The organism is Pseudomonas paraglycinae (genome assembly GCF_021601625.1).
In the GTDB taxonomy this organism is placed as follows: Bacteria; Pseudomonadota; Gammaproteobacteria; order Pseudomonadales; family Pseudomonadaceae; genus Aquipseudomonas; species Aquipseudomonas paraglycinae.
Window position 1 is genome coordinate 57397 of sequence record NZ_BQHR01000011.1, and the last position, 115343, is coordinate 172739.

Here is a 115343-nt window from a genome sequence, read left to right on the forward strand (position 1 = left end):
ACACCGCGCTGCTGGTGTATCGCCTGAGCGAGGGTCGCGGCGGCGCACTGACCACGCTGGACGGCTATCACCTGAGCAACATCCTGCGCCTGATCGGCCGGCACACGTTGTTGTTGCTGCAAGTCGGCAACAACTGGCTCTCCGCCGACGGCAAAGTGCATCAGGGCGCCCTGCCCGCGTTGCCCGTGGCGCAAAGTACCTTGCACTCATCACACTATGCATTCTCGGTGACAGCGGCTTTTCCGGAAGGCGAAACCTGGCGCTACATGAAAGACGAGTATCCGCCGCTGTTCAGTCTGCTGATGTTCTTCGGCGCCGTATCAGGAGCGATCGGCTACATCGTTCAGAAGCGCTCCACCTCGCCCAGCCATGAAATGCTTCGGGCATTGGAAGCAGGTGAATTCATTCCCTATTTTCAACCGGTGGTGCACGGCGACAGCAAACGCTGGTCGGGCGCGGAAGTGCTGATGCGCTGGAAACATCCCAAGGAGGGGCTGGTGCGTCCGGACCTGTTCATTCCCTTTGCCGAACACTCAGGGTTGATCGTGCCGATGACCCGCGCCTTGATGCAACAAACGGCTGTTGTGCTGGGGCCGCTGTCATCGACCTTTACCGCGCCCTTCCACATCGGCATCAACATCACCGCCAGCCACTGCCACGATCTGGAGCTGGTTGAAGATTGCCGTGAATTTTTGTCAGCGTTCCAGCCTGGCAGCATCAGCCTGGTACTGGAGCTGACCGAACGCGAGCTGATCGAGCCGTCCGACATCACCCATCAACTGTTCGCGCAACTGCGCGCAATGGGCGTGAAGATCGCGATTGACGACTTTGGCACCGGTCATTCAAGCCTCGGCTATTTGAGGACCTTCAATGTCGACTTCCTCAAGATCGATCAGACATTCGTGGCCATGATCGATAAAGATGCCCTGTCGCGGCACATTCTGGACACCATCATCGAGCTTTCTACCAAACTGGATCTGGGCATCGTGGCCGAAGGTGTGGAGACGCAAGCCCAGTGTGATTATCTGGCCGCTCACCATGTCAACTTTCTGCAAGGTTACCTTTTCGGCAAACCGATGCCGGCTGCAGACTTCATCGAAGCATTAACTCATCATTAACTTGGCGGGATAAATCCAGACTCGCCGACAGCGCGCACCAAATTGATACAAAACAGCGTTGTTGTTACATGAAGAAAAAGTCAGGATTTACTCTTGTCGCATTAACTACTACAATTTTTCTTACCTGTTGCAAGATGGGCAGGTGAGCCATTATCACCGAGTCGCTTCAAGGCTCTTGGCTTATAGCTTTGTTTGCGGTTGGTATCAGCCAAACACACTATTGGAGTAAAGATATTGTCCAGACTCGCTGAATTTCGTGCAGCTGAAAAGGCCCTTCAGGAACAGCTCAAGCAGCTGGAATCGCTGAAGAACGATGCCGGGCTCAAGAAAGAAATCGAATTCGAAGAAAAGCTCCAGGGGCTGATGAAAACCTACGGCAAAGGCCTGAAAGACATCATCGCCATTCTCGATCCGAACCCGGCGAAATCCGGTCTGCAATCGACCGCCGCACCTAAAACCCGCCGCGCTCGCGTGGTCAAGGTCTATCAGAACCCGCACACCGGCGAGCTGATCGAGACCAAGGGTGGCAACCATCGCGGCCTGAAGGCCTGGAAGGAACAATACGGTGCAGCTACCGTTGATTCCTGGTTGCGCGGTTAATCCCTCGCAAACATGAAAGCCCTGCATATGCAGGGCTTTTTTTTGGACAATATTTAACAAATACAACGATTTTTCTGGCGGGAAAGTTGAGTCTCAAACCGCTCTCGCACTGAAACTATGCTTCCGAATGTTGCCCCGTTAGCCGGAGTTAACTTTATGTTTAATCAGTTCCGGTATCTAACACCAGACCGGCCACGAACAGACGACTAGAATTTCAAGCTGTTTCGCGCAGCGACTATGTCGTCGCCGCTCGCCTTATAAACCTCTGCCTGCCCTGCATACGAAAGTACGTAAGCCTTATCCGCTTCGACCGCTGCAACCAATGTTTGCGACAACACGTGGCGGCCGTTTTCAGTCACCGTACAAGTGGTTTCAAGCGCGGTCAGCGAGCCCAGCGTACTCGCGTGAACCTTGTTGCAGACACTCTGATAACCGCTCTGGAAAAAGTCTTTCTGAACCGACTTGCGCATCTCCAGCAACACGCCCTGCAAGTTGACCTGATGGCCGCTTTCCACGTGGGTCATCGTCAACTCCATCACCATCACCTGATTGCCATCGGCGTCAGTCTTTACCGCGCGCTGACGGGAGACTTCAGGGGAGGTTTCGGGCAGCGCCTCGACTTCCCAGCCAGCCGGCCAGGTGATGCTCGGCGCCTCGGCAAAGGCAGGCAGAGCAAGCAGGGAAAAACCCAGGAAAACGAACAGCGATTTGAACGGTCGGATCATTACCAGAGGCACTCGCGGATTGAGCTGTAAAGTCTGAGGCCCGCCCGCTCACAGGGCAAGCCCGCGCTTTCGGTTTGGCGATGCTGCCAGGCATGCGTATCATTGCGCCCATTCACTCGCCCCAATTTGTTACGGAGGGCCCATGAGCCTGCAAGAACTGAACACCTTCCCTGGCGTCACCGCCACCCCGGACAGCGCAACCCGCAACTTCGTGTTCAACCACACCATGCTGCGCGTCAAAGACATCACCAAGTCGCTGGACTTCTACACCCGTGTATTGGGTTTCTCGCTGGTAGAGAAGCGTGATTTTCCGGAAGCTGAATTCAGCCTGTACTTCCTCGCTTTGGTCGACAAATCGCAGATCCCGGCCGACGCCGCTGCTCGCACCGAGTGGATGAAGTCGATTCCCGGCATCCTGGAACTGACCCACAACCACGGCACCGAAAACGACGCGGACTTTGCCTACCACAACGGCAACAATGACCCGCGTGGCTTCGGCCACATCTGCATCTCGGTACCGGACATCGTCGCTGCCTGCGCACGCTTTGAAGAACTGGGCTGCGACTTCCAGAAGCGCCTGACCGATGGCCGCATGAAGAGTCTGGCGTTCATCAAGGATCCGGATGGCTACTGGGTCGAGATCATCCAGCCGGCACCGCTGTAGAGCTGAACCTGGCTAGAAAGCACCCCCCGCAAAGAAAAACCCCCATCATCACTGATGGGGGTTTTCTTTTTCAGGCCCGGGATTTACGCCGGAGCCGAAGTGCGGATCAGGTGATCGAAAGCGCTGAGAGAAGCCTTGGCGCCCTCGCCCACTGCAATCACGATCTGCTTGTACGGCACGGTGGTCACGTCACCGGCAGCGAAGATGCCGGGTATCGAGGTTTCACCGCGGTTGTCGACGATGATCTCGCCGCGCGGCGACAGCTCGATGGTGCCTTTGAGCCAATCAGTGTTAGGCAGCAGACCGATCTGCACGAAGATCCCTTCCAGCTCGACCGTGTGCAGCTCGTCAGTATTGCGATCCTTGTAGCGCAGGCCGTTGACCTTCTGGCCGTCGCCGGTGACTTCAGTGGTCAACGCACTGGTGATCACGGTGACGTTCGGCAGGCTGTGCAGCTTGCGTTGCAATACGGCGTCGGCGCGCAGCTGAACGTCGAACTCCAGCAGGGTCACGTGGGAGACGATACCCGCCAGGTCGATGGCCGCTTCGACGCCGGAGTTACCGCCGCCAATCACCGCCACACGCTTGCCTTTGAACAGCGGGCCGTCGCAGTGCGGGCAGTACGCCACGCCTTTGTTGCGGTACTCCTGCTCGCCCGGCACGTTCATTTCACGCCACCGTGCACCGGTCGCCAGAATCACGCTCTTGGCCTTGAGGGTCGCGCCGCTGGCAAAGCGGACTTCATGCAGCTCGCCATTCTTGCCGGGGATCAGCTTGTCGGCGCGTTGCAGGTTCATGATGTCGACGTCGTACTGCTTGACGTGTTCTTCCAGCGCGGTCGCCAGTTTCGGGCCTTCGGTTTCCTGCACGGAAATGAAGTTCTCGATGGCCATGGTGTCCAGCACCTGACCGCCGAAGCGCTCGGCTGCAACACCGGTGCGAATGCCTTTACGTGCGGCGTAGATCGCCGCGGAAGCACCCGCCGGGCCACCGCCGACTACCAGCACATCAAAAGACTCTTTGGCGCTGATTTTCTCGGCCTGACGCTCGATGGCGCCGGTGTCGAGTTTGGCGAGGATTTCTTCCAGGCCCATGCGGCCCTGGCCGAAGTTTTCGCCGTTGAGGTAGATGCTCGGCACGGCCATGATCTTGCGATCATTGACTTCGTCCTGGAACAGCGCGCCGTCGATGGCGACGTGGCGGATGTTCGGGTTCAGCACGGCCATCAGGTTCAGCGCCTGAACGACGTCCGGGCAGTTCTGGCAGGACAGCGAGAAGTAAGTCTCGAAGTTGAAGTCGCCCTTGAGCGAGCGGATCTGTTCGATCACTTCGACACTGGCCTTCGAAGGGTGGCCGCCGACTTGCAGCAGGGCCAGCACCAACGAAGTGAATTCATGGCCCATCGGGATACCGGCGAAACGCAGGCTGATATCGGCACCCGGGCGGTTGATCGAGAACGACGGCTTGCGTGCATCGTCGCCGCTGTCGATCAAGGTAATTTGGTGCGAAAGACTGGCAACGTCTTTCAGCAGATCGAGCATTTCACGGGATTTCGCACCGTCGTCGAGTGAAGCAACGATCTCGATCGGCTGGGTGACCCGTTCCAGGTACGATTTCAACTGGGCTTTAAGATTGGCGTCCAACATACGGGCGATCTCCTGACTTTATTTGAGGCGAAAAAAAGCCCGAGCGAATCTCGCCCGGGCTTTTCTATTGGGCGGTGCAGCTTACTTAAGTAGGTGCGGAATCCCGCCCTGCATTGCGTGTGTCACAGACTTAGATCTTGCCGACCAGGTCCAGGGACGGAGCCAGAGTGGCCTCGCCTTCTTTCCACTTGGCCGGGCAAACTTCGCCTGGGTGAGCAGCGACGTACTGAGCAGCCTTGATTTTGCGCAGCAGCTCGGAAGCGTCACGGCCAACGCCGCCATCGTTCAGTTCAACGATTTTGATTTGGCCTTCAGGGTTGATCACGAAGGTGCCACGGTCAGCCAGACCAGCTTCTTCGATCAGCACGTCGAAGTTGCGGGAGATGACCTGAGTCGGGTCGCCGATCATGGTGTATTGGATTTTGCCGATGGCTGGCGAAGTGTTGTGCCAGGCAGCGTGGGCAAAGTGGGTGTCGGTCGAAACGCTGTAGATCTCTACGCCCAGTTTCTGGAAGGCGGCGTAGTTGTCAGCCAGGTCTTCGAGCTCGGTTGGGCAAACGAAAGTGAAGTCGGCCGGGTAGAAGAACACTACGGACCATTTGCCTTTCAGGTCAGCGTCCGAGACTTGTACGAAGTCGCCGTTTTTGAACGCGGTAGCTTTGAACGGTTTTACTTGGCTGTTGATGATAGGCATTGATGACTCTCCGTCAGGGTTGTGAATTCGATGGGTGAATCCTACCCAGTCACTCGACGGATGGCTCATTGGCAAACCTGATGCTGCTGATTTGTTTTCGCTATTAGCGGACTGTATTAATAGAAGAAAACGATATCTACGGCGACAGCGGCTTATCCGTAATCCGGGCCATCCCGTGAAAGGGGCTCGCTTCAACATAGCGCATGGCGGACTTCATATCCTTCCAGCCCACGTAACTCATCAACGATTTGAGATCCCAGCCGCTTTGGTGGGCCCATGTTGCGAAGCCGCGTCGCAGGGAATGGCTGGTGTAGCGCTCGGCGGAGATCCCGGCGCGCTCTAGGGCCTGGCGCAGCAACGGAATCACGCTGTTGGCGTGCAAGCCCTCCTCGCTCAGATTGCCCCAGCGGTCGACGGCGCGGAACACCGGGCCTCGTACCAGTGCTGCCTCCGTGATCCATTCGATATAAGCCTGCACCGGGCATAGCTTGAGCAACGCCGGGGCCTGATAGGTCTGGCCGAGGTTTTCCCGATCACCCTTGCTGCGGGGCAGGTACAGGGTGATGCCGCTGCCGGCGTGCGCCTGCACATGCTCGATCTGCACACGACACAATTCATCGCTGCGAAAGCCACGCCAGAAGCCCAGCAGGATCAATGCTCGATCACGGCAGGCCCGCAGCAGCAACGGTCGATCCTGTTTTTCCCGGGCGTCTTTCATCTCCTGCTCAAGCCAGGCGACGGTCTGCTCAAGATCCCGCAGTTGCAATGGCTCGGCCTGCTTCTCCTGGGCGGGATGCAGGGCGCGAATGCCCTTGAACACTTTGCGCACCACCGGCGACTTGGTGGGATCGGCGAAGCCCTGACTGTTGTGCCACTGCGCCAGCGCCGACAGACGCAACTTCAGCGTGTTGACCGACAACACGCCCGCATGCGCCACCAGATACCGCGCGATGCTGTCCGCTGTCGCGGGCAGGAACCCACCCCATACCGTTTCGAAATGCTCGACGGCCGCACGATAGCTGCGGCGGGTGTTGTCACGGGTGGCGGCTTGCAGGTAGCGATCGATATCGCTCATGGGCTGATTTTCTCGTGGCGTACTGAGGGTTTGTGCGGAAACCGATTTTAGGGGTTTCACATGGGGTAATACCAGTATATCCCGCCTGTTTATCGGTGCTTGTTTCACTTTATTTTCAACATGGTACACTGTGTACTTTAGTGGCATGTACCACAGTACGAAATGGTAGGAGCAGATATGGCCCGTGGCGGCGTTAACAAAGCAGTAGTTCAGATCGCGCGCGCAGCGATCCTCGCCCGTGGCGAACACCCCAGCATCGACGCAGTACGCATCGAGCTGGGTAATACGGGTTCCAAAACCACGATTCATCGCTACCTGAAGGAGCTGGATGACGGCAGCGAACCGGCCGATCCTTCAGCAGAACCCATCGATGACGAGCTGCTGGCACTCGTCACGCGCCTTGCCCAACGCCTGAAAGAACAGGCGCAGGAGCCGATTGATCAGGCGCGCGAGCAGTACGAGCAACAGCGTCAGGCACTGGAGGACGAGCTGAATCAGCTTCGTCAGGATCACGCGCAACTGGAGAAGAAGCACGACATCCAGGCCGCCGCGCTGGCCAAGGAATCCGAAGCCTTGAGCGATACACGCTCGATGCTGCAGACCGAGCAGACTCGCAATGCCGGACTGAATCAGGCGCTGGCCGATTTTGAATTGCGCTTGCAGGACAAGGATGAGCAGATCCGCTCGCTGGAAGAGAAACACCTGCACGCCCGCGATGCGCTTGAACACTACCGCAACGCCATCAAGGAACAGCGCGAGCAGGAGCAAAGCCGTCACGAAAGCCAGGTGCAGCAGTTGCAGATGGAGTTGCGTCAGGCGCAACAAAGTGCGCTGGTACGTCAGGACGAGATCACCCAGCTGCACCGCGACAACGAGCGCCTGCTGACCGAAAATCGCGGCACCGTGCGTGAACTGAGCTTGGTGCAGGATCAGCTCAAGCACAGCAATCAGCGTCAGGATCAATTGCTGGAGCAAGCGTCCCGCGTCGACAGTGAACGCACCCTCCTCCAGGAACGCCTGCGCGTGGCGTTGCTGGAAAGCCAGACGCTCAAGCAAAACGTCGACGAACAGTCGCAGCTCAATCAGTCACTGGAAAAGGAATTGACCAAGGCGCAAGACAGCCTGCGCCTGGCCACCACCGCTGCGGCAGCGCCAGACGCAGCAGAACCGAAAAAGACTTAAGCGCCGACCGGCGTACGCATGGTGACAAATTCTTCGGCCGCCGTCGGGTGCACCCCGATGGTGTCGTCGAAATCACGCTTGGTGGCGCCAGCCTTCAACGCGATTGCCAGACCTTGTACGATCTCGCCAGCATCCGGCCCGACCATGTGACAGCCCAGCACCTTGTCGGACTTGCCATCGACCACCAGCTTCATCAGCGTGCGCTCCTGGCAGTCAGTCAGGGTCAGCTTCATCGGCCGGAAGCGGCTTTCGTAGATCACGACGTCATGACCCGCTTCCCGCGCCTCTTCTTCGGTCAGGCCGACGGTGCCGATGTTCGGCAGGCTGAACACTGCTGTCGGGATCATCTTGTAATCCACCGGGCGGTATTGCTCAGGCTTGAACAGACGTCGCGCCACCGCCATGCCTTCAGCCAGCGCCACCGGCGTCAACTGCACACGACCGATGACATCGCCCAGCGCCAGAATCGACGGCTCGGTGGTTTGATATTCCTCGTCGACTTTGATGAAGCCTTTGTCGTCGAGCTGCACGTCGGTATTTTCGAGCCCCAGGTTGTCCAGCATCGGACGCCGACCGGTGGCGTAGAACACACAATCCGCTTCCAGCACGCGACCATCCTTGAGGGTCGCTTTCAGGCTGCCATCCGACTGCTTGTCGATACGGGCAATGTCGGCATTGAATTGCAGATCCATCCCGCGTTTGGTGAGCTCTTCTTTCAAATGGTTACGCACCGAACCGTCGAAACCACGGAGGAACAGATCCCCGCGATACAACAACGTCGTGTTGGCGCCCAACCCATGGAAAATCCCGGCAAATTCGACGGCAATGTAACCACCACCGACGACCAGTACACGCTTGGGCAGTTCTTTGAGGAAGAACGCCTGGTTCGAGCTGATCGCATGCTCATGCCCCGGAATCTCCGGGATCTGCGGCCAGCCACCGGTGGCGATCAGAATATTCTTCGCGGTGTAGCGCTCGCCGTTGACCTCAACTTCGTGCGGACCAACGATTTTCGCGTGGGCTTCATGCAGCGTCACACCGCTATTAACCAGCAGATTGCGATAAATGCCGTTCAGGCGATTGATCTCGCGATCCTTGTTGGCAATCAGCGTGGCCCAATCGAAATCCGCCTCGCCCAGGCTCCAGCCAAAACCCGAGGACTGTTCGAAGTCTTCGGCAAAGTGGGCGCCGTACACCAACAGTTTTTTCGGTACGCAACCGACGTTGACGCAAGTACCACCCAGATAACGGCTCTCGGCCACCGCCACTTTCGCACCATACCCGGCAGCAAAACGCGCAGCCCGCACACCGCCCGAACCGGCGCCAATCACATAAAGGTCAAAATCGTAGGGCATTTCTATCTCCTCGGCAGGCGATCAGCATACCCGCCGTCGTCCGTTGGGCAAGCACTCCTGCCGATATAGGGGCGGAAAATGAAAAAGCCACCCGAAGGTGGCTTTTTCGTACAGGCAGATCAGGCTTTATCAGTAAGCCTTGCCAGTCTTGTAGAAGTTCTCGAAGCAGAAGTTGGTTGCTTCGATGTAGCCTTCAGCACCACCGCAGTCGAAACGCTTGCCCTTGAACTTGTAGGCCATTACGCAGCCGTTCTGGGCTTGTTTCATCAGGGCGTCTGTGATCTGGATTTCACCGCCCTTGCCTGGCTCGGTCTGTTCGATCAGGTCGAAGATGTCCGGGGTCAGGATGTAGCGGCCGATGATCGCCAGGTTCGACGGCGCGTCTTCCGGCTTTGGCTTCTCGACCATGCTGTGTACGCGATAGATGTCGTCGCGGATCATTTCGCCAGCGATCACGCCGTACTTGCTGGTTTCCTGCGGATCGACTTCCTGGATGGCAATGATCGAGCAGCGGAACTGCTTGTACAGCTTGACCATCTGGGTCAATACGCCGTCGCCTTCGAGGTTGACGCAAAGGTCGTCCGCCAGCACCACAGCGAACGGTTCGTCACCGATCAATGGGCGACCGGTCAGGATCGCGTGACCCAGGCCTTTCATTTCGGTCTGACGGGTGTAGGAAAACGAGCACTCGTCCAACAACTTGCGGATACCGACCAGGTATTTTTCCTTGTCGGTGCCCTTGATCTGGTTTTCCAGCTCGTAGCTGATGTCGAAGTGGTCTTCCAGGGCGCGCTTGCCACGGCCGGTCACGATGGAGATTTCAGTCAGACCAGCGTCCAGAGCTTCTTCGACGCCGTACTGGATCAGTGGCTTGTTTACCACCGGCAGCATTTCTTTGGGCATGGCCTTCGTCGCTGGGAGGAAGCGAGTACCGTAACCGGCTGCTGGGAACAAGCATTTCTTGATCATATAAGTCCTTGAAAGGGCTGTGTGTACGAGTTTCGGCGCAGTCTAATCAGGCGGCGTGCACCTTACAATGCCCCGCACTGGCTAACCGATGTCAACATAGAGAAATAATCTGGCGGATAGTTCAATCCGCACACGGAGGCTGCGCATTCAGCGTAGCCCAAATATGCCGCAACACCGCATCGACCTGCGCCCGTTCGCCGATTTACCGTTATCATGACGCCTTTGAACCAGCCAACGAGGCCGCTAGATGTCCGCAGCAAAAATCATCAATGGGTACACCGTCGCCAAGGCGAAAGATGGCCAGTGGCATATCACCGCCGCCAACGGCGAAGATGTGTCCGGTCCGTTGCCCACTGAAGCGATGGCGATTGAAGTGGCCGCGGTGCTTGATTACACGCCTCCTGCACCGAAGCGTCGCGGCAAGGATCAAGACTGATCGACGACTGCAAATCACGGCCCTGCCTTCGCGCAGGGCTTTTTTTTGGGCTTCGCACAAAGAACTGGCCAATCGCTATAACCTTTTCATGTCGGCGCTGTCATAGCGTCTAGCCCTCTCCCTCTCGAAGACGACATCGCCATGATCAACCGCCCCTGCATCAACTTCCTGCCCTTGATTGCGCTCGTGGCTCTGGCCGGTTGCGCTACCTCGCAGACCACCTACCTGAACAACGGCGAACAAGGGTTGAGCATCGACTGTTCCGGTGAAGCCAATTCCTGGGCCACCTGCTATGAAAAGGCTGACGCGTCCTGCGCCGGAACCGGCTACCGCATCGTCGGGACCGACGGCACACCGGCGCCCAAGGAAGACGACAAGACACTGGGCGTCGACGTCGGCAACTACAAAAACCGCAGCGTGGTGGTCGTGTGTAAATAGCCTTACATATGAATTTCGGCGAACTTGATCCCCAGCCCGCGCACGACCTCGATCAGGTCGTCGAGCCGGTTGAAGGACTCGACTTCGTCGTTATCGTCGACCAGGAAGTAACTGCGGCCGGCGCTCTTCTTGAAAAACACAATCCACTCCCCCGGATTCGCCGGGTTCTGGATCACATGGGTCGCCGCAATGAGCCCTTCCTTGTGTCGCTCCCGCACCTGCTCTCTCTTCATTCACCTCTCCAGAAATGACAATGCCGCCACAGCAACGCTGTGACGGCATCAATGCTGACTGCTGACAGTCTATCAGCCGGAAATACAGGCCGTGGCGGCTTTGCGCACATCCCAGGGGCGCAGCGGCACATTGGACATTCGCTCATGCAGCTTGATGCTGCTGCCGCCGGAGCGATCCTCGATGTCAAACACCGCGGCCGGACCCGATCCCAGCTTGCCTGGAACGATGACCCGAACCTCATCCTTGTGTCGCTCGACCTGCAAGGCACCCCGGCTGTCGGACAGCTTTTCGGCCAGGCACTCAGCATATTCATGGGGTTTCTTGCCGGAAATGACGTTCATGGTTGGCAGCGTTTCATTGATTTCCGAAACGCTTGCGCAACCACCCATTGCCAATGCCAACGGCAGAATCACCACACCCCATTTCATACAAAACCTCCAATAAAGACCCTCCGACAGCACGAATGCCGTTTTTCTCCGAGGCTCACTGCATTTAACCCACATCAAATCGTGAATATCTGTTTTTAATTGTCAAAGCGGCGCCCGACGGCCGGATAATAACCCGTCCGGGCTGATAAACTGCGCCAATCGACAATGCTATCGTTTTGATTTTGTAGAAAAAGCCCTTCTGGAGGCGCCCATGAAATTCATTCACCAGCGCGAGCACCTCAACGAAGACGACATCGTCGTCATCCAATGCTCGCAAACCTGCAACATCCGCTTGATGAACGACGCCAACTTCCGCAGCTTCAAAAATGGCGGCCGTCACACCTATCACGGCGGCGCTTTCGACACGTTCCCGGCCCGTATCACCGCGCCGAGCACCGGTTTCTGGAACATCACCATCGACACCGTCAACCGCCGCGCGATCAGCGTGACTCGCAAACCGACCTTGACGCACTCGATCAAGATCATTCGCCGCTCGAGCTCCAAACTCAGCTGAGCGGTTCCGCCAACGCAGACAGGTAAGCATCAACGTGGCCCAAACGACCAAATACGTGATCAAGTACAAACTCAACGGTGAGCGCCGTTTCGAGTTCGCCCAGCTGGAAAACGGCACGCCGGAAGAAGCCAAAGCTGCACTGGATGCTCTGCACGGCCAGAGCGACGATGTGATCAGCGACATCAGCGTCAGCAAGGCCCTGTAAGACCCGGACGAAATTCGACCGCAAGCGGCGGAGTGTTGCGGCCGGGTGGACGACCCAGACTGATACCTGAATGTACGCCAAGGAATCAGCATGTCACCCTCACCCGCCTCCCCGCTCGATGCGCTCGACTGGATCGCCCTGGAGCAGCAACTGGATCAGGACGGTTGTGCTGTCATCCGCACGCTGCTGCGCCCGGACACCTGTGATCGGTTGAGTGCGCTTTACCCGCACAGCGAACCGTTTCGGTCCCAGGTCATCATGGCTCGCCACGGCTTTGGGCGCGGCGAATACAAATACCTGCGCTATCCGCTTCTTCCCGTGGTGGAACGCCTGCGCAGCGCGCTTTACCCACGCCTCGTGCCTCTGGCCAACCGCTGGCATAAGCGAATGGGTCTGCCGGAACGTTTTCCAGAGCGACACAGCGAGTTTCTCGAGCGCTGCCATGCCGCCGGTCAACTGCGGCCTACCCCGCTCTTGCTGCAATACGGTCCGCAGGACTACAACTGTCTGCATCAGGATCTGTACGGTGAACATGTCTTTCCGCTACAAGTGGCGATTCTTCTGTCAGCACCCGGGGCTGATTTCACCGGTGGCGAATTCGTCATGACCGAGCAACGTCCGAGAATGCAGTCGCGCCCACTCGTGATGGACCTGAGAAAAGGCGATGCGCTGATCTTTGCCGTCAACCAGCGCCCGGTCAAAGGCGTGCGCGGCGACTATCGGGTGACCATGCGCCACGGTGTCAGCCGACTGCACAGCGGAACACGGCATACTCTGGGCATTATCTTCCACGACGCGACCTGACGATCATGCAAACCACCTTTGATCTGTTCGCCGACACAGAATCCGAGCAACCCCGGCGCGCCGAACAGATCGGCGAGCAGTCCTGGGTGCTGCGCGGGTTTGCCCTGCCGCAAATCGAGCAATTGTTGCCGGCCCTGGAATCGATCATCGCCTGCGCCCCGTTGCGCCACATGATGACGCCCGGGGGCTTCAGCATGTCGGTGGCCACCAGCAGTTGCGGCGCACTGGGCTGGATCACCGATCGGAGCGGCTACCGCTATTCATCCGAAGATCCCGTGAGCCACCAACCCTGGCCAGCCATGCCCGAAGTGTTTCGCGAGCTGGCCCAGGCCGCAGCGAAACGCGCCGGATTTGCCGACTTCATGCCGGATTCCTGCCTGATCAATCGTTATGTCCCAGGCGCGAAGATGTCGTTGCATCAGGACAAAGACGAAAATGCCTACGACGCGCCGATCGTTTCTTTGTCATTGGGCTTGCCGGCAACGTTCCTGTTTGGCGGTTTCGCACGCGGCGACAGGAGCCAGAAAATCTCACTGCTGCACGGCGACATGGTGATCTGGGGCGGCGTAGACCGGCTGCGCTATCACGGCATCCTGCCGATCAAACCCGGCCGGCACCCGCGCCTGGGCGAACAGCGTTTCAACCTGACGTTTCGCACCGCCGGATAATCCTGCAAAGTTTGACCGCAAGGGTCGGAGTGTTCCGGCCGGTGGCACTGGTTAACCTGAAATTCAACAGGTCAACGGACTCTCCATCATGAAAACGCTTTCCACCTCGCTGAACACTGAAGACGATCCACGCTGGGCCGCTGTCGTCGCACGCGACCCTCGGGCGGACGGCCAGTTTGTCTATGCCGTGAAAACCACCGGCATCTATTGCCGCCCCAGCAGCCTGGCGCGCTTGCCGAAACCGCAGAACGTCGAGTTTTTCGACACCGCCGAGGACGCCGAAGTCGCGGGCTATCGCCCCAGCAAACGGGCGGGCAAGGATCAGACCGAAGTCGCAGCGCAACACGCCGCCACCGTCGCGGCAGCCTGTCGCCAGATCGAAGCGTCGGACAGCCTGCCGGCGCTCAACGATCTCGCCGAGACCGCCGGCCTGAGCGCCTTCCATTTTCACCGGGTCTTCAAAGCCGCAACGGGCCTGACGCCCAAAGGCTATGCCGCCGCGCATCGCTCGCGTCGGGTTCGCCAGCGTCTGGCGGACGGTAGCTCAGTGACGGAGGCGTTGTATGACGCCGGTTTCAATTCCAACAGCCGGTTCTACGAGGCGGCCGATCAGGTGCTGGGCATGAAACCCGGCGATTTCCGATCCGCCGGGCAGAACAACGACATCCGCTTCGCCGTCGGCCAGTGCTCGCTCGGCGCCATTCTGGTGGCGCAGAGCGAGCGCGGAATCTGCGCGATTCTGCTGGGGGACGATCCGCACCAATTGGTGTGCGACCTGCAGGACCAGTTTCGCCGGGCCAACCTGATCGGCGCCGACACCGAGTTCGAACAACTGATCGCGCGCGTCGTCGGCTTCATCGAAGCGCCTGCCATCGGCCTGGATTTGCCGCTGGATGTGCGCGGCACGGCGTTTCAGGAACGGGTGTGGCAGGCACTGCGCGAAATACCGGTCGGCAGCACCGCCAGCTATGCGGACATCGCCTTGCGTATCGGCTCACCAAAAGCCGTACGCGCAGTGGCCCAGGCTTGCGGCGCCAACAGCCTGGCGGTAGCGATCCCCTGTCATCGCGTTGTGCGCAGTGACGGCAATCTGTCGGGCTACCGCTGGGGCGTGGAGCGCAAGCGCGAATTGCTCGAGCGTGAAGGCAAACCACAACAGTAATCAGCGATTCACATCAACTACAACTCGCCCCCGGAGTTGCCCCGCCAGCAACTTCGGGGCCGCTTCGAGGGCTTCGCCGAGGCCGATTTCATGGCTGATCAGTGGCAACAGAGCGAAATCCAGATCCTTCGCCAGACGATCCCAAGCCTCGATGCGGCGAGCCTTGGGCTGGGTCACACTGTTGATCCCGGCCAGCGTCACGCCTCGCAGAATGAACGGCGCGACCGAGGCGGGAAAGTCCATGCCCTGCGCTAGACCGCACGCAGCCACGGTGCCTTCGGCCCGGGTGCTGGCACAGGCATTGGCGAGCGTGTGGCTGCCGACCGAATCGATAACGCCCGCCCAGCGCTCCTTGGCCAGCGGCTTGCCGGGTTCGGACAGGGTGGCGCGATCAATAATTTCACTGGCACCCAGTTGTTTCAGGTATTCGTGCTCCGACACCCGACCGGTCGAAGCGACCACGCGGTAGCCCAGCTTGCTCAGCAATGCGATGGCAAAACTGCCGACGCCGCCGTTGGCACCGGTCACCAGCACTTCGCCCTGTTGCGGTGTCACGCCGTTGCGCTCCAGCGCCATGACGCACAGCATCGCCGTATAACCCGCCGTGCCGATGGCCATGGCTTGCGCGGCGGTGAATGCCTTGGGCAGAGGAATCAGCCAGTCACCGTTCAATCGCGCCTTTTGCGCCAAGCCGCCCCAGTGGCTTTCACCGACGCCCCAGCCGTTTAGCAAAACCGCATCGCCAACCTTGTAGTCCGGGTGCGAGCTGACTTCGACGGTACCCGCCAGATCGATCCCCGGCACCATCGGAAACTTGCGCACCACCGGGCTGCTGCCGGTGATCGCCAGGCCGTCCTTGAAGTTCAGCGTGCTGTACGCGACGCGAATCGTCACATCGCCCTCGGGCAACTGCTCGTCGCTGATTTCTTGCAGGTTGGCGCGGTAACCGCTGTCGTCTTTGTCGATCAAAATGCCTTTGAACATGACTGCCTCTCGCGGGTGGAATTCAGGATGTCGAGGCATTGGAATACCACACTGCAACATTTTGCCCCACTCGACCTTTAGCCAATCGGGCCCGAACACCGAGCCGGCGCCGGCTGTTCAAGCTACAAATCTGTGCTGGTCATGGGGGTGGCTTTGCGTTAAAAAACCGGCTGCTACCGTCCCTGCCCTGTTTTGTCGTCGGAGAAGCTATTCCATGAGCCAATGGCCTGATACCCGCATTCTTGACCTGTTCGGCATCGAACTGCCGATCATCCAGGGCCCCATGGCCGGTGCCACCAACTCATCCATGGTCATCGCAGCGTGCAACGCCGGTGGCCTGGGTTCGATGCCGGCCGCGATGCTGACCATCGAGCAACTGCGCGAAGAGCTGAAGACCATTCGCCAGGGCACGAACAAGCCATTCAACGTCAACTTCTTCTGCCATCAACCGCCGGCTGCCGATGAACAAAAGGCCCGCGACTGGAAAAACCTGCTGGAACCCTACTATCGCGAACTGGGTGTCGATTTCGATGCACCGACGCCGGTGTCCAACCGCGCGCCCTTCGATGCGGCCGCCTGCGAAGTGCTGGAAGAATTTCGCCCTGAAGTGGTGAGCTTCCACTTCGGCCTGCCGGAAAAATCCCTGCTGGATCGGGTCAAGGCCACCGGTGCGAAAATCATCTCGTCGGCAACCACCGTCGACGAAGCGATCTGGCTGGAGCAGAACGGTTGCGACGCGATCATCGCCATGGGTTACGAGGCCGGCGGCCATCGCGGGATGTTCCTCAGCGCTGACCTGAGCAGTCAGGTCGGTACGTTTGCGCTGGTGCCGCAAGTGGTCGACGCCGTGAGTGTGCCGGTGATCGCTGCCGGTGCGATTGCCGATGCGCGCGGCGTGGCGGCAGCGTTCCTGCTCGGAGCTTCGGCGGTTCAGGTCGGCACGGCGTATCTGTTTACCCCGGAAGCGAAAGTCAGTGCCTCTCACCACAAAGCTTTGCGCACCGCCAAGGAAAGCGAGACAGCGGTGACCAATCTGTTTACCGGGCGCCCGGCGCGGGGGATTCTCAATCGGGTGATGCGCGAGCTGGGCCCGATGTCGGACAAGGCCCCTGCCTTTCCGCTGGCCGGCGGTGTCTTGATGCCGTTGCGCGCGAAGGGTGAGGCCGAATTCAGCAACCTCTGGGCCGGCCAGGCCTTCACACTTGGTAAGGACCTCGGCACCGCCGAACTGACCCGGCAACTGGCGGAAGGCGCACTGGCGAAACTGACGCGATGATGAACCTGAACGGGTGAGGAGCGTGGCGCTCTCACCCGGTTTAAAAGCAGTGCTTTCCGTTTGGCGGCATTTCGCTATATATTTCTCTATATAGCGTTTCACCCCCTCGCATCGGCGCAGTCTACCTTCCAATAACAACTGCCCACTGCACTTGCCATCCACGGAGCCGTTACATGATCAATCGTGCCTCACGTTTTGCCCCTGCCCTGCTCGCGGTATTCGCCATCGGCGCCGCGCAGGCCGACGAAGTGCAAGTCGCTGTCGCGGCCAACTTCACCGCGCCGATCCAGGCGATTGCCGCCGATTTCGAAAAAGACACCGGGCACAAACTGGTCGCAGCCTATGGCGCCACCGGCCAGTTCTACACCCAGATCAAAAACGGCGCGCCGTTCGAAGTGTTCCTCTCGGCGGACGACACCACCCCTGAAAAACTCGAAAAAGAAGGCGACACCGTCAAGGGTTCGCGCTTCACCTACGCCATCGGCACCCTGGCGCTGTGGTCGGCCAAGGAGGGTTACGTCGATGCCAAAGGCGACGTCCTGAAGAAAAACGAGTACCAGCACTTGTCCATCGCCAACCCGAAAGCCGCCCCTTATGGTCTGGCTGCCACTCAGGTGCTGGAAAAACTGAAACTCACTGAAGCTACCAAAGCCAAAATCGTCGAAGGCCAGAACATCACTCAGGCCTACCAGTTCGTGTCCACCGGCAACGCTGAACTGGGCTTCGTCGCCCTGTCGCAGATCTACAAGGACGGCAAGGTCAGCAGCGGTTCGGCGTGGATCGTTCCGGCGAGCATGCACGACCCGATCAAGCAAGACGCAGTGATCCTCAACAAAGGCAAAGACAACGCCGCTGCCAAGGCGCTGGTTGATTACCTCAAAGGCCCGAAAGCCGCTGCGGTCATCAAGTCCTACGGTTATCAGCTGTAAATGTCGCTGACGAGTGCCGATTTCGCGGCGATCTGGCTGACCCTGAAACTGGCGTCCCTGACCACCGCGATCCTGCTGGTCGTCGGCACGCCGATCGCCCTGTGGTTGTCGCGCAGCCGTTCCTGGCTGCGCGGCCCCATCGGCGCGATCGTCGCGCTGCCGTTGGTGCTACCTCCTACGGTCATCGGTTTCTATCTGTTGCTGGCGCTCGGCCCAAACGGGTTCATTGGCCAGTTCACCCACTGGCTGGGGCTTGGCACCTTGACCTTCAGCTTCACCGGCCTGGTGATCGGTTCGGTGCTCTATTCCATGCCGTTCGTGGTGCAGCCGTTGCAAAACGCCTTCTCCGCGATCGGCACTCGTCCTCTGGAAGTGGCCGCGACCTTGCGCGCCAATCCCTGGGACACTTTTTTCAGCGTGATTCTGCCCCTGGCCCGCCCCGGTTTCATCACTGCAGCAATCCTCGGCTTCGCCCACACCGTCGGCGAATTCGGTGTGGTGCTGATGATCGGCGGGAATATTCCTGACAAGACCCGGGTGGTTTCCGTACAAATCTACGACCACGTCGAAGCCATGGAGTACGCGCAGGCGCACTGGCTGGCCGGGGCGATGCTGGTGTTTTCGTTTCTGGTGTTGCTGGCGCTGTATTCCAGCCGCAAGACCCGCGCGGGCTGGAGCTGATCGATGATTGATGCACGTCTGAAACTGGCTTGGTCGGGCTTCAGCCTCGATGTCGATCTGCAGATGCCCGGTCGCGGTGTGACGGCGCTGTTCGGTCAGTCCGGCTCGGGCAAGACCACATGCCTGCGCTGCATCGCCGGGCTCGAACGCGCGCCACAGGCCTTTATCCGCATCAATGACGAGGTCTGGCAGGACAGCGAAAAAGGCATTTTCGTGCCGCCGCACAAACGCGCGCTCGGCTATGTCTTTCAGGAAGCCAGCCTGTTTCCGCATCTGTCGGTGCTGGCCAATCTGCAATTCGGCCTCAAGCGCATTGCCAAGGCACAGCGCCGGGTCGACATGACCCAAGCCACAGAACTGCTAGGGATCGGCCACTTGCTCGATCGTCATCCGCAGCACTTGTCCGGCGGTGAGCGCCAGCGTGTCGGCATCGCCCGCGCGCTGTTGACGAGCCCCAGACTGCTGCTGATGGACGAGCCTTTGGCGGCCCTCGACAGTCAGCGCAAAAGCGAAATCCTGCCCTACCTGCAACGCCTGCACGACGAACTGGAAATCCCGGTGTTGTATGTCAGCCACGCTCAGGACGAAGTGGCCAGGCTCGCCGATCATCTGGTGCTGCTCAGCGACGGCAAAGCGCTGGCCAGCGGTCCGATTGGCGAAACCCTGGCGCGGCTCGACCTGCCCCTGGCCATGGACAACGACGCCGGCGTGATCATTGAAGGCCAGGTCAGCGGCTACGATGCCGACTATCAATTGCTCGCCCTGCAACTGCCGGACTCGTCACTGAATATCCGCGTGACCCACGCGCCGATGACGACGGGCCAGAAACTGCGCTGCAAGGTTCACGCGCGAGACATCAGCCTGACCCTGCAAAACAGTGAGTTCAGCAGCATCCTCAATCGCCTGCCGGTCACGGTCGTCAGCGAACAACCGGCCGACAACGCCGCGCACGTGCTCATTCGCCTCGATGCCGGCGGGACACCGTTGCTGGCGCGCATCACTCGCTACTCGCGGGATCAGCTTGGCGTGCATCCGGGCCAGTCATTGTGGGCCCAGATCAAGGCCGTCGCGGTGTTGGCGTAAATCCGCGGGCACGACCGTCATGGCGTGCGGTCAATGGCTTTAACAGCCTGATTTGACGCGAAGGAATTCCGCCATGCCCGATACTGCGCTCACCGAAGTGTTGCCTTCGGATCTGCATTACGTCGATGACACACAGCCCGGTATCACCCGAAAAAAACTGCGCGGAAAATTCGCCTATTTCGACCCCGCAGGCCAGCGCATCACCGATCCTGACGAGATCAAACGCATCAACGCACTGGCTGTTCCGCCGGCCTACGTCGACGTGTGGATCTGCGCCGACCCGCGCGGCCATCTGCAAGCCACCGGCCGGGACGCACGTGGGCGCAAGCAATATCGCTATCACGCTCGCTGGCGCGAAGTGCGCGACGCGGACAAGTATTCGCGTCTGCGTGAGTTCGGTCTGGCGCTGCCCAAACTGCGCAAACAGCTGGAGGCGCTACTGGCCTCGCCGGGCTTCAGCCGCGACAAAGTCATGGCGACGGTCATCACGCTGCTCGACGCCACCCTGATCCGCGTCGGTAATACGCAATACGCGCGGGACAATCGCTCCTACGGCCTGACCACCCTGCGCAGCCGGCATGTCGAGGTCAACGGCAGCGCGATCCTGTTTCAGTTTCGCGGCAAGAGCGGCATCGAACATCAGATCACGGTGAAGGACCGGCGACTGGCGCGGATCATCAAGCGCTGCCTGGAAATTCCGGGGCAGAACCTGTTTCAGTATCTGGATGAAAATGGCGAGCGGCATACCGTCAGCTCTTCTGACGTCAACACCTACCTGCAAACCCTGACCGGCGCGGATTTCACCGCCAAGGACTACCGGACCTGGGCCGGCAGCGCCCTCGCTTTGGCGGTTCTGCGGGAGCTGCAATGGGAATCCGAGACCGAGGCCAAGCGGCATGTGGTCGAGATGGTGAAGGGCGTCGCCCGCCAACTGGGCAACACGCCGGCGGTCTGTCGCAAGTGCTACATCCACCCGGCGGTGGTCGAGCATTTCATGCTCGGCGCCTTGGCCGAGCTGCCGAAGCCGCGCATCCGCAAAGGCCTGCGCAAGGAAGAAGTCGCATTGGCGCTATTCCTTGAGCGGATGGTCGAGCAGGCAGGCACGCCTTGAAGCCTTCGGCCGTCTCGACTAGGCTACGCCCTCCTACCTCCCCGGGACGACCGCAGAAGTGAACAACTAAGCCTTCAAAAATGTAATCGCGACACGCCATTCATGGCGCGTGTCAGTGTTCACGACATTTTCTGGAGGTGCCGATGACTCACGTCTCGCGTACGCCTGCTCTCGTCTCCCTGAATCAACTGGGTTTTCAGTTCGCCAATGGCGAGACGATGTTCACTGCACTCAATCTGAAATTCGATCACACCCCGACCGCCATCGTCGGGCGCAATGGCGTTGGCAAAAGCGTACTGGCGCGCCTGATCGCCGGAGAATGGCAACCCACCAGCGGCAGCGTGACGCGCGCCGTGGCGACAACCTACGTGGCGCAGAGCTTTGTCGCTGCACCCGGCGAGACGGTCGCCGAGTCCACCGGCAGCGCCGCGATTCTTCAGGCTCTGGACCGAATGAACCGGGGCTGCGGATCAGTCGAGGATTTCGATCTCATTGGCGAACAATGGGATCTGGCGGACCGTCTGCGCCGCCTGCTCGATGACGCCGGCCTGGCCGAAGTCGCCTTCACCGACGAGACCGGAAACCTCAGTGGTGGCCAGCAAGCGCGCATCGCACTGATTGGCGCGTTTTTGAGTCAGGCTCCGCTGCTGGTTCTCGATGAGCCGACCAACCATCTGGATGCACCAGGACGACAATGGCTGATGAACTTACTGGAACGCTGGCACACTGGTTTGATCGTCGTCAGCCATGATCGGCAGCTGCTCGACCGGATGCTGCGGATTGTCGAGTTGAGCGCGTCGGGGGCTATCGAATTCGGTGGCAATTACTCGGCATTCCGCGAGCATCAGCGGATCCATCAAGCCGCGGCGCAGGCACGCCTCGACCACGCCAGAAGCGAACGCCAGCGAGAGCGGATTCGGCTACGGCGCGAACACGACACGATACAGCGCCACGCCGCCAACTCGCGGCGCAACGCCGAAACCGCCAACATTGCCAGTTTCGAATACGTGGCGATCAAGGGCGCCGCGCGAGAGATCATGGGGCATGTACGTCAGGGTCATCAGGCCCGCAAGTCAGAGCTCGATGCCCAGGTGCGCGAGGCTTACGCCAAGGTGCAACCCGAGGACAGCGTGCTGATCAACCTGCCCGGGAGCGCGGTGCCGAACAACCGCCAGATCTGCTCGCTGGTTGACGCTCGGCTGCCCTGGCTGTCAAACGGCGCACTGAGCCTTACGATCCACGGCCCGATGCGCATCGCTGTCAGCGGTCCCAACGGCTGTGGCAAATCAACCCTGTTGAAAGCGCTCGCCGGGGAACTGACACCCGTCGATGGAACCGCCACGACTCACGTGCCCTTCGCATTCCTGGATCAGCAACTGGCGCAACTGGAGGATCAGCGTTCCATCACCGAACAGCTGATGATGCAAGGGACTGCGCTGACTGAAGGCACCCTACGCAGCTATCTCGCCCACTTGCAGCTGGATGCAAGCCGCGCCACGGCTCCCTGCGTTTCGTTGAGCGGTGGCGAGCGCCTGAAAGCCGCACTGGCGCTGGCCTTGTGGCGAACGGATCCTGCGCAGCTGTTGCTGCTGGATGAGCCGACCAACCATCTGGATCTGCCGTCGGTGGAAGCTTTCGAACGGGCGTTGCAGTCATTTCCGGGTGCCATTGTCGCCGTTTCCCACGATCAGGACTTCCTCGAGGCGTTGAATCCGACTCACCATCTGCGCTGGCACCCATTAGGCTGGCAACTGCACCCGACGAACTGACTTGGCTATTTTTTGCACGATTGCTCAGGGCTTCTATAGTTGATCTGGTACGAATCAGCCGCGGTGACGCCATGGAAGACATATTCGTCGTGAAGCGCTGCAACAAGATCGTCATCCACGGCCGGCGCGCCGGAGAGACTCTCCATGAGCCCGCAGAAGCCCTGGGCTGGTATCGCATCTGCGACACGCGAACCGGCGGTTTCATCGGCGATGGCTACGATCGGGAAGAAGACGCCCGCAAGGAATGTCATCGGCTCAACGCCGCCAGCTCGCGAGTGACCGCCCCCGAGTCGTCGGGCTGATAGCTGTCATTTACGGGTCTATACTCAAACCAGCTGAAGGAGCAGCGCCCCAACGGCAGAAAGCTCGCCCTTCGCGGGCTTTTTGCTGCCACCGAGCGGATTAATGAACGGAGGTGTTCCATGTCCGAAAGAGAGTCCATCACCACTCTCCTCACCTTGCTCGATGCCCGCGAAGCACGCCTCGCCGCGGCCTGCAAAGAGATCGCCGACTGGGTCGACCATCAAGGCGGGCACCCCACCGCCCTGCGCATCCGCGACCGGCTGAACGATATCGAAAAGGATACCCCGCTGATTCGCAGCACCCTGTCATCGCTCAAACCGATCGACCGGCCGTTGCCACGCTTCAGGTAGGCCATCGATTCACGGTGCGCGAATAAAGAACGTCCTTGGTCGTGAGAGGTCAATACCTTTACACGTCACCAAGGAGACGTCTTATGGTCATTCATTTCAAAGTCGACGGGCACCTGGCCTGCGGGCACAAGGGCAACAACCTCTCCGCCAGCAGCGAACTCAATCGTGTGAAGTGCCGCAGCTGCCGCAATACCGACGCATACAAGGATGCGCGCAAAGACCAGCGCAATGCGGCGCGGCGCGCGGCTCGCCACTCCAGGGCTGCACACTCCGCGTCCGACTGGCGTTCGGAGTGGATCGAGCGGTTGACCGCGATGGCCGGACTTCAGCGTTTGCCTAGAGGGTTTACCGGGCAAACTTTTGTCTGAGCAAAAAAAAATGGGCCGATTAAAACGGCCCATTTTTTTTGTTTGCTCAACGCCACGCTGATCATTGCTTATTAATGGAACAACGCGAATTACTTTGTTTCCTTCACCTGACAAACCCCATTGGCTTTGTTCTTGCCCGTGTAAGAAACATCAGGTGAGCCGTCGGGCATGATCGTCAGCGAGATGGTCACGCCACTGCCTTTGGCTTCGAAGGCGTTATCGTTGAATTTCTTCAGTTTCCCTTCTTTACCGTTGATATAGATCGGGCCGCCCTTGTCAGCATGGACCTCGATATTGCCCGGGCATGTTGCGTTCAACAGCGGGATGCCGGCTTGAGCAAAGCCTGAAGACATCAGCAAAACGCTCAATAGCAGTCGCTTCATCATCATTGTCCTGTGTTCGGTTGAGCCAGAAAGAAACACTAGCTCACTTCGCTCGCAATGACCGAAAAGTACACCTGGGATAGGAAAGGGAAAAAGGTGGTGGCTTTTCAAAACAGCGTTCAGACAAGAATCATGCGCATAAAAAGCCCGGCTCGGTGGCCGGGTTTTGGATGTTTTCAAACTCAGTATCGTTCTAACTGCCTTGTCTCGGTCTTGTTACACCGGATGCACGAAAGCGTTTTATGCGTATCGTTACGGGAGACCTCAGTCATGTAGTGGTCCTCCTTCTTCACCTGAGTGAAGCCGCATCTGATGCATTTTTCCTTCACCTTGCAAAAATCATCTGTGCCCATCTCGACGAAATCTTCATGCTTCACCTTTGAATCTTCGTGTTCGCAATGTACGCAGTTGCGAATCATCGTACAGGTATGATGGTTCTTGTAGGTAAACTCACCAAACTCATGCTTGTGTTTGGTCAAATGCTCAAAACAGTCAGGGCATGTTTTTTCCAGCAAACACGCCGGGCCACTAACAGCCTTGACATAGTCTCCGGCGTGAATGCCGACTCCGCATTTAGCTTTGAGAGCCAGCTCCTTGACCTTGTCGAAAAATCCCATTTTTTCCTCCGGCGTATTGTTCTTAACACCACTATGTCGTCTGCAAAGCTGAAATCTTTAATACAAAACCCGACGCTAGGCCGAGTTAAAGAAAGCCGTGCGCGTTTCGCGATACTTGTGCGCTATGGAAAACAAGGAGCAGCTCGGGCACACCACCGAAGTGTCGACGGAGAATGACACCCGGAAAAGGATCGGCAAGAAAGTCACCCCGACCAAGTGAGTTGCGGAGCAGGCTCCGAAATTGCGGAGCGCAAATGATAAGGGCCTGCATGAGTAAACTCACGCAAGCCCTTGATATTCATGGTGCCCGAAGCCGGAATCGAACCGGCACGCCCTTACGAGCGGGGGATTTTAAGTCCCATGCGTCTACCAGTTTCGCCATTCGGGCGGTAGCGCGGTGTTGCTTGGTTCTGATGACGATTCACAGTCCTGACAGGAACTGCATGTCGGCGGCAGAGGGGGAAATATATACATCACTTCCCGGTGAAGCAAGTTTGCAGTTGCGGTTTCAAAGACTAAATCTTTCAGTGCAACGCAAATAAAAAAGCTCCGTAAATCATGGATCTACGGAGCTTGTTTATAGTGGAGGCCGAGGTCGGAATCGAACCGGCGTAGGCGGATTTGCAATCCGCTGCATAACCATTTTGCTACTCGGCCTCAAAACATTTGCTGTCAGTAGCGAAACAACAAACGTTGTACAAACTTGGAGCGGGAAACGAGACTCGAACTCGCGACCCCGACCTTGGCAAGGTCGTGCTCTACCAACTGAGCTATTCCCGCTTGGTGTGGCGCATTCTATAGATTCCAGATGCCCCGTCAACCCTTTGATTCAAAAAAGTTTTATTTCTTTTCAACATCGGTCTTCAGATGTGGCCAGGCAGCGCGGAGGTATTGAACCATCGACCACAGGGTCAGGCCTGCAGAGACCATCAGCAACGCATAACCGACCAGAACCCAAAAGCTGAAATCTTTTGGATTGGCCAGCAGGATCACCAGCGCGAGCATCTGTGCAGCAGTTTTCCACTTGCCCAGATTCGACACGGCCACATGGGCCCGTGCACCAAGCTCGGCCATCCACTCACGCAATGCCGAAACTACGATCTCGCGACCGATGATGACAGCCGCCGGAAGTGTGAGCCAAAGATTGCCGTGTTCTTGCACCAGTAGCACCAGGGCAACGGCAACCATCAGTTTGTCAGCGACAGGATCCAGAAACGCACCAAACGGCGTGCTCTGCTCCAGGCGTCGCGCGAGATAGCCGTCCAGCCAGTCCGTTGCCGCCGCAAAGGCGAAAACCGAACTTGAGGCCAGATAGCTCCATTGGTAAGGCAGATAGAACAACAGAATGAAGATCGGGATGAGCAGGACGCGGAGAACGGTAATCAGATTAGGGATATTCATCGGCACAACTGGCTACGAGGTGAATGGGCATTCTACTCACTATGCAGGTTTGCATAAATCGACTCTGCTAGCTTTTTGCTGATCCCCGGTGCTTTGGCGATCTCTTCGATGCTTGCACGAGACAGCTCCTGCAATCCACCAAAATGTTTCAACAAGTCCCGACGCCGGGTTGGCCCGACGCCTGCTACGCCTTCGAGCGTTGACGTGCGGCGGGTCTTGCCGCGGCGTGCGCGGTGGCCAGTGATTGCAAAGCGATGGGCTTCGTCACGAATCTGCTGGATCAGATGCAGCGCCGGCGAATCACCCCGCAAGGTGAACTCGTGCGCCGCATCATTCAGATACAAAGTCTCGAATCCCGCCTTGCGCGTGGCACCCTTGGCGACCCCCAGCAAGATCAGATCCGGGACAGCCAGCTCGTTGAGCACATCACGCGCCATCGACAGCTGCCCCTTGCCGCCGTCCACCAACAGGATGTCCGGCAATTTGCCCTCGCCTTCCTTCAACTTGCTGAAGCGTCGGGTCAGGGCCTGATGCATGGCGGCATAATCGTCGCCGGCGGTCACGCCTTCTATGTTGTACCGACGGTAATCCGATTTGATCGCCCCCTCCGGGCCGAACACCACGCAGGAGGCCACCGTGGCTTCACCGCTGGAGTGGCTGATGTCATAGCACTCCAGCCGTTGCGGCGGCTCGTCGAGGTTCAACACTTCTGCCAATGCCTCGAAACGCGCGGCAACGTGCTGACGGTTGGCCAGCCGGGCGCCCAGCGCCTGTTCGGCATTGGTCACAGCCAGTTGCTGCCAGCGCGCCCGTGTGCCGCGTACCCGATGGCTGATAGTCAGCTCACGTCCGCGCAGCGCCTGAATGGCCTCGATCAGCGCAGGGAAGTCTTCGTGCACGACGTTGACGATCAGTTCGCTCGGCAAATCGCGTTCAGGGCTGCTGATGAAGTATTGCCCGAGGAAAGCGGCCATGACCTCGGCCACTTCTTCTTCAATCCCGACTTGTGGGAAGAAGTTCTTGCTGCCAAGCACCCGCCCTCCCCGCACGCTGATCAGGTGGACACAGGCACCGCCCGGATTGACGAACGCAGCGATCACATCGATGTCGCCGGTACCGCCCTCCATGCTCTGTTGATCCTGCACCCGACGCAGCAAGGCAATCTGGTCGCGCAGTTCGGCGGCGCGTTCGAATTCGAGGTTGATTGCTGCCTCTTCCATCGCCGTCGACAGCTCATTGGTCAACGCATGACTGCGCCCTTCGAGGAACATCACCGAGTGACGCACGTCCTCGGCGTAAACCTCAGGCTCGACCAATCCGACGCAGGGCGCCTTGCAACGCTTGATCTGATATTGCAGGCACGGCCGGGTCCGGTTCTTGTAGTAGCTGTCCTCGCACTGACGCACGAAGAACGTTTTCTGCAGAAGACTGAGACTTTCGCGAATCGCCCCGGCACTCGGATAGGGACCGAAATACTTGCCCTTGGCCTTTTTAGCCCCGCGATGAATGCTCAGGCGCGGGAATTGCCCGTCAGACAAAAAGACATAGGGATAGGATTTATCGTCGCGCAGCAGGATGTTGTACGGCGGCCGCCACTCCTTGATCAGGGTTTGCTCGAGCAGCAACGCCTCTGTCTCGTTGGACGTGATGGTGGTTTCGACCTGGGCGATACGCCCGACCAGTGCCGCGGTTTTCGGCGCCAGGCCTGTCTTGCGAAAGTAACTGGCCAGACGTTTCTTGAGGTTCTTCGCCTTGCCGACGTACAGCAGACGCGCATCGCTGTCGAACATGCGGTACACGCCGGGGCGCCCACTGACGGTCGAAAGAAAGGCGCCCGAATCGAATGCTTCAGTCATGGTCAGAGGCTGGCATCAACCATGCCGTGTCGAACCGCCAACAGCGTCAGTTCGACATCGCTGCTGATCGAGAGCTTCTCGAAAATGCGGTAGCGGTAGGTGTTAACGGTTTTCGGCGAAAGGCACAATTTGTCGGAAATGATCTGAACCTTCTGACAGCCGACAATCATCAGCGCAATCTGGATTTCCCGTTCAGACAACGCATCGAACGGTGAATCGTTGGTCGGCTGAAAGGATTTGATTGCCAGTTGCTGGGCAATTTGCGGGCTGATGTAGCGCTGGCCGGCAAATACCAGGCGAATGGCCTGAACCATTTCCGGCAATCCGGCGCCCTTGGTCAGATACCCCGCCGCACCGGCCTGCAACAACCGTGTGGGAAACGGATCTTCCTCGCACACAGTGACCGCGACCACTTTGATGTCGGGATGACTTCGCAACAGTTTGCGCGTGGCTTCGAGACCGCCGATGCCTGGCATCTTGACGTCCATCAGCACCACGTCGGGCTTCAACTCACGAGCCTTGATGAGGGATTCTTCCCCGGACTCGGCCTGGCCTACCACCTGCAGGCCATCGATATCGGCCAGCATCCGTGTAATGCCTGTACGAACGAGATCATGGTCGTCGACCACTAGCACCCTAATCAAGCAGACACCTCGCGATATGGTCTTATTGGGATGCCGGACACCTTAGCAAAAAGTGCCGGGCAGACCTAGCGGCAAGCAACATATAAAAAGTTTCAACTTTTCATCGAGAGCTTGCCAGCCGTGGGTTTCAGAGCACAGGTGTACTGAAATCGAGCTGCATTCGCAGGAAACACTCGTCCTCGCCCTGCACAATCATTCCTTTTCTTCGATACAGGTTTTGCGCCGGATTATTTTTGAACACTGTCAGGCGCAAGGCCGGGCGACTCTCACGCCGAGCCATCGCAACAACCTGATCGATCGCCCAGGATCCCGCGCCCTGGCCTTGAGCGCTTTCGACGATCTGCAATTCTCGGATGTACACAGCCCGCGCATCTCGACTCAGACTGAAATACCCCGTCAATTCGCCATCACGAAGGATCAACCAGCTTTCGCGGCCAGCCCAAGCGACATCAAACGCCTCGTCCTGCCACAGCAAGTCATAGTGAATGTAGTAGCGGAGCATGTTTCGGCAAGTCAGCTCTCGTACAAACGACAGGTCGGCGGACGTTGCCTGGCGCAACTCAAAACTCATTCCTGCCTCGATCTTAGTCAAGTTCATGCACCTTCCTTGAGCGCAAGTTCAGAAAGCAGAGTGTGTCACACCTTTGCAGGCGCTCAACCCATAGAGGCCCTCTTACGCGTTCAATAGCATTTTCTGATTGCTGACGCGCAGCAGCCTCTAGTAAGCTCGGCGCATTCTTTGGAGACAGTTCATGTTCAACGCCCTTTCACAGCTTCGTACTGCCAGCGCCTCGCGTTCGGTTGCAGCTGCCCGGGCGAATGGCGTCTGCGCTGCTCCTGCAAGCTTTTATTTTGGGTATTGGTTTAGCCACTGGCGCGCCTGATACCCAACCGGCGCCCATTTGAACGGGTCGCCTACCAGAGATTTCTCAACCCCCGGTCGGCCTCCCGACCGGGGGTTTTGTTTTTTCAGGCCCTAATTTTTTCAGCAACACACCAGACACTTTGAGGATTCAACCAATGAACTACGCCACTTATTACCGTTACGACAGTTTTACCGCCTGGCGATTTACCAGCCTCCGCTCGGGACAGCCTGCCGCCTCCGATCGGTCACCCATAGGTGGCAAGCCAACACACGTAGCCAATCCGGCCAATTGTCGAACACCCCAGTAGGGCCGAGTGAGCGGGAAGCACCCGCCGTCCGCCCAGGAAGACCGAATATGAACTCGTCCGTTTCTGCTCTGCCACTGCCCACCCTTAACCCTGCCAACGAAGCATTGACCCTGCGTCTGCCGAGTTCGCTGCAACTCAAACAGCAATTGCCCCTGAGCAGTGCGCTGAACCAGCAAGTCGTCGCCCACCGCCAGGCGGTCCGCGCGATTCTCGATGGCCATGACCCGCGTTTGCTGGTAGTCGTCGGCCCCTGCTCGATTCACGACCCCGAGTCCGCGCTTGAATACGCCAGCAAACTTTCGCGCCTGGCCGAAGAAGTCCGTGATGACATGCTGCTCGTGATGCGTGCCTACGTCGAAAAACCTCGCACCACCGTCGGCTGGAAAGGCCTTGCCTATGACCCTCATCTGAATGGTAGCGACGATATGGCTGCCGGCCTCACGCTGTCGCGCGAACTGATGCTGGAAATGATCCGCCTCGGGCTCCCGATTGCCACCGAACTGCTGCAGCCCATGGCTGCCGGGTACTTCGATGACTTGCTGAGCTGGGTCGCCATTGGCGCCCGCACGACCGAGTCACAGATCCACCGGGAAATGGCCAGCGGACTGAGCATGCCGGTCGGCTTCAAAAACGGCACCGATGGCGGTGTGACCGTCGCCGTTGACGCAATGCGTTCGGCAGCCCATGCCCATCGCCATTTCGGCGTAGACAGCCAGGGCCACCCGGCAATCATCCAGACCCCGGGCAACCCGGACACCCACCTGGTGCTGCGTGGAGGTCACCAAGGGCCGAACTACGACCGCGAAAGCGTTGCCGTCATCAACACCGAGTTGAACCGCCTGAAGATCCCGAGCCGGATTATGGTCGATTGTAGCCATGCCAACAGTGGCAAGGACCCGCTCCGCCAGCCGGGCGTGTTCAACGATGTGCTGGAGCAGCGACTGCAAGGTAACCGCTCGTTGATCGGCATGATGCTCGAGTCGCACCTGTTCGAGGGATGCCAGCCCCTGAGCGAGTCGCTTCGTTATGGCGTTTCGGTGACCGATGGCTGCCTCGGGTTCGATGCAACAGAACGCTTGTTGCTGGATGCCGCGCAACGCATTCGACAACAGTCCTGACAGCCAAGCCGCCCTCCGGTGTGTCATTCACCCGGAGGGCCAGCCGATGCTCAATGTCGACACATCAACCCTTTACTCGCAGCAGTTTCACACCGGACATTTGACTCACATCATCAAGCCTCTCGACCGAATAGGACACTTGCACAAGGGTGTCCACATGTTCGCGCCAGAATCGATACGGCACGATGAAAACCAACGGCTGCATCGCCATTCCGTTGATTATTTCGCGATCATCGCGGTGGAAAAATGACTCACCGTCGCATTTGAGATAAACCAGCTCACCCTCTTCCACCCGCGCATCGCTGATCAGCACACTCACGCCGTCGATTGCATCCTCCACGTTGAGCACTCCGTCATCGGCTTCGAGTACCTGGGGCGCCGCCAATACACCTCTTTCAAGAGGAGCGATGCTGATTCGAGTCTCACCTGATTCTCGAATCGCGCCGCTCTGCTGTTCAACACAGTATCGGACCACCACCTCCCCGCCGAGATGCGGCGTGATGAATTCGGGCGCGATCCCCAGCACCAGAGGCCGACCGACAGCAAAGGACTCGACGATCAGCGTGTCTCGAAGTGATGCTCCCTGCACGGCCCCCTCCCAGATCAACCGCACCCGGTCGCCAGCACTCATACCCGCATAAGGCTGAAGCGTGACCGATGTCCCATCGATCACACGTGCGGGGTCGAGGCTGCCCCCAACGGCATCCTCGAGAGTGGCCGGCAGCAGGCTGCACCGAACGTCTCCGACATCCAGTTGCCTGCGCAAGGAAATCACTGGTTCCGGCCGCGCGGCACTGGTCAATGTCCAGAACATCTCCAGCGAACCTCCGTCCAGCGCTGCCACGTGTGCGCCCCGGACGACCAGAACGATCGCCCTTCCCAGTTGGGCTTCGCTGATAAATCGCGGTATTTCATGGTGATAAGGCAGACCCTCGATATCGTGGCCACGCCAGCTCAACACGATCCGGTCCCCGCATGCCATACCCGGATAGGGGGCAATCCGCACGACAACCCGGCTCAGTGAGGGATCAAGGACAGCACCTTCCAACGAATCGATTGAGGGTACGGGCAGTGATAGAGACTGCTCGCGTGCATGACAATGCTCGAACGCCCCGACTCTTTCAGCATCCATCCCATTGGCTCGCTCCCGCGAAGCTGTTGCCTGTGCATCCGTCATGTTCATTAGCTGCTCCATTCCCTGGAAGTGACACGCTGCCGAAGAGCAGCGTGAAAGAGCCTCTATTTAACGCGCTTCATCGATCACCCGATGTCAGCCCCACACCCGGCGGGACAGGGTTAACTGCACTGAAGCGGGTAGGCAAAAAAAGGAAAAACACGCTGGATAAGGCGAGAACCCTCCAAATATTCAGAACGGGACCTCATTCAAAAGTGAAATTTCATACACACACTGATCCAGATTCCAACGCATTAGGAGGACTCTTCAGGCATCGCAAGTGCAGCGACTGTTTTAGAGTGGCACGCAGACAACTTCGATGAATCTCTGCGATCAAGGACGAAAAATGCAACGAAATGCAACGACTCTTTATCCCGTTCTGCTGGTGCATGGTCTGTTCGGATTCGAGCGCATCGGCCCTTTCGAACTGTTCCATGACGTCAAACAGGCACTCAAGGCTGCCGGAGTACAGGTATTCGTGCCGCACTTGTCGGCCGTCCATGACAACGAAATGCGAGGCGAGCAACTGTTATCGCAAATCGAATGTGTGCTAAGAGGCACAGGTGCCACCAAAGTCAACCTGATCGGGCACAGCCAGGGTGCACTGTCTGCTCGATATGCTGCAGCGCTTGCCCCAAACAAGGTCGCGTCCGTGACTTCGGTCAGCGGCCCCAACCATGGCTCGGAGCTGGCAGACTTCCTGCGCAAGGCGTTGATCCCCGGACGACTGCCGGAGGCCGTTGCCCAGAACGTCGCCACGCTGTTTGCCGACTTTCTGTCATTGGTCAGCGGGCAAGAAAAACTGCCTCGCAATGCGCTGGCTGCACTCAACGCGCTGACGACAGAGGGCGTTGGCAAATTCAATGACAAATACCCGCAGGGCCTTCCCGAAACCTGGGGTGGCCAGGGTGCCGAGCGGGTCGATGGCGTTCGCTATTATTCGTGGAGTGGCGTTGTGCCGGAATTGACCGTGCAGTCCCTCGACCCGGTGCAAGGCATCTGCCTGGCCCTGTCGGAATATTTCATTACAGAACCCGCGCAGAACGACGGTTTTGTCGGCCGTTTCAGCTCTCACCTCGGCACCGTGATCCGCTCCGATTATCCGCTCGACCATTTGCGCAGCCTGCGTCGGGGCATCGGCCAGCGCACCACAGAAAACGATCCCGTCGAGCTCTACATCGAACACGCCCTGCGCCTGCAAGCAGCTAATCTCTAGGGGCCGGTATCAGACGAGCGAATGGAACTTTGGCGAGAAATAGGCCACTGAATCCGGTAGGCTCCCCCTTTTACTGATTTGATTGGAGAGTTTCCCCATGGCTAAAGCCACTGCCCGCCACATCCTGGTTTCCAGCGAAGCCAAGTGCAACGAACTCAAGGCCCAGATCGAAGGTGGCGCTGATTTCGCCGAAGTGGCCAAGGCCAACTCCACTTGCCCGTCCAGCCGTCAGGGCGGCGACCTGGGTTCGTTCGGTCCTGGCCAGATGGTCAAGGAATTCGACACCGTGGTGTTCAGCGCACCGATCAACGTCGTGCAAGGCCCGGTGAAGACCCAGTTCGGCTACCACCTGCTGGAAGTCACCAGCCGTCAGGACTGATTTCAGCCCGACCTGCTGTGCAACGGCCCGCCTGATGGCGGGCCGTTTTGTTTTGGTTACACCACACCGCTGGCGAACGGCGCGCCGCTCGCGTACAAATTGCGCTTATCGATTACCCGGCTTTAAGGCTGACAATGCGACTGGCTTTCCCGACTTTGATGTTCACTGCCGTGACCCTGCTGCTCGGGATCACCGGTGTGGACGCCGCACCGCAGCATGCGATGACCGTCTATGGCGAACCGGCAAAATACCCGCCCGGCTTCAGTCACTTCGATTACACCAACGTCCGGGCGCCCAAGGGCGGGACGATGCGCCGCTCGGCCATCGAGATCGGCCACTTCGACCATGTCCTGCCGTACATCGACAAAGGCATCGGCGTCAGCCAGATCGACGGCCTGCTGTATTCCCCGTTGGCCCAGCGCTCGCTCGACGAGCCCTACACCGTATACGGCCTCGTGGCGCAGAAAATGGAACGCTCGGATGACGGCCTGTCGTTGCGCTTCTTTATCAATCCCAAGGCCCGCTTCGCCGATGGCAAGCCGATCACCGCCGAAGACGTGCGCTACACCTATGATTTGCTGATGACCCAGGGCAGCCTGCGTTATCGCACCCAGTTCGCCGACGTCAAAGGCGTCGAAGTCGAAGCCCCGCTCACCGTGCGCTTCGATTTCAAGAGCAACGAAAACCGCACCCTGCCCCTGGACATCGCGACCCTGCCGGTATTTCCCGAGCATTGGTGGAAGACCCGTGATTTCGCCGGCGGTGGCGGCTATGAACCGCCGCTGGGCAGCGGCCCGTATCGGGTCGGCAAGGTCGACTCCGGGCGCAGCATCACCTTTGAACGCAATCCCGACTGGTGGGGCAAGGACCTGCCGGTCAGCCGTGGCCTGTACAACTTCGATCACTTCAGCATCGAGTACTTCGGCGACACCGACGTCGCCCGCCAGGTCCTGCGCGGCGGCGCCTACGACTACAACCGTGAGTTCTCCGCCACCGGCTACTCCATCGGCTACGAGAGCCCGGCCCTGAGCGACGGTCGTCTGCAAAAGGCTCATCTGGCCACCGAAGCGCCGCAGTCGGCACAGGGCTTCGTGTTCAACCTGCAAAAGCCGATGTTCCAGGATCGCCGCGTCCGTCAGGCACTGGCCATGCTCTGGGATTTCGAATGGAGCAACCGGCAGATGATGCGCAACATGTACATCCGTCAGCAGAGTTACTTTTCCAACAGCGATCTGGCCGCCCGCAAGCTGCCGGACGCCGCCGAACTGAAGATTCTCGAACCCTTGCGCGGACAGATTCCCGACGAGGTGTTCACCCAGGTCTTCGAAGCGCCGAAGACCGATGGCAGCGGCATTATTCGCGACAAACAACTGCAAGCGCTGGAGTTGCTGGAACAGGCCGGCTGGAAACCCGATGGCGACCAGTTGGTCAACGACCATGGCGAGCCGTTGAGCTTCACTTTCCTGGTCAGCCAGAACGGCATGGATCGCCTGCTGTTGCCTTATAAACGCACGCTGAAACAGATCGGCATCAACCTCGACATCCGTCGCATCGATTCCTCGCAGTACGTCAACCGGCTGATGAGTCGCGACTACGACATGATCGTCACCGGTTACCCGGTCACCACCTCCCCCGGCGGCGAACTGTTGAACTACTTCGGTTCAGCATCGGCCAACGATCCCGGCGCCAACAATTACATGGTGCTGAAGAACCCGGCGGTCGACACCTTGATCAACGGCCTGATCCGCGCCTCGACCCAGGCCGACATGCTGCGTTATGCCCATGCGCTGGACCGGGTGCTGCAATGGAACTACTACTGGATTCCCAACTATTACCCGCCGGGCACGTCGACCGTGTGGTGGAACCGCTTCGGTATTCCCACCGTGCAGGCGAGCAATGACGAAGCGATCGAGAGCTGGTGGGAAATCAGCAGCACGCCGCTGACCAACCAGCAGATGACGGCCGAGAAAATCAGCCGTGGCAGACCCGGAGGGCCGCACTGATGTGGGCTTACATACTGCGACGCCTGCTGCTGATCATTCCAACGCTGGTGATCATTCTGCTGGTGAATTTTGTGATCATCCAGGCCGCGCCGGGTGGTCCGGTCGAACAGGCCATCGCCCACCTGCAAGGCATCGGCGGCGCCAGTGTCGGCGGCGGTACGAGCGAGACCATGAGCGGCACGTCCCGCGCCAGTCGCGGCCTCGATCCGCAGCTGATCAAGGACATCGAAAAACAGTACGGCTTCGATAAACCCGCCCATGAACGCCTGTGGCTGATGCTCAAGAACTACGCGCAGCTGGATTTCGGCAAGAGCTTCTTCCGCGGCGCCACGGTCACCGACCTGATCCTGCAGAAAATGCCGGTGACCATTTCCCTCGGCCTGTGGGCGACGCTGATCACTTATCTGGTGTCGATCCCGCTGGGTATCCGCAAAGCCGTGCACCACGGCAGTCATTTCGATATCTGGAGCAGCACGGCAATCATCATCGGCTACGCCATGCCGGCATTCCTGTTCGCGATGTTCCTGATCGTGGTGTTCGCCGGTGGCACCTCGCTGAACTGGTTTCCGGTGCGCGGTCTGGTGTCCGATAACTTCGAATCCCTGTCGACGCTGGGCAAGATCACCGACTACTTCTGGCATCTGGTATTGCCGGTCACGGCGCTGGTGATCGGCGGGTTCGCCACCTTGACCATCCTCACCAAAAACTCGTTCCTCAATGAGATCACCCGCCAATACGTGGTCACCGCTCGCGCCAAAGGCCTGAGCGAAAACCGGGTGCTGTACGGGCATGTGTTCCGCAACGCGATGCTGCTGGTGGTGTCGGGCATTCCCCAGGCGTTCATCAGCGTGTTCTTTGCCGGTTCGTTGCTGATCGAAGTGATCTTCTCCCTCGACGGCCTCGGGCGCATGAGTTACGAAGCAGCCGTGTCCCGTGACTATCCGGTGGTGTTCGGCTCGCTGTTCATCTTCACCCTGTTCGGCCTGCTGATAAAACTGATCGGCGACCTGTGCTACACGCTGGTCGACCCGCGCATCGACTTCGCCGCGAGGAACGCCTGATGTTCAAGCTCTCGCCTCTGGGCCGTCGCCGCTTCGAACGCTTCAAGAAAAACCGCCGGGGCTGGTGGTCGCTGTGGCTGTTTATCGGCCTGTTTCTGCTTAGCCTCGGCGGCGAACTGATCGCCAACGACAAGCCATTGGTCGTCAGTTATCAGGGCCAATGGTACTTCCCGGTATTCAAGCGCCACACCGAACAGGAGTTCGGCGGACAACTGCCGTTCCAGGCCGACTACCGCAGCGACTACGTGCAGAAGCTGATCCGCAAGGACGGTGGCTGGCTATTGTTTCCGCCGATTCCATTCAGTGACGACACCCCGAACTACGACCTCAACAAACCGGCACCGAGCCCGCCGACTTCAGTCAACTGGCTGGGCACCGACGATCAGGCGCGTGACGTACTGGCTCGGGTGATCTTCGGCGCGCGGGTGTCGATCCTGTTCGCCCTGATGCTGACCTTCGTCAGCGCCCTGATCGGCATCGCGGCCGGCGCCCTGCAGGGCTATTACGGCGGCTGGGTCGATCTGCTCGGCCAGCGATTGCTGGAGGTCTGGTCAGGACTGCCGGTGCTTTACCTGCTGATCATTCTTTCGGGATTCGTCGAGCCGAACTTCTGGTGGCTGCTGGGGATCATGGCGCTGTTCTCCTGGCTGGCGCTGGTGGACGTGGTACGCGCCGAGTTTCTGCGCGGTCGCAATCTCGAGTACGTCAAGGCTGCCCGAGCCTTGGGCTTGAGCGATCGCAAGGTGATTGTCCGGCACATCCTGCCCAACGCGATGAACGCAACCCTGAGCTATCTGCCCTTTATTCTGACCGGGGCGATTTCGACCCTGACCGCGCTGGATTTCCTCGGCTTCGGCATGCCCGCCGGCAGCGCGTCACTGGGCGAGCTGATCAGTCAGGGCAAGCAGAACCTGCAAGCGCCGTGGCTCGGGTTGACCGCGTTTTTCACCCTGGCGCTGATTCTTTCCCTGTTGGTATTCATCGGCGAAGCGCTGCGCGATGCCTTTGACCCGCGCTCATGAACGGATATTTGATATGACTGACAACCTGATCGAAATCCGTGACCTCAGCGTTGCCTTCCATGGCCAGACCGTAGTGCGCAACCTGTGCCTGGACATCCGCCCCGGCGAGTGCCTGGCACTGGTCGGCGAATCGGGCTCGGGCAAATCGGTGACGGCCCACTCGATCCTGCAACTGCTCCCCGAATGCGATGCCCGGACCACCGGCAGCATCCGCTATCGTGGGCAGGAACTGGTCGGCGCCGATCCCAAGACCCTGCGCGACCTGCGGGGTAACCGCATCGCCATGATTTTCCAGGAGCCGATGACCTCGCTCAATCCGCTGCACACGATTGAAAAGCAGATCGGCGAAACCCTGTTGCTGCACCGTGGCCTCGGTGGCAAGGAAGCTCAGGCGCGAATCCTCGAACTGCTCGAACTGGTGGGCATCCAGAAATCGAAAGAACGGCTGAAGGCTTATCCGCATCAACTGTCCGGCGGCCAGCGCCAACGGGTAATGATCGCGATGGCCCTGGCCTGCGAACCTGAATTACTGATCGCCGACGAGCCGACCACCGCCCTCGACGTGACCGTACAGCGCAAGATCCTGTTGCTGCTCAAGTCTCTGCAACGGCGCCTGGGCATGTCGCTGCTGCTGATCAGCCATGACCTCAATCTGGTGCGCAGCATCGCCCAACGGGTGTGCGTGATGAAGGCCGGGGAAATCGTCGAGCAGGCGCCGTGCGAAACCCTGTTCACCGAACCGAAACACCCTTACAGCTGCGTGTTGCTCAACGCTGAACCGGAAGGCGAAGCACTGCCCCGGGACGAACGCGAGAACGTGCTGGAAGTCGATGACCTGCGGGTTGATTTCACGGTCGGCGGCGGGCTGTTCCAGCGCAAGCAATACCTGCGCGCGGTGGATGGCATCAGCCTGAACATCCAGCGCGGCAAGACGCTGGGCATTGTCGGCGAGTCCGGTTCGGGCAAGTCGACCCTCGGCCAGGCGATTCTACGGCTGCTCGACTCCAAGGGCAGCATCCGCTTCCAGGGCACGGCCCTCGACGGCCTCGACCAGAAACAGATGCGGCCGTGGCGCCGGCAGATGCAGGTGGTGTTCCAGGATCCGTTCGGGAGCCTCAGCCCGCGCATGTCGGTGGCGCAGATCATCAGCGAAGGGCTGGAAGTGCATTGCCAGTCCACTGCCGACGAGTGCGACGACCAGGTGATCCGCGTGCTCAAGGAAGTAGGGCTCGATCCCGAAAGCCGTCATCGCTATCCCCATGAGTTCTCCGGTGGCCAGCGTCAGCGCATTGCCATCGCCCGGGCATTGGTACTCAAACCCGCGCTGATCCTGCTCGACGAACCGACCTCGGCACTGGATCGCACCGTGCAGAAACAGGTGGTCGCCCTGCTCCGCCAGCTTCAGGAAAAACATGGCCTGACGTATCTGTTCATCAGCCACGATCTGGCCGTGGTGCGGGCGTTGGCCCACGACATGATCGTGATCAAGGACGGCAAGGTGGTCGAAAGCGGCGCCAGCCATGACGTGTTCGACTCACCGCAGCATCCCTATACCAAAGAGCTGTTGGCGGCGGCGCATCCGGGATAGGCATAATCGCGCCACCTGACTTCCGCCAATGGACGCCGCCATGAACACCACCGAAAGCCTTAAGGATTACCAACGGGTTCGCACGCTGGCGATCCGTTCGTTGTTCGAGATCATCGAGCAATCCAGTGAAGGCACGGTGATTGTCGACCGCGACGCGAACATCGTCTGGATGAACGAGCGCTATGCGCGGCGCTTCGGGCTCGACTCCGCCGCCGGGGCCATCGGCAAGCCTTGCGAAAGCGTGATCCCCGGCAGCCTGCTGCGCGAAGTGGTGCGCACCGGGCGGCCAATTCTGTTGGACATGCAGGACACCCCGAAAGAACCGCTGGTGGTGATGCGCCTGCCGATTCATGACGACGCCGGCGCGGTGATCGGCGCCATCGGTTTTGCCCTGTTCGACGAACTGCGCACGCTGTCGCCGATGCTCAAGCGCTACCTGAGCATGCAGGAAGAGCTGGCCTCGACCCGCTCGCTGCTGCGTGCCCGCCAGACCAAATACAACTTCGCCCACTTCATCGGCACCAGCGCTGCCAGCCTCGAGGTCAAGCGCCGTGCCCGTCGCAGCGCGAGCGCCGAGTCGCCGGTTCTGTTGCTGGGCGAAACCGGCAGCGGCAAGGAATTGCTGGCCCAGGCGATCCATGGCGCTTCACCTCGGGCGCACAAGGCGTTTGTCAGTATCAATAGCGCGGCGATTCCCGAGGCGTTGCTTGAAGCCGAGTTCTTCGGCACCGCGCCGGGCGCTTTCACCGGCGCCGACCGCAAGGGTCGCACCGGCAAGTTGCAGATCGCTCAGGGCGGGACGCTGTTTCTCGACGAGATCGGCGACATGCCACTGCCGCTGCAAAGCAAATTGCTGCGGGTGTTGCAGGAAAAGGAATTCGAACCTGTCGGTTCCAATGAAGTAATCCAGAGCGATGTGCGGGTGATTGCCGCGACCTCGACGGATCTGGAAGCGGCGATCAAGCGCGGCGAGTTCCGCGCGGATTTGTACTACCGCCTCAACGTGTTGCCGATTCAGGTGCCGCCGCTGCGAGAGCGGCTGGATGATCTGCCGGCGCTCAGTGAAGCGATTCTTGAGGAGTTGCGCAGTCAGCACGAGTTGAACCGCGAAGCGCTGGAGCTGTTGGGACAGCACGCGTGGCCGGGGAATATCCGCGAGTTGCGAAACGTGCTGGAGCGAGCAGCACTGCTCAGTGATGACTTGATGCTGACGGCGGATGACATTCGTGCCGCGATTGGCACGTTCGCACCGGTTGAGCGAACGCTGGTGCCTCTCTCAGAGCCAATAACCAACGAAACCTTCAGTCAGGCTCGCGAGCGGTTTGACCGGCAGTTGATTCAATCCACCCTCGCGCAATGCGGGGGCAAGGTGATCGAGGCGGCTGAGCGGCTGGGACTGGGGCGGTCGACGCTTTACAAGAAAATGATTGCACTGGGGATCGCGGAGTCTCAATAGAGAGACACCATTCCCCATATAGAGACAACATTAAAAGCATCGCGGGCGAGCCCGCTCTCCCGGGGGAATGCGTACAACTGTGGGAGCGGGCTTGCCCGCGATATCGTCCTCACAGTTATAGAAGTCTCCAAACAGAGACAAAAACTCCAAAACTACCGCCGAATATCAAATTAATTCCTTTTATTTCAACAACTTAACTATCTGGCACAGATCTCGCTTCAGGCCTCCCCACACCCGTTCCACCCACAAAAATAACAATCGAAGGAGCACACCATGAGTGTGATCATCGCCTTGGCAGCCCTCGCGCTGCTGATGCTCGCGGCCTACCGTGGCTACAGCGTTATCCTTTTTGCCCCGATCGCCGCCCTCGGAGCCGTGCTGCTCACCGACCCGTCTGCCGTCGCCCCTGCTTTCACCGGGGTGTTCATGGAGAAGATGGTCGGCTTCATCAAACTCTACTTTCCCGTGTTCCTGCTCGGCGCCGTGTTCGGCAAGCTGATCGAACTGTCGGGTTTCTCCCGCTCGATCGTCGCGGCAGCGATTCGTCTGCTCGGCACCCGCCAGGCGATGCTGGTGATCGTGCTGGTCTGCGCCCTGCTCACCTACGGCGGCGTTTCGCTGTTCGTCGTGGTGTTCGCGGTCTACCCGTTCGCAGCGGAAATGTTCCGCCAGAGCAACATCCCCAAGCGCCTGATTCCGGCGACCATCGCCCTCGGCGCGTTTTCGTTCACCATGGACGCCCTGCCCGGCACGCCGCAGATCCAGAACATCATCCCCAGCACCTTTTTCAACACCACGGCGTGGGCAGCGCCATGGCTGGGTGTGATCGGCACGATTTTCGTGTTCTGCGCCGGCATGCTGTTCCTGCAGCGCCAACGCAACAAGGCTCAGCGTGCCGGTGAAGGCTACGGCACCGAACTGCGCAACGAACCGGAAACCGCCGAAGACCTTAAGCTGCCGAACCCGTGGATTGCCCTGTCGCCGCTGCTGGCGGTGGGCATCATGAACCTGCTGTTCACCCAGTGGATTCCGCAGTGGTACGGCAAGACCCACAGCCTCGCGCTGCCGGGCATGGCCGCGCCGGTCACTACCGAGATCGCCAAACTCACGGCGATCTGGGCGGTGCAGGCAGCCTTGCTGGTGGGCATTCTGATGGTGCTGGCGTTCGGTTTTAAAGCGATCAAAAGCAAGCTCGCCGAGGGCAGCAAAAGCGCAGTCAGCGGTGCACTGCTGGCGGCGATGAACACTGCGTCGGAATACGGTTTCGGTGCGGTCATCGCCTCGTTGCCGGGTTTCCTGGTGCTGGCCGACTGGCTCAAGAGCATTCCCAATCCGCTGGTCAACGAAGCGATTACCGTGACCCTGCTGGCCGGTATCACCGGTTCTGCTTCGGGCGGCATGAGCATCGCGCTGGCAGCGATGTCGGAGCAATTCATCAGCGCCGCCCACGCCGCCAACATTCCGCTGGAAGTGCTGCACCGGGTGGCCGCGATGGCCAGCGGCGGCATGGACACCCTGCCGCACAACGGCGCCGTGATCACCCTGCTCGCCGTCACTGGTCTCACCCACCGTGAGGCCTACAAGGACATTTTCTGTATTACGCTGATCAAGACCCTGGCGGTTTTCGTGGTGATCGGCACTTTCTACGCCACTGGCATTGTGTGAGGTATTGATGACGACTCTTTATGGCAAGACCGCAATGGTTACCGGCTCCACCAGCGGCATCGGGCTGGGCATCGCCCTGACGCTGGCCAAGGCCGGCGCCAACCTGATCCTCAACGGTTTTGGCGACGCCTCCAAGGTGATCGCCGAAGTCGAGCAGTACGGCGGCAAGGTCGGCCATCACCCGGCGGACGTCAGCGACCCGGCGCAGATCGCCGACATGATCGCCTATGCCGAGCGCGAGTTCGGCGGCGTGGACATTCTGGTCAACAACGCAGGCATCCAGCACGTCGCGGCGGTGGAAGAATTTCCGGTAGAGCGCTGGGATTCGATCATCGCGATCAACCTGTCGTCGGTGTTTCACAGCACTCGCCTGAGCCTGCCGGGCATGCGCGCCAAGGGATGGGGGCGGATCGTCAACATCGCCTCGGTGCACGGCCTGGTCGGCTCCACCGGTAAAGCTGCGTATGTGGCGGCCAAGCATGGCGTGATCGGCCTGACCAAGGTGGTCGGCCTGGAAACCGCCGCCAGCAACGTGACCTGCAACGCGATCTGCCCGGGCTGGGTGCTGACGCCGCTGGTGCAGAAACAGATCGACGATCGCGCAGCCAAGGGTGTCGACCCGCAGCAGGCGCAGCACAATCTGCTGGCCGAGAAACAGCCGTCGCTGGAGTTCGTCACCCCGGCACATCTGGGTGAGCTGGTGTTGTTTCTGTGCAGCGAGGCCGGCAGCCAAGTGCGTGGTGCCGCGTGGAATATCGATGGCGGGTGGCTCGCGCAATAAGCTTGCAATTGATCGCTCCCACGCTGTCGTGGGAGCCTTCTGACCAACAATAAGAGGCAAACCATGTCCGACATTCTCTGGCAGCCCGATGCCAAACGCATTGCCCGGTCCCGCATGGACGGCTTTCGGCACTTCATCAATCAACGCCATCACCTGCACCTCGACGATTACCCGGCCCTGCATCAATGGTCCATCGACCAGCGCGAAGCGTTCTGGCAGGCGATCGTGGATTTCTTCGGCATCAGATTTCACACCCAACCGGACGCCGTTCTGCGTGGAGGCCTGAAAATGCCGGGTGCCGAATGGTTTCCCGGCGCCACGTTGAATTTCGCCGAACACCTGTTGAGCCGACGCGACGATGCCATCGCCGTGATCGCTATCGGGGAAAACGGCCAGCGTGAGCTGCTGACCTGGGCCGAACTGGCCCAGCAAGTCGCCGGTTTTCAGGCCAGCCTGCAAGCGGCCGGCGTCGTGGTCGGCGACCGGGTTGCCGCCTGCATGCCCAACACCTGGCAAACCCTGGTGGCGATGCTCGCGACCACCAGTCTCGGCGCAATCTGGTCGTGCTCATCGCCGGACTTCGGCACCCACGGCGTGATCGACCGCTTTGGCCAGATCGAACCGAAAGTGCTGATCACCTGCGCCGGTTACCGCTATGCCGGCAAAGAGATCGACCAGACCGTCAAGATCAATGAAATCCTCGAACAACTGCCGACCTTGCAGCAGTTGATCATCGTGCCCTACGCGCGACCTCAGGCCCATGCCACGGATTACCGGACACCCGCCAACGTCACGCTGTGGGACGACTTCTATGAACCGGGCGATGAGCCGCAGTTCGTCCCGGTGCCGTTCGATCATCCGCTGTACGTGCTGTATTCCAGCGGCACCACCGGCGTACCGAAGTGCATTGTTCACAGCACCGGCGGCGTGTTGCTGCAACACGCCAAGGAGCACGGGCTGCATGTCGACCTGGGCCCCGGCGACCGTCTGTTCTACTACACCACCTGCGGCTGGATGATGTGGAACTGGCTGGTCTCGGCACTAGCGGTCGGCAGCGCGGTGGTGCTGTATGACGGCTCACCGTTTTATCCGGACAACGAGCGATTGCTGGAGCTGCTCGACGACGAGCAGGTCAGCGTGTTCGGCACCAGCCCGAAATTCCTCGCGACCCTGGAAAGCAGCGGCATCAAGCCGCGCGAAAGCTACGACCTGAGCCACCTGAAAACCCTGCTTTGCACCGGCTCCGCGCTGTCGCCGCAGAGTTATGACTTCGTTTATCGCGACTTCAAACCGGACGTGTGCCTGTCCTCGATGTCCGGTGGTACGGACATCGTGTCCTGCTTCGTCAACGGTAACCCGATGTCGGCGGTTCGCCGGGGCGAGATCATGGGCAAGAGCCTGGCCATGGCGGTGGAAGTGTGGAATGACGCCGGGCAACCGGTGATCGGCGAAAAAGGTGAATTGGTATGCACTCGACCATTCCCGGCGATGCCCATCGGACTCTGGAACGATCCCGATGGCGAAAAGCTGCGCAAATCCTATTTCAGCCAGTTCCCCGGCGTCTGGGCCCAGGGTGACTATGCCGAACAACTGCCCCACGGCGGGATGCTGATTCACGGCCGCTCCGACGCTGTGCTCAACCCCGGCGGCGTGCGCATCGGCACGGCGGAGATCTACCGGCAGGTGGAAAAAGTCCCGCAAGTGCTGGACAGCGTCGCCATCGGCCAACAGTGGCAGGACGACGTGCGCGTGGTGCTGTTCGTACGCCTCAAGGATGGCCTAACGCTGGATGAGGCACTGCAACAGCAGATCCGCCAGGTGATCCGCGCCAACACCACACCGCGCCATGTGCCGGCGAAGATCGTCGCGGTCACTGACATTCCGCGCACCATCAGCGGCAAGGTGGTGGAGCTGGCCGTGCGCAATGTGGTGCACGGTGATCCGGTGAAAAACACCGATGCCCTCGCCAATCCGCAAGCGCTTGAGCAGTTTCGCGACCGGGTCGAACTTCGCGACTGAAGCCTGTCAGTCCATCAGTCCCCATTCGCCGGTCGAGGGCGGTGGGGACGGCATGGTGTCGGCGTGCAGCTTCAGACGCAGGCGCAGGTTATTCACCGAATCAGCATTTTTCAGGGCCTCGTCTTCATCGATCACCCCTTCTGCTACCAGCGCGAACAGTGCACCGTCAAAGGTCTGCATGCCCAGTTCCGCCGATTTTTCCATGATGGTTTTCAGCTCACCAAAATCATTGCGCCGGATCAGGTCGGCAATCGTCGGCGTGCCCAGCATCACCTCGGCGGCGGCCCGTCGCTGACCGTCCCGGGTTCGCACCAGACGCTGGGAGACGAACGCCTTGAGGTGATTGCCCAAGGCATGCAGCAATTGCGGGCGGCGCTCTTCGGGAAAGAAATTGATGATCCGGTCCAGCGCCTGATTGGCGTTGTTGGCGTGCAATGTCGACAGCACCAGATGCCCGGTTTCGGCGAAGGCCAGCGCATGTTCCATGGTCTCGCGATCACGGATTTCGCCGATCAGCACCACGTCCGGGGCCTGGCGCAGAGTATTTTTCAGCGCAGCGTGAAAGCTGCGGGTATCGACCCCGACTTCGCGCTGGTTGATGATTGATTTTTTGTGGCGATGGATGTATTCCACCGGGTCTTCAATGGTGATGATGTGCCCGCTGCTGTGGCGATTGCGATGGTCGATCAGCGCCGCCAGCGACGTCGACTTGCCCGAGTCGGTGGCGCCGACGAACAGGATCAGGCCTTGCTTGAGCATCACCGAATCGAGCAATACCGGCGGCAGTTTCAAATCTTCGAATCGCGGAATGTCGAGTTTGACGTTACGAATAACGATCGACACGTCATTGCGTTGTTTGAAGATGTTGACCCGGAAGCGGCCGATCCCGGTGCGGGAAATCGCCAGGTTCATTTCCAGATCCCGGTCGAACTCCCGTCGTTGTTCGGCGTCCATCAGGGAAACCGCGATACTGGCCACCTCACCGGGTTTGAAGGGCTGCTCGCTCAAGGGCGTGAGCACCCCGTCGAACCGCGCACTGGGTGGTGCGCCCGTGGACAGGAACAGATCCGAACCGTGGCGGCTCGCCAGTTGTTTGAGCAATGCATCGATTTCCATGGCCAAAAGCACCTGCGAAGCTTTCAATGAACACAAGACCGCGCCGTGACGCGACGTGCCTTACAGCGTCTACCGCACTAGGATAGTAGACGCCGCCTCACCGACCGACGCCCAGGATTGATGTGATGAACGCTGTACCGAACACCAACGACGCCCAGGCATTGATTGCCCGCACCGACTGGAGCCGCAGCCCGCTGGGCGCCGCTGGCACCTGGCCACAGAGCCTGCGCACCGCGGTGGACATCGTGATTCACTCGCCGATGCCGATGCTGCTGTTGTGGGGCCCGCAACTCACCCAGATCTATAACAACGGCTTTGCACTGCTCGCCGGGAGCAAGCATCCGCACGCTTTCGGACAACCGGCGCACCAGATATGGCCGGAACTTAGAGACTTTACCGACCCGATTTACAGCGCCGTCCTACAAGGCCAGGTGCGAACCTACAGCGAACGGCGCTTTACCCTGCAACGGGACGGCCAGGACTCCGACTTCTGGCTGGACCTGACCTACAGCCCGATCCGCGACGAAAGCGCGCAAGTGGCCGGGATTCTGGTCACCGCCATCGAAACCAACGAACGCCGGCGCATCGCCCTGGAACTGCAGCAGCGCTCCGAAGACAGCCTCAAGGCCCAACGCGAAAGCGAAGAGCGCCTGCAACTGGCGCTGGCGGCCACCGATGCGGTCGGCACCTGGGATTGGGACATAGGCGAAGACCGCTTCATCGCCGATGCGCATTTCGCCCAGTTGCACGGTGTCGATCCGGCCCTGGCCGGTCAGTTGCCGATCAGCGAGTACCTGCACGGCGTGCACCCCGAAGACCGCGCTATGATCGCCCGCAGTATCAAGCATTGCATTACCCACGGCACCGAATACGCTGAGGAATACCGCCTGCTGCAAGCCAATGGCGAGCTGCGCTGGGTGTTCGCCCGCGGGCGCTGCTACAAGGATCATCACGGCCGGCCGATACGTTTTCTCGGCGCGGCGCTGGACCTGACCGAACGCAAGCACACCGAACAGGCACTGCGGCAAAGCCAGACCGAGCTGCAACTGATCATCAACGCCATGCCGATCCTGATCAGCTATGTCGACCACGAAGAACGCTTTCGCCTGAACAACGCCGCGTACCTCGACTGGTACGGGCTCACGCCGCAAGAGCTGTACGGTCGCACGATCCGCGAAGTGATCGGCGAAGAGGCCTATTTCCTGCGGGCGCCGTACATCGCCGAAGCCCTCGCCGGCCGCCCTTGCTCGTTCAGCCTGTACACGCCGCACCGCGACGGCAGCCAGCGGCACGCCTTGATGAACTACCTGCCGCGTCACGGCGCGGACGGTGCGGTAAACGGTTTCTACATCTTCGTGATCGACGAAACCGAACGCAAAAAGACCGAAGAAGCCCTGCGCAACCTCAATGAAACTCTTGAGGAACGCGTCAGTGCGCGCACCGAACAACTGGCCCAGGCCAACCAGCGCTTGCAGAACGAAATGTTCGAACGCGAGCGCGCCGAAGATGCCTTGCGCCACGCGCAGAAAATGGAAGCGGTCGGCCAGCTCACCGGCGGCATCGCCCATGACTTCAACAACATGCTGACCGGCATCATCGGCAGCCTCGACCTGATGCAGCGCTACATCGCCAATGGCCGCGCCGATGAGATCGGCCGTTTCACTGACGCGGCGGTGTCCTCGGCCAACCGCGCGGCGGCACTGACCCACCGTCTGCTGGCGTTCTCCCGGCGTCAGTCGCTGGATCGCAAGACCCTCGACGTCAACGAGCTGATCCACTCGCTGGAAGACCTGATCCGCCGTACCAAGGGTGATCCGATCGAACTCAAGTTGCGCCTGGCCGACAATGTATGGCCGGTCAGCACCGATGTCAGCCAACTGGAAAACGCCCTGCTCAACCTGGTGATCAACGCCCGCGACGCCATGCCCGACGGCGGCGAGCTGTTGATCGAAACGGCCAACGTCTACCTCGACGGCAACGACATCACTACCCTCGAACCGGTCAAGGCCGGTGATTACCTGATGCTGGCGGTGAGCGACAACGGCACCGGCATGACGCCTTCAGTACGTTCCAAAGCGTTCGATCCGTTCTTTACGACCAAACCCATCGGGCAAGGCACCGGGCTCGGCTTGTCGATGATTTATGGCTTTGCCCAGCAATCGGGTGGGCACGTCAGCCTCGACAGCCTGCCGGGTCAGGGCACCTGCGTGCGCCTGTACTTGCCGCGCTTGTATGCACTGGAAGCGGAGCTGCCGGCAATCGAAGCGGTTGCCGAGGCCCCCGCTGTGGCGACCGGCGAGACCGTGGTGGTGGTCGAGGACGATCCGGCGGTGCGCATGCTGGTCATGGACCTGCTCAAGGAGCTGGGTTATCGCGCCCATGAAGCCGAAGACGCCAAGGGCGCCCTGCCGTTGCTCGAATCGGATCTGCGGGTTGACCTGCTGGTGACCGACGTCGGCCTGCCGGGCATGAACGGCCGGCAAATGGCGGAGATCGCCCGCCAGCATCGTCCGGGGCTCAAGGTGTTGTTCATGACCGGTTACGCGCAGAAAGCCGCCGAGCGCCAGGGCTTCCTCGAAGACGGCATGGACATGGTCGCCAAACCGTTTTCCATCGAACAGCTGGCCGGCAAGATCCGCACGATGATCAGCCAAAACCCGTGACTTGAGGCATAATCCGCGCCCCGCCGTCACCCCGCTACAGGTATTGCACGATGAAAGCCCAAGCCCGCCACATTCTGGTGAAGACCGCCGAAGAGGCTGAAAAACTCAAACAACGCATCGCCAACGGTGAGGCGTTCGATGTGCTGGCGAAGAAATTTTCGACTTGTCCGTCCGGCAAGCGCGGCGGCGATCTGGGTGAAGTACGGCCGGGGCAGATGGTCGGTGCGATCGATGCGGTGATCTTCAAAAAACCGCTGCGCACCGTGCACGGGCCGATCAAGAGCAAGTTCGGGTATCACCTGGTACAGGTGTTTTACCGCGACTGATCCAGTGCCCTGAAGGCGCGGCTTTCGGCAGCGCCTTCAGGGATCGGCATCAATCCCTGGGGATCAACGCCCCAGGCACTTGAATGACCTGACTGGCCAAGCGATGCCCCGCCTCCGCCGCCTGCACAGGGCTTGCGCCCGACAAGCGACTCGCCAGATACGCCGCACTGAACGAATCCCCCGCTGCCGTGGTGTCCACCACCTTCTCGACCTTCTGCGCCGGGACTTCGAACGCTTCCCCGGCGCAACGGATCAGACAGGCTTCAGCGCCACGCTTGAGCACCACTTCCGGCGTGCCGATCTGCGCGTACGCTTCAAACACCGCATCACAGTCCTCGAAATGGAACAGCGCCTGCTCGTCGTCCACCGTCAGCAACGCCAGATCGACATGGGGCAACACGCTGCGATACGCCGCCCGCGCCTCTTCCACCGAAGCCCACAGGCGTGGGCGGTAGTTGTTGTCGAAGACGATTCGCGCGTCACGCTGACGGGCTTCGATCAAGGTCTCGATCAGTTTTTCCCGCCCCTGCGCACCGAGTACCGCCAGCGTGATACCGCTGAAATACAGCACGTCGTAATCCGGCAGCGCCGCCAGAATCGGCGCGGCCGTCGGCGTGGTGAAGCAGTCGCGAACGGCGGCTTCGTTGCGCCAGTACAGAAAACGACGTTCGCCGGCGGCGTCGGTCTGGATGCAATACAGACCCGGCAGACGACCGGGTAAACGCTGGACCAGATCCAGACCAATGCCTTCGTCGGCCCAACTGCGGCACATCGCGTCACTGAAGCTGTCATCACCCAGCGCCGTGACGTAATCGACCTGCGCGTTGTCGCCCATGGCGCGGGACAGATAGACCGCCGTGTTCAGCGTGTCACCGCCGAAGCTCTGTTGCAGGCTGCCATCGGCACGTTGCTGGAGTTCGATCATGCATTCGCCGATCAGGGCGATGCGCGGGGTGTTCGGACCCAATGCACTGAGCGTGTTCATCAGAAGCAGGTTTCCATGGTTTCGATCACGGACAGCTGCTCGTCCACCAGCAGCCCTACGCGCCATTTGTCGAAGGTCAGGCACGGGTGCGAAGTGCCAAAGGAAATGATGTCGCCGACGCGCAATTCCACGCCCGGCGCCACGGTCATGAACGCGTGCTGGTCCATCACCGCCGTCACCTTGCAGGCGCCGACATCGTCGCCCACTGCCGGCAGCACGCCGGCCTTGTAACGCAGCAACGGCACCGGCATCCCGGCATCGAACGCCACGTCACGCTTGCCCAGGGCAATCACCGCGAAGCCCGGCTCCGGCAGCGACTGCACGTGCGCCCAGACTTCCAGCGCCGGGCGCAGGCCTTCGTGCAGATCGCTGCGACGGTCGAGTACGCAGCACTGCGCTTCTTTATAGATGCCATGGTCGTGCGCCACGTAACTGCCAGGGCGCAACACGCTGAGGAAACGCCCGCCAGCGTTCTGCGCTTCGAACGATTCGGCGATCAGGTCGTACCAGGCCGAACCCGACGCGGTGATGATCGGCTTGGCGATGGCGAACGCGCCGCTGTCCTGCAACTGCACCGCCAGGCGCACCAGCGAGGCGGCGAACTCACGGATGCCGCTGACCGCGTGATCGCCATGGATCACGCCTTCGTAACCTTCGATGCCGGTCAGGGCCAGCGCCGATTGCGCGCCGATGGCCTTGGCCAGTTCGATGACTTCCTGCTCGCTGCGGCAACCGCAACGGCCGCCGACCACGCCGTATTCGATCATCACGTTAAGCCGCACGCCGCGCGATGCGAAATAAGCGCCCAGATCGGCGACGTTGTCCGGGTGATCGACCATGCAATAGAAATCGAAGCCGGAATCGGCCGCCAGCAGATCGGCGATCAGCGCCATGTTCGGTGTGCCGACCAGTTGGTTGGCCATCAGCACCCGGCGCACGCCGTGGGCGTATGCAGCGCGGGTCTGGGTGGCGCTGGCCAGGGTGATGCCCCAAGCGCCGGCGTCGAGCTGACGACGAAACAGCGCCGGGGTCATGCTGGTCTTGCCGTGGGGCGCGAGTTCGGCGCCGCTGTCGCTGACGAATTTCTGCATCCAGCGGATGTTGTGTTCCAGCGCTTCGCGATGCAGCACCAGCGCCGGCAGGCTGATGTCACGCACCAGTTGCGCGCCGACGGCGGCATCGCCCTTTTCCACGGCAGCAGTGTTGTTGGCAGTCGTCATGGTCGAACTCCTCACAGTCGCGCCCGCAGGCAGGCGCGGTTATTCGTTGATTCGCCGGGCGAGGCTGTTGGCGCTCTCGATCAAGACCCGGCGATAGTCGTTGTAATTGTTCTTGGCATCGGCGCGCGGGGCGACGATGCACAGGGTGCAGATGGCCACGCCTTGAGGGTCTTTGACCGGGGCGGCGAAGCAATGGGTGAAGGTGTCGGCGACACTGTCGAAGGAGAAGAAACCGTCGATGCCGGCCTGACGGATTTCCGCCAGAAACGTCTCCATCGGCAGGCGTTCGCCATCCGGCAGGATGAAATCGTCGGGATCGATCAGATCGCTGATCTGCTGATCGCTCAAGTGCGCCAGCAGCAGGCGACCGGAGGCGGTCCACGGGATCGGCGCGTTTTCACCGATATCGGAAGAAATGCGGAAATGCCGCTCGCCCTCCTTCATCAGCGCCACCGTGTATTTGCGCCCGTTGAGCAGGCACATCTGCGCGGTTTCCCGGGTCTGGCTGACGATCTCCTGCAAGGCGTGATCGGCTTCGCGACTGAGGTCGAAATGGCGCAAGTGCGCCTGGCCAAGGAAGTACAGCTGACGACCGAGATAGACGTGACCGTCCTTGCCCACCGGCTCCAGAATCCGCCGCTCGAGCAATGACGCCACTAGCTCGTAGACCGTGGATTTCGGGCTGCCGATGCCGTTGGCGATGTCGTTCGGACGCAGTGGCTGGCCGATCTCCTTGAGGAAATCGAGGATATCGAACGCCCGGTCCAGACCGCGTGCCCGGCGCTTGATGGTGTCTTCGGTCATTTCTGTGGTTCCCTTAAAAGATGCCGGGATGGTAACTGGCCCTTGGCGTTGTGTCAGTTGGATCGCAGCCCTCACCCCCCGCCCTCTCCCGGAGGGAGAGGGAGCCTGACCGTATCGATGCAAATGCCATCGTCTGGCACAACAATCTGCATCGATAGAGATCAGTCCCCTCTCCTGGGGGAGAGGGCTAGGGTGAGGGGGCTATGGCCTCAGCGACGCCACATCACTCAGGCCTTCTTCTTGTACGCAATGCAGTCGATCTCGACCTTGCAGTCGACCATCATGCTCGCCTGCACACAGGCCCGGGCCGGTGCGTGTTCGGGCTTGAAGTACTCGCCGAAGACCTTGTTGAAACTGCTGAAATCCCGCGGATCGTCCAGCCACACGCCGGCGCGTACCACGTCTTCCAGGCCATAACCGGCCTCTTCGAGAATCGCGATCAGGTTCTTCATGGTCTGGTGCGTCTGCTCGACGATGCCGCCCACAATGATCTCGCCATCCACCGCCGGCACCTGCCCGGAAACGTGCAGCCAGCCATCTGCCTCAACAGCGCGGGCGAATGGACGTGGCTGGCCGCCAGCGGCGGTGCTGCCGGTGCCGTAACGAGTAATGCTCATGGGTGTTTCTCCTGATTGAAAAAGTGAAAAGTCAGAACCGCGTGCTTTTGAGAAATTCCGCCAGCCGCGGCGATTGAGGACGCTCGAACAGTTCCTTGGGAGGCCCCTGCTCTTCGATGCGCCCCTGATTCATGAAAACGATCTTGTCCGAGACCTCGAACGCAAAACGCATTTCGTGGGTCACCAGCAACATGGTCATGCCGTCCTCGGCCAGGCCCTTGATCACGTTCAGCACTTCGCCGACCAGTTCCGGGTCGAGGGCCGAGGTGACTTCGTCGAACAGCATCAGGCTCGGGTTCATCGCAATCGCCCGGGCAATCGCCACGCGCTGCTGCTGACCGCCGGACAACTGGCCGGGAAAGTGATTGCGCCGCTCCAGTAGGCCGACCCGCTCCAGCCATTTCTCGGCCAGGACCACGGCTTCGTCCTTGTGCATCTTTTTGACTTTCAGCAAGCCGAGCGTGACGTTCTGCAACGCGGTGAGGTGCGGGAACAGGTTGAATTGCTGGAACGCCATGCCGGTCATCGCACGATGACGGGCAATGACTTTTTCCGGGTGGCGCACGCGCTTTCCGTTGAGTTCGTCATAGCCGATGGATTCGCCATCGAGCAGGATCTGCCCGCCCTGGAATTCCTCCAGCATGTTCACGCAGCGCAGCAGCGTGGTCTTGCCCGAGCCGCTGGAGCCGATCAGCGTCACCACGTTGCCGCGCTGCATGCTCAGGTCAACGCCCTTGAGCACTTCGACCGCGCCGTATTGTTTGTGCAGGCCACGGATGTCCAGCAGGAGCTGACCGTTCTGGACGTTGGAAACTTGAGCTTGAGTCATGGCAGGGCCACCCGCTTTTCAATGTGCCGGCCGAGTAATTCGATGCCGTAGTTGATGACGAAGAACAGAAAACCGGCGAACAGGTAAAACTCCAGGGTCATGAACGTCCGGGCGATGATCTGCTGGGTGCTGAGCAACAGCTCGGCCACGCCGATCACCGACAGCAAGGTCGACGCCTTGACGATTTCCGTGGACGAATTGACCCAGGTCGGCAGGATCTGCCGCAGCGCCTGCGGCAACAGCACGTAACCGAGAGACTGATAGAACGTCAGGCCGATGGCCTTGCCGGCTTCCATCTGCCCGCGTGGCAATGCCTGCAACGCACCGCGCACGATCTCGGCGACGTGGGAGCCGCAAAACAGCGTCAAACCCAAGGCACCCGCCTGAAACGCGCTGATCTGCCAACCGAGCGCCGGTGCCATGTAGAAGCACGCCAGCACCAGCACGAACACCGGGGTGCCGCGAATCAGGTCGACATAAAAACGGAACGGCGCGCGCATCCAGAACTTGCCGTAGGTCAGCACCAGCCCGGCGAATACGCCGATAAACGTGCCGAACAGAATCGCCAGCGCCGACACCTGCACGCTGGTCAGAAAGCCTTGCCACAAGGCTTCGCGGGCAATCCACAACTCATGCAACCAACTGGGGGATTCGTACATCGCAGCCTCCTATCGGCGGATCGCCAGACGCTGCTCGAGGTAACGCAGCAGCATGGCAATGAGGTAACAGGCCGCGACATACAACGCCGTGGTCACCAGCCAGGTTTCGATCACCCGGTAGCTTTCGACGTTGATCTTGCGCGCGTAATAGGTCAGCTCCGGCACCGCGATCGCGGCGGCCAGCGAGGTGTCCTTGAACAGCGAAATGAAGTTGTTCGACAGCGCCGGCAGCACGTTGCGCAACATCACCGGCACGGTGACGTAGGCTTTCACCTGCCACTCGCCCAGACCGATAGCCAGCCCCGCTTCGCGCTGGCCCTTGGGAATGCTCAGCAAACCGCCGCGGAACACTTCGGTCAGGTACGCCCCGGCATACAGCGAAAGCGTGATGATGAACGACGGGATCTTGTCCAGCCGGATTCCCAGGCTTGGCAACGCAAAGTAGATCAACAGAATCAACACCAGAATCGGCGTGTTACGGATCACCGTCACATACACCGATGCCAGCACCCGCAAGGCGCGATGCCTGGACAGCAAGGCAAACGCCATCAGCAGGCCGATCACGCAGCCGATGGCGATCGACACCAGCGCCAGTTCGAGGCCCAGACCGAGCCCCGCCAGCAAGGTGTCGAAATCGCGCCACACGGCGGCAAAGTTCAACTGATAGTTCATGGTCGGCAGTACCTTGAGCGGGGCGCATCAGGGCGCCCCACTCTCACGGGATCATTTGAATTCGACAGGGAAACCGATGGCCGGCGATGGCAGATCCACGCCGAACCATTGCTTGAACGACGCGGCATAAGTCGGGAACTCGACGCCGGTCATGGCCTCATGAAGGGCGGTGTTGACGAAGTTCAGCCAGTCCTGATCGCCACGTTTGACGGCGCACGCGTAGGTCTGCGGGCTCCAGGCGTACGTCGGGCTGCGGTAGCGGCCAGGGTTCTGCACCATCAGGTATTTGACCGAAGACTGGTCGGTGGCGGCGGCATCGGCGCGACCGGAGTTCACCGCCTGGTACATAAGATCAACGCTGTCGTACTGATCGACCTTGGCCTTGGGCAGCGCCTGATGCACCAGCTCCTCGGCGTACACGTTCTGCAGCACGGCCACGGTCACGCCGTCACCACCGGCCTGCAGGTCTTCGATTTCCTTGTATTTGCTGTTGTTCGGCAGCAGCAGGCCGACGCCTTCGCGGTAGTACGGCAGGGTGAACGCCACTTGCTGCGCACGGCTGGCGGTGACGGTGATGAACTGGCAGCTCATGTCGACCTTGTCGGTCAGCAGGTTGGGAATCCGCGCATCGGAAGACTGCACAACAAACTCGACCTTGCTCGGGTCGTTGAACAGACCTTTGGCGACGATCCGGGCGATGTCGATATCAAAGCCCTGCAACTTGCCGTCCGCGCCCTGGAAGTGCCACGGCGCATTGGTGCTGCCGGTGCCCACAATCAGTTTTCCACGGGCCAGGACGCTGTCGAGCTTGCTGTCAGCCGCCTGGGCCATACCCACGACAGCGGACGAAGCCGCGAGAACAAAAACACACGCTTTGAACAAGGAAGGTCGGCGATGCATGGCAAGCACTCCAGGAAGTTGTTTATTCCGCTATACCGGAACACGGTTTGTTACTACGGAATAGACAGCAGAAAGTGTGCCACAGGATTCGCGGGGAATCTGCAATGGATTGAAAATTCTGAGGAATCAAAGAGATATGTAAAAAGAAAAAATAGAGGAACAGTGAGAGAGCGGAGCGTGCGCTACCGTTGGCTACAACAATGCGGGTAGCAGGTTCCCAGTCGGTGCACGGGTGATCGATTCAGGGGCAGTGTTTATTTCCGAGAACCAACCTCAAAGGTCGTCTATCGAAACTTTTATGGTCGGATCATTTTCCCACTCCTTGCAGAGAGCTATCAGCTCCAGATCATCAAGGCGATTCATAAGCTCCTCATCAGTTTGTACTACGGAAACTGCTTTAAAACCTGCGTCGCTGCCCATCAGGAGCTCCTTTGATAAATGTCTGAAAACGATACCAGCTGCTTGGCCTTTGCGGACCTGAGTCTTCTGAGGGAATGCTCTTGCATCAAAGTAGGACGAAATCATCCTTTGTAGGACCTACCTGTAATTTCTGACAGTAGACCGCCGTTTTGCCCTGCTTTAACGTCAAAGGCCTTCCAGACTCATTGATCAGGAGGCTCCAATGAGAACCCGTCCCCCCCACACAACGTTGCACCCCGCCTACCGCAAAGTGTTGAAGGGATGGCGTCCAGTGATTCTGTATTTCTACAGCGAGCACTGCGGTGCCTGTACCTATGCCAGCCCGGTTTTTCGTGAAATCGCGGAGCCTTATCGACTTCGGGCGAACATCTACATGCTCGAAGCGGAAAAGTCGCCCAATATTTCTCATGTCGACGGATTCCCTACGGTGCTTTTCTTTCAGGACGGGAAACTGCGGAAAAAACTCAAAGGCATTGGAGATGAAAGATCCCTTCATGAGCATTTCGCCGAACACATCGGCAAGGTGAAAGCACCCGCCACTTGCCGCAAACCCCGACACACCCTCTCCTGGCTGCACCACACCCTCAGCACCCTCTGCACCATCCCCCGCGCAAAACGATGGAACTTTTCCTGAAAGTGCCACCTATGAGCCATCATGAAATGGCACCGTCGTTCCAATTGATCTGTAACAACTAGCCTCGAAGCCGGATTGGACAAGCTCCCATCCGGCTGCTTTTCTTTATTTCTCAGAAAGAGATAAGTGCTGCCGGCCCTTTGGCCGCGGCCTTGCTTCGTCCCAGGAGGGGTCAATGTCCTTTAATGTCATGATGGTTTTCGGTACTCGCCCGGAGGCCATCAAAATGGCCCCGCTGGCCCGGGTTCTGCGTCAGTGGCCCGACATCACACTCAACATCTGTTCCAACCGCCTCTACGCCTGGCTGAGCGCACGCTCGGCGGCGGGTAAAGGGGTATGAGTCTGGGGTGGGTCGATTTTTTCGCGTATGTGCTGTTCGGTCTCAAATATGTGGCGATTGCCCTCGCCCTGTTGATGTTCATCCTCGGCCTCGATGACCTGTTCATCGACCTCGTTTACTGGAGCCGCAAATTCATCCGGCGCTGGCGGATCTACGAGAAATTCAAGCGTGCCGACGAGGAACGCCTGTATTCGATTCCCGAGAAACCGCTGGCAATCATGGTGCCGGCGTGGAACGAAGTCGGCGTGGTCGGTGAAATGGCGCGTCTGGCCGCCTCGACCATCGACTACGAGAACTATCAGATTTTCGTCGGCACCTACCCCAACGACGCCGAAACCCAGGCCGATGTCGACGCGGTCTGCCAGCACTACCCCAACGTGCACAAAGTGGTGTGCGCCCGCCCCGGCCCGACCAGCAAGGCCGACTGCCTGAACAACATCATCGACGCGATCCTGCGCTTCGAGAGCGAGGCGAAAATCCAGTTCGCCGGGTTCATCCTGCACGACGCCGAAGACGTGATTTCGCCGATGGAATTGCGCCTCTACAACTACCTGTTGCCGAACAAGGACCTGATCCAGATACCGGTCTACCCCTACGCGCCGGAGTGGAAAGGCTTCACCGCCGGGCACTACGTCGATGAGTTCGCCGAGAACCACGGCAAAGACGTCATCGTCCGCGAAGCCCTCACCGGCCAGGTGCCCAGCGCCGGCGTTGGCACTTGCTTCAGCCGTAAAGCCATCAGCGCCCTGCTGGAAGACGGCGACGGCATTGCCTTCGATGTGCAGAGTCTCACCGAGGACTACGACATCGGTTTCCGCCTCAAACAGAAAGGCATGAAATGCATCTTCGCCCGTTATTCGGTCAGCGATCCGAAACTGGCGTTGGAGCAACCCTGGGTGTTCGGCATGAACCGCGAATTCTCCCAGGTGATCTGTGTCCGGGAACACTTCCCACGTGACTTGCAACACGCAATCCGGCAGAAATCGCGGTGGATTGTCGGCATCGTGTTCCAGGGCACCAAGAACCTCGGCTGGAGCCGCAAGGGTCTTCTCAACTACTTCCTGTGGCGCGACCGTCGCGGGCTGATCGCCTACCTGCTGAGTTTTTTGGTGAACCTGCTGTTCCTGGTACTGCTGGCGATGTGGGCGGTGACGATCATTTCCCCGGACTCTTGGCGCTACCCCTCGATTCTCGCCGACAGCTCGCTGCTCTCAGTGCTACTGTGGCTCAACGGCCTGATGCTGCTCAACCGCCTGTTCCAGCGCGGCTGGTTCGTCACTCGTTACTACGGATTGGTTGAAGGTCTGCTGTCAGCGCCGCGCATGATGTGGAGCAACTTCGTCAATTTCTTCGCCAACCTGCGCGCCTTGCGTCAGGTCATGGAAATGGGCGATTCGCGGCGTGTGGCCTGGGACAAAACCACTCACGAATTCCCGGCGCTGACCAAGGCCCAGCGCACTCCACTTGGCCATCGGCTGGTGGAAAAAGGCCTGCTTACCGAAGAGCAACTGGAAGCGGCGATCACCAGCCCGGTACGCCGGCGCCTCGGGCGCGAACTGCTGTTGCGTGAATACATCAACAGCACCCAACTCGTGCAAACCCTGGCCGAACAGCTTGATCTGGAATGGGCGCCACTCAATCCGTTCAAGCTCGACAAGCGCCTGATCGATGCCGTACCGCGCCGGGTCGCCTCCCATTACGGCATTTTGCCGGTGGCCGAAGAAGGCGACACCCTGATTCTGGCCTCCGAAGGCCCGGTCAGTCAGGTCTCGCTCGGCGCCATCAGCCGTCAATTGAAACGCCCGGTGCGCAGCCGTCTCGCACCTCAGGGCCGAGTCACATTGGGGATTCGTTACTGGTACGCCAGCCCCCGCCAGAATGAGGAAGTGCGTCATATGCTCGAAGTGCTTGAGCGCCATCAGGACGATGAAGCCCTGCTGGAACGGGTCAGCCGCCATCAAGTGCTGCTGGGCAATCTGTTGCAGGTGCGCGGCATGGTTCCGCCGACCCTGTTCAATCAGGCGCTGATCGACTTCGATGCCGAGAAGATGTCACTCGGTGAACACCTGATTTCCCGGGGCATGATTACCCAGGAAGTACTGGAACAGGCCCTGGCCGATCAGGCCAGCGAACAGCAAGCCGCCTACCGCATTGTCCGGGAGGTCGCATGAAGCCTGTGCATCGTCAAACCTTGCTGATGGGCAGCCTGCTGCTGGGCCTGAGCACCGCGTATCCGCTGCAGGCTGCACCGCTGAGCGACTTTGAACAGTTCCGCAGCTACCCCTACATGGACCGCAGCTATCGCGAGGCGAAAAAGGGCAACTGGAAAGAAGTCGAACGACTGATGCGCCACTTGCTGGAAAAGGTCCCGAAAAACGATGAGGCGCGGGCACTGCTGGTGGAGTCCCTGGCCAATCAACGCCGTTACAAGGAAGCGCTGCAAGCATTGCCGGACAACAGCGATGCCCTGCTCGACCTGCGCCTGACCTGGATCGAACAGGATCCGCCGACCAGCACGCAAGTTGAAAGCTGGATGGCCACCAGCAGCCTGAATGACCGTGTGCGTCTGTGGCAGGCCTACAGCCTGAGCCTGGCCAAGTTCGGCGGCGCGGCCAAGGCCCATGACTGGTTGGCACAACTGGCGCCCAAGGGTGACGACAACATCTTGCGCCTGGCCCGCGCCAACTGGTCGGAGCAACTGCGCGACTGGAGCGGCACCATCGACCAACTGGCGCCGCTGGCCGCACGCAAACAACTGGACGCCGAAGGCTGGCAACGGCTGGCCAACGCTTACGTGCAGCGTCTCGATGAAAAGCCGCTACAGCAACTGCTGCAACAGGCGCCGAGTCCCGAGGCCGCACGCAACATTCGCCTGGCGATGGTCGACCGCGCCATCGCCATGGGCCACGAGCAACAGGCCCAACGCTGGATGCAGTCGTTGCCGGCCAGCGATCTCGCCGATCCGGCGCAACGTCAGCGTCTGTGGGAACTGGCACGCAAGACCGAAGACGTGCCCACCGTGCAGCGTCTGAGCAACGATCTGCAACGGCCTTGCCTGGAAACCGCGGAATGGCTGTCGCGCCAGGATCCGGAAGCCGCGCTCAAGCAACTGCGCAGCTGCCCGCCGACCGACGACCCACAGACCTGGCTGGTACTCGCCCAGCGCCTGCAAGCCACGGATCTATTGCAAAGCACCCGTCTACCGGAGCCTTGGGACAGTCGACGACAAACACAGGTGCTCGACATCTGGCAGGAGCAAGGTCGCAGTGCCGAAGTCAACGCCTGGCTGGCCGGTCAGAAACAGACGCCCGATATCGTCAAGCGCCGTGCGGAACTGACGCAGCGCATGGGACGGATGATCGAAGCGGAGACCCTGTGGGAACTGCATTACCGACAGACCGACAATCTTTCCTCGCTCAATCAGGCCACCTATCTTGCGGTAAATGCCGGTGATCGGGCGCACGCTCAACAGTTGCTGGAATCTGCGTTCGATCGTCATGACGGGCGTTTGCCGGCGACGGCGTTGCAGCGTCTGGCCGGCTTGTATGCCGCAGCGCCCTCCACGACGCCGGAGCAACAGCGACGCATGGCGCTCCTGCTCAACCGGGTGGACGGTGCCACGCGCGGCCAACTGCTCGCGCAACTTGCGGAGACCGGCCAGTGCGACGCCGTGCAGCAAGCCATCGGCAGCCACCCGCAAGCGGCTGGCGATTACCGCGCGCTCGGTCGCTGCGCCATGCCTGATCGCCCGGGTGAAGCCGTCGTCTATTACCAGCAGGCTGAAAAGCTCGGCGATCGCGGCAGTCGTCTGCCGCTGGCCTATGCCCTGGAAGCGGCCGGTGATTCTGCCGGTGCACTGACGATCTGGCGCAGCATCCCGACCGCCGAACTCAGCGACAACGCGCGTCTGACAGCCAGTCGCAGCGCCCTGAATGTTGGTGACAGCCAGACCGCCGAAACCTACTGGCAACAGAGCACCACTCGCGGTGCCAATGAATGGGCCCTCGGCGCAGCCATCGCCGACGCACGGGGTGATCACGCCCAGGCACTGCAACGTCAGCGCCAGGCCCTGCAGCAGGCACCGGATGCCGGCCACTTCTACGCCGCGTCGGTCACCGCGCAAAAGGCCGGTGACCTGCCGCAAAGCACTGCATGGCTGGCCGAAGCGGTACGCCGCGAGCCGAACAATCCGCGTTATCGCGCCGACTACGGCATGCGTCTGGCCGGCGCCGAAACCCGCGAAGAACGCGCCACGGCGATTCCGTATCTGCAACAGGCCACCCGCGATTTCCCCGAGGATTACCGCCTCGGCGAAACCCTGGCCTGGCGCTACGACGAAGTCGAAGACAGCGCCTCCGCGCGCAAGGAACTGCGCCGGGTGATCGATCTGGAGCAGAACCCGGTGGCGGCCGATGGCGAAGACGGCAGCATGGAGGCCCGCCGTTATCGCCAGCGCCGCGCCCATGAAACCTTGTCACGGCGTGACAGCCGGACGATTGCCAGCACCTGGTCGCCGGCCGGGATCTCGACCAACGACTTCGTGCGCCCGGACGACAGCAAAGGTTCACGCCGTCGCTCGGATTCGCAGAATGTGCAATTGGCAATGTGGGACCACGCCCTGGGCGAAGAACCAAGCCGCGCCGGCAGCACGCTGTCGGTGTACGGACGTGTCTTGCTGGGCGGACAAGGTCGCTCAAGTTACGCCGAGTCCCTCGCCGCCGGTGTCGGCCTGCGCTACAAACCGTGGGGCACACAGAACATCAACTTCTACGGCGAGATCTACAAGCAGAGCCAGTTCGACGATGACGACAGTCACAGCCTGAGCCTCGGCCAGATGCTGGTGCCGGAAAAGCTGTTCGATCAGGTCAACGATCACCGCAAGGACGGTCACACCACCACTGATTACCTGCTACGCGCCACCGCCTCGTTCCTCGATCAGGGCAAGTACCGCAACGACTGGCGGGTCGACGAAAACGATTGGGACGAGCGTTTTCTCTATCTTGATGCTGCGTGGTGGACCAAGGCCGGCGATCACCAGTGGCTGTCGCGATTCCAGCAAGGTCACGCCTGGAAACTGCCGTTCAGTGGAGCCCAGACGATCATGCCTTACGGCTTCCTCGAGTTTGCCAGCCAGGACCCGAGCAACGACTGGCGCCAGGACCTGCGCACCGGTGTCGGTCTGCGCTGGCAATGGTGGTACGACGAGGATCGCTACAACGCCTACCGTTCGAAACTGACGGTTCGCACCGAATATCAACAGTCGCTGGGCGGCAATCTGTATGAAGGCGGCAACGGCGTGCTGCTGGGCGTGGAGTGGAATTTCTGATGGCTCGATGGATGTTGTGTTTGTGCCTGCTGATGAGTGCCACTGTCGCCAAGGCCGACGAGCGTGTCTTCTATCAGCCGCTGAATGTCGATGCCGGCCTGACCCAGGCGCAGTGGCAGAAAGTCTGGCAAGACACCGCGAAACAAGGCACGCGTACCGTGATCGTCCAGTGGACGGCTTATGGTGACTCGGACTTCGACGGCGCCAATGGCTGGCTCGCCAACAGCCTGAAACTCGCTCAGCGGGAAGGTCTGCAACTGGTGCTCGGCCTGGCGATGGACCCGGCCTACTACAAACGCATCGATGAACTGGACAGCGCCGGTCTCGGCGCTTACTGGCAGGCACAACTGGGCCAGTCACTGGCTCAGCAGCAGAAGCTCCGTCGGGACTGGAAGCTGCCGGTCAACGGCTGGTATCTGCCGCTGGAGCTGGACGACCTGCACTTTCTGGCGGCAGATCGACGGGCCACACTTCAGCGCCAATTGAAGGACTTTGCCGCGAAGCTGGATGCGCCGCTGCATGTCAGCGCCTTCAGTGCCGGCAAGCTGGCCCCGGCGGTCAACGGTCAATGGTTGGGCGAATTGACGGCGGCGGGTGCGCAGGTCTGGTGGCAGGACGGCGCGGGCACCGGTCGTTTGTCACCGCTGGTGCGCAACGGTTATGCCAGTGCACTGCCCTGCTCCGTGGGGATCGTGCGCGAAGCCTTCCGGCAGGTCAGCCGCGAGGGCGAGCCCTTCCGTGCCGAGCCGGCCAACCCGGATGCGACCTCGACCGGCTGCCATCAGAACGCGGTGTTTTCCCTGCGCTATCGACCGTGGGGCTCGGTCATCCTCGACAACCAACGCAAGCATCCGGGCAGCAATGTACAAAACCATTGAAGACGAAGTCCTGAAGAAGACCGCGCCCGCCGAACTGTGGAGCGAGTTCATCCAGCATGAATTCGAGCGGCTGCATTCGTTCTGCCTGTTGATCTACCTGGCGAGCATCGGCATCTGGCTCGCCTTCGACCTGATCGTCAGCTTCATCGGCAATCAGGGATTCACCTGGCGTTCGATGGTGTTCATCGCGGCCTTTGCGATTCTTGCTGTGGTGTTGATGTTCACCCGCAAGGCTCGACACTTCGACTGGCTGAACCTGACATTCGTGGTGATCATCACACTCGGCATCCGAATGGTGATCGACGGCCTGCCGCCGACCTTTCATGGCATCTGGCTGGTGCTCGCCGCAGCCACTACGTTGTACAGCGCCTCGGTACTGCCGCTCAGCCGCTGGTCGTTCTTCGGTGCCCAGGCCATCACCTGGCTGGTGCTCAATCCGTTCATGAACACCGGTATCAACCTGCTGGAACTCAAAGGCGTGATGACCCTCGCGTACGCCGTGTTTCTCTGCGGGCTGACGATCTATACGTTTCTGAAGCTGCGCGAGGTCAAGCTCTACAACTACATCATGTCCAAGCTGTTGTTGGACCAAGCCTACAACGACACCCTCACTGAAATCCCCAACCGTCGTTCATTCATGACCCGCGCCGGAAAAACCCTGCAAGCCGTACCGCGCGAGCATGACCATTACCTGGCGATGATCGACATCGACAACTTCAAGAAAGTGAATGATGTGTACGGCCACGACATCGGCGATGAGGTGCTCAAGCGCATCGCGGCGGACATCAAAGCGGTGATGGCACCGTTTGAGTACGCGCGACTGGGTGGCGAGGAGTTTGCGATCTATCTGGCCGGTGTGCGCCGCGAGGATGTCGAGGCGCTGGCCGGGAAATTGTGCCGGGTGGTGCGCGAGCAACCGACCCGGCACCCGGTGACCATCAGCATCGGTCTGGCCCGGGTCGAAGATGGCGACACCCTCAACCAGGCACTGATCAAGGCCGATGAAGCACTGTACGAGTCAAAGCATTCCGGCAAGGACCGCTACACCTTTCATCAGTGAGGCCGTCAGGCCTCACGCACCAGCAACACCCGCGTCACGCGACGCTCTTCGACCGCCATTACGGTCATGCCCCAACCGTCATGTTCCAGTCGATCGCCCTTCATCGGCAGGCGATCCAGCAGGCTCATCACCAGCCCGGCGAGGGTCTGGTAATCCTCGGTCGGCTCGGCGCGAAAACCGGTGTGCTCGCGGATACGGGTCAGGTTCAGCGCACCGTTGACGATGTACCCGCCCTGCTCCTCGACCACGTCCGGGCCGGCGATTTCGCTGGCATCCGGCAGTTCACCGGCAATCGATTCGAGAATGTCGGTCATGGTCAACACGCCGACAAAGTCACCGAACTCGTTGACCACGAAGGCAATGTGGGTCGAGGCCGCACGCATTTGTTCCAGTGCGTTGAGGATCGAATAACTGTCCAGCAGATTGACGGTCTTGCGCGCCAGGTGTTCAAGGTTCGGCTCGTTGCCGGCCAGATACTCCTTGAGCAATTCCTTCTTGTGCACGAAGCCCAACGGCTCATCCACTGCGCCGTTACGAATCAACGGCAAGCGCGAGTAGGACGAATGCATCAACCGTGTACGAATAGCCTCGGCATCGTCGGCCAGATCAATGTGATCGACATCGGCGCGCACCGTCATCAAGGCACGAATCGGGCGTTCAGCCAGTTGCAGCACGCCGCTGATCATCACCCGCTCGCGACGGTCGAACAGCTCCGCGCTCGGCGCTTCACCGTTATCCAGCAGGTCGGAAATCTCCTCGCCGACCTCTTCCACCGCCAGTTTACGACCACCCAAAAGACGCATCACCGCATGGGCCGTGCGCTCGCGCATCGGGCGCAAGCCCTGCATCGAGCGCTTGCGACGGGCGCGGGCGATCTGGTTGAAGATCTCGATCAGGATCGAGAAACCAATGGCCGCGTACAGATAACCTTTCGGAATGTGGAAGCCCAGGCCTTCGGCCGTCAGGGCAAAACCGATCATCATCAGGAAGCCCAGACACAGCATGATCACCGTCGGATGGGCGTTGACGAAGCGGGTCAGCGGCTTGCTGGCAACGATCATCACACCAATGGACACGACCACCGCGATCATCATCACCGCCAGTTCATCGACCATGCCCACAGCGGTAATCACCGCGTCCAGGGAGAACACCGCGTCGAGCACAACGATCTGCGCCACGATCGGCCAGAACAGCGCATAAGCGGTGTTGGTCGAGCGCTCGCCGATATGGCCTTCCAGCCGTTCGTGCAACTCGATGGTCGCCTTGAACAACAGGAACACACCACCGAACAGCATGATCAGGTCACGGCCGGAGAAGCTCTTGCCGAACACCTCGAACAACGGCTGCGTGAGGGTGACCAGCCAGGAAATACTCGCCAACAGGCCCAGACGCATGATCAGCGCCAGGCTCAAGCCGATGATCCGTGCGCGGTCGCGCTGATGGGGCGGCAGTTTGTCCGCCAGGATCGCGATGAACACCAGGTTGTCGATACCCAGTACCAGTTCCAGCACGATCAGTGTCAACAAGCCCAACCATGCCGTGGGATCCGCTAACCATTCCATAATCTTTCTCTATCTCTCGTCAGTGAATTCAGGCTGCCGGACACGGCAAAGTGCGGCGCGCAAGCTCGAAGGCTGCGCCAACAACGATAGTCGGTAGTCGGAAGACTGGATGCTGGAAGTGCGTCAAGAGCGCGCCGTGGCGCGAGGGGAACGGGGTTCCTGGAATAGAACTGGGAGGCTCCGAGAGGGTGTTCATGCAAATCCTGAATGAAAAAAGGCCTTGAAGCGTACAGGCTCTGATGACTTTTCCTACAGCTGGAAATCATTTCAAAATCTGTACGCCGCCAGCTTATCGCCGTCCCCGTCAGCATCGGCAACCAACGGATGTGTAAGGGCTAACGCCCGGCAAACCTGAGGCGAGACAACTGGCGCAGATCGCCCTCGACGTAGTAGTCATTGGTCCAGCTGTCATCCGCCGCCAGCGGCTGCACCTGCTTCAACGCCAGTTTTTTCGCGAAGTAGCGAAAACGGTAATGCTCGTAGAACCGCAGCAGCTCCAGGCCATAGCGGTCCGCCAGATCGGTGTCGCCGCGAATGATCAGATAGTTCTCGTCATTGCCGTTGCTGGCGGAAGTGCTGAGGTTATGGCTGCCGCTGATGAGGGTCGGGCTGTCGCTGGTGAAGTCGGTGACCACGGCTTTGGTGTGCACCAGCAGGTTGCCTTTCTGCCCTTTCATGTTTTCCCGCAGCCAGCCTTCCAGCCCGGTGTTGAGCAACGCGGTGGCGGCAAACTCGGCGGTTCGGTCGGCGTGAAACCCGGTGATGCGGCTGACGGTGTTTTGCAGGCCGTAACGCAGGATGTCGTCGTGGGGCTGGCCGAGCAACGCGTTGAGAATCGCGTCGGGCAAGGCGAATGCGGTGACGAACAGCAGGTCTTTTTTCGCTCCTTCGATGATATCGACGAACTCCCGCAGATCGGCGCCGCCGGTACGCGGTGAAAACCCGGCGAACAAGGGCTGCGCCGGGTTCATCGGGTTGTGTTGGGTGATCCAGTCGCGGGTGGCGCCGACGTCCGCCGGCTCGGCCCAGATCTGCTCGAAGGTTTTCAGGTAACTCGCACTGATCGCCGAATCGTCCAGTACATGCACCACGTTGGCCTGGCGGTACACGCCGTTGGCGGTGAAGTTGGTGCTGCCGCACAGCACCGCTTGCGGCTGGCGCTCACCGCCTCCGTCCAGGCGGCTGAGGACGATGAACTTGTTATGGAAAATGTTATGGGTGACCCGCCCGCGCTTGCTGCTCGCCGGCAGTTTCACAAGGCTCGCTTCGTTGATCGTTGTGTCTTCGTCGTCGGGCCGGGCGTGATACAGCACGCGCACCTGAACACCTCGTTCGAACGCCGCGTTCACCGTGTCGATGATGGCTTGTAACTGATATTCGTAGATCGCGATGTCCAGCGCCCACTGCCCGTCCACCGCACGCTCGATAAACCCCTGCAGACGCCCGAGCAGGCCGTTCTCCAGCCACTGACGCGCCGCATCGGGCCATGCTTCGATGGGCATGTTTTTGTTGGCGCTGATCTGTGCGTCGAGATCGGGAAATTTGCGCTGAAACGCCTGACTGGCAGCCACGGCGCGGTTGAAAATCACGCACTGATTAGCGGAATGACCGTCGTCGGAACAAATCGTCAGCTCCAGCGCTTCACCCAGTTGCGGCGCATCCGGCGAGCCATACGCCAGGTGCACGCGATAGTTAATCGTCATGCCTGGATTGACCGCGTAATCGGCCCAGCGAAATTTCTGCAACGGTGCCTTGTCGCTCGGCGTGGCGTGAAACTGCGGGAAGGTGTGAATCTTGTCGGGAAAGGTCAGGCTGTTGAACAGGAACAGCCATGGTTTGTCGCCCTGCTGCTTTTCGATGGCAAACCCCAGCAGGCCTTTGCGCCGGGGCTCGGCAAGGTCCATGGCAAGCAGCACGCCATTGGTGCCGGCATAGGCCTTGACGCGAAAATCGTCCTGCGGATTGGCGACCAGTACGCGCATGATTCACTCCCTGTGATTTGGCCTTACTGCAGCATAGCTCTCAGACCGACAACAACTCATCGATATGCCGGTAATCGGCGTCCAGTGCTGTCGCCAATCGTTTCGCGCGGCCCAGGCGAATCGGTCCGCGCTCGATATCGATCAACAGGCCCGGGCACGCGAGCCCGGGCAGTTCCGGACAGTCTTTCAATCGGCCATCGGTGATCACCAGCAACCGTTGCTGTTCGGCGGGGAAACGCTTGCGCCGCACCGCCAGCCAATGCCCGGCCTCCGTCAGCGCTGCCAACAGAGGCGTGCCGCCTCCCGCGCCCAAGCCATCGAGCCACGCGCGCAACCCGCTGGAGGCCTTCAGCCCTTGCACCTGCCATTTCGGCGCCGCGCCGCTCGCGGTCAACAACGCAAGGCGCGCGCGCTGGCGGTAAGCGTCGTCGAACAGTTGCGCGAGCACGCCCTTGGCATCGCTCAAGGCTTGATGGCGACGGGTCGAGGCCGAGGCGTCGACGATCACCAGCCACAGTTCATGGGGCGTGCGGGTGCGCAGTTGAAACAGCAGATCCGCCCGGGTTTTCGGACGGCCATTGAGCAAGGTTCCGGGCCAGTTCACCGAGCCACTGCGAGCCGCGTGACGCTTGCCCTGGCGACCGTTATCGAGGCGTCCGGCGCGGGGTCTGGCATTCGCCCCCGCGTCGGATCGGGGGCGAATGCCTAGGGCTTTTTTGGCCAGACAGGCACTTCGCGGCGGGCGCCGGTAGCGAGTGCTGGCGCCGGCATTTCGCCCCACTGGCCCTGCCCTTCACTCGCCTCGGCGTTAGTGCCGGACGGCGATTGCGCCGGTGGCTGTGCAGAGGGTGAAGACTGCTCGCGACGACGATGACGCAAGGCAAACTCAGCCACGGCATCAATGTCTTGCTCGGCGATGGCTTCAGCCCCGCGCCACGCCGCATGAGCACGCGCCGCACGCAGCCAGACCAGATCGGCGCGCAAACCATCGACGCCCGCCGCGAAGCAGCGCTCGGTGATCTGCGCCAACGCCGCATCATCCAGCGGAATACCCGGTAAAACCTTGCGGGCGTTCTCGCAGCGCTGACGCAGAGCTTGCTGCTCAGCCTCCCACTGCCCACAGAACGCCTGCGGATCGCTGTCGAAATCCAGTCGACGGCGAATGATCTGCCCGCGCTCGACCGGCGCCGTGTGACCGCTCAGTGCGACGTTCAAACCAAAGCGATCCAGCAATTGCGGACGCAATTCACCCTCTTCCGGGTTCATCGTGCCGATCAATACGAACTTCGCCGAATGCCGATGGGAAATACCGTCGCGCTCGATCAGGTTGGTGCCGCTGGCGGCGACATCGAGCAACAAGTCCACCAGATGATCCGGCAGCAGGTTCACTTCATCGACATACAACACACCGCCGTCAGCCTTGGCCAGTACGCCCGGGGAAAACTGCGCGCGACCGTCGCTCAACGCCGCGTCCAGATCCAGCGTGCCAACCAGCCGCTCTTCCGTCGCCCCCAACGGCAAGGTGACGAACTGACCGCTGGCCAGCAAATCCGCAAGGCCCCGGGCCAGAGTCGACTTGGCCATGCCGCGGGGGCCTTCGATCAGCACGCCGCCAATTTTCGGGTCGATGGCCGTCAGGTACAACGCCAGCTTCAGATCCTCGGCGCCGACCACGGCGGAGAGCGGGAAATGCGGGGTGTCGGTCATGTTCAGTCTCAGCTCTCTTCTTCTATGTCCAGCAGCAGGTTTTCCAGCGCCTCTTTGTAGGCGCCCGGTTCCTGCCACATCCCGCGTTGCTGCGCTTCGAGCATGCGTTCGGTCATGTCGCGCAAGGCGTGGGGATTATGCTCGCGCACGAAGTCGCGGGTCGCCGGGTCCAGCAGATACGCATCGGCCAGCAACGCGTACTGGTGATCATCGATCAGTTGCGTGGTGGCGTCGAAGGCAAACAGGTTATCGACCGTCGCCGCCAATTCGAACGCGCCTTTATAGCCGTGACGCTTGACCCCGTCGATCCATTTCGGATTCGCCGCTCGGGAGCGAATCACACGGTTCAGTTCTTCTTTCAGCGTACGGATCTTCGGCAGATCCGGCTGACTGTGGTCGCCGTGATAACTGGCCGCCGCTTCGCCGCGCAGGCTTTCCACGGCAGCGAGCATGCCGCCCTGGAACTGGTAATAGTCGTTGGAATCGAGCAGATCATGCTCGCGGTTGTCCTGGTTTTGCAGCACGGCCTGCACCTGGCTCAGGCGCTGGACGAATTGCTCGCGGGCGGCAGTGCCTTCGTCGGAACCGCCGTAAGCGTAGGCGCCCCAGTTCAGGTAGACCTCGGCCAGATCCTCGCGAGTTTGCCAGAGGCGACCATCGATAGCGCCCTGCACACCTGCGCCATAAGCGCCGGGTTTGGCACCGAAGATCCGCCAGCCTGCCTGACGCCGGGCAGCCTCCTCATCCAGCCCCGACTGGCGCAACGCCTCGCGTTCGGCGCGGACTTTGGCGGCCAGCGGATTAAGGTCGTCCGGCTCGTCCAGTTCCGCCACGGCTTGTACGGCAGCGTCGAACAAACGAATCAGATTGGCGAACGCATCGCGGAAAAATCCGGAGACCCGTAACGTGACATCAACCCGAGGCCGGTCGAGCAGGCTCAGCGGCAGAATCTCGAAGTCATCGACCCGCTGACTGCCCGTGGCCCACACCGGGCGCACGCCCATCAGCGCCATGGCCTGTGCGATGTCGTCACCGCCGGTGCGCATGGTCGCGGTGCCCCAGACCGAAAGGCCGAGCTGGCGCAGGTGGTCGCCGTGATCCTGCAGGTGTCGCTCCAGAATCAGCGTGGCCGACTGGAAACCGATTCGCCACGCCGTGGTGGTCGGCAGATTGCGCACGTCCACCGAGTAGAAATTGCGCCCGGTCGGCAACACGTCGAGGCGACCGCGACTCGGCGCGCCGCTCGGGCCGGCCGGGACGAATCGGCCGCTCAACGCGTCGAGCAAGCCGTGCATTTCGGCCGGGCCGCAGGCATCGAGGCGTGGGGCAATCACTTCGCGCAGGTTGTCGAGGATTGCACCGACTTCAACCCAGCGCGGTCCCTGTGGGAGCGGGCTTGCCCCCGGGCGGCGATCCGACGAAAGCGATATGTCAGTGAAAGAGATATTGACTGACACGACGCCTTCGCGGGCAAGCCCGCTCCCACAGGGATTGTGCAAGGCTTGATTTTGGTTGAGTGTCTGCTCAATCAATTGCGCCGCGAACAGCTCCAGACGCTCGCGGGTATCCCCCGCCGTGCGCCAGACCTCGTCGCTGACCGACAGCAACTCCATTGGACGCGGGCCGGCCCAGGGATCAGCCAGTGCGCAATCCAGCGGATCGAACCCCAACTGAAACGCTTTGGCCAACGCCCGCAACAGACTCGACTGAGCCCCTTTGCCATCGCCGCGCGGAGTCCGCAGCAGCGCCAGCAAGGTGTCGATGCGCAAACGCCCGGTCGGCGACTCACCGAAAATATGCAGGCCATCGCGGATCTGCGATTCCTTCAAGTCACACAAATAAGTGTCTAGACGCGGCAGCCAGATCGCCGCATCGGCATCGCTGTCGAGGGCGGCATCCAGCTGCAATTCGCGATCAATCTGCGTGTCACGCACCAGTTGCAGAATGTCGCGCTGCAATTCACGGGCGCGGCGCGGATCGAGCAACTGAGCTTCGTAATACTCGTCCGCCAACAGTTCCAGATTGCGCAACGGGCCGTAGGTTTCGGCGCGGGTCAGCGGCGGCATCAAATGGTCGATGATCACCGCTTGGGTGCGACGTTTGGCCTGGGCGCCCTCGCCCGGATCGTTGACGATAAACGGGTAGATATTCGGCAGCGGCCCGAGCAATGCGTCCGGCCAGCAGTTCTCCGACAGGCCCACACCTTTGCCCGGCAGCCATTCGAGGTTGCCGTGCTTGCCGACGTGGATCACGCCATGAGCGCCGTAGGTCTGGCGCAGCCAGAAATAGAACGCGAGGTACGCGTGCGGCGGCACCAGATCCGGGTCGTGATACACCGCGCTCGGATCGACCTGATACCCCCGCGCCGGTTGAATGCCGACGAAGGTCAGACCAAAACGCAGACCAGCGATCATCATCCGCCCGTCACGGCACATCGGATCGTTCTGCGGCGAACCCCAGCGCTCCAGCACCGCCGCGCGATTGGCTTCCGGGAGTGCGTTGAACATCGTCAGGTAATCGTCCATCGCCAGGCTTTGCTGGCACGGGCGCTGATCAAGGGTGTCGAGGTCATTGCTGACGCCGCCGAGCAATTGCTGGATCAGTTCGGTGCCGCTGTCCGGCAGTTCGGCCGGCAGCGGATAACCTTCGGCCTGCAACGCCCGCAGGATATTCAGCGCAGCAGCCGGCGTGTCGAGGCCGACACCGTTGCCGATGCGTCCGTCCCGGGTCGGGTAGTTGGCGAGAATCAGCGCGATGCGCTTTTCAGCGTTCGGCACCCGCGCCAGATCGACCCAGCGGCGCGCCAGTTCGGCGACGAAATCCATGCGCTCGGGTTGGGACCGATAACACACCACGTCGGACTGACTGCGCTCGCTGCGCCAGGCCAGATCCTTGAAGCTGATCGGTCGGCTGATGATCCGGCCGTCCAGCTCCGGCAATGCGATGTGCATCGCCAGATCCCGCGGACCGAGGCCCTGTTCGCTCTCGCGCCAACCGGGCTCGTTGTCTTGGGCACAGATTGCCTGGATCACCGGAATGTTGCGACGGAACGGCCGCAGATGCGGCGCCTCCGGGCTGGACTGGGCGAAACCGGTGGTGTTCAGAATCACCGAGGCCTCGACCTCATCCAGCCAGTCCTCGACCACCGACAGGCAGCCGGGCTCTTTCAAACTGGCCACGGCGATCGGCAGCGGATTGAGTCCGGCCGCCTGAAGCCGTTGGCAGAACACGTCGATAAACGCCGTATTGGCCGCTTGCAAATGCGAGCGATAGAACAACACCGCCGCCACCGGTTGACCGGGCCGCCAATCGGCTTGCCAGTCACCCAGTGCGGCGGTGTTTTTGTTCGGGTGGTAAATCGCCGTGCGTGGCAGCGTTTGCGGCTCGCCCCACACGTAATCCCGCGCCAGCCAGCGATTGGCCAGGCACCGGAAAAAGTCCAGCGCATTGCCCATGCCGCCCTGACGCAAAAACTGCCAGAGCCGGTCGCGGTCTTCCGCGCCGACGGTGCTCAGGTCGCTGAGCTCCGGGTCGGGCCGATCAGCGCCCGGCACCAGAATCACCTGCACGCCACGCTCGGACAACTCGACCAGCCGCTCGACGCCATAACGCCAATAGGCGATGCCGCCGTGCAGCGAAATCAGAATCACCTTGGCGTGGCGCAGCACTTCATCGACGTACAGGTCGACCGACGCATGGTTCTGCACCTGCATCGGGTTGGCCAGCCGCACGCTCGGGTAATCCTCGGGCAGTTGCTGCGCGGCTTCGGCGAGCAGCGCGAGGCTGGAATCGCCGCTGCACAGGATCACCAGTTCGGCGGGGGTTTGTCCAAGGTCGGCAATGTTGTCGTCCGACACGAAACCGCCGGGCTGGGTCCTGAGCAGGTGCATGGCTTAAACGCTGAGCGCGGCGCGCAGTTGCGCTTCGAGTTGAGCGGCATCCAGTTCCTGACCGATCAACACCAGACGCGTCACGCGCACCTCATCGGCGCCCCACTGACGGTCGAAGTGCTTGTCGAAACGTGTACCCACGCCCTGGATCAGCAGACGCATCGGCTTGTTCGGAATCGCCGCGAAGCCTTTGACCCGCAGAATGCCGTGCTGAACCACCAGTTGCGTCAGCGCGTCGAGCAACAGGCTTTCGTCGGCTTGCGGCAGTTCGATGGAAATCGAATCGAAGGCGTCGTGATCGTGGTCGTCGTGATCGTCATCGCCTTCACCGTGGTGGTGATCGTGATGGCTGTGGCGGCTGTCGATGTGTTCTTCGGAGCCGGCACCGAGGCCGATCAGCACGTCCAGCGGCAGACGACCGTTGCTGGCTTCGATGATTTTCACTGCGGGCGGCAGCTCTTCGGCGACTTCCAGACGGACGCGCGCGAGGTCTTCGGGGCTGGTCTGGTCGGCCTTGTTGAGGATGACGAGGTCGGCGCTGGCCAGTTGGTCGGCGAACAGTTCGTGCAGCGGCGATTCGTGGTCCAGGTTCGGATCGAGTTTGCGCTGGGCATCGACCTGATCCGGGAACGCGGCGAAAGTGCCGGCGGCCACGGCCGGGCTGTCGACCACGGTAATCACCGCGTCAACGGTGCACGCGCTGCGGATTTCCGGCCACTGGAAGGCTTGCACCAGCGGTTTCGGCAGTGCCAGGCCCGAGGTTTCGATGAGGATGTGGTCGAGGTCACCGCGACGGGCCACCAGTTCACGCATCACCGGGAAGAACTCTTCCTGAACCGTGCAGCACAGGCAGCCGTTGGCCAATTCGTAGACGCGGCCGGTGGCTTCTTCTTCGGTGCAACCGATGGTGCATTGCTTGAGGATTTCACCGTCGATACCCAGCTCGCCGAACTCGTTGACGATCACCGCGATGCGGCGGCCCTGGGCGTTGTCGAGCATGTGCCGCAGCAAGGTGGTTTTGCCCGAGCCGAGGAAGCCGGTGACGATGGTGACGGGGAGTTTGGCCAGTGTTTTCATCGGATGCCCTTTGGCAAGGTGGCGGGCATACGGGACGAGACCGGCAACGCGGGTGCGTGCCTGGAGAGTTCGCCACCGGATCACCCCGCCCGGTTGAAAGTGAGAATCTGTGACGAGGCAGGTCTCCTGGCTGACGGTGTTCGGGCCTTGGCCCGGTATCCGCTGCGCCTTCCCGCTGGCTCTGGATTGAGTTGGCAGTGGCGTGGCAGCGAACAGCACCGTTCACAGTTGCGGGGGCAGCCGCGGCTTGGACCGCGTTCCCTTCTTAGCTTCGGCGTGGGCCGAAGAACCTCGAAAGCGCAAGGCTACGCATGGGTTCGTGATGGGTCAATGGCCGTTGTTTTTTGGTTTTGGGATTTGTGAGCATATCCGTTGCTGCGGTAACGGCTTCTTAGGGTTCCGCCCTTACGGCGGGTCACTTTTTCCAAACGCCGAAAAAGTAACCAAAAAGGCTGAGCCCCGGCGTACGGCACTTCGCTTAGGCTCAGTGTTCCCTCGCTACGGTGTCCATCAGGGGGCATCGCCTACGGTTTGCTTCGCTGCACCTCCTCTCGATGTATGCGGCTTCGCCGCACGGCGCTACGCGCCTACCCCCTGATGGACACCTCCGCTCGGCCTGCCGAAGGGGCAAAAAATCAAAAGCCAGAGCCAGAGCCAGAGCAAAGGCCAGATCAAGAGCCTTCCCTCACCCTAGCCCTCTCCCGGAGGGAGAGGGAACTGACCGAGGTGTTTGCGGGAGCTACGCCGACGTGCAATACCGAGTCGACCTCAGGCTTTGAAAAGCACAAAAATCGGCTCCCTCTCCTCGGGGAGAGGGCTGGGGTGAGGGGTAAACCCACCAAAAAACCAAAGCCGAACACCCCAAGCTCCCCCCACTCAAAACGATGAGCGTTAGCTCGAGTACCGCTTTTGATCGCAGGGCCCGTCGGCAGGCTGAGTGGAGGGATTGATCCGGGGGTGGGAGCGCAGCGACCGTTTGGCGAAGCCAAACACATCGAGAGGAGGTGCAGCGAAGCAAACCGTAGGCGATGCCCCCGGATCAATCCCGGAGCGAAGGAACCCGAGCCACAGCGAGGGCCGTACGTCAGGGTGCAGCCTTTTTGGTTACTTTTTCGGCGTTTGGAAAAAGTGACCCGCCGTAAGGGCGGAACCCTAAGCAGCCATAACCGCAGCAACGGATCTGCCCCCAATCCCAATCCCAATTGACTCAAATCCCCCGCGCATGGTCTCCTACACAACTTGTTACGGGTGCCCTTCACAGGGTGAAACGGGAAACCGGTGAATCATGTGCTTTACTCTAAAGCCATGTCAGTCCGGTGCTGCCCCCGCAACGGTAAGCGAGCGAAGCGTCAGATCCACTGTGCCCACAGGCATGGGAAGGTGACGCTTGCAGGTCGGCCAGACGCCAACCCCTCGTGAGCCCGGAGACCGGCCCGCAACACACAGTGCGCGTCTTGCGTTACTGAACATAACAAACCCGCGGTGGGCGGGCGCTGTTCGAACCTCTGCGCGCCCGGCCGCAGGGGTTTTCATGCGCTCTATTCACCCGCTGACACTCCAGAGGGAAGCGCCATGTCGATCATCAGCAGCACCGGCAGCAATTCGGACAAGATCTCCAGCACCACCACCCTGAGCCAACGCCTGACCGCCGCCGTCTGCGCGTCTATCCTCGGTGCCTGCCTCGTGTATTTCGCCGGTTTCTCGCACATCGAAGCGGTGCACAACGCCGCGCACGATACCCGCCACAGCGCCGCGTTCCCGTGCCACTGAGACCTGACGACATGATCAAGCGTATTGCGCAGACCGCAGGTTTCACCGGCCTTCTGGCCGCCCTGCTCCTGACGTTGCTGCAAAGCTTCTGGGTTTCGCCGCTGATTTTGCAGGCCGAAACCTTCGAGAAAGCCGAACCGGTTGCCGAAGTTCACGAACACGCCGCCGGCACCGCCGCCCACACCCACGATGCCGAAGCCTGGGAGCCGGAAGACGGCTGGCAGCGCGTGGTCTCCACCACCGGCGGCAATCTGGTGGTTGCCGTGGGTTTCGCCCTGATGCTGGCGGGCCTGTACACCCTGCGTGCGCCGACCAAGACTTCGCAAGGCCTGCTCTGGGGCCTGGCCGGTTACGCGACCTTCGTGCTCGCCCCGACCATGGGCCTGCCACCTGAGCTGCCGGGCACTGCCGCTGCGGATCTGGCCTCGCGGCAGATGTGGTGGATCGGCACTGCGGCCTCCACCGCTGTCGGCCTGGCCTTGATCGCGTTCAGCCGTAACTGGCTGATGAAGATCCTCGGCGTGGCGATCCTTGCCGTGCCGCACGTGATCGGCGCGCCGCAACCGGAAGTGCATTCGATGCTCGCCCCGGAAGCCCTCGAAGCCCAGTTCAAAATCGCTTCGCAGCTGACCAACGTCGCGTTCTGGCTGGCCCTGGGCCTGATCAGCGCCTGGTTGTTCCGCCGCAAAAGCGAAGGTCAGTACCACGCATGACCGATGACAGCGCAGCGCCGACCTTCGTGGTCGGCCTGGGCTGCCAGCGCGGCTGCCCGGCCAGCACGCTGCGCGCCTTGCTTGATCAGGCATTACAGGCACATCGAATTGATCTGGAGAAGGTCAAGGCGCTGGCCAGCATCGACCTCAAGCGCGACGAACCTGGCCTGCAGGAACTCGCCGCCCAACTGGCGCTGCCGTTGCTGTATTTCAGCAGCGAGGAACTGGCCAGTTATCAGCAACGTTTGAGTCACCATTCGCAGATCGCCTTCGAACGCACCGGTTGCTACGGCGTAGCGGAAAGTGCTGCTCTGGCGCTCGCCGAACAGTTGATCAGTGGCCCGGCAAAACTGCTGATTTCCCGGCAAAAGTACGCTCAGGCAACTCTGGCATTGGCCGGCGCGGCGTAAATTCCCGATAATCCCCGCTTTCGATCATGAGCGTTCTTCATCTCAAGGGCTGGTGAAGCACTGCCCTGCCCCTTTTTTACAGGATCCAACGATGACCGTTTACTTCATCGGCGCCGGCCCCGGCGACCCGGAATTGATCACTGTCAAAGGCCAGCGGCTGATCCGCAGTTGCCCGGTGATCATCTACGCAGGTTCGCTGGTGCCGACGGCGGTGCTGGAAGGTCATTGCGCTGAAACCGTGGTCAACAGCGCCGAACTGCACCTGGAGCAGATCATCGACCTGATCAAGACCGCCCACGCCAAGGGCCAGAATGTGGCGCGGGTACATTCGGGGGATCCGAGTCTGTATGGCGCCATTGGCGAGCAGATTCGTTATCTGCGTGAGCTGGATATTCCGTTCGAGATCATTCCCGGCGTGACCGCCACCGCCGCGTGCGCCGCGCTGTTGGGCGCAGAACTGACCCTGCCGGACATCTCGCAAAGCGTGATTCTGACCCGTTATGCGGACAAGACCGCGATGCCTGTCGGTGAAGAGCTCGGCAATCTGGCGCAGCACGGGGCGACCATGGCGATTCATCTGGGGGTCAATCATCTGGAGAAGATCCTGGCTGAGCTGCTGCCGCATTACGGCGCGGATTGCCCGATCGCGGTGATTCACCGGGCGACGTGGCCGGATCAGGACTGGGTGGTCGGGACGCTGAAGGATATTGCCGGGAAGGTGGCGGCCAAGGGGTTTCGGCGTACGGCGTTGATTCTGGTTGGGCAGGTGTTGGGCAGCGATCATTTCAGTGAGTCATCGCTGTATCGCGCGGGGCATGCACATCTTTACCGCCCATGACGACCTCATCGCGAGCAGGCTCGCTCCCACAGTAGACCGCATTTCCTTGTGGGAGCGAGCCTGCTCGCGATATGGGCGCTGAATTTCTGACATAAAAAAACGGCGCTCACGGGGCGCCGTTTTTCATGCCGCAGCGAACACCTTAGTAGTAGGCGTTTTCTTTCTGCGTGTGGTCGGTCACGTCGCGAACGCCCTTGAGCTCCGGAATGCGCTCGAGCAAGGTGCGCTCGATGCCTTCCTTCAGGGTCACGTCCGCCTGGCCGCAGCCCTGGCAACCGCCGCCGAACTGCAGCACGGCAATGCCGTCTTCAACCACATCGATCAGGCTGACCTGACCGCCGTGGCTGGCCAGCCCCGGGTTGATTTCGGTTTGCAGGTAGTAGTTGATGCGCTCGTTGATCGGGCTGTCGGCGTTGACCATCGGGACTTTGGCGTTTGGCGCCTTGATGGTCAGCTGGCCGCCCATGCGGTCGGTGGCGTAGTCGACGACGGCATCATCGAGGAACGCTTCGCTGAACGAGTCGATGTAAGCGGTGAAGCTTTTCAGCCCCAGCGCCGTGTCTTCAGGTTTCTCTTCGCCCGGCTTGCAGTAGGCAATGCAGGTTTCGGCGTACTGGGTGCCAGGCTGGGTGATGAAAACGCGGATGCCGATGCCCGGGGTGTTCTGCTTGGAGAGCAGATCGGCCAGGTAATCATGGGCGGCGTCGGTAATGGTAATAGCGGTCATGGAGACTCCTCGCAGGCTTGAGGCGGAGTTTACGCCAATCGGCGCGCGGCACAAAGTCCTAGTATTTACGTAGGAATAGTTCGCAAATCGGCTAGGTGCCAGGTTCACCGTCAATCCGCGCTTTAAGCCATTGATAACTGCGTTTTTCCACCCATTCGTAGCTCAGCCACGAACCGATAGCGATAGCGAGCGCACAGATGACAAACATCAAATACGGGTTGATCCCGTAGCGTCGGGCCAGATAACCGCCGGCCGACAGCACCAGCACGTGCATCAGATACACCGAGTACGAACAGTCACCCAGCAGCTTGAGCAGCCTGTTGCGTTCGACATGCCGCTCCAGCGCCATGCTGGCCATGACCAGCACCGCACTGGGCACGCCCCAGTTCAGCAATCGGGGTTCCGGCGGCAGGTGATAGATCGCCAGCAACGCCGCACCGATCCCCAGCAGCGGTAGCCAGAGCGCCGGGCCGATCCAGCCGCGACGGTAGAGCATGCCGATGCCGATCCCCAGCAGGAACTCATAAACGATGTCCGAGCGATAAAACTCGCTGACCCAGCCAAACCCGGTCCAGGCCTGACACACCGCAAACAGCAGCGCCGCAACCACCAGCAAACGTACTTGCAGCCGGAACAACAGCGCCCAGGCGAACAGCACGTAGAACAGCATTTCGTAATTCAGGGTCCAGCCGACATTCAGGGTCGGATAGATCCCGTAGCCGCCGGGGTTTTCCGTCGGGATAAACAGCAACGACAGCAGCAAATGACTCCAGTCCACCGTCTGATCCGGCAGCAACGGCCGGGCGAACACCACCAGCAACGCCATCAGCACGGTGTAGAGCCAATACGCCGGAACAATCCGAAACAGTCGATACAACAGAAACCGCGCCGGCGGCAGTGCCTTGCCTTCGGTGGACAGGAAAATCACCAGCCCGCTGATCACGAAAAAGATATCGACGCCCACGGCGCCCTTGTCGATGAACAGCTGCCCTATCGGCCCGCGCGCCTCGAAGTCGAAGAAAATCTGCATGAAGTGATGGCAGACCACCGCCCACGCGGCGAGCGCTCGCAGGGCCTGCACTGAAATCAACATCGATGGCGCTCCCGATCCCGTACTTCACAGGATTGGGACAACCGCCATCGCTCAAACGATCAAAGATTCTCGTACCGGTTCATGTCCAGCACGCCCTCTTCCACCGGATCGGTTTCGTGGATGTACTGGCTCAGGTCATGGAAATAGAACCAGAACTGCGGATGGCTGCGGCGGATGCCCCAACGTTCGACGATTTTCTCGAACTGCGCCGCGTCCCTTGCACCTTCCATGGCATCGACAAACGCCGGCACCTGATCCGCCGGGACGTTGAACATGAAGTTCGGATAGCTGCTGAGCACGCCCGGATAGATCGTCAGCGTGTCCAGCCCCGGCTGATAACGCAGGGATTCACCGAGCAGGAACGCCACGTTGCTGTGGGCGCGGTTGCGCAGCAGGCTGTAGACCTCGCGTTTGCCGCTGCGGGTTTCGACCCGCAGCATGGTGGCTTCCGGCAATTGATCGATCACTTTCAGGCCCGCTGCCGGACGCGAGGTCAGGCGACTCAGCGCCTGCTCGGCGTTCTGCAGGGCTGGGTCGATGTTCGGGCGTGAGCAATAGGCATCTTCGCAGCGGTTGATCGGATCCGGACGCGCGTTGAGATCGCCGTAGCGCGCCAGCAATTGCATGGCGAAATCGCGTTTCGGGTCTTTCTCGTCGAGTTTCAGCGCGGTCGGCTTGTCGTCATCGATGGCTTCGTAATCGAGCCACATCTTGAACTGGCCGCTGCTCTGGTACCAATCGTCGAGGTAACCCTCGCGGGAATCGGCGGGCATCAGGCGCAGGAAATTCTGCTCGGCGCCGTTGCGGATCAGGTCGAAATACAGGCGCGTTTGCGCCTGATGGGAGACGTTGCCGAACACATCGAAATTCACTGCCAACTGGTAATAGGTGCGCTCCAGCAGAGGGTAGTCGAACAGCCACATTGTCTGTGGCACCTCGCCGATCAGGCCTTTGGTCACTGAGGCGCTGTCGAAGTGGCGGAAGATGCTGAGCAAGGCGTTGTCGTTGCCGGCCCAGAGGGTCGACCAGCTCGGCGCCGGCAGGTCGGCGTAGCTGTCACGGCGCAGGGCTTCGTATTTGTTTCGCTTGTTGCGGTAGTTGTGCCACAGGCTCAGGACACTGCCGACGTCGTCGTTCTGCCCCGGCATGGCCAGCAACGGCGTGGCCTGGCCGCGATAGTTCGGGTCGGTGATGTACAGGTCGTGTTCCGGGGCCTGAAACAGCGCCCAGAAGTTGTCGCGGATCACGTCGGTCGCGATCTGTCCACGGCACACCGGGCCGCGAATGAAGGTGCGCACGAAGTATTCGGCGTTATCGAGCATGAACTGATAACGCGCCTGCGCCGGGATCGCCTCGAAGGTCGCGAACGGGTTGGCCCGGCTCTGTGGCCCGTAGCCCGGTAAGGCGTTGACCTGCCAGTTGCCGTTGTAGAACAGGCTCTTGACCCGTGCCATCTTCGCCGCGCTCAGCGGATAGGTGATGTGGGTCTTGTGCACGATCACGCCCTGCACCGGCCACAGGCGGTAATACACCTGAGTGCCCGGATCGTCGTTCGGACGACGCGTGGCGATCAGGTCGATCGGCTGACCGGTCGGCGTGCGCGAGCGCACCCACTGGAAGTAATGCCCCGGCTCGCCGTCCTTGAAATAGATGTGCGCGAGGAACCAGTGCTCGTACAGCCAGCGCCCGACCAGACTTTCCCGTGCGCCGGGCTGGTTGAGCAGGTTTTCCCACTGGACGATCTGCATCGCTTCCTTGGTGCTCGGCGCCAGACCTTGCTCGTCGATAGGGGCGCCGGACGCCAGCCAGCGTTGCAGCGTCTGGTATTGCTGATCGGTCAGGCCGGTCACCGCCAGCGGCATGCCCTCTTTCGGATGGGCGCTGGCGTAGCCGTCAAACTCGGCAGGCATCGCGCACAGGTTCTCGCGGTTGAGGCCCAGCACGATGTCTTCCGGGAGTTTGGCGTTGGGGGTCAGCGGCGTTTTGTGCCCCAGTTCCAGCATGCGCGCCATCAGTGCGGCCTGACTGCCTTGGGCGTCGAGCACCGAATAGAAGTCTTTCTGCTGCCAGGCGCGTTTGCCGAAGGCGTCGTAGAACAGCCGCGTGGTCGGTGCCGCCTGGGTGCGTTCGCCATCGTAGACCGGCATCTTGCTCGCGCCACGGGCCGCGCCTTCGCCGCTGCCCAGGTTCAACTGACAGGCAGAGTCGTAGCACGCATGGCAGGCCACGCACTTCTCGGTGAGGATCGGCTGGATGTCTCGGGTGTAGGAGATAGAAGAAGAAATAGCGGGACTCTGCGCCGCCGCGCCAAAGCTTAAAAACAGCAATGCAATGCTGATGACGCGGTACGACATGTCCCTGATCCTGATCCTGAAGAAAAACGCCGCGATTCTACCGTTATGACGCCCGTACCAACATGAGCGATATTCATGCAAAAGCGCCACATGCTCTAAATCGGCGCAGGTTTGTTATGATCCCGCTCCTTCGTCATGGTCTTTTTCGAGTAGTCCCAATGTCCGATCGCAGCGTCCGCCTTCAAGCTCTCAAGCAAGCTCTCAAAGAGCGCATCCTGATTCTCGACGGCGGCATGGGCACGATGATCCAGAGCTACAAGCTCGAAGAGCAGGATTATCGCGGCAAACGCTTCGCCGACTGGCCGAGCGACGTCAAGGGCAACAACGACCTGCTGGTCATTACCCGTCCTGACGTGATCGGCGGTATCGAGAAAGCCTACCTGGATGCCGGCGCCGACATCCTCGAGACCAACACCTTCAACGCCACCCGCATTTCCATGGCCGACTACGGCATGGAAGAACTGGCCTACGAACTCAACGTAGAAGGCGCACGACTGGCGCGCAAGGTCGCTGACGCCAAGACCGCCGAGAACCCGGACAAGCCGCGTTTCGTCGCCGGCGTGCTCGGCCCGACCAGCCGCACCTGCTCGCTGTCGCCGGACGTCAACAACCCGGGCTATCGCAACGTCACCTTCGATGAGCTGGTGGAAAACTACACCGAGGCCACCAAAGGCCTGATTGAGGGCGGCGCGGACCTGATCCTGATCGAAACCATCTTCGACACCCTCAACGCCAAAGCCGCGATCTTCGCCGTGCAAGGCGTGTTCGAAGAACTGGGCTTCGAATTGCCGATCATGATCTCCGGCACCATCACCGACGCCTCCGGCCGGACCCTGTCGGGCCAGACCACCGAAGCGTTCTGGAACTCCGTGGCCCACGCCAAGCCGATTTCGGTGGGCCTGAACTGCGCCCTCGGCGCCCGCGAACTGCGTCCGTACCTGGAAGAGCTGTCGGACAAGGCCAGCACCCACGTATCTGCGCACCCGAACGCCGGCCTGCCGAACGAATTCGGCGAGTACGACGAGCTGCCGGTGGACACCGCCAAAGTCATCGAAGAATTCGCCCAGAGCGGTTTCCTCAACATTGTCGGCGGTTGCTGCGGCACCACGCCGGGCCATATCGAAGCCATCGCCAAAGCCGTCGCCGGTTACGCGCCACGGCAGATTCCGGACATTCCCAAGGCCTGCCGCCTGTCGGGTCTGGAACCGTTCACCATTGATCGCAGCTCATTGTTCGTCAACGTCGGCGAGCGGACCAACATCACCGGTTCCGCAAAATTCGCCCGCCTGATCCGTGAAGACAACTACACTGAAGCCCTGGAAGTCGCCCTGCAACAGGTCGAGGCCGGCGCCCAGGTGATCGACATCAACATGGACGAGGGGATGCTCGATTCGAAGAAGGCCATGGTGACCTTCCTCAATCTGATTGCCGGCGAGCCGGACATCTCCCGCGTACCGATCATGATCGACTCCTCGAAGTGGGAAGTGATCGAAGCCGGCCTCAAGTGCATTCAGGGCAAGGGCATCGTCAACTCGATCAGCATGAAAGAAGGCGTCGAGCAGTTCATCCACCACGCCAAACTGTGCAAGCGCTACGGCGCCGCCGTGGTGGTGATGGCGTTCGACGAAGTCGGCCAGGCCGATACCGAAGCGCGCAAGAAAGAAATCTGCAAACGCTCCTACGACATTCTGGTCAACGAAGTCGGCTTCCCGCCGGAAGACATCATCTTCGACCCGAACATCTTCGCCGTAGCCACCGGCATCGAAGAACACAACAACTACGCTGTGGACTTCATCAACGCCTGTGCCTACATCCGCGACGAGCTGCCGTACGCCCTGAGCTCCGGCGGTGTGTCCAACGTGTCGTTCTCGTTCCGTGGCAACAACCCGGTGCGCGAGGCGATTCACTCGGTATTCCTGCTGTACGCGATCCGCGCCGGTCTGACGATGGGCATCGTCAACGCCGGTCAGCTGGAGATCTACGACCAGATCCCGCAGGAACTGCGCGACGCCGTTGAAGACGTGATCCTCAACCGCACGCCGGAAGGCACCGACGCCCTCCTCGCCATCGCCGACAAGTACAAGGGCGACGGCAGCGTCAAGGAAGCCGAGACCGAAGAATGGCGCAGCTGGGACGTCAACAAACGTCTGGAGCATGCGCTGGTCAAGGGCATCACCACCCACATCGTCGAAGATACCGAAGAATCCCGTCAGTCGTTCGCGCGCCCGATCGAAGTGATCGAAGGCCCGCTGATGTCCGGCATGAACATCGTCGGCGACCTGTTCGGCGCCGGCAAAATGTTCCTGCCACAGGTGGTGAAATCCGCCCGTGTGATGAAACAGGCCGTGGCTCACCTGATCCCGTTCATCGAACTGGAAAAAGGCGACAAGCCGGAAGCCAAGGGCAAGATCCTGATGGCTACGGTAAAAGGCGACGTGCACGACATCGGCAAGAACATCGTCGGCGTGGTGCTGGGTTGCAACGGCTATGACATCGTCGACCTCGGCGTGATGGTGCCGGCCGAGAAGATCCTGCAGGTGGCCAAGGAGCAGAAATGCGACATCATCGGCCTGTCCGGCCTGATCACTCCTTCGCTGGATGAAATGGTCCACGTGGCCCGCGAGATGCAGCGCCAGGACTTCCACTTGCCGCTGATGATCGGCGGCGCGACCACCTCCAAGGCGCACACGGCGGTGAAGATCGAGCCCAAGTACAGCAACGACGCGGTGGTCTACGTGACCGACGCCTCCCGCGCCGTGGGCGTGGCGACGCAGTTGCTGTCCAAGGAACTGAAAGCCGGTTTCGTCCAGAAGACCCGCGAAGAGTACATCGACGTCCGCGAGCGCACCGCCAACCGCAGCGCCCGTACCGAACGCCTGAGCTACGCCGCGTCGATCGCGAAAAAACCGCAGTTCGACTGGGCCACATACACCCCGGTCAAACCGACCTTCACCGGCACCCGCGTGCTGGACAACATCGACCTCAACGTACTGGCCGAATACATCGACTGGACGCCGTTCTTCATCTCCTGGGATCTGGCCGGCAAGTTCCCGCGCATCCTTGAAGACGAAGTGGTCGGTGAAGCGGCAACCTCGCTGTACAAGGACGCCCGCGAGATGCTGACCAAGCTGATCGATGAGAAGCTGATCAGCGCCCGTGCGGTGTTCGGCTTCTGGCCTGCCAATCAGGTGCATGACGACGATATCGAGCTGTACGGCGATGACGGCAAGCCAATGGCGCGCCTGCATCACCTGCGTCAGCAGATCATCAAGACCGACGGCAAACCGAACTTCTCGCTGGCCGACTTCGTCGCGCCGAAGGACAGTGAAGTGACCGACTATGTCGGTGGTTTCATCACCACCGCCGGCATCGGCGCCGAGGAAGTGGCCAAGGCTTATCAGGACGCTGGCGACGACTACAACTCGATCATGGTCAAGGCCCTGGCCGACCGTCTGGCCGAAGCCTGCGCCGAGTGGCTGCACCAGCAGGTGCGTAAAGAGCACTGGGGTTACGCCAAGGATGAAGCCCTCGACAACGAGGCGCTGATCAAAGAGCAGTATTCCGGCATCCGACCTGCCCCTGGCTACCCGGCGTGCCCGGATCACACCGAGAAGGCCACGCTGTTCGCCCTGCTCGACCCTGAGGCCCAGGAAATGCGCGCCGGTCGCAGCGGCGTGTTCCTCACTGAGCACTACGCGATGTTCCCGGCAGCAGCGGTCAGCGGCTGGTACTTCGCCCATCCGCAGGCGCAGTATTTTGCCGTGGGCAAGGTCGACAAGGATCAGGTGCAGAGCTACACCTCGCGCAAAGGCCAGGAACTGAGCCTGACCGAACGCTGGCTGGCGCCGAACCTCGGCTACGACAACTGATTGACGCAATAAAGCCCCTGTCTCGGATGCACTGAGACAGGGGCTCGACTCCGTGACGCTCGGGTTACCCGACTTCCTCCCCAGGTTCGGACTCGCTGCCGGACCAGTCAACAAACTGATCGAATTCGGTATCGGTTAGCCAGAAATCGAGCGTTTTTCGCTTGATACCCAAAACCTGCTCACCACCCACTCTGTCGAGATGAGCCCTGAGTCGAATCAGACTGTCCGTCATCAAGGACCGCCAGTTCGGCGACATTCGCGTACCCGCCAACAAAGCGTCGTGGTTTCCGTCGAACGCCCTTTGCGGAATCTCTCTTATCGGGTTGTCCTCCAGGTTCAGCGACTGCAGGCGCTCAGCCTGCAACACACCTTCCGGCCACTCGCGCAAGTCATTGCCATTCAAATGAAGGACTTCCAGTGTTGCGCTAACGGGCCCGTTGAACTGCCTCATATGATTGAAGCTCAACTCCAGCCAGCGCAACGCCGGTAATTGCTCGGCTGTAACTCCATTGAAAACCGTCAGACGGTTGTAGTTCAGCTTCAGCCATTTGAGCCGCGGCATGGGGCCCAATGCGTCGACAACAGCCGGAAAATCGTTGAACCGGTTACCGATGAGCCCCAGTTCTTCCAGTCGCTCCATGCCAGCAATGACCGACGGCACTGTACTCAACTCGTTGAGACCAAGATCCAGCCAGCGTACCTGGGAAAAAGCCTGAAGAAACTCATGAACGTGTGCTCCGCTCAAACCGAGCCCCCTCAGGCTCAGCCCTTCCACGTGTGCAAACTCTGGAGACAATCGAGGCAGCGCTCCCAATCTCGAGATATTGGCCAGATCCAGCGTTCTATCGCTACGCGCCGCCGCCCCCAGCAGCCCCTTCCTCCAGCACTCCATGATTCTCAGCGAGGCCTCCCGGCGGGCCTGTGACGTCGACCAGCGCCCTCCAAAAAGCGTGTTTCCTGATCGGCGAGTGAAGATCCAGCCATTGAGCTGGCGTGTCATTGACTCCAATCTCCGATTCCAGTCTTCGATCCGCGCATTGACCTGTTCGGCGCTTGCCTCCTGCAATAAACCCTCGACCACTTCCTCGGCCTTTTCTTCGGTCAGGGATGGATGCACCCTGCGCAAACGCCGGGTAAACGCTGGAACCTGATCCGTGAAAGGTATTGGCGCGGGTATACGCAGCAACCGGCCAGCCACCAGAGTGCCGTTCTCTAGCGGCCGACTGTCCTGCTCGGGCACATCTTCGAGCATGAATTGCGCCAGCGACCCCTGCGGCAGATCCAGCGCCAGTTCGCATCGCTGCTGCGCGACACGCAACTGCAAGCGTGCGTCATCGGTCAGTGGCGTCCCTGTCAGATTCATGTTCAGCACCCACTCATCGCGGGCCAGGGCCTGCCGTGGAATGTCGGAAATCAACGTATTACTCAGGTCCAGCCATCTCAGGTTGCGCAGATTGTCAGCGCCGAGCGGCCATTCCTGAAGACGCGTCCCCTTCAAATTGAGCAATTCGAGACGCCACATCCCGGTGACATCCAGGCGACTCACGGGATTGTCGGAAAGGTCCAGCTCAAGCAGCCGTGCAGAGCACTCCCGAGGGATCGGGTTGGTGACCAGGTGGTTGCCACTGAGGTCGAGGAATTCAAGTTCGGGAAAATTGCGCAGGAATCCGCGCATCTGTCCGAGGGTGGCGTGGGGCGCTTGAAGTCGCATCACCGTGACATGGGAGAAATCCGCCGAGAAACCAGGCAATGCTTCATCAGTGGCCAGATCCAGGTGGCGCAACGTCGGGTTTTCTTCGGCGAATGGCCTTTTTCGCCAGCACCTTTTGAGGCGGGTCGCGATCCGGTCTTTTTGCGCCCGGTTCGGTCCGGTATTGGCCCAATGGTCCAGGGTTTGTTCAAGCTCAAGCCATTGATGCCTCAGATCCTCCAGCAATTGAAGAATGTGCGCATCGCTTTTGCCTGTCCGAATCATCTTCAGGAGCACGCCGTTGGCCCTGGAAATGCTCAGATCCGGATAAAGGCTTAGCAATCTCACGACCAGCGAAGGATTCAGACCGGAGAGCCCGACCGCTCCTTCGCCGCTCGCGTAGTAGCCCACCAGATGCTCTCTGATCCGCTGCGGTGGCTTGAACTTGAGTGTCCTGCGGCCGTGCAGCGCTAGCATCGTGGTCGTATCGCCGGCATGCTCGGTAGCGTAAGCAGTGATGGCTCGCTGAAGATCACTCCCGCGGGCGGCTTCAGACAGGCCGAGGGCCTTTCGAAAGGGCTCGGGGAGCAGGCGCAAGACCGAAGCGTAAAAACCGTTTCCCGAGACCGGCAGCTCATTGAGCGCGACACCATGTTCATTGAAAGCCTGATAGACCGGCCCCTTCTTGACTACGCTGCGGCGCACAGCCGCGCTTTCGTGACCGATGGAATCGATCTGTCTGCCGTCGACACGACCGTCACGGATATCGAGCTGCATATCAGCGGACCAACCCGGCAACTTGCTCAAGGTGTGCAAGGCAAGGCGGCGAGTGTCAGCTGACATCATGTGCTCCATGTGCAGCCCGGCAAGCGCGCGAACCAGTCGACCGCGCCGTGCATACCATCGCGCCTCCTCCAGCATTGCGTCCGGCATACGCCCGGTGCTGTACAAAATCGCCATGTCGTCAGCATTGGCGTGGCGAAGAATCTCTTGCGCCGCGGCGTCGCTGAGTCCGGCGTAAGCGCGCTGCAACCTGTCAATCATGGGATCCGCGATGGCACTTTCCTGGAACAGGCTTTCGAACAGCGTCGGACGATTCGCCCGGGCGTAATCGGCCAGCAGATCCCGAAAAGCCTGAGGTCGCCATACCCGGTCACCCGCCTCCTTGTCACCGAATAACGCGGATATCTCGGACTCATCGAGGGCAGACAGGATTCTGGCGGGTAACTCACCATTGAGCACATGGCTGCGGCTCAGCCGGATCGGCGGTTTATTCGCCATCTCCGCCAATGGATGTTCCGAACCATAGCGGGTGGAAGGCCCGGTAAAGTCTGGGGTGTCATAGACCTTCAAAATGCGCCCGACAGGCCAGCCCGGCAGTTCGATGATCAAGGGCAAGGCGTGTAAATAGCGATGATCGATGTCCAGATCGCCTGCCAATTGCTCGATGACTTGCACAACACCACGATCAGTATCGAACAGTCGCAAGGCATCCATGAGCTCCGGAGGCGGCGAAAGGTTATCCATGTGCATCTTGCGTAACGCGTTGTCGCTGACCCCGCTGATCTCACCGATCGTGAGAAGTTGTTCGTCTGTATACGCTTCAGTGATGTGTCCGATGCGCCGCAACAAGGTCTGCCGACTCCATTTCAGCGGGTTCTCGAGCGTATGGCGCCACGCTCCCGCCGCGTTGTGAGTCAGGACAGGCTGGTACGCATGCGGATTGTCGGGGTACCTGATACACCAGCGCCCCAGCGCCCGGTCATACACCTGCTCATAGGTCTTGCCCTCGATCCGAATGAAGTGTCTGCCCTGTATCTCGTAACGCCCCAGCGCATCGGGCCGGACACCTGGATCGATGCGGACCGTGCTTTCATATCCTCCGAGATCGGACTTTCTCAATCGCGCATGGCCATCAGGACGCGTGACGGGATGCAGATCCTCGATAACCGGGGCAGCATCGACCGGCTTCAGTCGGGTCACCCCCTTCGTCACGCCCCCCATCAACGCGATCAACGCCAGATTGCTCGCAATGTCCACCAGATGCGCCGTGGCAGCATGCCGATCCCCTTCGCTCCACTCGATCACGCCCTCGATGGACTCTTCCAGAAGCTGGCAAGCCATGACCCCCATCATCACTTCGCCCAGCACGGGCACAAGCATCGAAACCGTGTTCAACACGAGCATGCCGCTGTTCAGCAACTTCGCGAACAGTGTCTTGCGAGCATTCGCATCGACATCCTCTACGGGCACGGCGTAACTGCGTGCATCTTCAAGCAGTTGCTCGCGATGACGTTCGAACAGGTAATCCCACAGGTCGATGTTGTCATCCCAGAAACGCAGCCCCTTGAACGGCATGTTGACCGGGGCGAGAAACGGATCCTGGTTGGCAACCTGTCTGATCGCGGGCGCGGGTGGCACCAGATCGACCAGTGTGTTTGGCAAAGGGCTCAGCCCGTTGATCCAGTCGTTGATCCGTGCAAGATAAGACGTGACCCTGCTGCTGAACGAGGCATCCGGTGCATTGTCAGTGAACTGACTGAAGTAGTACGCACGGTCGGCATAGGCTACGAACCTGCTGAAAAATCGTTGATATGGCGTCGGCGTGCCGTCATCGGCCGACGCGCTTTCCCGGGCCGTGAATCGCCGCTTGAGCGCGGCCTCCAGCTGCGAGGTCTTGTATCGTTTAAGGGGGTGATGCGGATCATCGGGAATGTACAGAATCAGTTCTTCAGGGTCCTCGAACCTCTCACTGATTGCGAACCACAGACAACCGGTCAGGCGACGCCTCATCAGGCTCATTTCACAGAACCAGATGCGCCGGCCCCCGAGCAGGGGTTGGCGCTCCCCATGGAGGATTTCCTGGATCGATGCATGATCCGCAGGCTCGATATCTCCTTGCAGCAGTGCTTGCTCGGCAGCCGCATGCAAGGCTGCTCTGCGCGCCGTGGTGAATAGTTCACGCAGTGTTTGATGGGCTGGCTGATTTTCGGAATACAGGTAATGCTTGAGGTATCGCTGATACTGGCCGCCAATGTCCAGCGTGCGGCAGGCGACCATGAATTGCCGGACCGACATCGAAGTGCGCACAGCCTTGAAAGTCCCCGCTGGCAATCGGGCAAGAAATCCCGAGCGCTTGTGAAACGCACCGTTCTCACATTCGGCCGCTTCGAAATTGTGCAGCGCGGCTTGCAGCAATGACATTTTCGACACCTCGAAGGTGCCGATCTCCGTGGACCATATTCCTGCATTGATCGGTTGAATCAGTTGCAAAAACGTATCTTCGACATCCAGTTCGACATTGAAACGATCCTTGAGCATCGCGCACAGCAGGGTTTTGCCAAACACATGGATGCCCTGCATGTCGGCCAGCGCGTGGTCCAATCGCGTCTGGGCGCGAAAGCTCGCCGTAAAACTCTCGTTCAGAACATTACGTTGTCCAGACGAGGCCTTCCGATACCAGTCCGGCAAAATGGCATTGGCGTTTCTCAACGACGCACGACGATGGGAAGCAGCCTCCGTCAGCCAGTCGGGAATGGATTGTTCGAGCGTTGCTGCGTGAATGCTTCGGGAAACGTGCTGGCGGGAAGGCTTGATGCTGCTCGAATCCGGCTGAAAGGTTTCAGACATGCTCTCGTTCCTTGGAATGAAAGCATCAGAACACCATGCCAGGCGAACCGGACTGCGTTAGATAGTTATCGCGACGGGCGACGATTTGTTGCCATGGATTTCTTCTGTCGTGACCGGCTCCGCACGATTCGCAGGATTGGCTAAGCTCAAGAGGTACACTTTTCAGACGAGGGATTTATGGACGATCCAGTCGACAACAAGCCACCGACCTTCTGGCAGATGCTGCACAGCGTCATGGCGGCGGCGTTCGGGGTGCAGAGCGGCAAAAACCGGGCAAGGGACTTCACCCACGGCAAGCCCAGCCATTTCATCTTCCTGGGGATCGCGTTCACGGCGGTGTTCGCCCTGACGCTGTTCGGCATTGTGCAACTGGTTGTGCATCTGGCGGGCGTCTGACGGCTTAGTGCATCAGGGTCTGCAGATTGAACGGATAGCGATACGACACCGGATGGCCCTTCGCCGAGAGCTTGCGAAAGTGCACGCCGTAGTCCGGTGAGGCGCCCATGGCAAGGATTCGCCGGGCATGATCCCTGTCGATCAGTTGCAGCAACGGAATCTGCCGGTCACGGCCGCCATACTGATTCAGATCGACGCCTTGCGCATGATCATGCAGCTCGACCAATGCCCAGCCACCCAAAGTGAAATGGCCGCCGAGCAATGCGCTCAGGCGCCCGTCGACCACCGCCTGCAACGCTTCGGGCGAAGTGTTGACCGCACTGAACAACACGTCCTTGCCCGGCACCTTGCCGGCCTCGGACGCGGCACGCATCGCGCCGAAGGCCATTTCATCATTGGCTGCCCATACCAATGAAACGTCGGGATAGCGGACCAGCAACTGCTTCGCCTGCTCGTAAGCCCGTTGCTGGGTCCAGCCGCCATAGACCAATTGCCGCAAACGCACCTGCGGATTCTCCGCCAGCGCTCGCTGCATGCCCTTTTCGCGCAATTGCGCCGATGGCGTGATCTTGAGGCCGGAAAACGCCAGCAGATCGATGCTTTCACCGGGCGCCACGGGCGGATGCAGGCGAATCAGCTCCTTCATCATCAGGTAGCCGCCCTCCTCGTCGTTGGGCACCAGGCTGCCTATCCGATCCGCCCCCTCTGTCACCAGCGCCTGCTGGTTGGGCGTCAGACCCGAGTTGACAATAAAAAGCTTCACCCCGCTGCCATTGGCCATGCGCAGAATCTGCGGTGCCACGTACTGTTCGTTGACGAACACCAGATAATCCGGGCGCTCAGGCCCCTGCAACGCCAGTCGCGCCTGCGCCAAGGTCAATTCCGGCTGGCGCTGGGCGTAGAGAATGCGCAGGTCGATGCCCAGGTCCCGGGCGGCAGCCTGCATGAATTGCGAGTAGCTGACCCAGAACGCTTCCTGCGTCGAGCCGGGATTCAGGAACAGCACCGACTCTGCACGCGCGCAGGTACCGAAAACCGCGCCGAACAGCAGCAGGCTGAGGTGGAAAAGCTTGAACATGAATCATCCGGGCCCAAGGAAAAATGGCCGCGCATTATAGCCATTGATCACCTGGCCTTTGGCGCTTGATCCCGCCTTTTGTCCGACAATCGTCGCAAGCGGGGCCCGGACGAGTCGTTTTACTGATGGCTGACCCAGAACACCGCCGTTCCAACGACCAGAATGATCAGGAACAGAATGGCCCATGCATCGACACTGCTATCGCTTTTCCTTGCCTTGGTTGGGTTGCTCATTGCATCGCCTCTTGTCGGTTTTATCGGTGATTGCAGAAAGACTCGACCACAGTTAAGACGATGATTGTCCGCACGACAAATGTGGGTTAGGTGAAAGGAATTCTCGTTAGGCGTTTTGGTTCTTTCCATATACTCAAACATCACTTTTGCGCATAACTGCAAACGGGTATATTGCCCCGGCTCCGTCAGGGAGTGCGCGGCCGTGCGCGCAGAATTGCAGAGGAACCATCGGACTCCAGCAAGCGAAAACGCAGCGTTTTCCGAGTGGCCAAAGCCTGAGAACAGGACTTATATGTACGTATACGACGAGTACGATCAGCGGATCATCGAGGACCGCGTCAAGCAGTTCCGTGATCAGACCCGACGCTATCTGGCAGGTGAGCTGAGCGAAGAAGAATTCCGCCCCCTGCGCCTGCAAAATGGCCTGTACATCCAGCGTTTCGCGCCGATGTTGCGCGTGGCGGTGCCTTACGGCCAGCTGACTTCGCGTCAGACGCGCATGATGGCAAAAATCGCCCGCGACTATGACAAGGGCTACGCCCACATCAGCACGCGGCAGAACGTGCAGTTCAACTGGCCGGCGGTCGAAGACATCCCGGACATCCTCGCGGAACTGGCCACCGTGCAGATGCACGCCATCCAGACCAGCGGCAACTGCCTGCGCAACGTCACTACTGACCAGTTCGCCGGTGTTGCGTTCGATGAGCTAATTGACCCGCGTCCTTGGTGCGAAATCGTTCGTCAGTGGACGACCTTCCACCCGGAATTCGCTTACTTGCCGCGCAAGTTCAAGATCGCCGTCAACGGTTCGACCTCCGACCGTGCGGCCATCGAAGTCCACGACATCGGCCTTGAGCCGGTCCATAACGCCGCTGGCGAACTCGGCTTCCGCGTGCTGGTCGGCGGTGGTCTGGGTCGTACCCCGGTGGTCGGCGCATTCATCAACGAATTCCTGCCATGGCAGGATCTGTTGAGCTACCTCGACGCGATCCTGCGGGTCTACAACCGCTACGGCCGTCGTGACAACAAATACAAGGCGCGGATCAAGATCCTCGTCAAAGCGCTGACTCCAGAAGTCTTCGCCCAGAAAGTCGATGCCGAGATGGAACACCTGCGCGGCGGCCAGACCACACTGACCGAAGCCGAAGTCCATCGCGTCGCCAAACACTTCGTCGACCCGGACTACAAGGCGCTGAGCAATCAAGACGCCGAACTGGCCGCCCTCGACAAAGAACATCCGGGCTTCGCCCGCTGGCGCACCCGCAACACCCTGGCGCACAAGAAGCCGGGTTATGTGGCCGTGACCCTGTCCCTGAAGCCGACCGGCGTTGCACCGGGCGACATCACCGACAAGCAGCTCGACGCCGTCGCCGATCTGGCCGAGCGCTACAGCTTCGGCCAACTGCGCACCTCCCACGAGCAGAACATCATTCTGGCCGACGTCGAGCAGAGCCAGCTGTTCACCCTGTGGGGCGAACTGCGTGAAGGTGGCTTCGCCACGCCGAACATCGGCCTGCTGACCGACATCATCTGCTGCCCTGGCGGTGATTTCTGCTCCCTGGCCAACGCCAAGTCGATCCCGATCGCCGAATCGATCCAGCGCCGTTTCGACGACCTGGACTATCTGTTCGACATCGGTGAACTGGACCTGAACATCTCCGGCTGCATGAACGCCTGCGGTCACCACCACGTCGGCCACATCGGCATTCTAGGAGTGGACAAGAAAGGTGAAGAGTTCTACCAGGTCTCGCTCGGTGGCAGCGCCAGCCGTGACGCCAGCCTGGGCAAGATCCTCGGCCCGTCTTTCGCTCAGGAAGACATGCCGGACGTGATCTCCAAACTGATCGACGTGTACGTGGAACAACGCACCGAAGACGAGCGTTTCATCGACACCTACCAGCGTATTGGCATCGACCTCTTCAAGGAACGCGTCTATGCAGCGAATCATTAAGAACAACGAGGTCGTCGACGAAACCTGGCACCTGCTGCCCAAGGATTTCAACATCGACGAAATCAGCAACTGTGACGACCTGATCGTCCCGCTGCAGCTGTGGCGTGAACACGCCCGCATGCTCAAGGCCCGCGATGGCGGTCTGGGTGTGTGGCTGGACGCCGATGAAGAAGCCGAAGAAATCGGTGACGACGTGAACGAGTTCCAGGTGATTGCCCTGAACTTCCCGGCGTTCACCGATGGCCGCAATTACTCCAACGCCCGCCTGCTGCGGGACCGCTACGGTTTCAAAGGTGAACTGCGGGCGATTGGCGACGTGCTGCGCGACCAACTGTTCTACATGCGCCGTTGCGGTTTCGATGCCTTCGCCCTGCGCGCGGACAAAGACCCGTACGACGCCCTGGAAAGCCTCAAGGACTTCTCGGTGACCTATCAGGCCGCCACTGACGAACCGCTGCCGCTGTTCCGTCGCCGCTGATCGTACGTCTACCTCGAGCCCGCATTGGCGGGCTCGAGGTCGCTGCTTTATCCCTCTCTCGTTCCCAGTCTGCCGGGCCCCGGCGTGACCGGCAACGTCAAACCCGGATGCCTCGCCAGCGCCGCATTGGTCAGCTGTTTGCGCAGTTCCAGGCTTTCATTCCTGAAGTTGTCGAAGATCGTCGTCATTTGCTGACTGGCTGCTTCACGGGACAGCCCGACCTGCGCTTCCAGGCGCGCGAACGCGTGAGCACTGCGATCCAGAACGCTGGTAAACGCATCCTGGCGTGTCGCCAGCAAATACTCGGCCCAGAACTCCTGCCTGCTGACTGACTCCGAGAGTTGCGCCGTCTGCTCGGCCCTGACGACCTCCAGATAGGCGTGATCGATCTGCGCGTCCGTCACCTCGGCATCCAGTGGCACATTCAGCTCTGTGGGTTGTGCCGGCAACGCCAGGCGCTGCGCCAGTCGCACCCGATAAATCAGGCTGATATCCAGTGCCTGGCGTTGAGTGAAAGTTCCTGCGCGGGATCGGCGCGCGATATCGAGCAACGCCTGTTTTTCTACCTGCTGCAACCGGAACAGCCCGCGCAAGAGACGAACCAGATCGCCTTCGAGTGTCTGGGTACCGGTGCGGGCCGCCGCCGCTGCCCGATAACACAGAACCCTGACCTCCAGATCGCTGAACAGTCCCGCAACATTGGGCGCACTGACCCAGCCTGTGCGAGCCATGCGAAACAGCGCGCGACGCAACGAATCATCCTCACAGGCCGCCTCCAGCACATTCCATACCCGCTGCCCGAGCTGTTCGCGGGTTCTGGAGTAATCGGCCGTTTCACGCAGTTGCATGAGCACTTCAAAAAAATCCCGGGAATCCGGGTCAGCCGACAGTGACGACAACACTTGCTTGGCCCGACCGATCTCCACCGTCGGCAAGCCGTTTACCCATCCCGCCCCTTCCCGGTCACCGGCCAGTCGTGCGGTGCTGGTGTACTCGGTGGTGATGACGCCCAGACTTATGCCTTGTGACTGTTGGTACGCAGCGATGGCTTGCAGGCTCTCGGTCGACAGCGGATTGCCATCGATCGTAGTGCCGCGATTCAGTACAGCGCGGGAGGTGAAGACGGACGTCGGGATCTCGACAATCCTGTTGTTGCGCAGATCCAGAGATTCCAGATGCGCAAGCGCATCGGTATTTCCGGGCCATTCGGTGATGCCGGTGTTTCGCAGGCTCAAGTGGCGCAATTTACGCATTGCACTGACGTCCGGAGTACGCCCCAGGAGGGGGTTGAAGCCCAAATCCAGTGTGCGCAGGTGATGCTTGCCGGCCAGTTCTACAATCGTCTGCTGAGTAAGCCGGATACGGTTGTTGCTCAGATCCAGACCTGTCAGCCCCGGCATGTCCCCGATCGCGACAGGGATGCGTGTCAGTCCGTTACCTGACAGGTTCAGCACCCTGAGTCCGGGAAAATTGCGCAGAAACGTATTCAGACCTGCACTGGCGCCCACGCCGCTCATTTCCAGCGCGGTGATGTGGGAAAAATCGCCGATAAGAACCGGCATCTGCCCTAACGGCACCGCATCGAGCGTCAGGCTGTAGGTCGGATGCCCCGAGTGCGCCGTGTGACGGGTTTCCTTGCGCCACGCGCGCAAAAATGGCTTGCATTGCCCGCGCCTTGCTATGGGCGGGGACCTTGAGCCTCGGACCTTCCTCACCCTGATAATACGTATCGCGGTGGGTCCAGCGCTCCAGGGTTTCCACCATCGTCCTGTATTGCTCGCGCAACCGTTCAAGCGACCTGATAGCCAATACTTCGTCGGCGCCCAGAGAGGTCACAAAACGTTTGATCTGTGCGGTTGATTGAGTCGGATACAACTCCTGCGCCCGACGCACGAGCGCGGGCGAAACGCCCTGAGAAGGGCTTGAAGGTGCCGATTGCTCGACGGTGACCTGTTCGATCCGCTGATCTGCCAGCCCCATCGGGGAGCGGTAACTCGAGTGTGCCGGTGCAATTTCCAGCACCTTGGCGAAGGCTTCGCGCCGCTGCAGCGCCAATGCGGTGATTTTCTCCCGCAAGCCCGTGCCGTCGATGTCCGTTTCAACGCCGATGGCCTTGCGACTGTGGGCCGGAAGGCTTTCCCACAGTGCCTGGAAAAAATTCGCACGGTCGCGTGACGGATGACTGGAGACGCTATTGCTGCGCGCATCCTGGACCTGATAACGCTCGGCATAGGCTTCGACAAGCACTTTGTGTGGGGCATCGCTCGGGCCAACGACGGCCCGCTGATCGGCATACACACCCCAGTCCAGAATTTCGACAAATACATCGCCCGGCCAGCCCGGCAAATGGCTCAAGGTGTCGAGTACCAGCATGTCGGCATCGCGCCCACTGGCGGCGTCCAGATATAACCCCTCGTACGCGCGATTCAATCGCTGGACCTGCTGATAGCGCCTGGCTTCCTCGGCCAGACGTAACGGTACGGTGCCGGATTCAAGCTGCGCCCACTCACGCGCATCGGCATGTTGCACCAGTTCGTCGGCGACACTGGCTGAAAGCCCCGGGAATGCCTTGATGATCGGCTCGCCTCTGGAAAGCTCACAGACGTCGCTTCGCCGGAACAACCGGTCCATCATCGCCATGCGCATCCGCGGCGCCAGCCCGGCAATATGTTTGCCCAATAACGCTATCTGATTTTTCGACTCCACAGTGGCCGAGCCCAGCAAGTGTGAACGCTCACTGTCGCTGAGTGCTGCCAGAACAGGGGTATAAAACTGGCCGTTGCGCAGCGCGCCCTCTGTGAGGTTGACCTGGCGGACAGCCTCGTCTGCGCCATAGCGTGTCACTTCATTACCAAAGATGTCTTTCACAATGACTGCCATGTCCTGTGGCCAGCGACCTGCTCCTGTCAGCAAATACAGTTGCAGATCGGCATCCGCCAGCGGCGCAGATGCGGGCGTATCAATTTGCGTCATGAACTGGCTGACGTCGGAGTCGGCACGAAAGCGTCTCACCGAGTCCGTGAGCATCGCCATAGGCTTGCCGCGTTCAACGAACAGTTTGCGCATGGCTGCCTGGCCGATCCCGCTTACTGCAATGGCTTGCAAGGCACGGGGGTCTGAAATCTTTTCTTCACGAAAACCCAGGCGACGGAACAAGGTCAACGAACTCCACTCGTGAGGCAATTCGGAGTCATGACGCCAGGCGCCAGCTCCATTGGTCTCAAGCAATGGTGAATAACGCCCGGGCAAGTGGGGATCATGGACCTCCCACAAACCGGTGCCGGTAACCGAACGCACCGCGTACGCATTGGCACCCAGCGGCAAATAGCGGTTGTCTGCGCGCCATACCAGCCCTTGCGCATCCGCAGCAAAACTGCGCGGCAAAGACTCGCGCTGGCGGTAAGCCGTCATGTCCGGATTCCACAGGCGATAAGACATTGGCCCAACTGGTACCCGCCGTAGTCCCTGCATGAAACTTGACGAGCGCACGACGGTGTAAGCCTTACCCACCGCGACACCGCCGGCAGCGAAACCCGCCATGAGGATCAGATTCTCAAGCGTGTCGAACAGGCAATCGGTGGCATGTTCCTGATCACCGTGGGCCCAACTGTCGATGCCCTCGTAGATCTGACCGAGCAACTGTATTCCGGCGACGGCACAAATGACCTCGCCGAGAACCGGCACGAAGGACACAAAGAACAACAGCGTATTCAGCCCGATGGCTTTATAGGACTCTTGCCTGGCAAGGCGGGTTTTCTCATCTTCATCATCCGTCGGCACTACCAGCAGGCGAGTATCGGCCCGAACCTGCGCCGCGCGGTGCTGGAAGATCGCGAGAAACAGGTTGTGTCTTGCGTCACCCTGGAGATCGAGCCCTGTCAGCGGAAGGAAGGTCGTGGAAACGGGAAACTGGTTCGGTCGCGCTTTCAACAAACGTACATCGAGTCCGTTAAGGAAAACCGAGCGATCCTTCATCGGGATGAAGCGCGTGAAAAAACTGCGAAACTGCGAGCCGCGTAAACGCCCGCTCAACTCGACCTCGAACTTCTGGAAACTGGGATACTCTTTGAGAGGATGATCGGGATCACCAGGCATATAGATCACACAACGGTAATCGCCATCCGCATGTTCGCTGACCGGGCCGATGAACATCGGCCCTCTGAGCTGCACCTCAAGCATTTCAAGGCTTTGATAACCCAGGGTGTTGTTGCCCAGTGTGATTGAAGAATCCGAGTTCTTGACCGACTCAAGCATGCGGTACACATCCAGACTGATATGGCCACGCATGTAAGCGATATGCCGCTCGACATCAAACTGGTCTCTGGAACAGGCAACAGACGATTCCTGCAAACTGGCGACTTGGCTATCAGTGCCGAAGAAATCCCCCACGTGCTGTTGATATTGCTTACCGAGATCCAGATAACGACAAAGTCTGGCAAACTCGTGAGGTTGTATCGACAACACCTTATTGTTTCGCCCGGTTATCCGCTGCGGGATATACAGCAATGAACTCTCGTGATAGGTGCTGGCCAGAGTTTCCGACAATTCGAAATTTTCACAGGCAGCGGTCAGCAAATCACGATTGATCGGCAGCACCAGTTTCCTGCGCAATCCCAACAGGCTGGACTTTGAGCGTACATGTTGAAAAATCGCCCCTTCGACCTCGAAAGGTTCGCCCAGTTTCTCAGCCATGGCTTTGGCCAGCAGTGGCGTACAAAAACTCTGCGGGGATTTCAGTGCGCGCAATTGCTCAAGTGCGGCATGACGGGATTTGAAACTAGCCTTGAAACTTTCATAGAGATCGTTTCGAACGGTTTCTGAAGATTTAAGCAACCAGTCAGGAATCTGTTTTTCATACAATTCAAAAAAGACACCCTGTTGAGCGGGCGTCATGACTGGCAAGATCAATTTACTCTTTTCAACATCCATGTTTAGCAACTTTATTTCTGAAAGGGGCATCCAGAATAAAGTTTCAGACTCTTTCAATACAGCGTGATTAGTTGATGAATCAACCTGTAAAACAACAACAATACGCAACTATAAAATATCTATGTACCGCACTTTCTTCCGCTGAAAATGCAGCACGCCCGCGAGTTTGATTGCTCACGAGCGTGTGAGGTGTTTACCAGAAGCGTTGCTGAGTCAGCCGGCTCCACCAGCTCAGCAACACGCGATCCACCGAACCGCTGGCCGCCATGCCGATGCGCTCCTGCAGGCTCTTACGCTCGGCGTAGTGCAGGTGATAGACCTCGGACTGTTTGGCACGCTCGGCCAGGTATTCGTCGCTGGTCTTGAGTTCGTCGACCAGTTTATTTTCCAGTGCCGCGATGCCCAGCCAGACTTCGCCGGTGGCGACCTCGTCGATCGCCAGTTGCGGGCGATAACGGGCGACGAAGTTCTTGAACAGCTGGTGGGTGATGTCCAGGTCTTCCTGGAATTTCTCCCGGCCCTTCTCGGTGTTTTCGCCGAATACAGTGAGGGTGCGTTTGTATTCGCCGGCGGTCAGCACTTCGAAATCGATGTCATGCTTTTTCAGCAGGCGGTTGACGTTGGGCAACTGCGCCACCACGCCGATGGAGCCGAGGATGGCGAACGGCGCACTGATGATCTTCTCGCCGATGCACGCCATCATGTAGCCGCCGCTGGCCGCGACCTTGTCGATGCACACGGTCAACGGCACGCCGGCTTCACGGACGCGCGCCAGTTGCGACGAGGCCAAGCCGTAGCTGTGCACCATGCCGCCGCCGCTTTCCAGACGCAGGACCACTTCGTCCTTCGGCGTGGCCAGGGTCAGCAGCGCGGTGATCTCGTGGCGCAGGCTTTCGGTGGCCGAAGCCTTGATGTCGCCGTCGAAGTCCAGCACGAACACACGCGGTTTGGCGTCGGGTTTCTTCTTCTGTTTCTTCTCGGATTTGGCCTGGCCCTTGCGCAAGGCCTTGAGCTGATCCTTGTCGAGCAGGGTCTGCTCCAGCCGCTCACGCAGGCCCTTATAGAAATCGTTGAGCTTGCTGACCTGCAACTGGCCCGCGGATTTGCGCCGGCCCTTGCTGCGCAACGCAGCAAAACTCGCCAGCACCACCAGAATGGCGATGACCAGCGTCACGGTCTTGGCCAGGAAACTGGCGTATTCAGTGAAAAACTCCACAGTGACTCCTTCAAACGATGCGCGGTCATGAAACACACGCGGGAATTGGCTCCAGCATACCCATGCACCAGCCGGTCGGCCAGCCGTGAAACCTCTGGCAACAAGGCTGGAACGGGCATTTCAAACAAGCGTATGTTTTTTCATTGACAGCTCACCGTCATCCCCATAACCTCGCCACAACCTTCAACGTACCGGGATGACGCGGACGTGGGCAGCATCTACTTGATTCGACATGGCCAGGCCTCCTTCGGTGCAGACGACTATGACGTCCTGTCGCCGACCGGTGTACGCCAGGCGGAAATCCTCGGCCGCCATCTCGCCGAACTCGGAATCAGCTTCGACCGCTGCCTGTCGGGCGACCTGCGCCGCCAGCAACACACGGCCAACAGCGCGCTGGAACAGTTCGCCGCCGCCGGCCTGCCGGTTCCGGCACTGGAAATCGATTCGGCCTTCAACGAATTCGACGCCGACGCCGTGATCCGCGCCCTGCTCCCGGCCATGCTGCCGGAAGAGCCCGAAGCACTGGAAATCCTGCGCAACGCCGCGCAAAACCGTGGCGAATTCCAGCGCATCTTCGCCCTGATCATCGAGCGCTGGCTCGCCGGCACCTACGACACACCGGGGCTGGAAAGCTGGCTGGGTTTCGTCGAACGGGTACAGGCCGGGCTGCAGCGGATTCTCGAACAGGCTGACAACACCCAGAAAATCGCGGTGTTCACCTCCGGTGGCACCATCACCGCCCTGCTCCACCTCATTACTCAAATGCCTGCCCGGCAGGCCTTTGAACTGAACTGGCAAATCGTCAACACCTCGCTCAACCAGCTGAAGTTCCGCGGGCGCGAGGTGGCTCTGGCTTCCTTCAACAGTCATGCACATTTGCAACTGCTGAAGGCCCCGGAACTCATCACGTTTCGCTGAGTCCGGATTACTGTGACCCTGCTGCAATCAACCAAAAAGGATCGAACCATGACCTCCGTAGCTGATGCCGTAAAAGCAATGCAAGCCAAGTTCAACCCAGCCGCCGCTGCCGGTCTGGATCTGGTCTTCGGTTTCAACATCACTGACGAAGACAAGCAATACGCCCTGATCGTCAAAGACGGCACCTGCGACATCCAGGAAGGCGAAAACCCGGACGCCAACTGCACGCTGGTGCTGGACAGCGAAACCCTGAAAGGTATCGTCAGCGGCGAAACCGACGGCATGCAGGCTTTCATGGGCGGCAAGCTGCGCGTTGAAGGCGACATGATGCTGTCGATGAAGCTGTCCGAGCTGTTCCCGGCATAAACGCCCGGAAGCAATTCACGAATCCCGCCTCTGGCGGGATTCGTGCTTCCAGAGACCGATGATTTCTCTAACCATCAACGTGTTGAACCCGGCGCTCTTTCCAGCTCTCGCTGAATATCTCGAAACGCAATGGCCGCTTCACTTCCTTCAGCCAGATGCTCAGCCATCGACCCAGTCAGCATCTTTTTGTCGTTGACATCCCAGTCAATCGTGATGACAAACGTGTCGCCCCCCACAGTCACGAACAACCAATAAGAGTCCACAGGTCTGTCCGGTTCGGAGAACGCGCTGTAGGCATATCGGATCTGGCGACGAAGATCAGGTGTATCGAGAACCAGCCCCTCTGTATCCACCTTCGGATAACGCTCCTCCATCGCAACCAGCACTTTGGTCAGAAACTCGTCATTCGAAATGCCCCTCAACGGATCAGGACTGGTGCGCAGCATGGTGACAGGACTCTGTGCGGAAGGCGTCCCCATCAAACGCGGTCGATACATTCCCGAGCTGAACCATCGTGTCGCGTCAAAGCGCGTTTCTTCAGGGCTCCAGTCGCCGTAATACATCATTACCCTGGCGGACATTTGATCTTCCTTGCTGTAATAAAAAAAAACCGTAGTGATGAACACCGCCAGCAAGATGAGCAGGAGGCTGTTCTTTCTCGATAGACGCAGCATGCTCAAGCGGGTCTGTACTCAAGAAGGTGAGCGGGCACACCCGTGGGGGTATCCCCGGAACGGACATCACGATGCGCACCCAACGCATCCAGCGGATAACCCACGGTTTTCTCGTGAAAACTGCGGCTGTCCTCATGTGCTACCAACTTGCGCTCCTCATCAGTAACCGTTGAAAGGGGTTTTTGCGGAGCCTTTTCATCTGGAAGCTCAGCCGTCGGGTTCTTCGCTGTCTTGCGGTGTTCTGCAAGCTTTCGTTGATACTCGATATTCTTGCGGGTGTAGCTTTCCATCGCCTCCCTGTCGGAGGCCATCCGCTGACGCGTGCCGGGCACCGATTGCCGCTCCGCGTTGGTGCCATAAGTCGTGTCGTAATTGCTGCGTCGCGGAAACGCCATGACGGTTGTCCGGGTGGCGTTAGCCATGATCTGCGCGAGGCTGAGTTCATAGTGAGGGTCTTCGCCCTCGAGCACCCAACGCTCGGCGTTGATGCCCAGCCCGGTGCGACAGGCATAAGAGTGAATCTTTGCACCGTATGCAAACGCTTCCGGCTTGAACATTTTTGCCTGGGCATCACGCAATCGGTAACTTTCACGCTTATCCAGCTCGTATCCCAGCTCGATTGCACCCACTACGCCATGGGAGAAAAAATCGAGCTGTTTGATTTCTCTGCCGCGACGTTGCCGGGTAAAGATGAAATCCACTAGGCCGGATATTGAATCCAGTTCCCGGTATTGCGCGCCATGATCGCGCTCGACTACCAGCTTCAAGGCCGCCAGCAGGTTTTGCGGGTAGTCATCCTTGAAAATCAGAAAGACGCGCTGTTTCGAAAAACTTGGTGTGCCTTCGGGATACTTCGTCAGTTGTCGGATGCCTTGATTGATGAAGCGCATTTTATTGCCCTTCTGCCCGCGCCAGTTTTCTATCGTCGACATGTAGGAAGCCCCCACCACCGTCACATAGTCCTGGGCCAGCGTTCCCGTGACCTGAGTCGTCGCATGCTGCTCAGTGGTCTGGGCCTGTTTCTTCTTTGGTGCAGCCACGCGTCACCCTCCTTAATAGTCGATGCCCAGGGCATCCAGATGGGCGGCCGCTTCCTTGCCCCACTGAACAACAATGGACGTCGGATCGGCAGTGAATACCCTCGCAGCATTGCCATGGTTGTCGGTATGGCCGACCAGGCGCTGTCCATCGCCGGTTTCGATGCAATAGAGCATGTCGGGAATTGCTTCGCCGGTGGTTTCGTCCACCAGCTGGAAGCGTTCACTGTGTTTTGGCACGGTGACAATCGGGCTGAAAGGCGCGGAACCGACCTGCGTGCCGACGAAAACGTCGCCGGAGCCGGTAATGATCATTCCACCATGGGCTGTGGCGCTACCAAGAAAGGCGATTGGCTTGCCATTGATCAGGATGTTGCCGATGCCCTCGGTGACCGAGTCACCGCAGGCGGTGGTATCACCGACTCGCAGCACGGGCATGCCATTGATGTTCACATTGGGTGAACCGCTGGTGCTGGGGTTGGTACCGTGTCCAGTGATCGGGCAGGCATTGAGATCGCTGAGGCGCGCGGCAGGTTTTGCCATCATCTACATCCTTGTATGAGCGGAACCGCGAAATTTACCGGATCTGCCCTGTGGGCGAAAGGCTGGCCTCCTGCCTGCCCGTCTCTGCCGTGATAGGTGTCACAAACGATGCAGCCAGCAGCTCCCGCGTATACGGGTGCCGAGCCGAATGAAACAACCCCGCCGTTTCACCACGCTCCACCACCTCGCCATCCTTCATCACGATCAGATCGTGGGCCAGCGCCCGCACCACCGCCAGGTCATGACTGATGAACAGATAGGTCAGCCCGTGCTCCTCCTGCAACCGGCGCAATAGCGCGACGATTTGTTTCTGCACCGTGCGATCCAGCGCCGAGGTCGGCTCATCCAGCAAAATCAGATCCGGCTTGAGCACCAGCGCCCGAGCGATGGCGATGCGTTGCCGTTGCCCGCCGGAAAACTCGTGGGGATAGCGATGACGCGTCGCCGGATCGAGCCCGACTTCCTTCAGTACATCGATCACCGCCTGCTCGCGCGCCTGCGCATTTAAATCACTGTGCACCTGCAAACCTTCGGCAATGATCTGCTCCACACACAAGCGCGGGCTAAGGCTACCAAACGGGTCCTGAAACACCACTTGCAGGCGTTTGCGCAACGGGCGCAATTGTTTGCCGCTCAGTTGCTCAAGCGACTCACCCTTGAAGCGGATGCTGCCGTCGGCGTCGATCAGGCGCAGGATCGCCTGACCCAGCGTGGATTTACCCGATCCGGACTCACCGACAATGCCCAGCGTCTTGCCCCGCTGCAGGTTCAGATCGATGCCATTGACCGCGTGCAGATACGACTTGGCCCGCAGCCATCCGCCACCCAACGGAAAACGCACATGCAGATCGCGAACTTCGAGCAAATCCTCCGCCGCATCACGGCACAGCGCCGCGCCGCCGGGTTCGGCGTTGAGCAATTCGATGCTGTAGGGATGCTGCGGCGCGCGGAACAATTGCTCGCAGCTTGACTGCTCAACGATTTCGCCCGCGCGCATCACCGCCACCCGCTGAGCGATGGTGCGCACCAGATTCAGGTCGTGACTGATGATCAGCAGCGCCATGCCCAACCGCTGTTGCAGTTCCTTGAGCAGCAACAGAATCCTGCGCTGGACCGTGACGTCGAGAGCCGTGGTCGGCTCATCGGCAATCAGCAACTGCGGTTCGCACGCCAACGCCATGGCGATCATCACCCGCTGCCGCTGCCCGCCGGAGAGCTGATGCGGATACGCTTTCAGCCGCTCGCGCGGTCGTTGAATGCCGACCAGTTCCAACAGTTCCAGAATCCGTTTGCGCGCCGCCGCGCCCGCCAGGCCTTTGTGCAGCGCCAGGCTTTCGCCGAGTTGGCGCTCGATGCTGTGCAACGGGTTGAGCGAACTCATCGGCTCCTGAAAAATCATTGCGATGCGGTTGCCGCGCAGTTGCCGCAGATAGCGCTCGTGCACACCCAGCAGCTCTTCGCCGCCATAACGGATGCTGCCGTCGATCTGCGTGATGTTCGGGTCCAGCAGTTGCAGAATGCTGTGGGCCGTCACTGACTTGCCGGAACCCGATTCGCCCACCAGCGCCAGGCATTCCCCCGGGCAAATGTCGAGGTCGATGCCGTGCACCACTTCCTGCCCTTTGAACGCCACCCGCAGGTCGCGTATTTCGATCAGATGTTCACGCATATCAAGTCCTGGGGTCGAAGGCATCACGGCAGGCTTCGCCGATGAATACGAGTAGAGAAAGAATCAGCGCCAGGGCAAAAAATGCCGTCAGGCCCAACCACGGTGCTTGCAGATTGTTCTTGCCCTGACCGATCAACTCGCCCAGCGAAGCGCTGCCGGCGGGCATGCCGAAGCCGAGAAAATCCAGCGCCGACAACGTCGCAATCGCTCCGGTCAGAATGAACGGCAGATACGTCAACGTCGCACTCATGGCGTTAGGCAGAATGTGCCGCACGATCACCTGTGCATCGCCGACACCCAGCGCCCGCGCCGCTTTCACGTACTCAAGCCCCCGGCTGCGCAGGAACTCGGCGCGCACCACGTCCACCAGACTCAGCCACGAAAACAGGGCCATGATCCCCAGCAACCACCAGAAGTTCGGCTCGACGAAGCCCGACAGAATGATCAGCAGATAGAGCACCGGCAGCCCCGACCAGACCTCCAGCAGACGCTGCCCGAGCAAGTCGACCCAACCACCGTAATAGCCCTGCAAGGCACCGGCGGCGATACCGATCAACGCGCTCACCGCCGTCAACGCCAGGGCGAACAACAGCGAGACCCGCGTGCCGAATATCACCCGCGCCAGTACGTCCCGCGCCTGATCGTCGGTGCCCAGCCAGTTTTCAGCGGTGGGCGGGCTCGGGGCCGGTTCAGTGAGGTCGTAGTTAGCCGTGTCGTAGCCGAACGGGATCGGCGCAAACCACATCCGTCCGCCCTGCCCCTCGATCAATTCACGCACCTGGGCACTGCGGTAGTCGGGCTGGAACGGCAGCTCGCCGCCGAAATCCTGCTCGGTGTAGCGCTTGAACGCCGGGAAATACCACTCGCCCTGATACGTCACCAGCAACGGTTTGTCATTGGCGACCAGTTCGCCGCCCAGGCTCAGGCCGAACAGCGCGAGAAACAGCCATAACGACCACCAGCCGCGCCGATGGGCCTTGAACCGCGCCCACCGGCGCTGTCCGATTGGAGAAAGCGTCGGCATCAGGCAGTCCTCGCGGTGAAGTCGATGCGCGGATCGACCAGCGTGTAACACAGGTCGCCCAGCAGTTTTATCAGGAGCCCGAACAGGGTGAAGATGAACAGCGAGCCGAACACCACCGGGTAATCCCGTGACACCGCCGCTTCGTAGCTCAGGCGGCCGAGCCCGTCGAGGGAGAAGATCACTTCGATCAACAATGAGCCGCCGAAAAACACCGTGACCAACGCCTGAGGCAATCCGGCCACCACCAGCAGCATCGCGTTGCGAAACACATGCCCGTACAACACCTGTCGTTCACTCAGGCCCTTGGCCCGGGCCGTGACTACGTACAGCCGCGAGATCTCGTTGAGGAAGCTGTTCTTGGTCAGGATCGTCAGCGTCGCAAAACCGCCGATCACCAGCGCACTGACCGGCAACACCAGATGCCAGAAGTAATCGGCGACCTTGCCCCACAGCGACAGCTCGGCGAAGTTGTCCGAGACCAGCCCGCGCACCGGAAACCAGTCCAGCGCCGTACCGCCGGCGAACACCACGATCAGCAGCAGCGCAAACAAAAAACCCGGCATCGCGTAGCCGATGATGATCGCCGCACTGCTCCAGACATCGAACGCCGAGCCGTTGTGCACCGCCTTGCGGATGCCCAGCGGAATCGACACCAGATAAGTGATCAGCGTCGCCCACAAACCCAGCGACAGGGTCACCCGCAGCTTCTGCCAGATCAGCTCGGTCACCGACGCGCCCCGGAAGAAACTCTTGCCGAAATCCAGTCGCGCGTAGCTCTTGAGCATCAGCCACAAGCGCTCACCGGCACTTTTGTCGAAACCGTACTGACGCTCGATCTCGGCCACCAGTTTCGGGTCCAGGCCACGGGTCGCGCGGGACTCGCCGCCAATGCTTTCGACATGGCTGGCACCCACCGCCGCACCGACACCGATCCCCTGCAATCGGGCGATAGCCTGCTCGACCGGGCCACCGGGCGCGGCCTGCACGATCACGAAGTTCACCAGCAGAATCGCCAGCAAGGTTGGCACGATCAGCAGCAGACGCCGCAGGCTATAACCCCACATGGGCGTACTCCTTTTGCTGTTGCTGCATTTGCGTCGCGGTCAGCGCGGTCGGGCTGATTTCCCACCAGGTGTCGAGGCCGGCGTCGTACAGCGGCGCAATCGTCGGGCGACCGAAACGGTTCCACCACACCGTGGAAATCCCCGGCGGGTAATAGTTGGGAATCCAGTAGTAGCCCCACTGCAACACCCGATCCAGGGCATGGGCGTGGCGCAGCAGACTTTCACGGTTGTCGGCCTGGACCACGCCTTCGAGCAGCGCATCCACCGCCGGATCGCGCAGCACCATGTAGTTGTTGGAGCCAGGATCATCGGCGCCGTCGGAACCGAAATAATTGAACAGCTCGCGCCCCGGCGCCTGACTCACCGGGTAACCGACGACGATCATGTCGTAGTCGCGGCTGCGTACGCGGTTGGTGTATTGAGCGGTGTCGACCTGACGAATATCGAAGCCGATGCCGATCTGCGCCAGATTGCGCTTGAACGGCAGCAGCAGACGCTCGAAGCCCTTCTGACCGTTGAGAAAAGTGAATTGCAACGGCTCGCCGGCGGCATTCACCAATTGATCGCCACGGGGTTTCCAGCCGGCGGACTCCAGCAATTTCAGGGCCTGCAACTGCTGCGCTCGGATGTTGCCGCTGCCGTCGGTGCGCGGCGCCTCGAACACCTGGCTGAAGACTTCATCGGGAATCTTGCCGCGCCACGGTTCGAGGATTTTCAGTTCTTCGGCATCCGGCAGTTCGGTGGCCGACAACGCGCTGTGGGAAAAGAAGCTGCGCTGACGCAGGTACATGCTGCGCATCATCTGCCGGTTGCTCCATTCGAAATCCCAGAGCATGGCAATCGCCTGCCGCACCCGACGATCCTGAAACATCGGCTTCTGCAGATTGAACGCAAACCCCTGGGCACCTTGCGCGGCGCCGGGTGCGAGGTGTTCGCGCAGCAACTTGCCCTGCTCCAGCGCCGCGCCAGCGTAACCGATGGTGTAACTGGTGGCAGAGAACTCGCGGTTGTAATCGAAGCCGCCGGCCTTGAGCACCTGTCGCGACACATCGGTGTCGGCAAAAAACTCCACGCTCAACTGATCGAAGTTGTAGAGCCCGCGAGTGATCGGCAGATCCCTGGCCCACCAGTCCTTGATCCGCTGGAATTTCACGCTGCGCCCGGCGTCCACCGCGCTGATCTTGTACGGTCCGCTGCCCGGTGGAATCTCGAAGCCTGCGCCATCGGCGAAATTGCGTGTACGCCACCAATGCTCGGGCAACACCGGCAACGTCGCCAGATCCAGCGGCAAGGTACGGCTCTCGTTGTTCTTGAACACGAAACGCACCTGGGTCGGCGACTCGACCTGCACCTCGGCGACATCGCGAAATTGCTGGCGATACTTGAGGCTGCCCTGAGTGGTGAACAGCTCGAAGGTGTAGCGCACGTCTTCGGCGGTGATCGGCGTGCTGTCCTCGAACCGAGCCTTGGGATTCAGGTAAAAACGCAGCCAGCGCCGGTCCGCGTCCAGCTCCATCCGTTGCGCGACCAGACCGTAGACGCTGTAAGGCTCGTCCTTGCTGCGATAAGCCAGCGGCGCATAGAGCCAGCCGTCGATGTCGGCAACGCCGGTGCCTTTGTCGATGTAGGGAATCAGGTGATCGAACGGGCCGCTCTCCAGCGAAGAGCGGCGCAAGGTCCCACCCTTGGGCGCGTCGGGATTGGCGTAGGCCAGGTGCTGGAAGTCCGGGGCGTATTTCGGGGCTTCGCCGTAGACCGTGAGGGCGTGTTGTGGCGCGGCAAACAGCGCCGGGCTCAGCAACAGACCGACGCTGAACAGAATGACTCTGGAAAACATGGGCAGATCCTTTCACCACGTGCCTGCCTGACTGTGATGTGCAACAGGCCGGGACTTTTTATAGGGCGGGGTTTAGAACGATGTGTTACTAAAACCCGCCCTGACCGATCATTCTCAGAACTTGTAATTGACCCGCGTATACAGCGTGCGGCCAAACGGGTCGCCGTATTTCGGGTCGTAACCGCTCTGGAACGTGTAGGTCTGGTTGCTGAATGGTGGTTCGCGGTCGAACAGGTTTTTCACCCCGAGCGTCACCGCCAGGGTCTTGCGCCAGGTGTAGGTGCCGGCCACGTCCCAGACGTTGTACGAACCGACGTAATCGTGGGTCTCGCGATCCGAGTCGTGGTAACCGCTGGTGTAGCGGTTGGTCAGGCTCGCGCCGAGCGGGCCGTAGTTCCAGCTGCCGGTCAGGCTGTGACGCCAGCGGGCCACGGCGCCGGCCGAGGCAAAGTCGCCGCCGCGAAAGTCGCCGAGCTTGTCGATGTAATCGCCCTTGAGCTGCTGCTGATAGTCGTAACGGGTGACGTAAGTGCCTTGCAGACCAATGCCGAAATCGCCGTACGGGGTGCTCGGCAGGCGGTAGTCGAAACTCACGTCGACGCCGTTGGTCTTGATCTTGCCGAGGTTGGCCAGGCCAGTGACGATGTGATCGATGGAGCCATCAGGCTTGCGGATCAAACGCCCCGGGTACAGCTCCGGGTTCTCGAACACCGCCGATTCGGGGAATTCGGCGATCTGGTTGGCGATGTCGATCCACCAGAAATCCAGCCCGGTGGTCAGGCGATCAAATGGCTGATAAACGAAACCGAGGGTGACGTTGCGTGCGGTTTCCGGGCTCAAATCGGTGTTGCCGCCGGAGGTACGGTTGAACTGCTGGGCACAGTCGCGGTTGGCAATGCCGCCGTTACTCGGGTTGCCACCGGCGCAAAGGCGCGGGTCGTTGTAGTTGGCATTGGTGAACGAGGTGAACGTCGGGTTGTACAACTCATAAAGCGACGGCGCACGGAAGCCTTCACTGTAGGCACCACGCACCACCAGCTCCTTGAACGGCTGGAAGCGGAACGAATATTTCGGATTGGTGGTGCTGCCGAAGTCGCTGTATTTATCGTGGCGCACGGCGGCGGACAATTCAAGACTGTCGAGCACCGGCACGTTGACTTCGGCGTACTGCGCCGAGACGCTACGATCCCCTTGCACACTGCCGTTGGGATCCACACCCAGGCTCTGCACGTCGCCGGCAAACGCGGCGAAATCCTGATGGAAGTCTTCCTTGCGGTACTCACCGCCCAGCGCCAGTGCCGAAGGCCCTGCACCGAACCAGTCGCCGATCTCGCGGCTGATACGCCCGTCAATCGCCTTGACCCGGCCCACCGCCGTCGAGTAATCACCGTCCACACTGTTGGCTGCCAACAAGGCCGAACCGGCAGCGGTCTGCGGACCGAACGGGTTGATCACACCGTCGGCAATACCCTGGCTGACGGCGCGGTCGTTCACATAACCACTGCGAATCGTGTTGACCACCTTGTTCTGGTTGTACGACGCGCCGAGGTTGTAATCCCACCCCACCAGCGTGCCGTCGAAGCTCAACAGCAGACGCTGACCGGTGTTGTCATCTTCATGCTGACGGGCACCGACGGCGGTTTCACGCCAGTTCACGTCCACTGGCTGCGTCGGGTCGAGGGCAAAACCGCTCGGGCCGGGCGTAATGCCGTTCCCCGGATAGAACGCGGTGCCAGGATTGACCTGATTGCCCATCAAAGTGCCGGGCCCGATCTGCGTTCGGTTTTCGTTGCGCGCCCAGAAGTATTCGAGGCTGACGTTGTGATCGTCCGACAGCTTGCCGGTGGCTTTGGCGAAGGCCGAGGTCTTCTCGGTTTCCGGCACCAGATCGAGGTAGTTCCACAGGCTCTGGCGGCAGATACCATTGCGCGACAGCAGCCCCGGCGCATTGCAACCGGAACCGGCCAATGGGTTGGTGGCGTTGCTACCCTGGCTCCAGTTGGCGGGCGACGCCGTGCCGGAGGTGTAATCGAGGCCGCGCCCCGGCTGGTAGTTATAGGTGTAACCACGATCGTCGGCGGCCAGGCGATTCTGCTTGTCGTAGCTCACCACGCCGAAAACGTTGAAGCGATCGTCCTGCAAATCACCAAAACCCCAGCTGCCGCTGAAGTTGCGGCTTTCACCGCCACCGGAATGGGTCGGGGTGTCGTAATTGGTGCTGATCTGACCTTCGGTGAGGCTGGTCTTGGTGATGAAGTTGATCACCCCGCCGATGGCATCGGTACCGTACAGCGCCGAGGCGCCGTCGCGCAGCACTTCCACCCGGTCGATGGCGGCGAACGGAATGGTGTTGAGATCGACGCCGGAGCCGTTGATCGCATTGGTCGCGTTGTTGCTCAGACGCCGACCGTTGAGCAGCACCAGGGTCTTGTTCGGGCCGATCCCGCGCAGGTCAGCGTAAGACGCCCCGCCGCTGCTCGACCCCACCGAGCGCCCGGAGCCTACCGAAGACTGGTTGGCCGAGATGCGATTGACCAGCTCTTCAGTGGTGGTCACGCCCTGCTTCTGCAACTCCTCGACGCGAAGGATGGTGACCGGCACGGCGGTTTCGGCATCGACCCGGCGAATCGCGGTGCCGGTGACTTCGACCCGTTGCAGTTGGGTGGTCGGCTCGTTGGCCGTGCTGTCGGCAGCGATGGCCGGCAACGTGTTGATCGCCAGCAGCAAGGCCAGGCTCAAAGGGGATTTAACGGGTGAAAAATGGATCATGAACAGCCATCCCTGCGTTTTGGTTTATGCAGGGATGTGCGATGGCGGATGTTGATTTATAGAGCGCGATTTAGACCGTTGGGTGCTGAGGTTATGCAAAATGCAGCATGACGCTGCATCAGACCAACGCCATTTCCCTGACCAGTCGGGTATCAAGGCTGAACCGCTCCTGCGAGACCATCTTGAACTGCCCCTCTGCCAGGTCACAACTCACCAGCAAGTTCCACGAATGCCGGGTTGCCGCCGAGGGAATCAGTACAAACGGATGTTCAGCCAGTAAAGCGTCGGCAAACAATCGCTGATTGGGTGACGGCCGTGCAGGGCTCACCCAGTAAGGGTTCGGCACTTCTTCGGGCTGCACGATTTTCACCTTCGCGTCGCTGATGACCTCAAAGCACGTCAATACATAAGGTTCGCTGTCCAGGGCATCAAAACTGCGGTTGGCTGCCACCTCAAGAATGGCCGAGGAAGGATCGACGGATGCGTAGACGACGCGTCGTCCTGGTATGTTCCATCGACCGCCTCTGAGCTTTGACCCCATCCCGCTGTCCCACGTCCCTCCATAAACCTCGCGATCCAGCCGCCACGCATACCAATGCTCGTCCCACGGCAATGGGTTCATGGGTAAACCCCGTAGATAAGCTGACTCAGATACTGCTCCACCATCTGAAAACCCAATGGATGCAGGGTCAATTCCAGCGGCACATGACCGTAAAAATAGGTAGAGGGTTTCTGCAGCCAGTCCTCCGCCCGTGGTTGCCCCCCGAAGGCCCGAATGGCTAACTCCAGCACCAATGCATATTGGTAGGCGATGACACTCTGCTGCGGGTCAAGCCGTACCGGTTTGCCTTCCTTCAGCAGCCGCCTTACCGTTCTGACCGACTTGCCAGTGATGAGTTTGACCATGTCGCCTTGCTGATAAAGCTCGGAGGTTGAAAGCATGTCGACGACGTCGTTCAGCTCGAAACCCTCATCGGTAAGCTGAATAATCAGCAGGGAGTCATCACCGATGTTCCGGCCATGCACGAGCAATTCGACAGGCTTGCCCTCGACTTTCTTCAAACCCGCCAACC

General features: G+C 60.2%; 99 protein-coding genes, 3 tRNA genes and 2 riboswitches (2 of these 104 only partly in view). Of the genes, 49 read left to right on the forward strand and 53 right to left on the reverse strand.

Annotation, left to right across the window (positions count from 1 at the left end):
- Together L6D82_RS17585 and L6D82_RS17590 are read left to right on the forward strand one after the other, a co-directional pair.
- On the forward strand, positions 1-1118 hold the 3' portion of the coding sequence (locus tag L6D82_RS17585; protein ID WP_102718093.1) for an EAL domain-containing protein. The gene continues 418 nt to the left of window position 1, outside the view; 1118 of the gene's 1536 nt are visible here — the last part of the coding sequence; the start codon falls outside the window, past its left edge; it ends in the stop codon at positions 1116-1118.
- Positions 1119-1352: 234 nt separating this feature from the next.
- Entirely contained in the window at positions 1353-1718 is a 366-nt protein-coding gene (locus L6D82_RS17590) for a histone-like nucleoid-structuring protein, MvaT/MvaU family (RefSeq protein WP_011334329.1), read from the forward strand.
- A gap of 206 nt (positions 1719-1924) precedes the next feature.
- Here the strand turns inward: L6D82_RS17590 and L6D82_RS17595 are convergent, their stop codons facing one another.
- Complete coding sequence (locus L6D82_RS17595) at positions 1925-2443, reverse strand: DUF4946 domain-containing protein (protein WP_102688036.1); 519 nt, start codon at positions 2441-2443, stop codon at positions 1925-1927.
- Positions 2444-2585: 142 nt separating this feature from the next.
- Between L6D82_RS17595 and gloA the strand changes: the two genes are divergently transcribed.
- On the forward strand, positions 2586-3107 hold the full coding sequence (gene gloA / locus L6D82_RS17600; RefSeq protein WP_236190656.1) for a lactoylglutathione lyase: 522 nt from the start codon (positions 2586-2588) through the stop codon (positions 3105-3107).
- A gap of 83 nt (positions 3108-3190) precedes the next feature.
- Here gloA and ahpF read toward each other — a convergent pair whose 3' ends face one another.
- From ahpF to L6D82_RS17615, 3 genes are all read right to left on the reverse strand, one after another.
- Entirely contained in the window at positions 3191-4753 is a 1563-nt protein-coding gene (gene ahpF, locus L6D82_RS17605; RefSeq protein WP_236190658.1) for an alkyl hydroperoxide reductase subunit F, read from the reverse strand.
- A 130-nt stretch (positions 4754-4883) separates the two neighbouring features.
- Positions 4884-5447 carry an alkyl hydroperoxide reductase subunit C gene (gene ahpC / locus L6D82_RS17610; RefSeq protein WP_007958941.1) on the reverse strand — a complete coding sequence of 188 codons (564 nt, stop codon included), beginning with the start codon at positions 5445-5447 and terminating at the stop codon, positions 4884-4886.
- A 136-nt stretch (positions 5448-5583) separates the two neighbouring features.
- Entirely contained in the window at positions 5584-6522 is a 939-nt protein-coding gene (locus L6D82_RS17615; protein ID WP_139832886.1) for a site-specific integrase, read from the reverse strand.
- Positions 6523-6699: 177 nt separating this feature from the next.
- On the opposite strand from L6D82_RS17615, the gene L6D82_RS17620 reads away from it, so the two are divergent.
- Positions 6700-7704: a DNA-binding protein gene (locus L6D82_RS17620; RefSeq protein WP_236190659.1), complete on the forward strand. Its 1005-nt coding sequence runs from the start codon at positions 6700-6702 to the stop codon at positions 7702-7704.
- Here the strand turns inward: L6D82_RS17620 and gorA are convergent.
- A complete protein-coding gene (gorA, locus tag L6D82_RS17625; RefSeq protein WP_236190661.1) occupies positions 7701-9059 on the reverse strand; it encodes a glutathione-disulfide reductase in 1359 nt (452 codons plus the stop codon). The two genes, L6D82_RS17620 and gorA, sit on opposite strands and share 4 nt — an antisense overlap.
- Positions 9060-9188: 129 nt before the next feature.
- Positions 9189-10028 (reverse strand): UTP--glucose-1-phosphate uridylyltransferase GalU, encoded by an 840-nt coding sequence (gene galU, locus L6D82_RS17630; protein WP_007912230.1) that lies wholly within the window; start codon positions 10026-10028, stop codon positions 9189-9191.
- A gap of 247 nt (positions 10029-10275) precedes the next feature.
- Between galU and L6D82_RS17635 the strand changes: the two genes are divergently transcribed.
- Together L6D82_RS17635 and L6D82_RS17640 are read left to right on the forward strand one after the other, a co-directional pair.
- Positions 10276-10464: a hypothetical protein gene (locus L6D82_RS17635; RefSeq protein WP_096821531.1), complete on the forward strand. Its 189-nt coding sequence runs from the start codon at positions 10276-10278 to the stop codon at positions 10462-10464.
- A gap of 141 nt (positions 10465-10605) precedes the next feature.
- Positions 10606-10902 carry a hypothetical protein gene (locus L6D82_RS17640; protein ID WP_085745536.1) on the forward strand — a complete coding sequence of 99 codons (297 nt, stop codon included), beginning with the start codon at positions 10606-10608 and terminating at the stop codon, positions 10900-10902.
- 2 nt (positions 10903-10904) lie between these two features.
- Here L6D82_RS17640 and L6D82_RS17645 read toward each other — a convergent pair whose 3' ends face one another.
- Entirely contained in the window at positions 10905-11135 is a 231-nt protein-coding gene (locus L6D82_RS17645; protein ID WP_011334337.1) for a hypothetical protein, read from the reverse strand.
- Positions 11136-11207: 72 nt separating this feature from the next.
- On the reverse strand, positions 11208-11564 hold the full coding sequence (locus L6D82_RS17650; RefSeq protein ID WP_085745535.1) for a hypothetical protein: 357 nt from the start codon (positions 11562-11564) through the stop codon (positions 11208-11210).
- Between the two features lie 211 nt (positions 11565-11775).
- Here L6D82_RS17650 and L6D82_RS17655 point away from each other — a divergent pair, with 211 nt between their 5' ends.
- The 5 genes from L6D82_RS17655 to ada all read left to right on the forward strand — a co-directional run bounded on the left by L6D82_RS17655 (position 11776) and on the right by ada (position 14917).
- Entirely contained in the window at positions 11776-12078 is a 303-nt protein-coding gene (locus L6D82_RS17655) for a DUF1883 domain-containing protein (protein WP_007958929.1), read from the forward strand.
- Between the two features lie 34 nt (positions 12079-12112).
- Complete coding sequence (locus L6D82_RS17660; RefSeq protein WP_007958927.1) at positions 12113-12283, forward strand: hypothetical protein; 171 nt, start codon at positions 12113-12115, stop codon at positions 12281-12283.
- Between the two features lie 90 nt (positions 12284-12373).
- Positions 12374-13087 carry a 2OG-Fe(II) oxygenase gene (locus tag L6D82_RS17665; protein WP_236190663.1) on the forward strand — a complete coding sequence of 238 codons (714 nt, stop codon included), beginning with the start codon at positions 12374-12376 and terminating at the stop codon, positions 13085-13087.
- 5 nt (positions 13088-13092) lie between these two features.
- Positions 13093-13755 carry a DNA oxidative demethylase AlkB gene (gene alkB / locus L6D82_RS17670; RefSeq protein WP_373870911.1) on the forward strand — a complete coding sequence of 221 codons (663 nt, stop codon included), beginning with the start codon at positions 13093-13095 and terminating at the stop codon, positions 13753-13755.
- An 88-nt stretch (positions 13756-13843) separates the two neighbouring features.
- A complete protein-coding gene (ada, locus tag L6D82_RS17675) occupies positions 13844-14917 on the forward strand; it encodes a bifunctional DNA-binding transcriptional regulator/O6-methylguanine-DNA methyltransferase Ada (protein ID WP_236190664.1) in 1074 nt (357 codons plus the stop codon).
- On the opposite strand, the gene acuI is transcribed toward ada, so the two are convergent.
- Positions 14918-15901: an acrylyl-CoA reductase (NADPH) gene (gene acuI, locus L6D82_RS17680; protein WP_236190666.1), complete on the reverse strand. Its 984-nt coding sequence runs from the start codon at positions 15899-15901 to the stop codon at positions 14918-14920. It lies immediately after the preceding gene.
- 214 nt (positions 15902-16115) lie between these two features.
- Here acuI and L6D82_RS17685 point away from each other — a divergent pair, with 214 nt between their 5' ends.
- The 9 genes from L6D82_RS17685 to L6D82_RS17725 all read left to right on the forward strand — a co-directional run bounded on the left by L6D82_RS17685 (position 16116) and on the right by L6D82_RS17725 (position 23771).
- Complete coding sequence (locus L6D82_RS17685) at positions 16116-17177, forward strand: NAD(P)H-dependent flavin oxidoreductase (RefSeq protein ID WP_236190669.1); 1062 nt, start codon at positions 16116-16118, stop codon at positions 17175-17177.
- Between the two features lie 173 nt (positions 17178-17350).
- Positions 17351-18106, forward strand: a complete 756-nt coding sequence (gene modA, locus L6D82_RS17690; protein ID WP_102688025.1) for a molybdate ABC transporter substrate-binding protein — start codon at positions 17351-17353, stop codon at positions 18104-18106.
- On the forward strand, positions 18107-18787 hold the full coding sequence (gene modB / locus L6D82_RS17695) for a molybdate ABC transporter permease subunit (protein ID WP_102688024.1): 681 nt from the start codon (positions 18107-18109) through the stop codon (positions 18785-18787).
- A 3-nt stretch (positions 18788-18790) separates the two neighbouring features.
- Positions 18791-19870: a molybdenum ABC transporter ATP-binding protein gene (gene modC / locus L6D82_RS17700; protein ID WP_134020261.1), complete on the forward strand. Its 1080-nt coding sequence runs from the start codon at positions 18791-18793 to the stop codon at positions 19868-19870.
- Between the two features lie 73 nt (positions 19871-19943).
- Positions 19944-20981: a DNA topoisomerase IB gene (locus tag L6D82_RS17705; RefSeq protein WP_085745527.1), complete on the forward strand. Its 1038-nt coding sequence runs from the start codon at positions 19944-19946 to the stop codon at positions 20979-20981.
- Between the two features lie 143 nt (positions 20982-21124).
- Positions 21125-22750, forward strand: coding sequence for an ABC-F family ATP-binding cassette domain-containing protein (locus L6D82_RS17710; protein WP_236190671.1), 1626 nt, complete (start codon positions 21125-21127; stop codon positions 22748-22750).
- A 71-nt stretch (positions 22751-22821) separates the two neighbouring features.
- The gene (locus L6D82_RS17715; protein ID WP_007958903.1) at positions 22822-23052 is read left to right on the forward strand and encodes a hypothetical protein; all 231 of its coding nucleotides are present in this window, start codon (positions 22822-22824) and stop codon (positions 23050-23052) included.
- A gap of 120 nt (positions 23053-23172) precedes the next feature.
- A complete protein-coding gene (locus tag L6D82_RS17720; protein ID WP_007958902.1) occupies positions 23173-23403 on the forward strand; it encodes a hypothetical protein in 231 nt (76 codons plus the stop codon).
- 83 nt (positions 23404-23486) lie between these two features.
- Positions 23487-23771, forward strand: a complete 285-nt coding sequence (locus L6D82_RS17725) for a hypothetical protein (RefSeq protein WP_134020264.1) — start codon at positions 23487-23489, stop codon at positions 23769-23771.
- Between the two features lie 89 nt (positions 23772-23860).
- On the opposite strand, the gene L6D82_RS17730 is transcribed toward L6D82_RS17725, so the two are convergent.
- The 9 genes from L6D82_RS17730 to L6D82_RS17770 form a co-directional block, all read right to left on the reverse strand.
- On the reverse strand, positions 23861-24154 hold the full coding sequence (locus L6D82_RS17730; protein WP_085745524.1) for a hypothetical protein: 294 nt from the start codon (positions 24152-24154) through the stop codon (positions 23861-23863).
- Positions 24155-24336: 182 nt separating this feature from the next.
- Positions 24337-24771, reverse strand: coding sequence for a hypothetical protein (locus L6D82_RS17735; protein ID WP_085745523.1), 435 nt, complete (start codon positions 24769-24771; stop codon positions 24337-24339).
- A gap of 301 nt (positions 24772-25072) precedes the next feature.
- Positions 25073-25159 (reverse strand) — tRNA-Leu (locus L6D82_RS17740).
- 195 nt (positions 25160-25354) lie between these two features.
- A tRNA-Cys gene (locus L6D82_RS17745) sits at positions 25355-25428 on the reverse strand.
- 47 nt (positions 25429-25475) lie between these two features.
- Positions 25476-25551 (reverse strand) — tRNA-Gly (locus L6D82_RS17750).
- 60 nt (positions 25552-25611) lie between these two features.
- Positions 25612-26172, reverse strand: coding sequence for a CDP-diacylglycerol--glycerol-3-phosphate 3-phosphatidyltransferase (gene pgsA, locus L6D82_RS17755; RefSeq protein WP_085745522.1), 561 nt, complete (start codon positions 26170-26172; stop codon positions 25612-25614).
- Between the two features lie 32 nt (positions 26173-26204).
- Positions 26205-28028, reverse strand: coding sequence for an excinuclease ABC subunit UvrC (gene uvrC / locus L6D82_RS17760; RefSeq protein ID WP_085745521.1), 1824 nt, complete (start codon positions 28026-28028; stop codon positions 26205-26207).
- A gap of 2 nt (positions 28029-28030) precedes the next feature.
- Positions 28031-28672: a response regulator transcription factor GacA gene (gene gacA / locus L6D82_RS17765; protein WP_032829778.1), complete on the reverse strand. Its 642-nt coding sequence runs from the start codon at positions 28670-28672 to the stop codon at positions 28031-28033.
- A 127-nt stretch (positions 28673-28799) separates the two neighbouring features.
- The gene (locus L6D82_RS17770) at positions 28800-29243 is read right to left on the reverse strand and encodes a GNAT family N-acetyltransferase (protein ID WP_102686091.1); all 444 of its coding nucleotides are present in this window, start codon (positions 29241-29243) and stop codon (positions 28800-28802) included.
- Between the two features lie 649 nt (positions 29244-29892).
- On the opposite strand from L6D82_RS17770, the gene L6D82_RS17775 reads away from it, so the two are divergent.
- Positions 29893-30963 carry a 3-deoxy-7-phosphoheptulonate synthase gene (locus tag L6D82_RS17775; RefSeq protein ID WP_102718106.1) on the forward strand — a complete coding sequence of 357 codons (1071 nt, stop codon included), beginning with the start codon at positions 29893-29895 and terminating at the stop codon, positions 30961-30963.
- A 64-nt stretch (positions 30964-31027) separates the two neighbouring features.
- Here the strand turns inward: L6D82_RS17775 and L6D82_RS17780 are convergent, their stop codons facing one another.
- On the reverse strand, positions 31028-32146 hold the full coding sequence (locus L6D82_RS17780; protein ID WP_102718107.1) for a hypothetical protein: 1119 nt from the start codon (positions 32144-32146) through the stop codon (positions 31028-31030).
- A 337-nt stretch (positions 32147-32483) separates the two neighbouring features.
- Here L6D82_RS17780 and L6D82_RS17785 point away from each other — a divergent pair, with 337 nt between their 5' ends.
- From L6D82_RS17785 to L6D82_RS17830, 10 genes are all read left to right on the forward strand, one after another.
- A complete protein-coding gene (locus L6D82_RS17785) occupies positions 32484-33353 on the forward strand; it encodes an esterase/lipase family protein (protein WP_102686085.1) in 870 nt (289 codons plus the stop codon).
- Between the two features lie 97 nt (positions 33354-33450).
- The gene (locus tag L6D82_RS17790; protein WP_007952068.1) at positions 33451-33732 is read left to right on the forward strand and encodes a peptidylprolyl isomerase; all 282 of its coding nucleotides are present in this window, start codon (positions 33451-33453) and stop codon (positions 33730-33732) included.
- Positions 33733-33866: 134 nt separating this feature from the next.
- Positions 33867-35735 (forward strand): extracellular solute-binding protein, encoded by a 1869-nt coding sequence (locus tag L6D82_RS17795; RefSeq protein ID WP_236190674.1) that lies wholly within the window; start codon positions 33867-33869, stop codon positions 35733-35735.
- Entirely contained in the window at positions 35735-36796 is a 1062-nt protein-coding gene (locus L6D82_RS17800; RefSeq protein ID WP_102686083.1) for a microcin C ABC transporter permease YejB, read from the forward strand. Before L6D82_RS17795 ends, L6D82_RS17800 begins: the two co-directional genes overlap by 1 nt.
- Positions 36796-37818 (forward strand): ABC transporter permease, encoded by a 1023-nt coding sequence (locus L6D82_RS17805; protein ID WP_085745516.1) that lies wholly within the window; start codon positions 36796-36798, stop codon positions 37816-37818. The genes L6D82_RS17800 and L6D82_RS17805 overlap by 1 nt, the downstream gene beginning before the upstream one ends.
- A gap of 13 nt (positions 37819-37831) precedes the next feature.
- Positions 37832-39406, forward strand: a complete 1575-nt coding sequence (locus L6D82_RS17810) for an ABC transporter ATP-binding protein (RefSeq protein WP_102686082.1) — start codon at positions 37832-37834, stop codon at positions 39404-39406.
- Between the two features lie 40 nt (positions 39407-39446).
- The gene (locus tag L6D82_RS17815) at positions 39447-40862 is read left to right on the forward strand and encodes a sigma-54 interaction domain-containing protein (RefSeq protein ID WP_102686081.1); all 1416 of its coding nucleotides are present in this window, start codon (positions 39447-39449) and stop codon (positions 40860-40862) included.
- A gap of 273 nt (positions 40863-41135) precedes the next feature.
- A complete protein-coding gene (locus tag L6D82_RS17820) occupies positions 41136-42527 on the forward strand; it encodes a GntP family permease (protein WP_007952055.1) in 1392 nt (463 codons plus the stop codon).
- A gap of 7 nt (positions 42528-42534) precedes the next feature.
- On the forward strand, positions 42535-43308 hold the full coding sequence (gene hbdH, locus L6D82_RS17825; protein ID WP_236190676.1) for a 3-hydroxybutyrate dehydrogenase: 774 nt from the start codon (positions 42535-42537) through the stop codon (positions 43306-43308).
- A 63-nt stretch (positions 43309-43371) separates the two neighbouring features.
- Entirely contained in the window at positions 43372-45327 is a 1956-nt protein-coding gene (locus tag L6D82_RS17830; protein ID WP_102686079.1) for an acetoacetate--CoA ligase, read from the forward strand.
- 6 nt (positions 45328-45333) lie between these two features.
- Here L6D82_RS17830 and L6D82_RS17835 read toward each other — a convergent pair whose 3' ends face one another.
- The gene (locus L6D82_RS17835) at positions 45334-46443 is read right to left on the reverse strand and encodes a PilT/PilU family type 4a pilus ATPase (RefSeq protein ID WP_085745512.1); all 1110 of its coding nucleotides are present in this window, start codon (positions 46441-46443) and stop codon (positions 45334-45336) included.
- A gap of 125 nt (positions 46444-46568) precedes the next feature.
- Here L6D82_RS17835 and L6D82_RS17840 point away from each other — a divergent pair, with 125 nt between their 5' ends.
- Both L6D82_RS17840 and L6D82_RS17845 read left to right on the forward strand, forming a co-directional pair.
- Complete coding sequence (locus L6D82_RS17840) at positions 46569-49106, forward strand: PAS domain-containing hybrid sensor histidine kinase/response regulator (protein WP_102686078.1); 2538 nt, start codon at positions 46569-46571, stop codon at positions 49104-49106.
- Between the two features lie 50 nt (positions 49107-49156).
- Positions 49157-49432: a peptidylprolyl isomerase gene (locus L6D82_RS17845; RefSeq protein ID WP_007952044.1), complete on the forward strand. Its 276-nt coding sequence runs from the start codon at positions 49157-49159 to the stop codon at positions 49430-49432.
- Positions 49433-49481: 49 nt separating this feature from the next.
- Here the strand turns inward: L6D82_RS17845 and L6D82_RS17850 are convergent, their stop codons facing one another.
- The 9 genes from L6D82_RS17850 to L6D82_RS17890 form a co-directional block, all read right to left on the reverse strand.
- The gene (locus L6D82_RS17850) at positions 49482-50417 is read right to left on the reverse strand and encodes a sugar kinase (protein ID WP_102686077.1); all 936 of its coding nucleotides are present in this window, start codon (positions 50415-50417) and stop codon (positions 49482-49484) included.
- Positions 50417-51637 (reverse strand): amino acid deaminase, encoded by a 1221-nt coding sequence (locus L6D82_RS17855; RefSeq protein ID WP_129973274.1) that lies wholly within the window; start codon positions 51635-51637, stop codon positions 50417-50419. The genes L6D82_RS17850 and L6D82_RS17855 overlap by 1 nt, the downstream gene beginning before the upstream one ends.
- A gap of 39 nt (positions 51638-51676) precedes the next feature.
- Complete coding sequence (locus tag L6D82_RS17860; RefSeq protein WP_011334479.1) at positions 51677-52441, reverse strand: IclR family transcriptional regulator; 765 nt, start codon at positions 52439-52441, stop codon at positions 51677-51679.
- A 227-nt stretch (positions 52442-52668) separates the two neighbouring features.
- Positions 52669-53058, reverse strand: coding sequence for a RidA family protein (locus L6D82_RS17865; protein ID WP_007912330.1), 390 nt, complete (start codon positions 53056-53058; stop codon positions 52669-52671).
- Positions 53059-53089: 31 nt separating this feature from the next.
- Complete coding sequence (locus tag L6D82_RS17870; protein ID WP_102718115.1) at positions 53090-53887, reverse strand: amino acid ABC transporter ATP-binding protein; 798 nt, start codon at positions 53885-53887, stop codon at positions 53090-53092.
- Positions 53884-54546 carry an amino acid ABC transporter permease gene (locus L6D82_RS17875; protein ID WP_102686074.1) on the reverse strand — a complete coding sequence of 221 codons (663 nt, stop codon included), beginning with the start codon at positions 54544-54546 and terminating at the stop codon, positions 53884-53886. Before L6D82_RS17875 ends, L6D82_RS17870 begins: the two co-directional genes overlap by 4 nt.
- 9 nt (positions 54547-54555) lie before the next feature.
- Positions 54556-55218 (reverse strand): amino acid ABC transporter permease, encoded by a 663-nt coding sequence (locus L6D82_RS17880; RefSeq protein ID WP_007960243.1) that lies wholly within the window; start codon positions 55216-55218, stop codon positions 54556-54558.
- Positions 55219-55269: 51 nt separating this feature from the next.
- On the reverse strand, positions 55270-56118 hold the full coding sequence (locus tag L6D82_RS17885; RefSeq protein ID WP_102686073.1) for a transporter substrate-binding domain-containing protein: 849 nt from the start codon (positions 56116-56118) through the stop codon (positions 55270-55272).
- Between the two features lie 273 nt (positions 56119-56391).
- On the reverse strand, positions 56392-56538 hold the full coding sequence (locus L6D82_RS17890) for a hypothetical protein (protein WP_236190679.1): 147 nt from the start codon (positions 56536-56538) through the stop codon (positions 56392-56394).
- Between the two features lie 202 nt (positions 56539-56740).
- Between L6D82_RS17890 and L6D82_RS17895 the strand changes: the two genes are divergently transcribed.
- The 6 genes from L6D82_RS17895 (at position 56741) to L6D82_RS17920 (ending at position 64776) form a co-directional block, all read left to right on the forward strand.
- On the forward strand, positions 56741-57172 hold the full coding sequence (locus tag L6D82_RS17895; RefSeq protein ID WP_102686072.1) for a thioredoxin family protein: 432 nt from the start codon (positions 56741-56743) through the stop codon (positions 57170-57172).
- 175 nt (positions 57173-57347) lie between these two features.
- Entirely contained in the window at positions 57348-57512 is a 165-nt protein-coding gene (locus L6D82_RS17900; protein WP_158247720.1) for a hypothetical protein, read from the forward strand.
- Complete coding sequence (nfrB, locus tag L6D82_RS17905; protein ID WP_085745503.1) at positions 57509-59683, forward strand: cyclic di-3',5'-guanylate-activated glycosyltransferase NfrB; 2175 nt, start codon at positions 57509-57511, stop codon at positions 59681-59683. The genes L6D82_RS17900 and nfrB overlap by 4 nt, the downstream gene beginning before the upstream one ends.
- Positions 59680-62838 (forward strand): NfrA family protein, encoded by a 3159-nt coding sequence (locus tag L6D82_RS17910; protein ID WP_236190682.1) that lies wholly within the window; start codon positions 59680-59682, stop codon positions 62836-62838. The genes nfrB and L6D82_RS17910 overlap by 4 nt, the downstream gene beginning before the upstream one ends.
- On the forward strand, positions 62838-63716 hold the full coding sequence (locus L6D82_RS17915; RefSeq protein ID WP_102718117.1) for a DUF4434 family protein: 879 nt from the start codon (positions 62838-62840) through the stop codon (positions 63714-63716). The genes L6D82_RS17910 and L6D82_RS17915 overlap by 1 nt, the downstream gene beginning before the upstream one ends.
- Positions 63700-64776 carry a GGDEF domain-containing protein gene (locus L6D82_RS17920; protein ID WP_102718118.1) on the forward strand — a complete coding sequence of 359 codons (1077 nt, stop codon included), beginning with the start codon at positions 63700-63702 and terminating at the stop codon, positions 64774-64776. Before L6D82_RS17915 ends, L6D82_RS17920 begins: the two co-directional genes overlap by 17 nt.
- Positions 64777-64781: 5 nt before the next feature.
- Here the strand turns inward: L6D82_RS17920 and L6D82_RS17925 are convergent, their stop codons facing one another.
- The 6 genes from L6D82_RS17925 to cobW all read right to left on the reverse strand — a co-directional run bounded on the left by L6D82_RS17925 (position 64782) and on the right by cobW (position 74994).
- Positions 64782-66338: a TerC family protein gene (locus L6D82_RS17925; protein ID WP_236190684.1), complete on the reverse strand. Its 1557-nt coding sequence runs from the start codon at positions 66336-66338 to the stop codon at positions 64782-64784.
- Between the two features lie 335 nt (positions 66339-66673).
- A complete protein-coding gene (locus L6D82_RS17930) occupies positions 66674-68320 on the reverse strand; it encodes a phospholipase D-like domain-containing protein (RefSeq protein WP_236190686.1) in 1647 nt (548 codons plus the stop codon).
- A 40-nt stretch (positions 68321-68360) separates the two neighbouring features.
- The gene (locus L6D82_RS17935) at positions 68361-69044 is read right to left on the reverse strand and encodes a vWA domain-containing protein (RefSeq protein WP_102718123.1); all 684 of its coding nucleotides are present in this window, start codon (positions 69042-69044) and stop codon (positions 68361-68363) included.
- Positions 69026-70027 (reverse strand): magnesium chelatase ATPase subunit I, encoded by a 1002-nt coding sequence (locus L6D82_RS17940; RefSeq protein WP_236190689.1) that lies wholly within the window; start codon positions 70025-70027, stop codon positions 69026-69028. The genes L6D82_RS17935 and L6D82_RS17940 overlap by 19 nt, the downstream gene beginning before the upstream one ends.
- An 8-nt stretch (positions 70028-70035) precedes the next feature.
- The gene (gene cobN / locus L6D82_RS17945) at positions 70036-73917 is read right to left on the reverse strand and encodes a cobaltochelatase subunit CobN (protein WP_236190691.1); all 3882 of its coding nucleotides are present in this window, start codon (positions 73915-73917) and stop codon (positions 70036-70038) included.
- A gap of 3 nt (positions 73918-73920) precedes the next feature.
- Positions 73921-74994, reverse strand: a complete 1074-nt coding sequence (gene cobW, locus L6D82_RS17950; RefSeq protein ID WP_064381326.1) for a cobalamin biosynthesis protein CobW — start codon at positions 74992-74994, stop codon at positions 73921-73923.
- Positions 74995-75093: 99 nt separating this feature from the next.
- Positions 75094-75303: riboswitch (cobalamin riboswitch) on the reverse strand.
- A 920-nt stretch (positions 75304-76223) separates the two neighbouring features.
- Positions 76224-76445: riboswitch (cobalamin riboswitch) on the forward strand.
- A 121-nt stretch (positions 76446-76566) separates the two neighbouring features.
- Between cobW and L6D82_RS17955 the strand changes: the two genes are divergently transcribed.
- The 4 genes from L6D82_RS17955 to cobM all read left to right on the forward strand — a co-directional run bounded on the left by L6D82_RS17955 (position 76567) and on the right by cobM (position 78725).
- Positions 76567-76764, forward strand: a complete 198-nt coding sequence (locus L6D82_RS17955) for a CbtB domain-containing protein (RefSeq protein ID WP_007959524.1) — start codon at positions 76567-76569, stop codon at positions 76762-76764.
- Between the two features lie 11 nt (positions 76765-76775).
- Positions 76776-77477: a CbtA family protein gene (locus L6D82_RS17960; protein ID WP_115078119.1), complete on the forward strand. Its 702-nt coding sequence runs from the start codon at positions 76776-76778 to the stop codon at positions 77475-77477.
- Positions 77474-77887 carry a cobalamin biosynthesis protein gene (locus L6D82_RS17965; RefSeq protein WP_011334491.1) on the forward strand — a complete coding sequence of 138 codons (414 nt, stop codon included), beginning with the start codon at positions 77474-77476 and terminating at the stop codon, positions 77885-77887. The genes L6D82_RS17960 and L6D82_RS17965 overlap by 4 nt, the downstream gene beginning before the upstream one ends.
- Before the next feature lie 91 nt (positions 77888-77978).
- Positions 77979-78725, forward strand: coding sequence for a precorrin-4 C(11)-methyltransferase (gene cobM / locus L6D82_RS17970; protein WP_236190692.1), 747 nt, complete (start codon positions 77979-77981; stop codon positions 78723-78725).
- 142 nt (positions 78726-78867) lie between these two features.
- Here the strand turns inward: cobM and nfuA are convergent, their stop codons facing one another.
- From nfuA to L6D82_RS17985, 3 genes are all read right to left on the reverse strand, one after another.
- Complete coding sequence (gene nfuA, locus L6D82_RS17975; RefSeq protein WP_007959519.1) at positions 78868-79452, reverse strand: Fe-S biogenesis protein NfuA; 585 nt, start codon at positions 79450-79452, stop codon at positions 78868-78870.
- Positions 79453-79543: 91 nt separating this feature from the next.
- Positions 79544-80545 carry an acyltransferase family protein gene (locus tag L6D82_RS17980; RefSeq protein WP_236190702.1) on the reverse strand — a complete coding sequence of 334 codons (1002 nt, stop codon included), beginning with the start codon at positions 80543-80545 and terminating at the stop codon, positions 79544-79546.
- A gap of 59 nt (positions 80546-80604) precedes the next feature.
- A complete protein-coding gene (locus L6D82_RS17985) occupies positions 80605-82899 on the reverse strand; it encodes a fatty acid cis/trans isomerase (RefSeq protein WP_236190704.1) in 2295 nt (764 codons plus the stop codon).
- 158 nt (positions 82900-83057) lie between these two features.
- Between L6D82_RS17985 and metH the strand changes: the two genes are divergently transcribed.
- A complete protein-coding gene (gene metH / locus L6D82_RS17990; protein WP_236190706.1) occupies positions 83058-86768 on the forward strand; it encodes a methionine synthase in 3711 nt (1236 codons plus the stop codon).
- 64 nt (positions 86769-86832) lie between these two features.
- Here the strand turns inward: metH and L6D82_RS17995 are convergent, their stop codons facing one another.
- The gene (locus tag L6D82_RS17995) at positions 86833-92088 is read right to left on the reverse strand and encodes a leucine-rich repeat domain-containing protein (RefSeq protein ID WP_236190709.1); all 5256 of its coding nucleotides are present in this window, start codon (positions 92086-92088) and stop codon (positions 86833-86835) included.
- A 177-nt stretch (positions 92089-92265) separates the two neighbouring features.
- On the opposite strand from L6D82_RS17995, the gene L6D82_RS18000 reads away from it, so the two are divergent.
- Positions 92266-92484: a DUF2970 domain-containing protein gene (locus tag L6D82_RS18000; protein WP_007959515.1), complete on the forward strand. Its 219-nt coding sequence runs from the start codon at positions 92266-92268 to the stop codon at positions 92482-92484.
- Between the two features lie 4 nt (positions 92485-92488).
- Here the strand turns inward: L6D82_RS18000 and L6D82_RS18005 are convergent, their stop codons facing one another.
- On the reverse strand, positions 92489-93562 hold the full coding sequence (locus L6D82_RS18005) for an ABC transporter substrate-binding protein (RefSeq protein WP_236190711.1): 1074 nt from the start codon (positions 93560-93562) through the stop codon (positions 92489-92491).
- A gap of 525 nt (positions 93563-94087) precedes the next feature.
- On the opposite strand from L6D82_RS18005, the gene L6D82_RS18010 reads away from it, so the two are divergent.
- Together L6D82_RS18010 and L6D82_RS18015 are read left to right on the forward strand one after the other, a co-directional pair.
- On the forward strand, positions 94088-95746 hold the full coding sequence (locus L6D82_RS18010) for a nitrite/sulfite reductase (RefSeq protein ID WP_236190714.1): 1659 nt from the start codon (positions 94088-94090) through the stop codon (positions 95744-95746).
- Complete coding sequence (locus tag L6D82_RS18015; protein WP_007959510.1) at positions 95730-96224, forward strand: DUF934 domain-containing protein; 495 nt, start codon at positions 95730-95732, stop codon at positions 96222-96224. The genes L6D82_RS18010 and L6D82_RS18015 overlap by 17 nt, the downstream gene beginning before the upstream one ends.
- A 47-nt stretch (positions 96225-96271) precedes the next feature.
- On the opposite strand, the gene L6D82_RS18020 is transcribed toward L6D82_RS18015, so the two are convergent.
- The 3 genes from L6D82_RS18020 to sohB all read right to left on the reverse strand — a co-directional run bounded on the left by L6D82_RS18020 (position 96272) and on the right by sohB (position 102369).
- Positions 96272-97741 carry an NEL-type E3 ubiquitin ligase domain-containing protein gene (locus tag L6D82_RS18020; protein ID WP_236190845.1) on the reverse strand — a complete coding sequence of 490 codons (1470 nt, stop codon included), beginning with the start codon at positions 97739-97741 and terminating at the stop codon, positions 96272-96274.
- Positions 97659-101261: a dermonecrotic toxin domain-containing protein gene (locus tag L6D82_RS18025; protein ID WP_236190716.1), complete on the reverse strand. Its 3603-nt coding sequence runs from the start codon at positions 101259-101261 to the stop codon at positions 97659-97661. The genes L6D82_RS18020 and L6D82_RS18025 overlap by 83 nt, the downstream gene beginning before the upstream one ends.
- Before the next feature lie 85 nt (positions 101262-101346).
- Complete coding sequence (gene sohB, locus L6D82_RS18030) at positions 101347-102369, reverse strand: protease SohB (protein WP_102687622.1); 1023 nt, start codon at positions 102367-102369, stop codon at positions 101347-101349.
- A gap of 207 nt (positions 102370-102576) precedes the next feature.
- On the opposite strand from sohB, the gene L6D82_RS18035 reads away from it, so the two are divergent.
- Complete coding sequence (locus L6D82_RS18035; RefSeq protein WP_085745484.1) at positions 102577-103287, forward strand: histidine phosphatase family protein; 711 nt, start codon at positions 102577-102579, stop codon at positions 103285-103287.
- A 48-nt stretch (positions 103288-103335) separates the two neighbouring features.
- Positions 103336-103653: an SCP2 sterol-binding domain-containing protein gene (locus tag L6D82_RS18040; protein ID WP_007959502.1), complete on the forward strand. Its 318-nt coding sequence runs from the start codon at positions 103336-103338 to the stop codon at positions 103651-103653.
- A gap of 74 nt (positions 103654-103727) precedes the next feature.
- Here L6D82_RS18040 and L6D82_RS18045 read toward each other — a convergent pair whose 3' ends face one another.
- The 10 genes from L6D82_RS18045 to L6D82_RS18090 form a co-directional block, all read right to left on the reverse strand.
- The gene (locus tag L6D82_RS18045; protein WP_102687620.1) at positions 103728-104327 is read right to left on the reverse strand and encodes a hypothetical protein; all 600 of its coding nucleotides are present in this window, start codon (positions 104325-104327) and stop codon (positions 103728-103730) included.
- Between the two features lie 2 nt (positions 104328-104329).
- Positions 104330-105367 carry a hypothetical protein gene (locus tag L6D82_RS18050; protein ID WP_102687619.1) on the reverse strand — a complete coding sequence of 346 codons (1038 nt, stop codon included), beginning with the start codon at positions 105365-105367 and terminating at the stop codon, positions 104330-104332.
- 12 nt (positions 105368-105379) lie between these two features.
- Positions 105380-105907 carry a PAAR domain-containing protein gene (locus L6D82_RS18055; protein WP_102687618.1) on the reverse strand — a complete coding sequence of 176 codons (528 nt, stop codon included), beginning with the start codon at positions 105905-105907 and terminating at the stop codon, positions 105380-105382.
- A gap of 34 nt (positions 105908-105941) precedes the next feature.
- A complete protein-coding gene (locus L6D82_RS18060; protein ID WP_102687617.1) occupies positions 105942-107576 on the reverse strand; it encodes an ABC transporter ATP-binding protein in 1635 nt (544 codons plus the stop codon).
- Between the two features lies 1 nt (position 107577).
- Positions 107578-108600: an ABC transporter permease gene (locus tag L6D82_RS18065; protein WP_085745482.1), complete on the reverse strand. Its 1023-nt coding sequence runs from the start codon at positions 108598-108600 to the stop codon at positions 107578-107580.
- The gene (locus L6D82_RS18070; protein WP_236190718.1) at positions 108600-109664 is read right to left on the reverse strand and encodes a microcin C ABC transporter permease YejB; all 1065 of its coding nucleotides are present in this window, start codon (positions 109662-109664) and stop codon (positions 108600-108602) included. Before L6D82_RS18070 ends, L6D82_RS18065 begins: the two co-directional genes overlap by 1 nt.
- Positions 109651-111501: an extracellular solute-binding protein gene (locus tag L6D82_RS18075; protein WP_236190720.1), complete on the reverse strand. Its 1851-nt coding sequence runs from the start codon at positions 111499-111501 to the stop codon at positions 109651-109653. The genes L6D82_RS18070 and L6D82_RS18075 overlap by 14 nt, the downstream gene beginning before the upstream one ends.
- Positions 111502-111615: 114 nt before the next feature.
- On the reverse strand, positions 111616-114270 hold the full coding sequence (locus tag L6D82_RS18080; RefSeq protein WP_236190722.1) for a TonB-dependent receptor: 2655 nt from the start codon (positions 114268-114270) through the stop codon (positions 111616-111618).
- A 118-nt stretch (positions 114271-114388) separates the two neighbouring features.
- Positions 114389-114892, reverse strand: coding sequence for an RES family NAD+ phosphorylase (locus L6D82_RS18085; protein WP_236190724.1), 504 nt, complete (start codon positions 114890-114892; stop codon positions 114389-114391).
- Positions 114889-115343: the 3' portion of an antitoxin Xre/MbcA/ParS toxin-binding domain-containing protein gene (locus L6D82_RS18090; RefSeq protein WP_236190848.1), read on the reverse strand. It continues 37 nt past the right edge of the window; the window shows 455 of its 492 coding nt (coding positions 38-492); its start codon lies beyond the right edge, outside the window — the gene reads right to left on this strand; the stop codon is at positions 114889-114891. Before L6D82_RS18090 ends, L6D82_RS18085 begins: the two co-directional genes overlap by 4 nt.

What these genes read in the sequence shown, in the direction of transcription:
- L6D82_RS17810 (WP_102686082.1), top strand. Translation starts at nt 37,832, where the DNA reads ATGACTGACAACCTGATCGAAATCCGTGACCTCAGCGTTGCCTTCCAT.
- L6D82_RS17915 (WP_102718117.1), top strand. Translation starts at nt 62,838, where the DNA reads ATGGCTCGATGGATGTTGTGTTTGTGCCTGCTGATGAGTGCCACTGTC.
- L6D82_RS18080 (WP_236190722.1), bottom strand. Translation starts at nt 114,270, where the DNA reads ATGATCCATTTTTCACCCGTTAAATCCCCTTTGAGCCTGGCCTTGCTG.
- L6D82_RS17840 (WP_102686078.1), top strand. Translation starts at nt 46,569, where the DNA reads ATGAACGCTGTACCGAACACCAACGACGCCCAGGCATTGATTGCCCGC.
- ada (WP_236190664.1), top strand. Translation starts at nt 13,844, where the DNA reads ATGAAAACGCTTTCCACCTCGCTGAACACTGAAGACGATCCACGCTGG.
- L6D82_RS17735 (WP_085745523.1), bottom strand. Translation starts at nt 24,771, where the DNA reads ATGGGATTTTTCGACAAGGTCAAGGAGCTGGCTCTCAAAGCTAAATGC.
- L6D82_RS17710 (WP_236190671.1), top strand. Translation starts at nt 21,125, where the DNA reads ATGACTCACGTCTCGCGTACGCCTGCTCTCGTCTCCCTGAATCAACTG.
- L6D82_RS17785 (WP_102686085.1), top strand. Translation starts at nt 32,484, where the DNA reads ATGCAACGAAATGCAACGACTCTTTATCCCGTTCTGCTGGTGCATGGT.
- L6D82_RS17805 (WP_085745516.1), top strand. Translation starts at nt 36,796, where the DNA reads ATGTTCAAGCTCTCGCCTCTGGGCCGTCGCCGCTTCGAACGCTTCAAG.
- L6D82_RS17865 (WP_007912330.1), bottom strand. Translation starts at nt 53,058, where the DNA reads ATGAGCATTACTCGTTACGGCACCGGCAGCACCGCCGCTGGCGGCCAG.
- nfrB (WP_085745503.1), top strand. Translation starts at nt 57,509, where the DNA reads ATGAGTCTGGGGTGGGTCGATTTTTTCGCGTATGTGCTGTTCGGTCTC.
- L6D82_RS18085 (WP_236190724.1), bottom strand. Translation starts at nt 114,892, where the DNA reads ATGAACCCATTGCCGTGGGACGAGCATTGGTATGCGTGGCGGCTGGAT.
- L6D82_RS18020 (WP_236190845.1), bottom strand. Translation starts at nt 97,741, where the DNA reads ATGAGCGGCGTGGGCGCCAGTGCAGGTCTGAATACGTTTCTGCGCAAT.
- uvrC (WP_085745521.1), bottom strand. Translation starts at nt 28,028, where the DNA reads ATGACTGAAGCATTCGATTCGGGCGCCTTTCTTTCGACCGTCAGTGGG.
- L6D82_RS17770 (WP_102686091.1), bottom strand. Translation starts at nt 29,243, where the DNA reads ATGAGTTTTGAGTTGCGCCAGGCAACGTCCGCCGACCTGTCGTTTGTA.
- L6D82_RS18075 (WP_236190720.1), bottom strand. Translation starts at nt 111,501, where the DNA reads ATGTTTTCCAGAGTCATTCTGTTCAGCGTCGGTCTGTTGCTGAGCCCG.
- modC (WP_134020261.1), top strand. Translation starts at nt 18,791, where the DNA reads ATGATTGATGCACGTCTGAAACTGGCTTGGTCGGGCTTCAGCCTCGAT.
- L6D82_RS17925 (WP_236190684.1), bottom strand. Translation starts at nt 66,338, where the DNA reads ATGGAATGGTTAGCGGATCCCACGGCATGGTTGGGCTTGTTGACACTG.
- L6D82_RS17955 (WP_007959524.1), top strand. Translation starts at nt 76,567, where the DNA reads ATGTCGATCATCAGCAGCACCGGCAGCAATTCGGACAAGATCTCCAGC.
- ahpC (WP_007958941.1), bottom strand. Translation starts at nt 5,447, where the DNA reads ATGCCTATCATCAACAGCCAAGTAAAACCGTTCAAAGCTACCGCGTTC.
- L6D82_RS17795 (WP_236190674.1), top strand. Translation starts at nt 33,867, where the DNA reads ATGCGACTGGCTTTCCCGACTTTGATGTTCACTGCCGTGACCCTGCTG.
- gorA (WP_236190661.1), bottom strand. Translation starts at nt 9,059, where the DNA reads ATGCCCTACGATTTTGACCTTTATGTGATTGGCGCCGGTTCGGGCGGT.
- L6D82_RS17655 (WP_007958929.1), top strand. Translation starts at nt 11,776, where the DNA reads ATGAAATTCATTCACCAGCGCGAGCACCTCAACGAAGACGACATCGTC.
- nfuA (WP_007959519.1), bottom strand. Translation starts at nt 79,452, where the DNA reads ATGACCGCTATTACCATTACCGACGCCGCCCATGATTACCTGGCCGAT.
- L6D82_RS17890 (WP_236190679.1), bottom strand. Translation starts at nt 56,538, where the DNA reads ATGGGCAGCGACGCAGGTTTTAAAGCAGTTTCCGTAGTACAAACTGAT.
- L6D82_RS17830 (WP_102686079.1), top strand. Translation starts at nt 43,372, where the DNA reads ATGTCCGACATTCTCTGGCAGCCCGATGCCAAACGCATTGCCCGGTCC.
- L6D82_RS17635 (WP_096821531.1), top strand. Translation starts at nt 10,276, where the DNA reads ATGTCCGCAGCAAAAATCATCAATGGGTACACCGTCGCCAAGGCGAAA.
- pgsA (WP_085745522.1), bottom strand. Translation starts at nt 26,172, where the DNA reads ATGAATATCCCTAATCTGATTACCGTTCTCCGCGTCCTGCTCATCCCG.
- L6D82_RS18045 (WP_102687620.1), bottom strand. Translation starts at nt 104,327, where the DNA reads ATGCTGCGTCTATCGAGAAAGAACAGCCTCCTGCTCATCTTGCTGGCG.
- L6D82_RS17665 (WP_236190663.1), top strand. Translation starts at nt 12,374, where the DNA reads ATGTCACCCTCACCCGCCTCCCCGCTCGATGCGCTCGACTGGATCGCC.
- L6D82_RS17620 (WP_236190659.1), top strand. Translation starts at nt 6,700, where the DNA reads ATGGCCCGTGGCGGCGTTAACAAAGCAGTAGTTCAGATCGCGCGCGCA.
- gloA (WP_236190656.1), top strand. Translation starts at nt 2,586, where the DNA reads ATGAGCCTGCAAGAACTGAACACCTTCCCTGGCGTCACCGCCACCCCG.
- alkB (WP_373870911.1), top strand. Translation starts at nt 13,093, where the DNA reads ATGCAAACCACCTTTGATCTGTTCGCCGACACAGAATCCGAGCAACCC.
- L6D82_RS17885 (WP_102686073.1), bottom strand. Translation starts at nt 56,118, where the DNA reads ATGCATCGCCGACCTTCCTTGTTCAAAGCGTGTGTTTTTGTTCTCGCG.
- L6D82_RS18055 (WP_102687618.1), bottom strand. Translation starts at nt 105,907, where the DNA reads ATGGCAAAACCTGCCGCGCGCCTCAGCGATCTCAATGCCTGCCCGATC.
- L6D82_RS17850 (WP_102686077.1), bottom strand. Translation starts at nt 50,417, where the DNA reads ATGAACACGCTCAGTGCATTGGGTCCGAACACCCCGCGCATCGCCCTG.
- L6D82_RS17965 (WP_011334491.1), top strand. Translation starts at nt 77,474, where the DNA reads ATGACCGATGACAGCGCAGCGCCGACCTTCGTGGTCGGCCTGGGCTGC.
- L6D82_RS17875 (WP_102686074.1), bottom strand. Translation starts at nt 54,546, where the DNA reads ATGTACGAATCCCCCAGTTGGTTGCATGAGTTGTGGATTGCCCGCGAA.
- L6D82_RS17895 (WP_102686072.1), top strand. Translation starts at nt 56,741, where the DNA reads ATGAGAACCCGTCCCCCCCACACAACGTTGCACCCCGCCTACCGCAAA.
- galU (WP_007912230.1), bottom strand. Translation starts at nt 10,028, where the DNA reads ATGATCAAGAAATGCTTGTTCCCAGCAGCCGGTTACGGTACTCGCTTC.
- L6D82_RS17930 (WP_236190686.1), bottom strand. Translation starts at nt 68,320, where the DNA reads ATGCGCGTACTGGTCGCCAATCCGCAGGACGATTTTCGCGTCAAGGCC.
- L6D82_RS17920 (WP_102718118.1), top strand. Translation starts at nt 63,700, where the DNA reads ATGTACAAAACCATTGAAGACGAAGTCCTGAAGAAGACCGCGCCCGCC.
- L6D82_RS18040 (WP_007959502.1), top strand. Translation starts at nt 103,336, where the DNA reads ATGACCTCCGTAGCTGATGCCGTAAAAGCAATGCAAGCCAAGTTCAAC.
- L6D82_RS17855 (WP_129973274.1), bottom strand. Translation starts at nt 51,637, where the DNA reads ATGACGACTGCCAACAACACTGCTGCCGTGGAAAAGGGCGATGCCGCC.
- hbdH (WP_236190676.1), top strand. Translation starts at nt 42,535, where the DNA reads ATGACGACTCTTTATGGCAAGACCGCAATGGTTACCGGCTCCACCAGC.
- L6D82_RS17780 (WP_102718107.1), bottom strand. Translation starts at nt 32,146, where the DNA reads ATGAACATGACGGATGCACAGGCAACAGCTTCGCGGGAGCGAGCCAAT.
- metH (WP_236190706.1), top strand. Translation starts at nt 83,058, where the DNA reads ATGTCCGATCGCAGCGTCCGCCTTCAAGCTCTCAAGCAAGCTCTCAAA.
- L6D82_RS18000 (WP_007959515.1), top strand. Translation starts at nt 92,266, where the DNA reads ATGGACGATCCAGTCGACAACAAGCCACCGACCTTCTGGCAGATGCTG.
- L6D82_RS17980 (WP_236190702.1), bottom strand. Translation starts at nt 80,545, where the DNA reads ATGTTGATTTCAGTGCAGGCCCTGCGAGCGCTCGCCGCGTGGGCGGTG.
- L6D82_RS17715 (WP_007958903.1), top strand. Translation starts at nt 22,822, where the DNA reads ATGGAAGACATATTCGTCGTGAAGCGCTGCAACAAGATCGTCATCCAC.
- L6D82_RS18065 (WP_085745482.1), bottom strand. Translation starts at nt 108,600, where the DNA reads ATGCCGACGCTTTCTCCAATCGGACAGCGCCGGTGGGCGCGGTTCAAG.
- cobW (WP_064381326.1), bottom strand. Translation starts at nt 74,994, where the DNA reads ATGAAAACACTGGCCAAACTCCCCGTCACCATCGTCACCGGCTTCCTC.
- L6D82_RS18005 (WP_236190711.1), bottom strand. Translation starts at nt 93,562, where the DNA reads ATGTTCAAGCTTTTCCACCTCAGCCTGCTGCTGTTCGGCGCGGTTTTC.
- L6D82_RS17720 (WP_007958902.1), top strand. Translation starts at nt 23,173, where the DNA reads ATGTCCGAAAGAGAGTCCATCACCACTCTCCTCACCTTGCTCGATGCC.
- L6D82_RS17650 (WP_085745535.1), bottom strand. Translation starts at nt 11,564, where the DNA reads ATGAAATGGGGTGTGGTGATTCTGCCGTTGGCATTGGCAATGGGTGGT.
- cobM (WP_236190692.1), top strand. Translation starts at nt 77,979, where the DNA reads ATGACCGTTTACTTCATCGGCGCCGGCCCCGGCGACCCGGAATTGATC.
- L6D82_RS17835 (WP_085745512.1), bottom strand. Translation starts at nt 46,443, where the DNA reads ATGGAAATCGATGCATTGCTCAAACAACTGGCGAGCCGCCACGGTTCG.
- L6D82_RS17870 (WP_102718115.1), bottom strand. Translation starts at nt 53,887, where the DNA reads ATGACTCAAGCTCAAGTTTCCAACGTCCAGAACGGTCAGCTCCTGCTG.
- L6D82_RS17725 (WP_134020264.1), top strand. Translation starts at nt 23,487, where the DNA reads ATGGTCATTCATTTCAAAGTCGACGGGCACCTGGCCTGCGGGCACAAG.
- L6D82_RS17615 (WP_139832886.1), bottom strand. Translation starts at nt 6,522, where the DNA reads ATGAGCGATATCGATCGCTACCTGCAAGCCGCCACCCGTGACAACACC.
- L6D82_RS18010 (WP_236190714.1), top strand. Translation starts at nt 94,088, where the DNA reads ATGTACGTATACGACGAGTACGATCAGCGGATCATCGAGGACCGCGTC.
- ahpF (WP_236190658.1), bottom strand. Translation starts at nt 4,753, where the DNA reads ATGTTGGACGCCAATCTTAAAGCCCAGTTGAAATCGTACCTGGAACGG.
- L6D82_RS17880 (WP_007960243.1), bottom strand. Translation starts at nt 55,218, where the DNA reads ATGAACTATCAGTTGAACTTTGCCGCCGTGTGGCGCGATTTCGACACC.
- L6D82_RS17685 (WP_236190669.1), top strand. Translation starts at nt 16,116, where the DNA reads ATGAGCCAATGGCCTGATACCCGCATTCTTGACCTGTTCGGCATCGAA.
- modB (WP_102688024.1), top strand. Translation starts at nt 18,107, where the DNA reads ATGTCGCTGACGAGTGCCGATTTCGCGGCGATCTGGCTGACCCTGAAA.
- L6D82_RS17820 (WP_007952055.1), top strand. Translation starts at nt 41,136, where the DNA reads ATGAGTGTGATCATCGCCTTGGCAGCCCTCGCGCTGCTGATGCTCGCG.
- L6D82_RS17995 (WP_236190709.1), bottom strand. Translation starts at nt 92,088, where the DNA reads ATGTCTGAAACCTTTCAGCCGGATTCGAGCAGCATCAAGCCTTCCCGC.
- L6D82_RS17775 (WP_102718106.1), top strand. Translation starts at nt 29,893, where the DNA reads ATGAACTCGTCCGTTTCTGCTCTGCCACTGCCCACCCTTAACCCTGCC.
- L6D82_RS17800 (WP_102686083.1), top strand. Translation starts at nt 35,735, where the DNA reads ATGTGGGCTTACATACTGCGACGCCTGCTGCTGATCATTCCAACGCTG.
- L6D82_RS17900 (WP_158247720.1), top strand. Translation starts at nt 57,348, where the DNA reads ATGTCCTTTAATGTCATGATGGTTTTCGGTACTCGCCCGGAGGCCATC.
- L6D82_RS18015 (WP_007959510.1), top strand. Translation starts at nt 95,730, where the DNA reads ATGCAGCGAATCATTAAGAACAACGAGGTCGTCGACGAAACCTGGCAC.
- L6D82_RS18060 (WP_102687617.1), bottom strand. Translation starts at nt 107,576, where the DNA reads ATGCGTGAACATCTGATCGAAATACGCGACCTGCGGGTGGCGTTCAAA.
- L6D82_RS17985 (WP_236190704.1), bottom strand. Translation starts at nt 82,899, where the DNA reads ATGTCGTACCGCGTCATCAGCATTGCATTGCTGTTTTTAAGCTTTGGC.
- cobN (WP_236190691.1), bottom strand. Translation starts at nt 73,917, where the DNA reads ATGCACCTGCTCAGGACCCAGCCCGGCGGTTTCGTGTCGGACGACAAC.
- acuI (WP_236190666.1), bottom strand. Translation starts at nt 15,901, where the DNA reads ATGTTCAAAGGCATTTTGATCGACAAAGACGACAGCGGTTACCGCGCC.
- L6D82_RS17910 (WP_236190682.1), top strand. Translation starts at nt 59,680, where the DNA reads ATGAAGCCTGTGCATCGTCAAACCTTGCTGATGGGCAGCCTGCTGCTG.
- L6D82_RS17790 (WP_007952068.1), top strand. Translation starts at nt 33,451, where the DNA reads ATGGCTAAAGCCACTGCCCGCCACATCCTGGTTTCCAGCGAAGCCAAG.
- L6D82_RS17645 (WP_011334337.1), bottom strand. Translation starts at nt 11,135, where the DNA reads ATGAAGAGAGAGCAGGTGCGGGAGCGACACAAGGAAGGGCTCATTGCG.
- modA (WP_102688025.1), top strand. Translation starts at nt 17,351, where the DNA reads ATGATCAATCGTGCCTCACGTTTTGCCCCTGCCCTGCTCGCGGTATTC.
- L6D82_RS17860 (WP_011334479.1), bottom strand. Translation starts at nt 52,441, where the DNA reads ATGACCGAAGACACCATCAAGCGCCGGGCACGCGGTCTGGACCGGGCG.
- L6D82_RS18070 (WP_236190718.1), bottom strand. Translation starts at nt 109,664, where the DNA reads ATGTGGGGTTATAGCCTGCGGCGTCTGCTGCTGATCGTGCCAACCTTG.
- L6D82_RS17960 (WP_115078119.1), top strand. Translation starts at nt 76,776, where the DNA reads ATGATCAAGCGTATTGCGCAGACCGCAGGTTTCACCGGCCTTCTGGCC.
- L6D82_RS17640 (WP_085745536.1), top strand. Translation starts at nt 10,606, where the DNA reads ATGATCAACCGCCCCTGCATCAACTTCCTGCCCTTGATTGCGCTCGTG.
- L6D82_RS17940 (WP_236190689.1), bottom strand. Translation starts at nt 70,027, where the DNA reads ATGACCGACACCCCGCATTTCCCGCTCTCCGCCGTGGTCGGCGCCGAG.
- L6D82_RS17845 (WP_007952044.1), top strand. Translation starts at nt 49,157, where the DNA reads ATGAAAGCCCAAGCCCGCCACATTCTGGTGAAGACCGCCGAAGAGGCT.
- L6D82_RS17815 (WP_102686081.1), top strand. Translation starts at nt 39,447, where the DNA reads ATGAACACCACCGAAAGCCTTAAGGATTACCAACGGGTTCGCACGCTG.
- L6D82_RS17705 (WP_085745527.1), top strand. Translation starts at nt 19,944, where the DNA reads ATGCCCGATACTGCGCTCACCGAAGTGTTGCCTTCGGATCTGCATTAC.
- L6D82_RS17595 (WP_102688036.1), bottom strand. Translation starts at nt 2,443, where the DNA reads ATGATCCGACCGTTCAAATCGCTGTTCGTTTTCCTGGGTTTTTCCCTG.
- L6D82_RS17730 (WP_085745524.1), bottom strand. Translation starts at nt 24,154, where the DNA reads ATGAAGCGACTGCTATTGAGCGTTTTGCTGATGTCTTCAGGCTTTGCT.